Genomic DNA, 115,343 nt, shown 5'->3' on the forward strand with positions numbered 1-115,343 from the left:
ACAATACTGTTGTCATAACTAAACTTTTGTGTTTCCATATCAACTATTCACTTTTTTCTTCAATTTTTTTACTTTCTCCTTTTTCATCATCGTTTTCTTTGTTGCCAGGTTCATTCTTTTCCTTGATTTCATCCGAGTCGAAAAGAATTCTCACAGCAGGGGACTCATCGTCCTCAAACTGCCCTTTTCTGGCGTACACTATAAACACGACCAGGAAAACTGCAGCCAAAGAAACACTGCATAGGATCATTAAATATAGAATATCCATTAGACAACAAAATTAACCTATTTTCGGGGTTCAAATTTAGTGAAAAATAATGATATTCGTCACGAAATACGGCTTTTGTCTAATTTAAAACCAGTCTAAATAAGGGTGTTTAAGCTTGTTTTTTGAAATATTTCCTGCCCAGTATCCAGGTTGAAAGAGTGGTGAAAGAAACAACTGTAATGGAACTTGCCGGCATAATCAATGCGGCGAAAAGTGGATGCATATGTCCTGTAACTGCGTAACTTAAGCCGACAACATTGTAAAGAAAACTAATTATGAATGTCATCTTCACAATCGTCATCGATCCTTTGCAGACATTCAGGTATTTATCAAGAAGTACCACTTTTTCACCATCCATAATGACATCGGAAGAAGGAGTGAAGCTGTTGGTGTCGTCAGCAATTGCTATTCCCACATTACTTTGTTTTAACGCTCCGGCATCATTAAGCCCGTCTCCAAGCATGGCTACTTTAAAGTTTTGATCCTGAAGGTTTTTGATGTAATTCAGCTTATCTTCAGGACTTTGGTTAAACGCCATTCCTTTGTATGCGGGAATCAGTTCTTTAAGTTGGCTTTCTTCGGAAGAATTATCGCCACTAAGTATGAAAACATGGTAGCCCGTAAGTTTTTTAAAGAGATTTTTCAGATTTTCGCGGTATTCATTTTTAAAAATAAATTTCCCGATGAACTCATTATTTTTGCTGATGTAAACTGCCGTTTCCAGATTTTTTGACTCCTGATTATTGTATCTTGCTGAACCGATTTTATAAAGATTGCCTCTTATCATCGCTTCATAGCCTTTCCCTGAAATTTCTCTGAATTGTTCTACCTGATAGTAATCATCATTGATTTCAATAAAATCATACAGCGATTTTGAAAGCGGGTGATTGGAGTTCTTTAACAGTGTTTTGATATTCAGCAGGTCAAATTCTTTAATCTCTAATCCTTCATAGGTAATATTGGATTTTTTTCTGTGTGTGATGGTTCCTGTCTTATCAAAAACAATTGTATCAAGTTTGGCAATTTTCTCAATCGTGATCGTATCTTTTACATAAAATTTATTTCGGCCTAAAATCCTCATAATGTGTCCGAAAGTAAAAGGAGCGGATAGGGCAAGCGCGCAAGGGCAGGCAATAATCAAAATGGCAGAAATTACCTGGAACATCTTGTCGAGATCAATAAAATACCAGTAAATCCCTGAGATTAAAGCAATGCCTAAAATAATGAAAGTGAAATACTTGCTCACATTATTTGTTAAGGTGTCTAGTCCGGTTTCGTGCTTTTTAAAAGCTTCTTTATTCCAGAGTTGGGTAAGGTAACTCTGGTCTACATTTTTAATCACTTCCAGTTCCAGTGAAGACCCGATCTGTTTTCCGCCTGCAAAAATTTTATCACCGGGCTGTTTGCTGATAGTGGCGCTTTCACCTGTAATAAAACTGTTGTCTATATTTCCTTCACCGTTAATGAGGATGGCATCAACAGGAATGATTTCCTGGTTTCTAACTAAAATACGGTCTCCTATTTTAATTTCTGAAAGAAGAATATTATCCTGTTTGCCTTCAAAATCCACTTTAGTAACAGCAATAGGGTAGAATGATTTGTAATCGCGGTCGTACGAAAGTGCATTGTAGGTTCTCTTCTGGAAAATTTTACCCAAAAGCATGAAAAATAAAAGTCCGCACAACGTGTCAAAATATCCGGGACCATAGTTGGTTGCCACTTCATAAAGACTTCGCCCGAAAAGAACAATAATTCCCAGGACGATAGGAACATCAATATTTACAATTTTATTTTTTAGCCCGTACCATGCAGATTTGTAGTAATCTGAAGCAGAATATACCACTACCGGAATTGCCAGAAGACACATCAAAGCCCTGAAGAGTCCTTTATAATGCTCCATCCAGTAATCTTCACCGCCGATATATTCCGGAAATGCGAGAAACATTCCGTTTCCGAAAGCAAAAGCAGCAATAGCAAATTTTACCAAAAGTGATTTATCGAGATGCTCAACGTTTTTATCGGCTGTTTCCAGACTGATTACCGGCTTATAGCCCAGATTGGTAAGAAATTTAGCTAATTCACTCAATTTTAAATTATTATGATTGAATGAGATCTGCAGCGTCTTTCTGGTGAAATTAACCTGAGAATATTTTATATTTGAATTTAATGTATGAAGACTTTCCAGCAACCAGATGCAGGAGGAACAATGGATTACAGGAATTTTAAATGTAACGAGACTGGTGCTTCCTTCTGAAAAATCGGTAACCTTTTCGAAAATTTCCGGAGTATCCAGGTAATCAAACTGCCCGGAATTTTCATCACCGGGACGAATTCCCGCTCTCTTATTAAGCTCGTAAAAATTATTTAAATTATTGGCATTAAGAATTTCATAAACCGATTTACAACCGTTACAGCAGAAAGTCTTTTCGTCAAATAAAATTCTCTCTTTTTCGATGCCTTGGCCACAATGAAAACAGTTCTCGCTCACCTCCATAAATTATTGAACTACAAAATTATAACAATTTTTTTTGTTTATCGAGTTAAAAAGTTCTATTTTTGTGATAAATGTCATATAAAATGTCGCAGGAACAACAGATTGCCATCGAAGAAAGGTTCGCCAGAGTTTTTAATGATAAATCATTTAAGGAGAGACTTTCCAGTGCTGATTTCGAAAAATATATCAACGCCAAAAAGAAACTGAGCTTCCAGAAACATGATACTATTTTCGAAGACGGAGAAGCTCCGAAGGGAGTTTTTGTTCTGGAGAAAGGAGCGGCGAAATTATCAAAATCGGGAGCGTTCGGGAAAGACCAGATCTTAAGATTTATCAAAGAAGGTGATATTATCGGTTATCGATCGCTGCTGTGCGGAGAAAATTTCCAGGCAAAAGCGGAAGCTATGACAGATATTGAAGCAACTTTTCTGCCGGCCGATGTTTTTATGTACCTGCTGGAAATAGATCCTCAACTGTCATTTGTTATGCTCCAGAAGATTTCCTATGAATTGGGAGAATCTTCCAATACGATCACTTTTCTTGCCCAGAAAACTGTAAGAGAAAGACTTGCGGAAATTTTACTGCTGCTTGAGCAAAAACTGGGTGTAGATCCTGAAGGCTTCATCAAAATATCTTTAACAAGAGAAGAAATCGCCAATATTATAGGAACGGCTACCGAGAGTGCCATCCGCCTTATTTCCGAATTCAAAGGAGACAATCTCATTGAAGTGGACGGAAGGAATATCAAGATTCTCAACCACGACAAATTAATGAAACTCGGTCACGTAGTTTTATAAAAATCATACAAACTTCAAGTCGGCTCAGCGCCGACTTTTTAACTTTTAAAATAGATACATTATGTCTGTTCATTCTGAAATAAAGAAAGTTACAACGGAAACCTTGCGCAAGATGAAATTTGACAAGGAAAAGATAACCATGCTCACCGCATACGATTATACTACTGCAAAGATGGTGGATGCCGGAGGAATTGATGCGGTTCTTATCGGTGACTCTGCAGCCAATGTGATGGCGGGTTTTGAAACCACGCTTCCCATTACGCTGGATCAGATGATTTATCATTCGCAAAGTGTAGTACGGGGGACAGACAGGGCTTTAGTAGTTGCCGATCTTCCTTTCGGGACCTATCAGAGCAACCCGGAAAAAGCTTTGGAATCCGCGGTAAGAATGATGAAGGAAGGAGGTGCTCATACCGTAAAAATTGAAGGTGGAAAAGAAATTTCAAAGTCCATCAAAAAAATTATCAATGCCGGAATTCCTGTAATGGGGCATTTAGGGTTAACACCTCAGTCAATCTATAAATTCGGGACCTATAAAGTAAGGGCAAAAGAAGAAGCAGAAGCAGAAAAATTAATTGCTGACGCGCAATTGCTTGAGGAATTGGGATGTTTTGCAGTGGTTTTAGAAAAAATTCCTGCAGACCTGGCTAAAAAAGTAACAGAATCTATTTCAATCCCGACGATCGGTATCGGAGCAGGACCGCACTGCGACGGGCAGGTTTTGGTATATCATGATATGGTAGGAATGAACAAAGGTTTCAGCCCTAAATTTTTAAGAAGATATCTTGATCTTTATACCGAAATTACAGGTGCTGTAGCACAATATGTAAATGATGTAAAAAGTCAGAATTTCCCTAACGACAGTGAAAGCTATTAATTCATGAATAATCAACAAACAACCCAGGGAGTAATTTCTATCGTAGCGCTATTATGTCTTGTAGTAGGCTGGTTTGATCTTTTTTCTCCAGACATCAATATATTGCTTTCCCGAAGAGTATTTTATGTACTTATCGGAATAAGCTTTTTTCTTCAGGCTCCTTTTATGACGACAAAAAATTTTATGTACGCCATGTATGCAGCAGCAGGATTATGTATCATAGGAGCGCTTTTCCCTGTAGACTGGAAAATTGCCGGAATTAAAACGTTAGGCCTTCTCGGAGGGATTATTCTTTCATTTTCAAACAGGCCCAATTATCGTCAGTAAAAATGGAGGAACAGATTGTGTATGAAGACAACCATCTTCTGGTGATCAACAAAAAAGTAGGACAGCTGGTACAGGGTGATAAAACAGGAGATGACTCTTTACTGGAACTGATTAAAAACTTTATAAAAAAAAGGGATAATAAACCGGGAAATGTATTTCTTGGTCTGGTACACCGTATCGACAGACCAACTTCCGGATTGGTAATTTATGCTAAAACTTCCAAAGCACTGTCCCGTTTAACCCAAATGGTTAAAAACCGGGAAATCAAAAAAACATATTGGGCAGTGGTTGCAAAAGAAATGATTCCTGAAACTCAGAGGCTGATACATTTTTTAAAGAAGAACGAAAAAAATAACAAAGCCATTGTTTTTCCAAAAGCTACGGACGGTGCTAAAGAAGCGATTCTTACCTATCATGTTATCAAAAGTCTTGATAATTATCTTCTGCTGGAAATAGATTTGGAGACGGGGCGACATCACCAGATCAGGGCCCAGCTTTCAAAGATTGGCGTCCCCATCAAAGGTGATCTTAAATACGGATCTCCAAGATCGAATCCGGACGGAGGAATAAACCTTCACGCCCGCAAGCTGGAATTTACTCATCCCGTAACCAAAGAAAATATCGAAATTACCGCATCTTTACCTCAGAATGATGCGGTGTGGAGAGCCTGTGAGGAATAATTATTTTTTAATTCCGTAAAAACACTGAGCTTAAACAGTAAATTCCCTATGATGAATTTTGTTTTTTAGAGATAGTTTTACACCATCAAACTAAAGAACAATAATCATGCTTACACTGGGACAACTTAAAGAAGCGACCTGCGCCAAATCGGCATACGCTTTAAAATTTTTACCGTATGTTATTGAAACCTGCGACAGGTTTTCAATTAATAACCCTTCAAGAATACTTAATTTCCTGGCACAGGTAGGCCACGAAAGCGGCGGGTTATTCTACACGGAAGAGTTGGCAAGCGGAAGCGCTTATGAAGGAAGAAAAGATTTGGGAAATACCCAAAAAGGTGATGGGGTGAGATTTAAGGGAAGAGGATTAATTCAGATTACCGGAAGAGCAAACTATAAAGCAGTATCGCTTGCTCTGGGAACTGATTTTATCACAAATCCTACATTTTTAGGCGGAAAGAATGTGGCAAAGTGTAACGATGTTCAGTTAAAAAATGCTGTGGAAAGTGCAGGCTGGTTCTGGAACAGTAAAAATCTGAATGCACTGGCAGATCAGATCGATATCACCAAAAATATAGATACCGGAAATAATCTTATTGTATTTAAAAAAATCACAAAAACAATCAATGGTGGTTATAACGGCTTGCCAGACAGGCTGAACCGGTATAAATCAGGATTGCAGTATTTCCTTTAATTGTAACAGACTATCTTCAGACCGAAGATGGTCTTTATTTAAAGGAGCTGTTGAATCACATTGGAAAGCTACATTTTTTTGAAGCTTTTTCCCGCTTTCGCTACTCGCTTTTTTCGGATTCCGGGGCGCGGCGAAGCCGCGCCCCGGAATCCGAAAAAGAGCTCAGACAGGCCGCTCAATCGCGGCTAGGGTAGCGGTCACTCATTTTAATATTGGAAAATATAAAAATTATTGATTATCAATAAAATGATGCGCAAATTAAAGCTGTGTCATTTGCGAAATCTGTGGGAGATCAAAAAGAACAATCATAACCAATAAAATTTCATCAAGCTTCGCGAAGCAATCCATTTGCCTTTGCTTACTAAAATAAGAAGCCTAAAGGAGAACTCTTTGCGTTAAAACCAAACATCTGCATCATCCGCAAAATCTGCGGGATATAAAATTAAAAATCAATTCATAAAAGAATATTTTAAGCTTCGCGCAGCAAATATATTTGCCTTGCTTACTAAAATAAGGAACCTGAATAAGAATTCTTTGCGCTAAAACCAAAATCTCTTTATCATTAGCAAAATCAAAAACTTCCGGCTTCCTCCTTCACAAAAATTTTGCCCATTTCAAAAAAATGTCTACCTTCGTTCCAAACTTTAGGGGTGTCTGTTTACGAACAGGCTGAGATTTTACCCTTTGAACCTGATTTCTAGATCATACTAGCGTAGGGAAAAGTGAAATGACTTTGCTGTACATTCTATTGTACAATGATGGGCATTCCTAAAGTATATAAAAAATTTAGGAATGGAGCTCACAATCAACCACAATGTAAGAACTTTTGAAATACTTCCAAAAACACTGGAAGCATTACTTGCTATAGAGATTCCCCACAAAAGAAAAGGAATTGCCGTAGCACTCAACAACCGCATTATTCCGCAGTCATCCTGGCCGGAAACATTCCTCAACGACAAAGATTCAATTTTAATCATCACTGCCACACAGGGCGGTTAACTCACAATATCAATTATTATGGCTCATAACATCACCCGTTCGCCGTTTCCGAACTCTAAAAAAATCTATGTTGAAGGAAAAATACATCCGATCAATGTAGCAATGCGCAAAATAGAATTAAGTCCGACAAAACTATCCAACGGAACATTGGAACATAACCCTCCGGTTACAGTGTATGACACGTCAGGACCTTATACCGATGAAAATTCTGAAATCAACATCGAAAAAGGACTGCCAAGAATCCGTGAACAATGGATTTTAGACCGAAATGATGTAGACATCCTTGACGGAATTACCTCAGAGTACGGAAAAGCCCGCCTTGCAGATTCAAAATTAGATGAATTGAGATTTTCTTATAACCACAAACCCAAAATAGCAAAAGAAGGAAAACAGGTTACCCAATTATATTACGCAAAACAGGGAATCATAACACCTGAAATGGAATACGTTGCCATCAGGGAAAACCAGAGAATCGAGCAGCTGGATGCCGTTACAAAAGAAATGGCTTTTCAACATCAGGGAAATAGCTTTGGCGCAAAAACACCGAAGAATAAAATCACACCGGAGTTTGTAAGAGATGAAATTGCAGCAGGAAGAGCCATTATTCCCAACAATATCAATCACCCGGAAAGCGAACCGATGATTATCGGAAGAAATTTTCTGGTTAAAATTAATGCCAACATCGGCAACAGTGCCGTTTCATCAAGTATTGAAGAAGAGGTGGAAAAAGCAGTCTGGGCCTGCCGTTGGGGAGCAGATACGATAATGGATTTGTCTACCGGAAAAAATATTCACGAAACCAGAGAATGGATCATCAGAAACAGTCCGGTTCCGATCGGTACCGTTCCGATTTATCAGGCATTGGAAAAAGTAAAAGGCATAGCAGAAGATCTAACATGGGAAATTTTTAAAGATACGCTGATCGAACAGGCGGAACAGGGCGTTTCCTACTTCACGATTCACGCCGGTGTCTTATTGAGATATATTCATTTAACGGCAAAACGGGTTACGGGAATTGTCTCCAGAGGAGGCTCGATTATGGCAAAATGGTGTCTTTTTCATCACAAAGAAAACTTTTTGTACACCCATTTTGAGGAAATCTGTGAAATCATGAAAAAGTATGATGTTGCATTTTCTTTAGGCGACGGACTTCGTCCGGGTTCTATTGCTGATGCCAATGATGAAGCACAGTTTGCCGAACTCGAAACTTTGGGAGAATTAACAAAAATCGCATGGAAGCACAATGTTCAGGTCATGATCGAAGGTCCCGGCCATGTTCCGATGCACATGATTAAAGAAAATATGGAAAAGCAGCTGGAAGTTTGTGATGAAGCTCCGTTTTATACATTAGGACCTTTAACAACAGATATTGCACCGGGTTACGACCATATCACTTCAGGAATCGGAGCAGCAATGATCGGTTGGTTTGGTTGTGCTATGTTGTGTTATGTAACACCGAAAGAACATCTGGGACTTCCGAATAAAGAAGATGTGAAAGTAGGAGTGATTACTTATAAGCTGGCGGCCCACGCTGCAGACTTGGCGAAAGGACATCCCGGAGCACAGTATCGGGATAATGCATTAAGCAAAGCAAGATTCGAGTTCCGGTGGGAAGATCAGTTTAACCTTTCCCTTGATCCGGATACGGCAAGATCTTATCATGATGAGACGCTTCCGGCAGACGGGGCGAAAGTGGCACATTTCTGTTCAATGTGCGGACCAAAATTCTGTTCCATGAAGATTACCCAGGAAATCCGCGAATCTGCAGAAAAAGGAATGCTGGATAAATCCCAGGAATTCATCGAAAAAGGGAAGGAAATTTATATATGATCATCATTATCACTCCTGAAAAAATTGTTCCTAATGAAACTGAAGTCATCAACGAATTATTTCAGGAAGGTTTAGATCTGCTTCATATCAGAAAACCGTTCATGAATTTAGAAGAAATGAAGGATTTTATTCAAAAGATAAATTCTGAATTTCATCATCGCTTGGTTTTGCACAGTCATTATGATTTGGCTGAAAGGTGTAATATTTCAAGACTTCATTTCAGAGAAATTGACAGACAGAATAAATTGTATAGATCTTTCACAGATAAAATGATTTCTACTTCTGTTCATGATATTGAAACTTTTAACGAACTAAGTGAGAATTGGGAATATGCTTTTATCAGTCCTGTTTTTCCGAGTATTTCGAAAAAAGGATATGGAAAAGATTCAGAAATTTTAAATGATATAAAAAAAAGAGATAACTCAAATGTAAAATTAATTGCTTTAGGAGGAATTCATGAAAATAACATCAATGAAGTTTCAAACGATAATGTTGATGGAGTGGCCTTGCTAGGAGCAGTGTGGGAAAGTGACCAACCTTTAAATGTTTACAGAAAATGCAGGCAGCACGTCCTTTTGTTATGAGTATTGCCGGCTTCGATCCAAGCGGTGGAGCGGGTTTGCTGGCGGATGTTAAAACATTTGAACAGTTAAAAGTTCAGGGATTGGCTGTCTGTACGGCAATGACTTTACAAACAGAGTCAGATTTTTTTGGAATGCAGTGGCAACCTTTAGAAGAAATTTTAAACTCGATTCATTGTTTAATGAAAAACTATGATGTGAAGGCCGTAAAAATAGGGGTGGTAAAAAACGCGGAATTTTTAAATGAAATTATTAAGACAATCAAATTAAATAATCCTGAAGCTAAAATCGTTTGGGATCCGGTTCTGAAAAGCACCTCTGAATTTTCTTTTTTTGATTTAAATACGATTTCTCAACTGGGAAATGTTTTGCATCAACTTGATCTAATCACACCCAACTACAATGAATATAAGGTTTTAAAAGAAAATGACTTTTTTGAAAATTCACGAAATTCATATGCAATATTAATGAAGGGAGGTCATCGCGAAGAAAACGTAGGAACAGACATTTTAATCGAAAAAGATAATGAAATTTCAATTGAACCCCGTGATCGAAATTGTGTCTATTATCCCAAACACGGTTCAGGTTGTGTAATGTCCTCTGCAATTACAGGTCATTTAGCTTTAGACGAAAATTTGGAACAAGCTTGTCGAAAAGGGAAGATATATATTGAAAAATTTTTAACAAGCAATCCAACATTGTTAGGATTTCATTCTTAAATGAAACATTAAACTTAGCCCTTTGCCGAATGAACGAACGTGTCACTTAAAAACACTTAAAAAAACTTAATGCCGTTGCACTTAAAAATAAATGGAAAAATTACAATACATCTCTCAGGGTTTCACAATAGAAGAACAGGAAACCAATATCCGGAAAGCGCTCGATAATGGTGTAAACTGGATTCAGGTACGCTGGAAAAATGCTCCTGAAAGAGATTTTATTAAGCTCTGTGAAATTTCAAAAACATTATGCTCAGATAATCAGGCTGTTTGCATTATTAATGATCACGTTCAGATTGCAAAAGATATTGATGCAGACGGCGTTCATGTAGGGCTCAATGATATGTCAGTTGAAACAGCGAGATATATTTTAGGCGAAGATAAAATTATCGGAGGGACGGCCAATACATTTCAGGACGTTCTTCAACGAATGGTTGAATCCTGTGATTATATTGGTCTTGGTCCTCTAAGATTTACTACAACCAAGGAACAGCTGAGTCCGGTTTTAGGATTCAGGGGATATCAGAACATCATCCAAGAACTAAATGACAAATCACTTCAAATCCCTAGAATTTTTGCCATCGGCGGTGTGGTTTTGAACGATATAGAATTACTACAGCAGATCGGAATTTACGGAGTAGCCGTTTCGGGGCAGATTACAGAGCAGCCTTCTATCATTACCAAATTTAAAACAGCATTACAATGAATAATGAAAAATTAATAATAGCAGACAGAACCTTTGAATCAAGATTGTTTCTGGGAACAGGAAAATTTGGGAATCTTGCACAAATGACCAGTTCTATCATGGCATCAGGAAGCGAAATGGTAACCATGGCACTCAAGCGAATCGATTCACAATCTCCGGAAGACGATCTGCTTAACGCCATACAGCCGACAGGAGTTCATCTTTTGCCGAATACTTCAGGAGCGAGAACAGCTAAAGAAGCAGTTTTGGCTGCACAATTAGCCAGAGAAGCTTTGGAAACCAATTGGGTAAAACTCGAAATTCATCCCGATCCTAAATACCTGCTTCCTGATCCTATCGAGACGTTATATGCCACAGAAGAACTGGCAAAATTAGGATTTATCGTAATGCCATACATTCATGCCGATCCGGTTTTGTGCAAACGCCTGGAAGATGCGGGAACAGCGGTTGTGATGCCGTTGGGGGCACCGATCGGAACCAACAAAGGATTGAGAACACTCGATTTTTTAGAAATTATCATCAGCCAGAGTAATGTTCCCGTTGTAGTAGATGCAGGAATTGGGGCGCCCTCTGATGCGGCAAAAGCTATGGAAATGGGTGCTGATGCGGTTTTGGTGAATACGGCAATTGCAGTAGCCCAAAATCCTGTAAATATGGCATTGGCTTTTAAAGAAGGCGTCATTGCCGGAAGAAGAGCTTTTGAATCCGGATTAGGAGCGATAGCACAGCATGCTGAAGCTTCAAGCCCGCTGACTGCCTTTTTATTTGATTAAAATTAAATATGATGAAAAGTTTTAACGATTTTTTTGAAAAATATCAATGGGATGAGGTGAAAGTAAGACTTGAAAAAGTAACGCTGAATGATGTTGAAAAAAGTCTTCAGAAAAAAAATAAAACGATAGACGATTTTTTACATTTTATTTCGCCTGTTGCTTCTCAGAAACTGGAAGTAATGGCAAAAATGGCACAGCAAGTAACTCAAAAGCGATTTGGGAAAACCATTCAGTTGTATGCGCCGTTATACCTCAGCAATGAATGCCAGAATATCTGTACCTACTGCGGGTTCAGTCTGGATAATTCTATTAAAAGAAAAACACTTTCCGATGCAGAACTGATGATAGAAGCTTCGGTTTTAAAAGCAATGGGCGTTAATCATGTCTTGCTGGTAAGCGGTGAAGCCCATAAAACAGTCGGTATTGAAGATTTTCTGAATGCAGTCTGTCTTTTGAAACCCCATTTTGCCAATATTTCGGTTGAAGTACAGCCTTTATCAGAAGAAGAGTATCGGCAGCTCCATAAAGCAGGAGTGAACGCAGTTTTGGTTTATCAGGAAACCTATCATCAGGAAGTGTATAAGAAATATCATCCTAAAGGAAAAAAATCAAACTTCGGCTTCCGCCTGGAAACACCGGACAGAATAGGAAGTGCCGGAATTCATAAGATCGGGCTGGGAGTTTTACTGGGACTGGAAGACTGGAGAATCGATAGTTTTTTTAATGCATTTCATATTGATTATCTTCAGAAAAATTATTGGAAGAGCAAATATTCGGTTTCATTTCCGAGACTGCGGCCTGCCGAAGGGATCATTGAACCTAATTTTATCATGGAAGATAAAGATTTGCTTCAGCTGATCTGTGCGTACCGAATCTGGAATGAAGATCTGGAAATTTCAATTTCGACAAGAGAAAATGAAAAATTCAGGAATCACATTATTTCATTAGGAGCAACAACAATGAGCGCAGCTTCTAAAACCAATCCGGGTGGCTATTCAGTAGATAAAGAATCGTTGGAACAATTTGAGACCAGCGATGAAAGAAGTATGGATGAAATTAAAAATATTATTAAAAAAGCAGGCTACGATCCCGTAATGAAAGACTGGGACTCGGTTTATAGTGGGATTTAACTTGAATTATTAAGATTTATTTAAAAAGTTTAGAAAAATTAAGCTTTTTGCAAGAAAATAATAGGATAATATATACTTAAAATAAAGTCTGTTTAAACTTTTATTTAACCGCAAAAGTAACAAAGATCAACTAAACTTTTATTTAAAGTTGGTGATTATAAATAAAAAGACCACAATAGTTTTTAAAAATCTCTGATTTTTATTCTTTTGGGCACTTTGATTATTCTGGAAATCGCTTTATCATTATCTTTTGTGCCTTTTGCGGTTAATTCTAAGATTAGTTTAAACAAGTTAGATTTAAATATTCCTTAACTAAGCTTTGCTCCTTAAATAAATTTTAATGGTTTAAAAATAAAAATTATAATGAAAAATGAAGACACCTTTGCCCGCTACAGCCGACAGATCTTTATCGAAGAAATCGGTCTGGAAGGTCAAAGAAAAATACTAAATTCTAAAGTTTTGGTAATTGGTGCAGGAGGCTTAGGCAGTCCGGTCATTCAATATCTTGCTGCTGCGGGAGTCGGCACTCTGGGTGTTGCAGATTTTGATAAGGTAGAGCTTCACAATTTAAACCGACAAATTATTCACAATGAAAATACAGTTGGAATGTCTAAAGTAAAAAGTGCTGAAAATTTTGTCAGAACCTTAAATCACCAGATTCAATATATTGGCATTGAACAAAAAATTGATGAAACAAACGCTGAAGAAATGATTTCCGAATTTGATATCGTCGTTGACGGTTCCGATAATTTTACAACGAGATATCTGGTTAATGATATTTGCGTAAAACTTCATAAACCTCTGGTCTATGGAAGTATTCTCGGGTTTTCCGGACAGGTTGCAATTTTTAACTACAACGGAAGCAAAAATTTAAGAGATATTTTTCCGGAGCCTCCTGTTGATGAAGATTTTCCTGACTGTGACAGCCTTGGTGTTCTAGGCCCATTACCGGGAATTGTCGGAAGCATGATGGCAAATTTAACAATAAAGATCATTACGGATCTGCCACTGCAACTGAATCAGATAACTCTGATTGACACATTAAACTGGCGCTTTCAGACTATTGATTTTTAAGCAAAATTTAATATTCCAGGGATGGTACGGATAAATATTGCTTCTTAAGTTTTGGCTAAAGCCGTCAAGAAGTAATATAGAAAAAGCGGACTAAAGTCCGCTCCAATTGATAAAATGTCGTATTAAAAATTATGCGAAACATTTAATGTTTGCAACTATTGTCCCTGCTGCATCACTCCGCCATTTTCCTCTTTTTTTGTCTGATTCAGGATATTGGCGTCTTCTTTAGCCAGTTTGTTTTTTGTTGGAATTTTATAATTTACAGATAATCCGAAGTTTCTCGTATCGTACTTACTTCTAAGAAAAACGGATTCTCCGGAAGGCGGGTTCGAGCGTACCTGCATTACCTGTCCGTTGAAAATATCATTGGCGAACACCGAAACAGTCAGGCGGTTATCCATGAACTTCTTCGTTAACGTAAGGTCAAAAGAATTGTTGAAAGGTTTTTCTGCCGTAAAATAGAAGTATCCTGCTTTTGGTGTTAAATAACTGTAATTGGCAGTCAGCTTTATTTCTTTCGGTAAAATGATTTGTGTCATCAGATTGAAAATCCAGAAACCTTTATTGTTCAGATTGTCAATGTCATGTTTCTGGTAACCTGCGTAAATGTACATGAAATTAATTTTGTCCGGATTAAAATTAAACTTCATAATCTCACTCAGAGGTTTGCTGAAGATCATAAACGGAACAGGCAGTCCGACATTAAAATTGTGAATTCGCATGTCTGAAATATTGATCTGCTCATTAAACAGGTTTTTCCCGTCTTTTCTGATAATCTGGGCTACCTGATTTTTAGCTGAACTCACACTATATCCGATGAATGCATAATCGAACGCGGAAATCTTCAGTTCATAATTATCAAAAATAGTAGGCTGAAGGTTAGGGTTACCGGTCACCTGCGTGTTCGGTCCCTGGAAGGTTACGTTATTCGGGTTCAGTGCGGAAATGCTTGGCAGGCTTATTTTCTTATTGTAATTTGCTGCTACATAGACCTGGTTCATCAGATTGTACTGAACGCTTGCATTCGGAAATAATTTAAATTTATTAAACGGAATAAGGTCTGCTTCGATCAGATTTTCACCTTTATTAAATCTTGTAATCCCGGAAATATCATAATCTTCTGCCCTGGTTCCCAATATGAAGTCGAATTTTTTAAGCTTTGCCTGGAATTCCAGGTAAGTAGCTGCCGTTTGTCTCGTGTAATCCAGATTGGTGATTCCCTTGCTTTCCGTATTGAAGCTCTGATGTTCATATAAACCGCCTAAGCTTACTTTTCCGCCATCAAGAATATTCAGCGGTTGAGAATAATCCACTTTAAAATTGGCAACTCTCATATCAGAGGTGTTATCCAGAACATTCCCCAAAGAGATCCTTGGTTCCGATAAACCGGTATCGGCATATTTCTTATCTCTGAAAATATTATCCTGGGCAAACTTACTGTCGGATTTTGTATAGCCAAACTGGAAATCCAGCTTTTGAGCCTTGTCTGAGAAACGCTTTTGGTAAGTAATTACTGCTTCCTGTCTTGTGGAAAGCGTATGTGCAGCATCGGATGCATCAAAACTAAAATCTCTGTACGTAAATTGTTGCGGATTCGTGTTCGGAATCGGTTGGGCTTCCTGTCCGTCTCCGTCACTTAATGTGTAATTGTCATTATTGTTATGGTAAATATCATAATTTACAAGCAACCGGTCCTGTCCCAAGTCAAAAGTCAATCCAGATTTTGCAAAATATCCTCTTCCGAATCTGTCGGTATTGCTCGTTAAAAGATTATCCTGCTTGCCGCTCAGCATACTTTCACGATAATTTTGGCCTATATTTAACTGCCATCCGAAGATTTTATTTCTTGCATTTAAATTGAGGGAATTGCTCGTTCTGCTTCTATATTTATCGTAATTTGTAAAAGAGTAGTTGCCGGAATAGGTTGCCGTTAAATATTTATTAGCATTTTTATTGGTAATAATATTCATAATCGCACCTCCGGAAGTAGCGGGAAATTCGGCGCCTGGCTGGGTGATCACTTCAATTCGGTCCACGGAATTAGCAGGCATACCTTCGAGAAAAGAATTCAGTTCGTTGGAGGTTATATTTAAAGGCCTTCCATTAAGGAATACATCCAGCACCTTTCCCTGATACATCATTCCTGCAATATCAGTAGAAACAAGCCCCGGGAGCTTTTTGATACCTTCCAATACATTTCCATTATTGAGTTGCGGCTGCTCGGAGAAATCGAAGATTGTACGGTCGGCTTTTTGCTCAACGGCTTTTTTAGTTTTAGTGATGGTTACCCCTTCAATTTGTTTTTCCTTTACCTGGCTGTTAGACTTTTCCTGAGCGAATATCAGGACACTACTCAGTAATGATAAAGCAGTTATTGTTTTTTTCATAATGTTTTCTACTACCAGGTTAGACGCATGAAATTTATTTTTGTTACAGGGTAAAGGCTTTATTTTATATACTTTAAAACAGATTCGGGTCTATATTTGGGGCTCCTCCTCAGGAAATCCATGAAAAATGCGGTATGGGTGCCTCCCATCAGCAGTACGATGCGATCATTTTTATTGATGTTGATCTTATTGAAGTTTGAGAACATGACGAGGTTTCGGTGATACATTTTAGCAGCCTCGTCGGCCCCTTCGTTCCTGTCTTTTGTGGAGACATAAGTCAGCAAATCTGCATTAACGTTAATCAGCATATCCAGCATTTGAGGATGATTGTTGAGTTTAAACAGTTCGCGGAAGGTCATTTTATCCTCTGGGTATTTTTTCTCAGCGGCATCCACCAGTGCGCCATATCGCTCATAGGTGGCATCGTCTCGTTTGTTCTTAAGGTGATAGTAGAGGCTGTAGTCGTATCCTTCCTTATAATCTATACCGAAAATTTTAGAGGTTCCGGACAGTCTTCCGATTTCGAAAGCCAGCAGCTCGATCTCGCCTGGGTTTTGGTATTGTTTTTCCGGATTCTGAAGATATTTCAGGTATTCTTCGTTAAGAGCAGTGTTGTTTTCGGGAAGATCTTCCACTACGATAATGGACGGCCTGAATGCGGCAATCTCTGCGGCGATTTCATGAATCCTTCTTTTATTTTCTGCGTTGTGCTCATCAAATTTAGTAGTGTTTGCATCAGAAGTACTGCCCATGTGAAAGGTAGCGATATTTAAAACAGGAACGGCATCATCAAATTTATCTTTAAACTGAAACGTTTGGGCCTGCAAAGAAGCTGCTAGGGCAAGAAAGAGCGTGGTAAAATGTATTGTTTTCATGTAATAATGGCTAAATTCTCTAATGTACGGTGAGCTGCTCAAATTTTTATTTTAAAGAATCGAATTCTGTATAATCGAAATCAGGAGATGATGTGAATAGCTGTCTCAGAACAGAAGCGTGCCCATTGCCTACAATTACCAGCAATCTGTCTTCGGGCTGATGCGGAATATTCTGAATATTTCTGAACATTCTCAGGTTTCTGTCGTACCAATACAACGCCAGCATATCGGCACCGTCATGTTCTCTCAGCTTAAAATCGCCGCTCAGGTATGCCCCGTATTCATGCTGATGGTATTCTTTTCCGTTCGTATATTTGAAAAGATCCAGCAGCGATCTGAAGTTTTTGGGTTCCGAGCTTTTAAAGAAAATATTGTACTGTTTTGAAACAGGATCATCGCTTTGAAAGTCGTATTCTGCAGTCAGGTTCTTGAAATATATCGAATCGGTCTTGGCAAATTTTTCCTGCAGATCATCCAGCACCGAATTTGCATCTATGCTGTACAGCTCGTTTATCTTAAGCTCTTTCGCAATACGCATGGCCAGCTGATACCGCTCATCCCTTTTATCGGCATACTTCCCTTCATTGTATTCTTTAAGCTTCTGGTTGGCATTCCATTCAGGAAATGCTTCGATAGCAATTTTGGTCGGCTTGAACTTTTTAATATACTCTACAAGCGCTGTTACTTCTTTTGCTGTTTTTGGCGACAGAACATCCACCTGATCTCCTTTTTCAGTCTTGTGTGCATCGAGATTAGGATAATCAAAATGAAAGGACCCCACGACGAGTACTTTTGTTTTGGCACCGGGAAAATATTCCGCCGGTTTTTTCTGAGCGGTAATAATTGTTGATAAACAAATCAAAAATGTGCATACTAATGTTTTCATGAATAATTGATTGAGGTTAATAAATAAATGATGATATCATTTAAAATGATAATCGGTACTGTTTTTTGCAAAATTATTGTTTGCCATCAGAAAGACTGCTGCCATTTCGACCAACCGTCCTAAAACAGATGCAAAATAAACTCATCGGGAAAAAGGGACGGTTTATCGAAGAAACAGCGTACATTTTCATAGAAAGTCTATTTTTGCGGTATGAAAAACAGCAAACTGCTTTATCTGCATATTTTCTTTTGGTCGATCTATATTATTGGAGCGGTTCTGATTCCCTATTTTGTCTTCCATTCCAACGCTACTATATTTAATATAACCTTCTTTATCACCAGTTTCATCTGTTTTTACGTCAACTATTTTATTGTTGTTCCCAGGTTTTTTGATGCCGACAAAATTTATAAATCTTTTATTGCCTTTTTCCTGAGCATAAGTTCTTTTGTATTGGTGAGATATTTTGCGGAAGAATGGTTTCTGCCAACGTTTTTCGGGATAAGGAATTATGCAGAAGAGACAGGTTTTGTCTTTTATTTCTTCGATAATATTTTTTACAGCAGTACCACGATCTTTATCAGTACTACCTTTTGGTTTTTTAAATATTCCATTATTGCAGAAGAAGAAAAGTCTCAGCTTATTGAAGCCCGGAAAACCGCAGAGTTACAGGCGCTGAAAACCCAGATAAATCCTCATTTTATTTTTAATTCTTTAAATAATATCTACTCGCTCGTATATCAGAAGTCGGATAATGCATTGCCTGCCATTGAAGAACTGAGTCGCCTGCTGCGATACAGTACAAAAGATCTCGGCGAAGACCGGATTGCCTTGGAAAAAGAAATAGGCTATATCGAAAGTCTCATAGCTTTGGAAAAACTCAGGATTAAAAATCCGGAACTGTTGGTCATTGAAAAGAAGATTCTTCATCCGGATCTCAGCATTTCGCCGATGATCTTGGTTCCGTTCGTTGAAAATGCTTTCAAGCATGGCGATTTCCGTGATAAAGGTTTTAATGTAAATATTTCTGATGAAAACAAAATGCTGCAATTTTATCTTTTAAATTATAAAAAAGAGAAAATAAAGGATCAGATATCAGGAATTGGGATTGAAAATGTGAGAAAAAGGCTGGAAATTTTATATCCTAAAAAATACTCATTGGATATCAAAGATTCTGAAACGGAATTTATTGTTGATTTAAAAATTGATTTACGGAATGAAGACCATTAAATGTATCATTGTTGATGATGAGCCGCTGGCTGTCTCTTTGCTGGAAAATTATATCCGGGAAATGCCTTCTCTTGAACTTGTTTTTTCAACGGTGAATCCTATAGACGCTCTGGAGTATATTCAGCGGAACAATGCGGATCTTGTTTTTCTCGATATTCAGATGCCGGAACTTTCGGGAATTAATTTTATGAAAATTGTGGGCGATAAAATGAAATATATTTTAACAACAGCCTATTCAGAATACGCTTTGGAAGGATATGACCATCATATTGTCGATTATCTCCTGAAGCCGATTTCATTCGAACGTTTTTCTAAAAGTGCAGAAAAGGCACAGGAACGGTTCATATTAAATGTACTGGAACAAAATCACTTTTTTGTAAAATCTTCCGGGCAGCAGCACAGAATCTGCTTTGAAGATATTTTATATGTTGAGAGCATCAGAGATTATGTAAATGTCAAAACGGCCAAAGAAGAGTTTATTGTCTTAGATACCCTGAAGTCAATGGAACAGCAGCTTCCTGAAAACTCCTTTGTCAGGATTCACAAATCTTTTATCGTTAATCTCAATCATATCAAAACTATCGGAGCCAAAAAGATCATCGTCCATCCGGAACATGAGATTCCGATAGGGGAGAGTTACAGGATGAATTTTCTAAATCGTATCAAGTAAAAAAGCAACTTCAATTTGAAGTTGCTTTTTCTATTATTAATTAAATCTAACAATTAATTTTCTTGTTGCTTAATCAGGTTTAATGCAGAACCTGCTTTAAACCATTCAATCTGCTGATCGTTGTAGGTATGGTTTGCCATAACGATGTCTTTAGATCCGTCTGCATGAACGAATTCTAACGTAAGTTGTTTTCCCGGAGCAAACTGCTCAAGATCAAGGAAATTCACGGTATCGTCCTCCTGGATTTTATCATAATCGGCTTCATTAGCGAAAGTTAATCCTAACATTCCTTGTTTTTTAAGGTTTGTTTCGTGGATTCTTGCAAATGATTTTACCAATACTGCTTTTACCCCAAGGTGTCTTGGTTCCATTGCAGCATGCTCTCTTGAAGAACCTTCTCCGTAATTCTGGTCACCTACAACAATTGAAGGAATTCCCGCAGCCTTATAAGCTCTCTGTACAGCAGGAACTTCACCGTATTCACCGGTAAGCTGGTTTTTCACTTTGTTGGTTTCCATGTTGTAAGCGTTTACCGCTCCGATCAGCATGTTGTTGGAAATATTATCTAAGTGACCTCTGTATTTCAACCATGGTCCTGCCATGGAAATGTGGTCGGTCGTACATTTTCCGAATGCTTTGATCAAAACTTTGGCACCCGAGATGTTTTTACCGTCCCAAGTCGGGAACTCTTCTAATAGCTGAAGTCTGTCTGAAGTTGGACTTACATTTACCACAACATGAGAACCGTCCTGTGATGGAGCCTGGTAACCGTTGTCTTCAACAGCGAAACCTTTAGATGGCAATTCAGAACCTTCTGGCTCGTCTAATTTGATCTGCTCACCTGCTTCGTTGGTTAAAGTATCTGTAATTGGGTTAAAGTCTAATCTTCCGGAAATCGCTACTGCAGCTACCATTTCAGGAGAAGCTACGAAAGCGTGTGTATTCGGGTTACCGTCTGCTCTTTTCGCAAAGTTTCTGTTGAAAGAGTGAATAATAGAGTTTTTCTCTCCTTTTTCAGCACCTTCTCTATCCCATTGCCCGATACATGGTCCGCATGCATTGGTAAAGATTCTTGCGTTTTCAAATTTTCTGAAAGAATCAAGGAAACCGTCTCTTTCAGCAGTATATTTTACCTGCTCAGAACCTGGGTTGATCCCTAAGATGGCTTTAGGCTTAACACCTTTTGCAACGGCATCTTCCACGATAGAAGCAGCTCTTGATAAATCTTCGTAAGAAGAGTTGGTACAAGATCCGATCAAAGCCCATTCAACCTCAAGCGGCCATCCGTTAGCTTCTGCTTTTGCTCTGAATTCAGAAACAGGTGTTGCCAAATCCGGAGTGAAAGGTCCGTTTAAGTGAGGGGTCAATTCAGAAAGATTGATTTCTATTAATTGGTCAAAATATTGTTCAGGGTTTGCATACACTTCAGGGTCACCTGTTAAGTGCTCAGCAATCTGGTCGGCAGCATCTACTACATCCTGTCTTCCTGTAGAAGCAAGATATCTTCTCATAGAATCGTCGTATCCGAAGGTAGAAGTCGTAGCACCGATTTCAGCACCCATGTTACAGATGGTTCCTTTTCCTGTTGCGGAAAGAGATTCTGCTCCTTCTCCGAAATATTCTACGATGCATCCTGTACCTCCTTTTACGGTAAGGATTCCTGCTACTTTAAGGATAACGTCTTTTGCAGAAGTCCATCCGGACATTTTTCCGGTAAGTTTTACCCCGATCAGTTTTGGCATTTTAAGTTCCCATGCCATACCTGCCATTACATCTACTGCATCAGCACCTCCTACACCAATTGCCACCATTCCTAAACCTCCTGCATTTACCGTGTGAGAATCGGTACCGATCATCATACCGCCAGGGAAAGCATAGTTTTCCAATACTACCTGGTGAATGATTCCGGCTCCCGGTTTCCAGAAACCGATTCCGTATTTATCGCAAACAGAACTCAAAAAATTGAAAACTTCTGAGTTTTTATTGATACCTTCCTGTAAATCTTTATCAGCACCTACCTTGGCCTGGATAAGGTGATCTGCGTGAGCCGTTGAAGGAACAGCTACTTTCGCTTTACCTGCCTGCATAAACTGCAACAGCGCCATCTGTGCGGTTGCATCCTGCATTGCTACTCTGTCCGGTGCAAAATCTACATAAGAATTTCCTCTCTCATACGCCTGTGTAGCATTTCCTTCCCAAAGGTGAGTGTATAATATTTTTTCTGATAATGTAAGAGGTTTTCCCACTATCTGTCTTGCTGTTGCAATCCTTTCAGGGTAACGCTCGTACACTTTTTTGATCATATCGATATCAAATGTCATATCTCAAAAACGTTTTAAAATTATCAAACAATTATAAATGTTCCCAAAATTACGAAATTTTAATATTTTATGGGAGTTATATTATTTAGATTCTTTATAAATATGAGTTTTATAATATCTATTTTCATTGTATTTTTGCAGATACTATGGGTTTAAAAAAGATAATTCAGGTTCTAGGTGTCTTGATTTCGGCAGCTGTTTTTTCTCAGAAATCGACTCCGAAAAAAGTACCTGTAAAAAAGAAGACGGTAGCTGTTGCAAAAAATGAAGTATTACCTGTTGTCAATCAGGATCTTCCTTTGTTGATTCCAAAGAAAAAAGACGGGAACTTCGGATACGTTAATCAGAAAGGTAAATTTATCATCCCGCCGGAATATCATATTGCGGTTTTCTTTTATGAGGACTGCACTCTTCTGAATTCTCCTAATGAAAAGCTTCGGAAATTCGGGACCGCAGACTATGCAACGGTAGAAAAAGATGAAATCTCATACAGGGTCGATAAAAAAGGCAAAAGAGTATATCGTTTCCGACAGGAAGATCTGGGAAAATGTGTTCATAAAGAATATATTCAGCAGCTGTATCAGGCTTATATTTTAAATGGTTTTTACGGAATTATTGAAAAAGCTACTTTTAAAGATCCGTCAGATTACAGGCAGTTCCAGATTTATCCCCAGTATGAATATCTCTTTATTCTCGAAGGTGATGATGTTGCCAATCCGATGATTGTTGCTTCAAAAAACAATAGGTTCGGCGTTATTGATGTACACAACAGAGTGGTTATTCCTTTTGAATACAGCGACATCAAACGTAATTTCAGCTGGAAACTCGGTAAAATGTTTGATGTTTCAAAAGACGGAAAAAATTATTACTATATCGACTCAAATAATAATACCTATTAAATTTACCCTTAAAAAATATGGGGGTTTCGTCTTAAAAAGTATTTTTCTAATGTAAAACTTGTAGTTTTAACTTAAATCTTATAATATTTTTGTAATTTTGCGGCAGAAATAAAGGGGTGCTGTCGTAAGCTGAGATTATACCCAATGAACCTGGAACGGGTAATGCCGTTTAGGGAAACATGTAAATAATTGATAGATGATTATTGATAATTTATTAGCAAGAAATAAAAATCAATCATCTTTTATCATTAATCATTTATAGATAATCCGCCCCTTTTATTCATTAAATGTTAAAATTTATAGAATGAAAGGATTATTTTTTTTAGGCCTAACTGTAGGCGCAGCTGCCTTTATCCAGGCACAAAATACCGATTCCTTAAAAATAAAGGAAATTGAAGCCGTTAATTTTACCAGGAGACTTCCCGTAGCCAAAGAAATCATTAATGTTCAGAAAGATCTCGACAGCAGGAATCTTGGACAGGATCTTCCGATTCTCCTTAAAAATCAGACTTCCGTTATATCTACATCAGATGCCGGGAATGGAGTCGGCTATACCGGTTTCAGAATCAGAGGTGTTTCCGGAAGCGGAATCAATGTTATGATGAATGGTGTGCCGTACAACGACTCCGAGAGTCAGGGGACGTTTTTCGTCAATGTTCCTGATCTTACGAGTTTGGCTTCGCAAATTCTTATTCAGCGAGGAGTTGGTACTTCCAACAATGGCTCTGCTGCCTTCGGGGCAAGCGTTAATGTCATCCTGAAAGATCCTGAAGAAAAATTTTATGTAAAGACGGACGACAGCTACGGATCTTTTAATACTTACAAATACTCTGCAGAAATCGGATCCGGAAAATTCTGGGGAAACCGGCTTTCGGTAATGGGAAGATATACACATATCAATTCAGACGGATATATCGACAGGGCTTTTTCAAAACTGCATTCCTATAGCTTCACGGCTTTATATGAGGAAGGAAATACAAGGATCCGTTTAATGGCTTTCGGGGGAAAAGAGAAAACCTACCAGGCCTGGAACGGAATCGACCGAAAAACGTGGGAAACCGATCCTAAATTCAATTACTCCGGAGCAATTTATGATGCTAATGGAGATAATATTGTAGGGTTTTACGACAACGAGACCGATAATTATCAACAAAACCACTATCATTTGCTTTGGGAACAGAAATTCAATGATAAATGGAACCTCGAAACCACCGTACATTATACCAAAGGAAAAGGATATTACGAAAACTATAAGCAGGATGCGAAGTTTTCAAAATATAATCTGCCCAACTTCTTAAATGGTTCCCAAACTCTGACGCGAACAGACTTTATCAGGAAAAAATGGCTGAATAATGATTTTTATGGCATCGTATCAACGCTTTATGGAAAGCTGGGAACGGTTGATGTAAACTTCGGGGCAGTTGCCAATCAGTACTACGGAAGGCATTTCGGAAATGTAACAGGCGTTTTCATACCTCAGATTGATGAACATGAGTATTACAGAAACCGCTCCGTGAAAAATGAAGTGGCAGGTTTTGCAAAAGCCTTGGTAAGAGTAAACGATTTCGAATTTTTCGGAGACCTGCAATTGAGAAATGTAGATTACGATACAAAAATCATTACTTCAGGAGACGGGGAAGGAGCAGATTTAAACAAAAACTGGCTGTTCTTCAATCCAAAAGCGGGAATCAATTATAGAATTCCGTCAGGAAAAATTTTTGTTTCTTATGCACACGCCCACCGCGAACCCAACAGGGACGATCTTCTCGCAAATAATGACGTAAAAGCCGAAAAGCTTCACGATTTTGAAGCCGGTCTCGAAAAACAGTTTGGGCCTGTATCTTTCACCGCCAATCTCTACTATATGTATTATGTCAATCAGCTTGTTCTAAATGGCGAGCTGAACAATGTAGGTGCATTCATCAGAACCAATTCCGGGAAAAGTTTCCGAAGCGGGATCGAGCTCGGAGCATTGGCTAAAATTTCAAAACAGTGGGAACTTAACGGAAATGTAAGTTTCAGTAACAACAGGAATTTGGACTTTAAAGTAGAAAATGAAAACGGCATTCAGGATCTTGGGAATACACAGATTTCCTTCTCTCCGGACGTGATTGCCAATCTTTCAGTGAAATTCAACCCAAATAAAAATTTCCAGTTTGCCTTACTTAATCAGTATGTCGGAAAACAGTATCTGGATAATTCGGAAGATCGCAGCCTCCAGCTGAACGATTATTTCCTTACCGATTTTAATGCACAGTACCAGTTTAAAATCAAAAACAACGATATCGCGCTCAAGCTTCTTGTTAATAATATATTTAACAGAAAATACGTTAATAACGGAGCGGTATGGGACAGTGAACCCTATTATTTTTCACAGGCAGGAACCAATTTCATGTTCGGCATCAGCTGGAAAATACAATAACCATCAGGCTATATTGAAATAATTATAGTAAAAAGTAAAGTTAGATTAAGGCTGCTTCGGCGGCCTTTTTTTTTGGATTTTATCAGAATTATTTTTTAGAAGCTTTTTCCCGCTTTCCGCACTCGCTATTTCTTTATTTTCGGGTGCGCGGCGGCGAAGCCGCCGCGCACCCGAAAATAAAGAAATGAGCTCAGACAATTGCTTCAATCGCGGCTAGGGAGGAAGTTGGTTATTCACATTTGTTCCAAAAAATCAATGTAGATTCAGATTGCAGAACTGCACGAAATAAGAAATTCATTAATAGGAGCGGGCTTTAGCCCGCTTTAGAAAAAATAAACCATCGATTGGCTTTAGCCAAAGCTTATAACATGGACAGGATTTCTAAAATCAGATCTGCATATTTTAAACTAAATACTGAACAATTCTTATATAACAAAAGTCACGAAAAAGTCATAAATTTGCTGCCAAATGAATATTTCAGCTTACATTTTAGAATATTTGAAACAATTCGGTACCGTTACGGTTCCGGATTTTGGGGTGTTTTCGCTTGAAAACTCCAAAGCCATTATCAATTCCGAAAATGGGAGCATCCTTCCTCCTGCAAGTAAAATTGTATACAGTCCGGATTATGGAGTAAAATCTGATGAGCTGGCTGCTTTTATTGCCGGTCACAAACAGATGACCGTAGAAGCTTCCAAAACAGATCTCCAGATCCAGACCGATTTCTGGAAAAAGAAGCTGCAGGCAGATCAGATGCTCGAGATTCAGGGGCTTGGTACTATTTACATTGAAGAAGGCAAAACGCATTTCAAAGGAAACAGACTCCAGTCCGATCACCCGGATTTTTATGGTTTGGAAGAAATTAAGATTTCAGACATACATAACAATGAACCTCTGAAAACAGGTTCGAAAAACTCCGGAAAAGATTACCGGTTTAACAAATCCATTCTTTGGATTTTCCTGATCATTATTCCTGTTGCTGGAATTTTATATGTAGCTTATACACAACAGGAGCTTCTTTTTGGTGAAAAATCTTTTGGAAACACCAATCCTTCCATACAGACCAGGACCCACAGGATTGAAAAAGATACTGTAAAGCCACAACAAGTTGCTCCGCCAGTAGTCCCATCAGATTCTCTGAAAAAAGACACTGCTGTGGTAAAGCAGAATATTCAGCCGGCAACACAAAAGGCTGTAAACAATCCGGCTCCTACAAACAACACTAAGAAAAAATGGCAAAAATAAAAAAGGCGTCAGAATCCCTGACGGTAATGACGAACATTGTACTCCCCAATGATACCAACCAGTTGAGGAATCTTTTCGGTGGCGAGCTGTTGGCAAGAATGGACCGATGTGCATCCATCTCCGCAACAAGACACTGCGAAAGACGAGTGGTAACAGCTTCCGTAAATCACGTTTCATTTGATCATCCGATTCCGGAAGGCGGAATTGTAGTGATGGAATCCAAAGTTTCCAGGGCTTTTTCTACCTCCATGGAAATTTATGTTGACGTGTGGCTGGACGATCCTATTAACCACAAAAAAATTCAGACCAATAAAGGAATTTATACTTTCGTAGCGGTTGATGAATTCAACAGGCCCATCCCGATTCCTGAAATGGAACCGGAAACTGATCTTGAAAAAGAAAGATACGCAGCCGCACTCAGAAGAAAAGAGCTTTCACTCATCCTTTCCGGAAGAATGAAACCATCTGAGTCAATTGAGCTTAAAAAACTTTTCGGAGAGTCAAACTAATTAAACACAAAAAACACAAATCTTTACACTAATTCCACAAATACTTAAACGGTATTCACGTGAAAAGTGTATTTTTATTGTTTTAGCATATGATGAAAAATGTTATTTCTGAAAATGAAATCTCGAAAATCGTGTATGAATCAGGTTATTTATCCATAAAGTTTTAGGACCGGGATTGCTAGAAAGTGCTTATGAAGAATGTATGTTTTATGAGCTTCAGAAGAAAGGTCTTTTTGTAGAGAAACAAAAACCAATGCCGTTGATTTATGAAAATATTAAATTGGATGTAGGTTATAGGCTGGATCTGTTTATTGAGAAAAAATTTATATTGGAAATAAAATCAGTAGAGTTACTAAACAATATACATTTAGCTCAGATTCTTACATACCTCCGATTAAGTAATTCCAGACTTGGAATGCTAATTAATTTTAATACTCATCAATTTAAAGATGGAGTAAAAAGAGTAATTAATGGCACGTTATAATTGTGTCATTTGTGCAAAAAAATAGTGTCATTAGTGTTAAAAAAAATGAAAATTCTCCTTTTAGATAAAAATCACTCCCTGATTACCGAACAGCTTCTTGCCAAAAACTTTATTCTGGAAGAAGATTTCATTTCTTCCTATGATGAGGTCTGCCGTAAGATAAAAGATTATGACGGTGTCATTATACGAAGCAGAATTCCTTTAGACAAGAATTTTCTGGAGCAAGCTAAAAACCTGAAATTTATTGCAAGAGTAGGAGCAGGAATGGAAAATATTGATATTCCTGTAGCACAAAAATTGGGAATTCAGCTGATCAACTCCCCGGAAGGAAACCGGGATTCCGTTGCAGAACATGTGGTAGGAATGCTGCTGATCCTCATGAACAGGCTTTTTATAGCTTCGCAGGAGGTAAAAAAAGGCATCTGGCTTCGTGAAGAAAACAGAGGTAATGAACTGCTGGGAAAAACCGTAGGCCTCATCGGATACGGAAATATGGGTAAAGCGACCGCCAAAAGACTTTCAGGGTTCGGCTGCAAAGTGATTTTCCATGATATTCTGCCCGGTCTTTCCGATGATTATGCCACTCAGGTTTCCCTGGATGAGCTTAAGGAAAAAGCAGAAGTTCTGAGCTTGCATATTCCGTTGACGGAAGATTCGTATTATCTCGTAGACGGACCTTTTATTTCAGAAATGAAAAATGATTTTTATTTCGTCAATACTGCACGAGGAAAAAACGTGGAAACCAAAAGTCTTGTGGAAGCCATTCAAGCAGGAAAAGTAAAAGGAGCGTGTCTCGACGTTCTGGAATATGAAAAATCTTCTTTCGAAAATCTGGAAACTGAAAATGAAGACCTGCAGTTTTTGCTGGAATCTGAAAAAGTGATCGTAACACCGCATATCGCTGGATGGACTATCCAAAGCAAGGAAAAACTTGCCCAGGTAATCGTAGATAAAATTCTCGCGCAATTTCCAGGTAATTTTCAGTCAATTCATTAATTTCCTGAGTTTGGAAGCAAATTGTTTTATGTTAAATAATTCATAATGTACAGTCAGGAGTTAATAATTATTTTCAGTTTTATTAAATTGCCGCTCATTTTTGAAATTCATGAAGATGCGTAATCTTGTACTTATTATCACTGCCTGTGTAACTCTTTTTGCCTGTAAAAACAAGACTGAAAATCAGGAGAATGCCACCGAAAGCACGACCAATCTCCCGAATTACGGAAACGTAGATTTAAGTAAAGTTTTTACAAAAGAAGACAGCCAGATCCCTGATAAAGTATCGTTTTCAAGATATATCGATCAGTATTACAAAAGAGTATGGGAACGTGGCGACCTCAGTGGCGGAATCCTGGTTGCGAAAGGTGACGATATTCTGTACGAAAACTACAGAGGCTTTGCAAGAGAAGGCGATCAGAATCCTATTGACAGAAATACACCTCTTCATGTTGCCTCGGTATCAAAAACACTTACGGCAATGGCAATGCTTAAGCTGGTGGAAGCTGGCAAAATAAATCTGGACGACCATCTTACGAAATTTTTCCCGGGATTCCCTTATCCGAATGTTACTGTTAAAACGCTGCTCGACCAGAGAAGCGGTCTTCCGAAATATGAATATTTCATTACTAAAATACAGCCTGCGCCTGCTGAGCTTTCCAAAGCGTTCATCACGAACCAGGATATTTTAAATATGATTATTAAGTACAAACCTGACCTGGCGAGAGATACAGATACGGGATTCATGTACTGCAATACCAATTTTGCCATGCTTGCGCTGCTGATCGAAAAGATCACCAACACTCCTTTTCCGCAGGCCATGAAAGAGATGGTGTTTGATCCTCTTAAAATGAAAAATACTTTTATCTTTCAGGAAAAAGATATTCCAACGGCTTCACAATCATTTTATTATGGCGGCAAAAGGCTCTATCCGTTAGACAGGCTGGATCTTATCTATGGTGATAAAAATGTGTATACAACCCCGAGAGATCTCTATAATTTTTCTAAAGCTATGTTTTCAAAAGATTTTTTAAAACCTGAGCTTATGGAACAGGTTTTCACGCCATACAGCAATGAAAAATTCGGAACGAATAATTACGGATTGGGTTTCAGGATGAAAATTTTTGATAATGGTGAAAAACTCACGTATCATAACGGATGGTGGCACGGTACCAACTCTGTATTTGCGCATTTACTGAAATCAAAAGTAACCATTGTGGCCATTGGTAACAGGTATTCCGGTAAAGTTTATACGGCACTTGCCTTGTCGGGATTATTTGAAGATTTTCCGGCACAGAAAGATAAACTTCACAGCGTAATGAGTGATGATAAAGATACATTAAAAGGACATGGTGAAGTTTATGGAGAATAATGTTTATTTTTGCGTAAACATGTTCATGAAAAGACTTCTTGTATTATTTGTCATTGGCTTTCTTTTGCAGTCCTGTGCGAGAGTAGGATCGCCTGTAGGAGGCCCGAAAGATTCGTTGGCGCCAAAATTTTTAGGATCAAATATTGATACTACGAGAATTAATGTTCCCAGGGACATTAAAGAGCTGCGCCTTGATTTCGACGAATATGTGACCCTGAAAGATATTAATAAGAACCTAAGCATTTCTCCGCCCATTAAAATCACCAGAATTATCCCCTCCAGTATCGCCAATAAGTTTGTTCTTATCCAATGGGAAGATACCTTACAGGCTAATACAACATACAATTTCAATTTCGGAAACGCCATTTCGGATAATAACGAAAATAATATTCTGAGATATTTTAACTTTGCTTTTTCTACGGGTGAAAAGCTGGATGATTTCTATATCAGCGGAGAAGTAAGAGATGCATTATCCCTCAAAAAAGCTTCTGAAAATAAATTTGTCGTAGGACTTTATCAGGTAAAAGATACCATAGATTATAAGCAGAAGCCTTATTATATCACCAAAGTTGATGATGACGGTTATTATGAACTGAATTATCTTGCGCCCGGAAAATATAGAATTATCGCTTTTGAAGATGAAAACGGAAACTCTATCTATGATCCCGGAAAGGAAAAAGTAGGCTTTCAGAAAGAACCTGTTGTAGTTGAAAAATCGATCTCAGGATTGAATGTAAAGCTATATCCGTCTAAGAAGCCGGTAAAATATCTTGAAACGAAAGAAGTGCCGGGCGGTGTTTTAATGACTTTCGAAGGCAAGCCAGACAGCGTGAGAGTACAGTCTCAAAACGAAAAGCTCACAGATTACAAGGTGACCCATGCTCCGAAATCGGATTCCGTAAGAATATGGTTTGATGCGGTGAAAAGCAATCTCGGGCAAACCACAGTCGAAAACGTGAAGTTCGGATACAATGCCGGAATTAAAAAAGATACTCTTTATAATGCTTCTTTGTTTTACCGTTACAACACCAAGAACAGCATGGATTTAAACAGTGATAACGGCGGTGGACTGCTTGCTCCGAAAGAAGACTTTAAAATCAGTTCAAACTATTATATCGATAAGCTAAGCACAGACAAATGGATCTTCAGGGCAACGGGAGACAGCCTGAATACACTTCCCTTCACCGCAAGGATTTCAGAAACAAATCCGTACCAGATTATTGTCAATGCAGATTTTGTTTCGGGCAAAAAGTATCAGCTTACGGTACCAAAAGAAACGGTTTCATCTTTTTATGCTAAAAACTATCAGTCAAAACGTTTTGATTTTGAAATCGATAAAGTGGAGAATTACGGAAGCCTGACCTTTAAGCTGGAAAATGCTCCTGCTTCAAGCTATTGGATTCAGTTGATAGACAGCTCGGAAAAAGTTCTTTATCAGAAGTATACCAAAGGCACCGATGTGAAGTTTGATATCCTCAAACCGGCAGAATATATTGTAAGGATATTGGTCGATAACAATGAAAATAAATATTGGGATGAAGCCGATTTTCAGAAGGAAATTTTTGCGGAAGATTCTTATATTTATTATAAAACGGTGATTGTAAGACCTCTGTGGGACAGCAACGAAAAATGGGATCTGAAAGATACGAGAGTTCTGGATACATCCAAGCTCGATACTCCAAAGCCGAATAACAGTACCGCTCCAACGCCTTCTTCTAACTCGGTTACACCAAATACAGGGACCAGACCTGAGCTGAAAAGCGACAGAACTTTGATAAAACCGACAAGATAATCATGAAAACATTTAAAAGAATACTTTTTTGGTTTCTAATTGGTTTTGCCTTGATTCAGTTTATCCCAACAGATAAGGTGAATAAACCGGTTGATCATCAGGTAAATTTTATAGATATCAAAAGAACACCTCCGAAGATATCGCAGCTCATTAAAGGTGCCTGTTACGACTGTCACTCAGATGAAACGGTATATCCTGATTATGCTTATGTGGCTCCGGTTTCGTGGTCCGTAAAAAGTCATATCAATGAAGGCAGGGAGCATTTAAATTTTTCCGTTTGGGGAAACTATAATGACGATTTAAAGAAGAATATGCTGGAGAAGGCCGTTCAGACCATACAAAATAAAACCATGCCTATGCCCGGTTATGTGGTGTATCATAAAGAAGCTAATTTATCTGAAGCAGAACGTGTATTATTAGTTCAGTATTTTGAAACAATGCTGAAGTCAAAAACATATTGATTAAATTTCTAATTTTAGATTGTGAATGAATAAACTGTATAAATGATAGTTTGTATTCAATATGTTTAAGAATTTTCAATTCATCTTTGCTATATACATGTTAAGCTTGGATTTAAAGATTAGAAACAAATTTTATATCATTTTTTATATCATTTCTATTTATTACTTCTTGATCTTTCTTCTTATTCTAATGGTTTCTTTTTAGATATCCATATTCCTCCTATAACATTGCTATCTTCATAAACCCAAACACTTAAAAACTTAGCGGGAGAAACTTTTTCCGTTTTAATGTTGAAAATAAATAAATCAACAGGGTCAAAACTTTTAAGACGCTTATTTTTATAAACTGAGTTTAATTCTAGAATTTCAATATTGCCATAGTTTTCTTTATTTTTTTGACATTCTTTTTCAAAATTCGAAATCATGGAGTTTTCAATCCTTTTATCAACTTTAAAATTTTTAAATGTAGTACTATTGTTTTTGTAACATTTATCTAAAAATGTTTCTATGAAACTCTTTCCAATCGACAGTCTGGTGGGATTAATTTCTGCATAATCTATTTTGGAGTATAATTTCTGGGAATTTGATAAAAGAAAGAAGTTTCCTAAAATAGCTAGTAATATTTTTTTCATTCTAATACAACACGTTAGTTACTATAATTTTGCTATAAGATAATATGTACGAATGTTTATTGTATCATTCGTATAGAATTTTATTGGCCGTATCTTTAATCCGCTTATCTTTATAAACTAATTATACACTGGCACAAAAAACTTACTGTATTTTTGAATTGTGATGTCTTTAGTTAAACCTTCCGAATATAATCAGCGAAAAACTTTTTCTGCGAATCAAAAGCAAGATCTTCAGGATTTAATTCCTGCAAAGGAATCCAGACCGCTTCTGAAATTTCAGAAATATCAAGTTTTACCCGAAACTTTTCCGAAACAGGATATTCATAAAAAATATCAATTGTATTGTAGTCTATTTCTTTATACTGATATACATTCGGAAGGCTTGTAAGATACTTTAAATTTGAAATATCCACCTCAAGCTGCAGTTCTTCGAAAAGCTCTCTTTTGCAGGTTTCTTCTGCACTTTCACGAGGGTCTACAAAACCTCCCGGAAGGTCTAGCTTTCCTTTTTTTGGATCTCTGTTCCTTTTGGTAAGGTAAATTTCATTTTCAAATCGTATAACCACGGCTACTGCTCCGGCCACATTATTATAAAGAATGAAATTACATTCGGGGCAGCTCCATTTCTTTTCGCCGTCCCAGTTCAGAGATTCTTTGCCGCAGCCTGGGCAATATTTCAATATTTTCATTGGACAATATTCATATTTCTCGGATGATAATTTAAAATAACATCCCGAAGTTCTTCTGTTTTTAGATGAGTGTAAATTTCCGTTGTGGTAATACTCGAATGACCCAGCATTTCCTGGATATAACGGAGGTCTGCACCATTCTGCAATAAATGTGTTGCAAAAGAGTGCCTGAAGGTATGTGGTGAAATTTTCTTGCTAACGCCTGCCTTGTCCGTAAGTTCTTTAATAATTAAAAATACGATTACTCTGGACATGGATGTACCTCTGCTATTCAAAAACAAGGTGTCTTCATACCGTTTACTTACCTTAATTTTAGAACGGATATCAGAGATATAGCTCACAAGTAATGCTGCAGTGTAATCAGCAAGTGGAACAAAACGGGTTTTGTTTCCTTTACCCAGTACTTTAATATAATGCTCCCGGAAATTGATGTTGGAGATTTTCAGCTCTATAAGCTCAGAAACCCGGAGTCCGCATCCGTACAGTACCTCAATGATGCACTGATTTCTTTTTCCAAGATCAGAATCCAGTTCAATCGCACCGATAATTTTATTGATGTCCGGCAGGCTTAAAGTGTCCGGCAGATAAAGTCCTAGTTTCGGACCTTCCAATAAAGTAGCCGGATTGTCTTGGCGAAACTCATCCTCAACAAGATATTTGAAGAAAGCCTTTATAGACGATATCCATCTTGCCTGTGAGCGTTCGCTGAATTTTTTTTTGGAAAGGTTAAAGATATATTCCTGCAGGTTTTCGTACTGAATGGTATCAGGTCCCACATTCTTTAAATCTTCTTCCGCGTATTCTTTTAGTTTTTTAATATCCCTAATGTACGCATCAAGAGTATTTTCTGAAAAATTTCTTTCGAAACGAAGAAAAATTTCAAAATCCTTAATTTTTTCATCCCAAGTCATGTTGTGTTATTTTTTTAATTCATAGTCCGAAATCTGGATTATTTCAATGCCATGGTTTTTTAGAAATGATATTCCGTCATCATCCGAATACTCATTAATGTATACAAGCCTGTTGATGCCTGCCTGTAAAATGAGCTTACTGCATTCTTTGCAGGGAGAGAGCGTTAAATATAACGTTGCTCCTTTTGCAGACTGTGTGGAAGCGGCCAGCTTTAAAATGGCATTGGCTTCTGCATGAAGCACATACCAGTGTGTCCTGCCATCTTCGTCCTCACAGCAATTTTCAAAACCTGACGGCGTACCATTGTAACCATCTGAAATAATCATCCTATCTTTTACGATAAGAGCTCCTACCTGCTTTCGTTTACAGTAGGAAAGTTTTGCCCATTCCTGAGCCATTTTCAGATAAGCTTTGTCAAACTTATTCATACAGCAGCATTGTTTTTTTTCGAAATAATTTTTATTAAGGTAAATTTAGAAGCGGGGCTTTCTTTTTTCCAGAAATGCAGAAACTCCTTCTTTTTTATCATCAAGGTCAAAAAGCTCTCCGAAATATTGAATCTCGGTTTCAAAACCTTTATCCGTATCTGATAAATTGACAGCATGAATAGCTTTGGATATTGCCATCGGGGAATTGTTGGCAATAACTTGGGCCAGTTCTTTTGTTTTGGTTAATAACTCTTCAATAGGGTACACTTCATTTACCAGTCCGATTTCCTTTGCTCTCTGAGCCGGAACCATTTTGGCAGAGAAGATCATTTCGTTGGCAATACCTTTTCCTACAAGCTTCGGAAGCCTTTGAGTTCCTCCGTAACCCGGGATTAATCCCAGTGTTACTTCAGGTAATCCCAATTTTGCATTCTCCGATGCATATCTGATGTGGCATGCCATGGCAAGCTCAAGACCACCACCCAATGCGAAGCCGTTTACAGCTGCAATTACGGGCTTGGCCAGGTTTTCTATTTTATTGAATAATGAGTTTTGTCCGTTTCTGGCAAGCTCTTCTGCTTTTTCCTGCCCGAAATCACTGAATTCTTTTATATCTGCTCCGGCAACGAAAGATTTTTCGCCGCTTCCTGTAAGAATAATCACTCTGCAATCTGCATCAGCGCTTAATTCTTCCAGTGCTGAACTTAGTTCACTGATCGTTTTGGCATTTAATGCATTCAGACTTTCAGGACGGTTGATAATAATAGTAGATATTTTATCTTGTTTATCTAATAATATATTTTCGTAACCCATTTTTCAACTTATAAAATATTATTCTGTGCAAATTATAAATTTTTTATAAAAAAAAGGAAAAAAAGTCAATATTTTTTCCTTTCTGTTAAATTATTAATTAGATCTTTATATAGAATGATTCATCATATTGGCATCAATAACAACATTAAGCTGCGTTGCCACCTTCATTCCAAGTTCAATATTTGCTCTGAAAAAGTGGCAAAGCTGACGGTTGATGATTTCATCTCTTTTAGGTCCTGTAATTCCCTTCATGCTTCCCACAATATTGTTAATGAGGTTATGTCTGTCTTCCGGGCTCATAGCTTTAGAATAAAGCAATCCCGGCTGGGTGTAATGATCGGCGTCATTTTCATTTCTGTTATAATTAGACACATGAGCGCTGTCCAGTTCGTATTCGTAATTTTTATAAGATGCATCTGGTCTGATATCATCGAAACTGTTCGGGTGGTAGTTCGGTCTGTCCTGATAATAGCTGGAGTCTGCCATAAAGCCGTCACGCTGATAATTGTTCACTGCAAAGGGGCATCTGTTCACTTCAAGCTGATGTGCATTAACGCCGACTCTGTAGCGGTGCGCATCTGGATAAGACAACAGTCTTCCCTGTAGCATTCTGTCGGGAGAAAAGCTGATGCCATTGATCAGATTGCTTGGCGAAAAAGTAGATTGTTCCACGTGCGCAAAATAATTCACGGGAATTTCATTCAGTTCCATTTCACCAACTTCAATTAGCGGAAAATCTCCCTGGAACCATACTTTGGTGATGTCGAAAGGATTCCATCTGAAGTCTCTTGCCTGCTCTTCCGTCATGACCTGGATATACATTGTCCATTTTGGAAAGTTTCCTTCTTCTATGGCGTTACAAAGATCTTCCTGTGCAAAATCGGGATTTTCACCGGCCATTTTTATAGCTTCCGCATCGGTAAAGTTCTTGATTCCCTGTTTTGTTTTCAGGTGGAATTTTACCCATACTCTTTCATTTTTATCGTTGATCATCGAAAAAGTATGAGACCCGAAGCCATGCATGTGGCGGTAGCCGTAAGGTGTTCCCCGATCTGACATTAAGATTAATACCTGATGAAGAGATTCAGGGTTAAGGCTCCAGAAGTCCCACATCATCGTGGCGCTTTTAAGGTTGGTTTTGGGAACCCTTTTTTGAGTATGAATAAAGTCAGGGAATTTTTTGGCATCCTTAATAAAGAAAACCGGGGTGTTATTCCCGACAAGATCCCAGTTCCCGTCTTCTGTGTAAAATTTCAGAGCAAAACCTCTTGGGTCTCTGGCTGTGTCTGCGCTTCCTTTTTCACCTCCTACGGTAGAAAAACGGGCAAACATTCTGCATGAGTTTCCTACTTTGGAAAATAGTTTAGCTTTTGTATATTGACTGATATCGTGTGTTACCGTAAATGTTCCGTACGCGCCGGTACCTTTGGCATGAACAATTCTTTCGGGGATTCTCTCTCTTACAAAGTGGGCAAGGTTTTCCTGTAAAACGAAATCCTGCAATAGAACCGGGCCTCTTGGGCCTACTGTCTGCGAATCCTGGTGCTCATAATAAGGAGCGCCGTTGCTTAGTGTTAATTTTTTAGAATCCATATACTTATGATTTGCTTGCGGGTCTATCTTGATAGTTGTCCGTAATGACTTATTAAAATATCAAATTTACTTTAATTTTTAATTACAAATAGCAAAAACATTTTATCTTTGTCATAGATAATATTAATCAGATGAACATTCAGCAACTGGAGTATCTTATCGCTGTAGATAAGTATAAACATTTTGGTAAAGCAGCTCAGGCATGCTTTATTACGCAGCCTACGTTAAGTGCAATGATACAAAAATTTGAAGATGAACTGGATGTAAAGGTTTTCGACAGAACTACACATCCGATCCGTACCACAGATGTGGGGCTGCAGATCATTGATCAGGCGAAGGTGATTATAGAATCTGTCAATGAACTGAAAAATAAAGCTAATCTTTTAAACAATATTTTAGGAGGTACCATCAACATCGGAATCATCCCTACAGTTTCTTCTTTTATCCTTCCTACAGAGATTTTTAAATTTCTCGAAGATAATCCTAAAATCCAGATGAATGTAAAAGAAATGACAACGGACAATATCGTTAAGGCTCTAAAAGCAGGCGAACTTGATGCCGGAATTATTTCTACACCCTATGATTCTGCAGATGAATTCTATCAGGATTTCCTGTTCAACGAAGAACTGATGATTTACAGTTCCGATACGGAAGCCAATAAGAAAAATTCTTACGTAGTTCCCGAAGAGCTGAATGTGGAAAAAGTATGGCTGCTTGAGGAAGGAAATTGCCTGAGAAATCAGTTTGAAAACATTTGCCACCTGAAAGAAAATACATTAAAGCCTAAAAATTTAGACTTCCTTGCTTCTAATATTCAGACTTTAGTGCATATGGTTGATAAAGTGGGAGGGATCAGTATTCTGCCGGAGCTTGCATTAAGTCAGCTTTCAGATCAGCAGAAAGAAAATGTTTTCAGATTCAAAAAACCTTTTCCATACAGAGAGATCAGCATTATTTATTATAAGCCTACCTTCAAACAAAAGATTATTGACGAATTATCACATTCAATAAGAACCTCGCTGGAGAAAAAGCTTAATTATCACGAAAATCCAAAAGAATTCGTAAGCATAAAACCTCAATAGGTTTTTATCAGTAAAGGGTTGATAAGCTGCTAATTTCACGAAATTTATAATAACAGGGCAAAAATTTGAGTATTAAAAAAATAGTACTTAAATTTGCCCACGTTTACGAACGAGGAAAAATTTGTCCTGATTGCAACCTCTATAAAAAAATGCTAAAACAGTATTTCTTTTTAGCCGTACCGACAATTATTCTTATTTTTCTTCGTCAATTTTAATCTAAAAACAAATAGAGTAATATGTCTTATTTATTTACGTCTGAATCCGTTTCAGAAGGACATCCGGATAAAATTGCCGATCAGATTTCTGATGCATTAATCGACCATTTTTTAGCATACGATAAAAATTCTAAGGTAGCTTGTGAAACGCTTGTTACTACAGGGCAGGTAGTACTTGCCGGTGAAGTGAAGTCTGATGCCTATCTTGATGTACAGACGATCGCCAGAGAAGTAATCAACGGAATAGGCTATACAAAAGGAGAATATATGTTTAATGGTGATTCCTGCGGTGTAATTTCAGCCATCCATGAGCAGTCACCGGATATCAACCAGGGTGTTGACAGAGCGGTAGAAGATGAGTCTTTCGAAGCTAAGGCCAATGCACAGGGAGCCGGAGATCAGGGAATGATGTTTGGTTATGCAACCAATGAAACAGCCAATTACATGCCTTTGGCACTGGACCTTGCCCACACTATTCTTAAAGAACTTTCAGCAATCAGACGAGAAGACTCGGAAATTAAATATCTTCGCCCGGATGCAAAAAGCCAGGTAACGATTGAATATTCTGACGATCACAGACCTATCAGAATCGACTCTATCGTTGTCTCTACACAGCACGATGATTTCGGAACAGAAGAAGAAATGCTGACTAAAATCAGGGAAGATATCAAAAATATCCTGATTCCTAGAGTCGTAGCGTTACAGTCTGATGAGATTAAGGCTTTATTTAATGATCAGATCAAATATCATATCAACCCTACCGGAAAATTCGTAATCGGTGGTCCTCACGGAGATACAGGTCTTACGGGAAGAAAAATTATTGTTGATACATACGGAGGAAAAGGAGCTCACGGAGGTGGTGCTTTCTCCGGGAAAGATCCTTCGAAAGTAGACCGTAGTGCTGCGTATGCGACAAGACATATCGCTAAAAATCTTGTTGCTGCGGGGGTTGCAGATGAGGTTTTGGTTCAGGTTTCTTATGCAATCGGTGTTGCCGAGCCTTGCGGACTTTACATCAATACCTACGGAACTGCTAAAGTTGATCTTCATGATGGTGAAATCGCAAAAAAAGTTTCTGAAATATTTGATCTTAGACCGTACGCTATTGAGCAAAACCTGAAACTTAGAAACCCTATTTATCAGGAAACTGCTTCTTACGGACATATGGGTAAAGAACATTATGTAGCTGATAAAACCTTCAACAAAGGACAGAAAAATGAACTTACACTTACTGGTTTAGAGTTCTTTACATGGGAGAAATTAGACAAAGTAAATGAAATTAAGTCCGTTTTCGGAATTTAATTTTCACAATAATAAACAAATGAATAGCTGCTTTATCTTTCAGGTAAGGCAGTTTTTTTTAATTTTACATATAAATAGAACAGAACATGAACAAATCACAATTCATTATTACCTTCCTTACCGTTTTTTTTCTCAGTACTTTTGCTAAAGCCCAGCTTACCGTACACAAAATGGTAAGCGTCGGATATACTTATCAAAATCAAAGTTTTGGCGAAGTGGGAGGGAAGTTGCTGTTTCTGAAGAGCGATGATGTTATCTACAGGCTTGGAGGTTCTGCATTAATGGGATCTGCAAATTCTAAGTTTGCCATCATGCCTAAAGTTTCTGCTGATGTGCTGCTGAATTTTCAGAAAGATGTAGATTTTTATCATTCATATTACTTCCTGATCGGCGCAGAAGGAACGAATAAATATATTGCTCCGAAAGTTGGTTTTACGCTTTTCGGGATGCTTGATCTTACGGGAGGATATGCTTTTTCAATAGGAAACAGTGGGATCAACGGTAAAGAACTGAAAGGACTGAATATTAATTTTACACTAAATATCCCTACTGTATTCATTCACGACATGTTTAAATGATTTTTTTTAAATTTTTCTCTTAAAAATTTAATAATAGGTTAACAGTTATTAAAAAATTATTATATTTACATCATTAAAAATTGTATCCGCCTATTGATAAGACTTTACTCTGAAGAATTGTTTTGTATTTACAGCTGAAACCAGATGAAAAATCTGGAAAGTGTTTTTTCAGCAAAATAGTATTGAGAGAAGTTATGAAATCAAAATCGGATAGTTTACTTATTTCCCTTTATCAAAAAGGAGACGAAGCGGCGTTGTCGACCCTTATTCACCGCCATCAGAGAGAACTGTTTACATTCATTTTTTACAAAATTAATGATGAAGATCTGGCAAATGATGTTTTTCAGGATACATTCATGAAAATCATTGTTATGCTGAAGGAAGGACGCTATAACGAAGAAGGAAAATTCATTCTTTGGGCGAAAAGAATTGCCCATAATTTAATTATTGATCATTTCAGGGCTAAAGCGAAGAATATTAAAGTTTCAGAAACAACTTTTGAGACAGAAGAATATTCTATCTTCGACCTGTTGAGAGAACCTTCCGAAAATATTGAAGATCAGCTGGTAACCAACCAGATTCAGGAGGATCTATTAAGAATGCTCCAGTTTCTTCCTGAGAATCAGCAGGAAGTAATAAAATTAAGATTTTTTGACGGGCTTAGCTTTAAGGAAATTGCAGATCATACTGAGATGAGCATCAATACCACATTGGGACGGGTGAGATATGCATTGATAAACCTGAGAAAAATCATGGATGAAAACCATATTATCTTGACACGATAGATAATAATATCGGAAAATTCTCGTTTTAAGGAAAACATTTAACCGCCTATGAGAAAAAATGATTCCTTAAAAGTGAAAACTTTGAAACCAAAAAAGCAGACCATTGAGTTTTTACTCAATTTTTCAAAGAATCTTGATGTTGTAAAAACCAAGAACAAGAATTATCCGATTTCCAAAAATTAAAATTAATTTTGTGCTGTATGAAAATTCAGCACATTTTTTTTGATCTCGACAATACCTTGTGGGATCACCGCAGAAATGCTTACCTTACCATTAAACAGCTTTTTGAAAAAGAGGAAATTGCCCTGAAATACGGAATTGACTTTGAAGCTTTTCACTCTGTTTATCATAGAATCAATGAAAAACTCTGGGAAGATATCCGGGACGGAATTATTGACAAAGAGTATCTGAGGAAACACCGTTTTTATGATACGTTCAGAAATTTTAATGTTGATGATGAACAACTGTCCATGTATTTTGAAGAACATTTCCTCGACAAAATTCTGAACTACAATGAACTGGTCGAAGGTGCAGCATACATCTTAGACTATCTTAAAGCTAAAGAATATACGCTGCATATTATTTCTAACGGTTTTAAAGAGGTAACAGAAAGGAAGTGTATTTTATCGGGAATTGCCCCCTATTTTCAGACTATTACCAGTGCAGATACAGTTGGCGTCAGAAAGCCGCGACCTGAAATTTTTGAATATTCCCTGAAGCTTGCAGGTGCATCAAAAGAGGAAAGTATTCTCATCGGTGACGACTGGGTCGCTGATGTTGTCGGAGCAAAAAGTTTCGGGATGGACGTTATTTTCTTCGATGTTTTAAATGAAAATAAACAGGAAAAGGATCTGAAAGTCATTAAGCATCTTTTGCAGATTAAAGAGTATTTATAAAAGTTTCGGCGGCACCAAAGGTGCCGCCGAAACTATATGATAAGGTTTAAACATTAAAGCCCTAAACTTTTTCTTACTCTTGTAATGGTTTCCGTAGCAATTACTCGTGTCTTGGCTGCTCCTTCCTGCAGTTTGGCTTCCAGTTCCTCAAGATTGTTCATATAGTAAGAGAAAAGCGCTCTTTCTTTTTCAAATCTTGTTAAAATTAAATCCAGAAGCTCTTTTTTAGCATGCCCATAACCGAAGTTTCCGGCCAGATATTTCGCTCTCAGTTCTTCCGTTTGTTCGGGAGTTGCAATCAGCTGGTAGATAGCAAATACTTTATCGGTTTCAGGATCTTTAGGCTCTTCCAAAGATTTGGAATCCGTTTCAATGCTCATCACCTGCTTTTTCAGTTCTTTTTCAGGCAAGAAAATATTGATGATATTTCCTCTTGACTTAGACATTTTGTGTCCGTCGATACCGGGAACATATTTGGTATTCTCCTGAAGCTCAGATTGCGGAAGTACAAAAACTTCACCCATTTGATTATTAAATCTTGATGCGACATCACGGGCAATCTCCAGATGCTGGAGCTGATCTTTTCCTACGGGAACGATTTCTGCGTCATACAACAAAATATCGGCAGCCATCAGGATAGGATAGGTGAATAAACCGGCGTTCACGTCCTGTAACCGGTCTGCCTTATCTTTGAAGGAATGTGCCAACGTTAATCTCTGATACGGAAAAAAACAGGATAAATGCCAAGAAAGTTCACAGGTTTCAGGAATGTCACTTTGTCTGTAAAAAAAAGTTTTTTCGGTATCCAGCCCACAAGCAAGCCAAGCCGCAGCAATCTCGTAGGTGTTTTGTTTAAGCACTTCCGCATCTTTAATCTGCGTTAAAGAATGAAGATTGGCGATGAATAAAAAAGATTCGTTTCCTTCCTGTTTTGATAGCTCAATTGCAGGAATAATAGCACCCAACAGGTTTCCCAGGTGCGGGGTTCCGGTGGCTTGAATGCCGGTAAGAATTCTTGACATTGTTTAAAATTTATTTAAAAATTAATGATTGCAAAGGTAAGATGTTTATAAATATTTTGAAGGTTTAAGATAAAGTTTATTTACTGTAACTCAACCTCAATCCTGAATTCATGGAAAAGATCGACAATCATTTTAAATTTTCTTTTTAATTTCCACCTGCATCTTTTTGAATTTTTCCATATAACTTTCTGAAGTTTACCGCCTCCGAACTCGGGCGAACAAATACAGTCTGCAAGTGCATCAATATTGCGGCCAAAATAGCCTCCCGGACCATGTGCTGCTTCACCAAGTGCGCAATAGAAATCACTATAACAATCTATATCAAAACCATCAATCTCTATAATGGTTGTAGGATTTTCATAATCGATATTCTGGCAGCTCATCGCAAGTTCCAGCCATCCCTGTCTTTCTGCTGGTTTAAGATTTCTCCATAAATTGTATTCTTTTACTTCTGCATAAAAGTAATTTTTCCATGCTTTTATTGCTCCTTTCGATCCTCCGAAGATATAAGCCAACATATATACGGAATTGTCAATAACTTCAAATTGTACGGGATTTAGAAAATAGGCTTTCTTAATATTTCCATATTGGTCTATAAGGATAATTCCATAATCGCTTTCACTATCGAATAGTTCCGGTTTAAAGACAGTGATGTTTTCACATCCGATCATTTTTACCGGATATATTTTGCCTATAGACGGTTTTTTAATTTCAAAATGTTCTATATCCTCAAAGGTTGTAAAAACTTCAATTTCAGGATAAGTTTTACCAAATGCAAGTGTGTACATATAAAAAAATTAAGGAATCAAAATTTTATCTCCCCCGAATTTCGGTTCCACACCAAAAATCAGATCGCAGTAAGCTTTTGCTTTTGCAAGATATTCTCTCATATTGGTTTTAAAACCTGCATATTTATTTACGTCGGCAGCATTGTAACCGAAAGCTTCCATCCCGTTTTGCCTGGCAAGAAACACGGCTCTTTCATTATGAAACTTCTGGGAAATAATAACCAGCTTTTTTTGTCCGAAAATTTCTTTTGCTCTCACCACTGAATCCAGGGTCCGGAACCCGGCAAAGTCGAGAAAAATTCTGTCCTGAGGGATTCCGTGCTCCATTAAGGCGAGCTGCATATCTTCAGGTTCGTTATAATCTTTCCTGCTATTGTCGCCGCTTACAATGATGTATTGTATTTTTCCGGTTTTATAAAGCTCCACAGCGGCATCGATGCGGTTGTAGAAATAAGCATTCGGAAATCCGTTATTTAAACTTTTGCTTGTACCCAGCAGCAATGCCGTTTTTGTTTTGGGAATGTAAGCCGTTTTATAAAAAAGGTAAGGATCACTGTTCTTTTTAATGCTGTAATTCACCCAGACAATAAAAAGAATTCCTGCAACCAGAAGAAGCAGGAAAATCTTAAATAAGTTCTTGATTATTTTTTTCATTATGTGCTAAACTCTTTAAAATTCAAGTCCGTTCGGGAAAGCCTTTTTTCTGAAAATTAATAGTAAAGCTGCGCCCACGGTAATTGCAGAATCTGCTACATTAAAAATATATTTAAAAAATTCGATATGTTTTCCTCCGATTAGCGGCCAGCTTTCAGGAACGTTCCAGTCTACCAGAGGGAAGTGAAGCATATCTACTACACAGCCTCTCATAAATGTAGAATATCCTTCACCGAAAGAGGAGAATTTTGAGATTCCGCCATAGCCGATCCATCGGTCAATACTTGCATCATATACGGTTCCGCTGTCGAAAATAAGTCCGTAAAACATTCCGTCTATCAGGTTACCGATTGCCCCGGCAAAGATCATGGCCATGGGAATCAGGAGGTAGTTGGATTCTCCGCGCTGCAACCATTTCTTAAATAAATAAATCATTCCTCCGATCAGGACAATCCTTACCAAAACAAGGAAATATTTTCCGATAACGCCTCCGAAATGAAGACCGTAAGCCATTCCCGGGTTTTCTACAAAAGTAAGTTTAAAGCCAGGAAGCACAGAAACACTGTCGTCAAGGTTAAAATGTGTTTTCACATAAATTTTTGATGCCTGATCAATCAAAAGAATAAGAAAGGTCACCAATACTATCTTTTTCATTATAATCCTTTAGGTTTGGTTGGTTTTCCTGCTTTCTCGTTTTTCTTGTCAACGATTTTTTTTATCGTCTTCTGATTGTGATGCATGTTCTTGGTATGGAATTTTTCGAACTTAATGTTCATTTCTTTTAGAACGCTTTTCAGCGCGCTGAGTTCCATTGCATTTTTCGGATGTACAATTATGGATTCCACTTTTTTAATTTAAATTATTTTTTGGACAGCTCATCAAGCCTTTTTCTATCTTTAGGCGAAAGGTCGTTGATACCGTTTTTGCCCATTTTGCTTAAAAGGCGGTCTATTTCTTTTTCCCTTTCGCGTTTATCGGAATTAAACCGGTCATCGATCGTCAAATTTTTTTGCTTTTCAGGAAAAAACTGATTCCTGATCCGGTCTCTGTAAACAAACGCCAGGATTACAACGATGATGATGATTAAAATGAATAAATCACTCATGGATATATACTAAAAATTAGGTTTATAAAGTATTTGTCAAAAATACAATATAAACCCAAATGTATAATATTAACCTCTCGGTTATTTCTGCATATTTTTCGCTTCGATGCTCAGCGTTGCATGAGGAACAGCCAGAAGTCTTTCTTTAGGAATTAATTTTCCGGTTACTCTGCAAACGCCGTAAGTTTTGTTTTCAATTCTTATCAGAGCGTTTTTAAGATCACGAACAAATTTTTCCTGTCTTCCGGCCAAAATAGAATTCTGTTCTTTGCTTAGTGTTTCAGCACCTTCTTCAAAGGCTTTAAACGTGGGCGAAGTATCGTCCGTACCATTGTTTTGGTCGTTGATGAAACTTTCTCTGATCAGCTTCAGATCATTTTCCGCTTTTTCTATTTTTTCCTTAATGATTGCTTTAAATTCTTGTAAATCAGCATCACTGTATCTAACTCTTTCGTCTGACATGGTTCTTTTCTCTTTTTTAATAAAATTATGAAATGGAATTTGAAAAACAATAACTATATGTTAAATTTTTTCAACATTTATCTTAAAATTAACTTCATCTATTTCGATTTCGTTAAAATTTGAAAGTGAAGATACAATTTCTATTTTATTTGACAAGACTTCGGATGAAATATATTCTTCGTTTTTTCTGATGTCATCTATGAATGGCGAATGCTCTTCCAAAGAGATCAAAATTCTGTCCGTCAAATCGAAATCTTTATCTTTTCGCAGGTTCTGAACCCTGTTGATGAATTCTCTTGCGATACCTTCAGATTTTAATTCTTCTGTCAACGTCAAATCTAATGCCACAGTTGTTTTCCCATCGGAAGTTACCGTCCATCCCGGGATATCTTTTGTGGAAATTTCTACATCCTCCAATGTAATTTCGTAACCTTGGATGTGTAAATTTCCTTCTTTTTCTAAAGTTGAAATCTGTTCTGCATTAAAATTCGCGATCTCACCTCCAACTGCTTTCATGTCTTTTCCTAATTTAGGGCCTAGAGCTTTAAAATTCGGTTTGATCTGTTTTACAATAAGATGTGCTGCTTCTTCCGCGTTGATCAGTTGGATTTCTTTAACATTTACTTCCTGCTTGATCAGTTCCGAAACCGCTGAAATCTGTTCCTCTGTTTTAGAATCCAAAACAGGGATCAATACTTTTTGCAACGGCTGGCGAACTTTTACATTTTCTTTCTTTCTCAAAGAGAAAACCATACTTGTAATGTTCTGTGCCAGATGCGTTTTTTCAACCAGCTCCTCATCGATAAGGCTTTCATCCGCAACCGGGAAATCTGTTAAATGTACAGATTCAAAGTTTTCTTTTCCTGTAGCTTTATTGAGATCCTGATACAATTGATCCATAAAGAACGGAGCGATGGGCGCAGATAATTTGGCAACTGTTTCAAGACAGGTATATAAAGTCTGGTAAGCTGAGATTTTATCTTCGGAATAATCTCCTTTCCAGAAACGTCTTCTGCATAATCTTACATACCAGTTGGATAAGTTATCATTTACAAAAGTACTGATGGCTCTCGCTACTCTTGTCGGTTCATAATCTTCGTAGAAAGCTTTTACTTCTTTAATCAGTAAATTTAATTCGGATAAAATCCATCGGTCGATTTCAGGTCTGTTTTGAACCGCGGGTTCAGCGAATTTAAATCCGTCAACATTCGCGTATAAAGCAAAGAACGAATACGTATTGTATAATGTTCCGAAGAATTTTCTTCTCACTTCATCAATGCCTTCGATGTCAAATTTCAGGTTTTCCCAAGGATTAGCATTTGAAATCATGTACCAACGGGTTGCATCCGGACCGTAAACCGCAAGTGTTTCAAACGGATCTACGGCGTTACCTAAACGTTTTGACATTTTCTGGCCGTTTTTATCCAAAACAAGCCCGTTACTCATTACATTTTTATAAGCAACCGAATCAAAAACTGCCGTTCCGATCGCGTGAAGCGTGTAGAACCAACCACGTGTCTGGTCAACACCTTCCGCAATGAAATCTGCCGGAAAAGCTTTATTGGTATCAATTAATTCTTTGTTTTCAAAAGGATAATGTAGCTGTGCATAAGGCATCGCTCCCGAATCGAACCAAACGTCAATCAGATCGCTTTCGCGTTTCATTGCCTGCCCTGAATCCGATACTAAAATCACTTTATCAACCACATTTTTGTGGAGGTCAACAAGTTCGTAATTGGATTCGGACATATTTCCGATGATAAAACCTTTGAACGGATTTTCTTTCATCAATCCTGCTTCAATCGATTTTTCTATTTCGTTATATAATTCTTCTACAGAACCGATGATTTTCTCTTCTGCCTGCCCTGAGCCGGTCGAAGGGTCTGTTCTCCAGATTGGTAGTGGAATTCCCCAGTATCTTGAACGGGAAAGATTCCAGTCGTTTACATTTTCCAGCCAGTTGGCGAAACGGCCTTCTCCCGTTGATTTCGGTTTCCAGTTGATTTCTTTGTTTAAATCTACCAGTCTGTCTTTCACAGCGGTCATTTTTACAAACCATGAATCCAGCGGGTAATATAACAATGGTTCATCTGTTCTCCAGCTGTGTGGATACGAGTGAACATATTTTTCTACTTTGAAAGCCTTGTTTTCTTTCCTTAATTTCAAAGCAATTCTTTCATCTACAGAAAGATAGGTCTTCAAATCTGAAATAATAGACTTGAGGTTTTCTTTTTGAATTTTGAATTCCTCTTCTTTTTCTGCTTCGCTCAGGTATTCTCCTTTTACATATTCCTTCGCAAAACCGTAGATCTCATCATTCACCTGAGATAAAAATCTTCCCTGTAAATCTACCAGCGGCACAGGATTTCCGTTTTTATCCAAAACAAGCATTGGCGGAACTTCAGGAGTTGCTTCTTTAGCCACTTTGGCATCATCAGCACCAAACGTTGGCGCGGTGTGAACGATACCGGTTCCGTCTTCCGTCGTTACAAAGTTTCCTGAAATTACCCTGAACGCATTTTCCGGATTTTGGTGAGGTTTAGCGTAATCTAAAAGTTGCTCATATTTAATTCCAACTAAATCAGCCCCTTTAAATTCGGCTAAAATCTGATAAGGAATAACTTTACTTTCTGAAGTGTAATTTGCGAAATCTTCTTCTGTACCTTCACTGTATTTTTTTGCAAACTGTTTTCCAACCAAAGCTTTCGCCAAAACTACATTTACCGGCTCAAAAGTATATTGATTGAAAGTTTTAACCAAAACATAATCGATTTTCGGACCTACTGTCAACGCTGTATTGGAAGGCAGCGTCCAAGGAGTTGTCGTCCAGGCTAAGAAATGCACATCGCCAAATCCCTGTAAAAATGAAGGCAATGTTTCCGGCAATGTTTTAAACTGTGCCACCACTGTTGTATCTGAAACATCACGGTAAGCTCCCGGCTGGTTTACTTCGTGGGAAGAAAGTCCGGTTCCTGCTTTCGGAGAATACGGCTGAATGGTGTAGCCTTTGTACAATAATCCTTTTTCATACAGTTGTTTCAGTAGCCACCAAACGGTTTCCATGTATTTAGACTTGTACGTGATATACGGATCGTCAAGATCAACCCAGTAACCGATTTTTTCGGTAAGGTTGTTCCAGACATCTGTGTAACGCATTACGGCTTCACGACACGCTTTATTATAATCTTCAATTGAAATCTTAGTGCCAATATCTTCTTTAGTGATTCCTAATTCTTTTTCCACGCCAAGCTCTACCGGAAGTCCGTGTGTATCCCATCCCGCTTTACGGAAAACCTGTTTTCCGTTCTGGGTCTGATAACGACAGAAAATATCCTTTAATGCTCTGGCCATTACGTGGTGAATTCCGGGCATACCGTTTGCAGAAGGCGGACCTTCATAAAAAACAAACTCAGGCTGCCCCTCACGAATCTCAACACTCTTATTGAAAGTTTTATTCTGTTTCCAGAATTCCGCTACATTCTCGGCTACGTCAATAAGGTTGAGGTTTTTGTACTCTTTAAATTGGCTCATTGTAATATATCAATATCGTTGATTAATTAAGTTGGCAAATTTACTAAAATTTACCGGTTTATAATATATGTTTTATTTTCATATTTGCAATAAAAATTTCTGTTTCAGAAAGATAAAATAGAAGTATTAATTTTTGTCAACAGTCAGGAGTAAATTGTAAACTTTTGAAGAAGTTTTTAAACACAAATAAAAACGAATGTTTTACAAGCATCGCGGATTCTGATGGGAATCAATGGGGGCGGGCTTTAGCCCGCTTTCAGATTGTAACGCTGCTAATGGGTTTTAACCCAAACTTATTTTAAATACAAGCTATCTGAATTTCTGCATATTTTAAGAAGCTGAGAATTAATCAACAAGTTGATTTGATGAACCTTTTTTTCACGCTTCGCGCAGCAAATTTATTTGCCTTTGTCCTCTAAAAATAAATTTAGAATAAAAACTTTGCGTAAAATTAATGTCAAGAGATTTTCAAGAATGAATATTAACAGAGTTATCGTTGAAATCTGTGGGCAATAAAATCTTCACGAGAAAATTAATATTAATTAAATAAATTTGTCCATTAAAATAAAAAAACCATTGGACTTTTATCCATCCATCGAAAGATCAGACACTCGGGAAATCAAAAAGTTTCAGGAGCAAAAACTTCAGGAGCTTTTGGCTTACCTTGAAAAAAACTCACCTTTTTATCAAAAAGTATTCAGGGAAAACAATATCAATATTTCTGAGATTCAGACTTTGGAAGATCTGCAGAAAATCCCGATCACCACAAAAAATGATATTCAGCAGCATAATGATGATTTTTTCTGCGTAACTCCGGATAAAATTGTAGATTATAGCACAACTTCAGGAACGCTGGGTGACCCTGTAACCTTCGGATTATCAGATAACGACCTTGAAAGATTAGCTTACAATGAAGCGATTTCTTTTGCCTGTGCCGGAATTCAAAAAGGAGATGTTGTACAAATGATTACAACCATTGATAAAAGATTCATGGCCGGGCTTGCTTATTTTTTAGGCTTAAGAAAAATGGGCGTGAGTGTTGTCAGAATGGGACCGGGAATTCCTGAGCTTCAGTGGGATTCTATTTTCAGATACAGGCCGAAGTATTTAATTACTGTTCCTTCATTTTTATTAAAAATGATCGATTATGCCGAAAAACATGGAATTGATTATAGAAACTCCAGTGTTTATGGAGCAGTTTGTATCGGAGAGAGTATCAAAAATCAGGACTTTACGGATAATATTTTATCCCAGAAAATTAAGGAAAAATGGGATATTAAATTATTCTCAACATATGCTTCCACAGAAATGAGCACCGCTTTTACGGAATGTGAAGAACAGATCGGCGGACATCATCATCCGGAGCTAATCATCACCGAAATTCTTGACGACGATGGAAATCCGGTAAAAGAAGGTGAAAGCGGGGAGTTAACGATTACAACTTTAGGTGTTGAAACGATTCCGTTATTAAGATTCAAAACGGGAGATATTGTAAAAGCACATGATGAACCTTGTAAATGCGGAAGAAATACAATGAGACTTGGTCCGGTGATCGGCAGGAAGCAGCAGATGATCAAATATAAAGGAACTACATTGTATCCGCCTGCGATGAATGATATTCTGAATGATTTCGATGGTATTCTGTGTTACCAGATTGTTATTCAGTCGAATGAAATCGGGTTGGATGAAATTATTATTAAAATAAGTACAGACAGTGATTCCGAAAGCTTTGTAAGTGAAGTAAGAGATCATTTCCGGGCAAAGCTGAGAGTAAGCCCCAAAATTGAAGTGATTGATTTTGATATTTTATCTAAAACAGTTTTTAACCCGAACAGCAGAAAACCAATTACGTTTATCGATTTAAGATAAATAAAACGGCCTGAAATCTCAGGCCGTTTTTTATGCTTGTTGCTTTTCTTTTTTAATGAATTCTGCGAGATTCCTGATCGCTGTATCATGTATTCGTACAAAAGTATTTTTTTTATCCCATACATAACCTGCGAGAACTGCACAGATTTTTCTTTTCACATCGGGATTTTCCGGCTGGTGGAAAAACAATTCCTGGAGATTTCCGGTGTACCATTCCTTTACATACGTTGTGAAAACGTCAACACCATAAAGAATATAGTCTGCAAACTCCTTTTGCCAGTCAACTTTTTCACCGTTTAATTGTCTTAATGCCAATTTTGCGGCGGTCATTCCGCCTTCTGTGGCAAAAGCCATTCCTGAAGAGAAAACCGGATCAAGAAATTCCGAAGCATTTCCCGTTAAGGCAAAACCATCACCGTATAATTTTTTTACCGAGCATGAATAGTCTTTAAGATGTTTAGGTTCGAAAAGAAAGTCTACATCTCCGAAACGTTTTACATAATAATCCGAAAGAGAAATCGCTTTTCTCAAAGCTTCTGCGGTATCACCGTTTTCAGAAAGCCGATCGATATATTCAGTAGGCCCCACAATTCCGACGCTTGTATTTCCATTGGAGAAAGGAATTACCCAAAGCCAGACTTCCGTTTCGATAATATCAAAAGAAATTAAAGTGCCTTCTGTTCCTGCTTCTCTGTTGATATCTTTTACATGGGAGAAAATAGCGGAGTGAGGTGAAAGTTTTGAAGGTTTTTCCAGATCCAGAAGTCTTGGAAGGACTCTTCCGTAACCGCTGGAGTCGATGACAAATTTGGCGTGGATTTCTTTGGTTTCGCCGTTTTTATTTTTTACTGTGGTCACAGAATCTGTTCCGTTGAATTCAATCCCGATCACTTCCGTTTCGAATTCCAGATCAATTCCTTTATTAATGACTTCCTGAGCCAGAACATTGTCAAAATCTGCTCTGGGAACCTGCCACGTCCAGTCCCAGCCTTCTCCGAATTTATTGCTGAAATCAAAAATACAGACTTCTTTTCCTCTCAGGAATCGGGCACCCAGTTTTTTTTCAAAACCCATTTTATCAAGGGCGGGAAATAATCCGGCTTCCTCAAAATGATCCATAACCCTTGGAATGAGGCTTTCTCCGACAACCAGTCTTGGGAATTTAGTCTTTTCCACAACTTTTACGTTGACGTTGTTCTTCTTTAAGTATGAAGAAGATACGCAACCGGATGGGCCGGCTCCGATTACAAGAACGTCAACAAATTCTTTGCTCATCTTTGATTTTTTATTTTAATAATAACTTCTATCTTTGCCGCAAATTAATGACAATTAATTAATAATTACAAAATTATCATATTATTACTTTCAATAAATGAAAATAAATAACTTTTTAGAACTGAATGATTTTAAAAGAATCATCAATGAGAATAAGAAAATAGAACTGGACGAAGCGCTTCTTGCCAGAGTAAATGAAAGCTTTCAGTTCTTAAAGGAATTTTCAAAAAATAAAGTAATATATGGAGTGAACACGGGCTTCGGACCCATGGCTCAATTCAAGATCAGTGACGAAGATACCCACCAACTTCAGTATAACCTGATCAGAAGCCATTCTTCAGGAATGGGAAATCCGCTTCCTGCAGACGAAGCAAAAGCCTGCATGCTGGCAAGATTAAATACATTGTCCCTCGGGAAATCAGGCGTTCATGAGTCTGTTGTGAATTTACTTAAAGAATTAATAAACAGGGATATTACGCCGCTCATATTTGAGCATGGAGGAGTGGGCGCAAGCGGAGACTTGGTTCAGTTGGCACATCTTGCCCTGGTGTTGATCGGGGAAGGTGAAGTTTTTTATCAAGGGGAAAGAAAATCTACAAAAGAAGTTTTTGAATCTGAAGGTTTAAAACCAATTCAGGTAGAAATCCGTGAAGGGCTCGCATTAATGAACGGAACTTCCGTGATGTCCGGAATTGGCGTTGTTAATGCGCATAAAGCAAATCAGTTAACTGATATTTCTGTTAAATTATCCTGTGCGATTAATGAAATTGTTCAGGCGTATGATGATCACTTATCGGAAGTATTAAACGGAACAAAACTTCACGCCGGTCAGCAGAAAATTGCAGAAAAAATGCGGGTTCATTTGTCTGACAGTAAATTAATCAGGAAAAGAGCAGATCATTTATACACTCATTTTGAAGAACAGGAAAAAGTTTTCAAAGAAAAAGTTCAGGAATATTACTCTTTACGATGTGTTCCGCAAATTTTAGGACCTGTTTTGGATACTTTGGAGTACACTGAAAAAGTGTTGGAAAACGAAATTAATTCAGCGAATGATAATCCGATCATCAATGTTGAAGATCAGCATGTTTATCACGGCGGAAATTTTCACGGAGATTACATTTCTTTGGAAATGGATAAGCTGAAAATTGTAGTAACAAAACTGACAATGCTTGCAGAAAGACAATTGAATTATTTACTGAATTCCAAAATCAATGAAATCTTGCCTCCGTTTGTTAATCTGGGTAAATTAGGATTCAATTTCGGGATGCAGGGTGTTCAGTTTACGGCTACGTCTACAACGGCAGAAAACCAGATGTTATCAAACCCGATGTATGTTCACAGTATCCCTAATAATAATGATAATCAGGATATTGTAAGCATGGGAACAAATGCTGCAGTGATCTGCAGAAAGGTTATTGAAAATGCTTTCGAGGTATTGACGATTGAGGCTATTACGATTGTTCAGGCTATTGAATATCTTGGTTTTCAGGATAAAATTTCATCAGCAACTAAAGAGCTGTATGACGAAATTAGAAAAATTATTCCCGCATTTTCGGATGATATGGTGATGTATCCTTATCTGAAAGAGGTGAAGAAATATTTGAAGACAGTGTAATTTTTTAATGAGATTAATTGTCTTTAATAAGGAAATAAAAATGATACTTTAAAACTAACACTACAAAGTAACACATGAAATGTGCAATCGTCACAGGAGGCTCAAGAGGAATTGGAAGGGCCATCTGTATAAAACTGGCTGAGGAAAAAAATTACCATATTTTAATTAACTACACTTCGAACGAAGCTGCAGCAAAGGAAACTCTGGCTAAAGTTGAAGAACTTGGATCTACAGGTGAGATCCTGAAATTTGATGTAGGAAATGCAGAAGAAACCCAGAAAATTTTAACGGAATGGCAGGAAAATAATTCTGATGCTACCGTTGAGGTTATCATAAACAATGCCGGAATTACACGAGACGGACTGTTCATGTGGATGCCAAGTGAAGACTGGAACGCGGTGATTAACACCAGTTTAAATGGTTTTTTCAACGTAACGAATTTCTTTATTCAGAAACTGTTGCGTAATAAATACGGAAGAATCATCAATATGGTGTCAGTTTCCGGGGTGAAAGGAACAGCAGGACAGACAAACTACTCTGCTGCAAAAGGAGCTTTGGTAGGAGCTACAAAAGCTCTGGCTCAGGAAGTGGCAAAAAGAAATATTACGGTAAACGCAGTGGCGCCGGGCTTCATTAAAACAGATATGACCCAGGAATTTAACGAAGACGAATTAAAAGCGATGATTCCTGCAAACCGATTCGGTGAAGCAGAAGAAGTAGCAGATTTAGTTGCGTTTTTAGCTTCTAAAAAATCATCGTACATTACAGGTGAAGTAATTAACATCAACGGAGGAATCTACTCATAATAATTTAGCAATGTAATAATTTAACAATGTATCAATAATGGAGATTCTTTATTTCGTTCAGAATGACAGAATGTATCATGGTTGCGAATTAAAATTGTTACACTGTTAAATTGATAAACTGTTACATTTTTTAACATGGAAAATAGGGTTGTCATTACCGGAATGGGAATTTATTCCTGCATCGGAACTTCTTTGGAAGAGGTGAAAGAATCTTTATTTCAGGGAAGATCCGGGATTTTTTTAGTGGATGAAAGAAAGGAGTTTGGTTTCAGATCCGGATTAACAGGCGTTGTTCCGAAACCGGATCTTAAAAATCTTCTCAACCGCAGACAGCGTGTAAGCATGGGCGAAGAAAGCGAATATGCCTACATCGCAACGCTTGATGCTCTGAAGCAGGCAAATATCGACCAGGATTTTTTAGACAATAACGAGGTCGGAATTTTATACGGAAACGACAGCGTTTCCAAGGCGGTGGTAGAATCTATTGATATTGCAAGAGAGAAAAAAGATACGACTTTAATGGGTTCGGGAGCGATTTTTAAATCCATGAATTCCACAGTAACCATGAATCTTTCAACGATTTTTAAATTGAGAGGAATCAACCTAACCATCAGCGCAGCCTGTGCAAGCGGATCTCATTCTCTGGGATTGGCTTATATGATGATTAAAAACGGCTTCCAGGAAATGATTATTTGTGGAGGAGCGCAGGAAACCAACAAGTATTCAATGGCAAGTTTTGACGGACTGGGTGTTTTCTCAGTAAGGGAAAATGAACCGACAAAAGCATCAAGACCTTTTGATAAAGACAGGGACGGTTTGATTCCGAGCGGAGGTGCAGCAACTTTAATTGTTGAAAGTTTAGAGTCTGCCCAGAAAAGAGGAGCCAATATCATCGCGGAAATTGTCGGTTATGGTTTTTCTTCCAATGGAGGGCATATCTCCACACCTAATGTAGACGGACCTGCTTTAGCAATGGACAGAGCCCTGAAGCAGTCCGGATTATCTGCTAAAGATATTGATTACATTAATGCCCACGCGACTTCCACACCAATTGGCGATGCCAATGAAGCCAAAGCGATTTATGAAATTTTTGGAGGCGAAGTACCGGTAAGTTCTACCAAATCAATGACCGGTCACGAATGCTGGATGGCGGGTGCAAGTGAAGTTATTTATTCTATTCTGATGATGCAGAACGATTTCATAGCACCGAATATCAATCTGGAAAATCCTGATGACGAAGCAAAAAGGATAAATTTGATTGCCGAAACAAAAAGTCAAAAAATTGACGTATTTTTGTCGAATTCTTTCGGATTTGGGGGAACCAATTCCGCATTAATTGTTAAAAAATTTAATTAAAAACATGGAAAGGGAAAAAATTGTTGCGACCGCTAACTACTTTTTAGTAAATGAATTTGAAGTAGACGGCGATGAAATCAGCAATGATGCAAACTTTAAAAAAACGTTAGGCTTAGACAGCTTAGATTATATTGATCTTGTAGTAGTGATAGAATCTAATTTCGGCGTGAAATTAGGCGAAGCTGATTTTAAAAACATCGTGACTTTTGGTGACTTCTATTCAACCATCGAAAATAAAATTGCTGAGAAAAACGTATAATTATTGATTTAGCTCCTTTGCTGAGTGAAACGCCTTTGCGAACTTAAAAATAGTTAGCTGTTAAAAATTCCTTGCGAACTTTGCGTTAAGAACAAAAAATATGAACAAATGGAAAGGTAAATCTAAAGGCACGATTCTGGGATACAGGATTTTCGTCTGGTGTATTAGAAATATCGGGATCAGAAGTTCATACGTTGTGCTTTATTTTGTTGCTTTCTACTATTTTTTGTTCGAGAAAAACAGCAACAGGTATTACAGATATTATTTCGGGAAAAGACTCAAGTACGGGTACTGGAAAACAAAAGCTTCTTTATTCAAAAGCTACTTCACTTTCGGAACGGTTCTCATTGATAAAACAGCTATTTCAGCCGGATTACGGGACAAATATACCTATGAATTTGACGGAATTGAAAATCTCAGAAATCTTTTAGCAGAAAAGAAAGGCGGTGTCCTCATCAGCGCCCACATCGGCAATTTTGAGATTGCAGAACATTTCTTTGCAGATATCGATTTTGACTGTCAGATCAACCTAGTGACAACAGATCAGGAAGTTACAGTTATTAAGGAATATCTTGAGAGTGTTTCCGTTAAAAAAAGCAATATCAAATTTATCTACGTCAAAGAAGATATGTCCCATATTTTCGACATCAATGAAGCATTATCCAAAAACGAGCTGATCTGTTTTACGGGCGACCGTTATTTCGAAGGCTCAAAATTCTTAGAAGGAGAATTACTCGGAAAAACGGCGAAATTTCCTGCCGGACCTTTTCTTATTGCTTCCCGATTGGGCGTTCCCGTGGTCTATGTGTATGTGATGAAAGAAAAAAATCTTCATTATCACCTTTATGCAAGAGTTGCCGAAAACGTCAAAAAACGCGATGCACAGGGACTTCTCAATTCCTATACCCAAAACCTCGAATCTATGATCAGGAAATATCCGTTGCAATGGTTCAATTATTTTGATTTTTGGGACGATATTGATTAAATTTCAATATTTTTAGGGCAGCTTTTCCGTCTTCCGCTCCCAATCTTTTTTCGCTTTCGCAAAAAAAGGATTTCCGCTCAAGCCGGGCTGCAAATAACTCAGCAAAAACGTGGGCAAAGCTTCCAAAAAACTGATAAAAAATTAATCTCCTTGAAAAAAACATACGACATACTCGTAATCGGCAGCGGATTGGGCGGTCTTGTTTCGGCACTTATTCTGGCAAAAGAAGGCCTGAAAGTCTGTGTCCTGGAGAAAAACAATCAGTATGGAGGGAATTTACAGACCTTTTCCCGGGATAAAGTTGTTTTCGATACCGGTGTTCACTATTTAGGAGGTCTGTCGGAAGGGCAGAATCTGTATCATTTTTTTTCATATCTGGGAATAATGGATGGTCTTCAGCTCAGAAAGATGGAGCAGGACGGTTACGATAAAATTACTTTCGGAGAGGATGAAATTGAATATCCTCATGCGCAGGGCTATGAAAATTTTGTCGAGCAGCTGTCAAAATATTTTCCGGAAGAAAGGGATAATTTAGAAGATTACTGTGAAGAAATCCAGCGGGTGTGCAGTCAGTTTCCACGATATAATTTAGTGGGAAAAGACAATTATAATGAAGAAATCCTTCACCTAAATACCAAAAGATTCATTGAATCTTTAACTGTTAATAAAAAACTGCAGTCGGTTTTATTAGGTTCAAATTTTTTATACGCCGGAGACTCCGAAAATATTCCGTTTTATATTCATGCGCTTACGGTCAATTCTTATATCCAGAGCGCTTACAAATGTGTGAAAGGGGGAAGCCAGATTTCAAAGCTGCTGATCCGCAAACTTCGCGAGTATGGTGCCGAGATCCATAAGCATACTGAAGTTTCTGAATTTATTTTTAATGAAAATAATGCGATAACCGGAGTGAGAACTTCAGCAGGAAAAGAATATTTTGCAGAGAAATTCATTTCCAATATAGAAATCCGCTCTGCCGTTCAATTGATTGGTGAAGAGCGGCTGAAAAAATCATTTTTAAATAGAATCATGAGCTGGCAGCCGGTTTCTTCCTGCTTCAGCGTATATCTGGTTCTTAAACCTCAGGCAATCCCGGATTTTAATTATAATATTTACCATTATTCCAACGAAGAAATGGTGTGGAATGCGTATCGTTACCAAAAAGAATCCTGGCCTGAAACATATATGCTTTCTTCAACAGAATCAAAACATGATCCCGGTTTTGCAGAAAGTCTTACCGCAATTTCCTATATGGATTTTGATGAGGTGGAAGAATGGCAAAATACATTCAATACCGTTGCAGAAGAATCTGAAAGAGGAAGAGCATATGAAAGATTCAAGGTGGAAAAAGCTGAAAAAATGATTGACGCTTTAGAAAAAAAAATTCCGGATTTAAGAAAAAATATTAAAAGATACTATACTTCATCACCATTGTCTTACCGTGATTATATCGGAAGCTATAACGGAAATATGTACGGCTACAGCAAAAGCTCTGGAAATCCTCTGAAAACAATGGTTTCCCCAAGAACAAAAATCGATAATCTTTTTTTGACCGGCCAGTCGGTGAATATGCACGGCATTTTAGGCTGTACGATCGGAGCATTTAATACCTGTGCGGAAATTCTCGGCAAAGAATTGATTGATAACAGATTAACGCATTTTATTAACGAGAATAAAAGTGGAGAATAAAAAGAACAGTAATTTACGGATCGTCATTCCGGGTAAAGCAAAACGTAATGAAGAATCTATACTGAAAATGGTTTTCTTTTTTCGTCGTAATGCCGGAGGCTTCACGTTATTTCTAAGTCTCAGCCTTATTTTTATCCTGACATCTTGCGGAATCCGGAAATCTGTACACCATATTCCTGATGTAAGGCAATATTCCCTTGAAATCCCTAAGGTTAACAAAATAAACGATTCAACTTTTAGTTTTAACCAAAATTATTTAACGAAAAACAAGCAGCAGATCTGGGAACTGTACATTAAAGGAAATCCCTTGCAGCTGGGCTATAACAATGGAGCTTTAACACAGAATCTGATGCAGAGGCAAGAGAAGGTCTTCTTTTCAAAAGTGGAAGGCTTTGTTCCCTCAAAATTTAAACAACATATCCTGCGCGGGTTCCTGAAATGGTACAACCGGAAAATGTATCTCAATGTTCGGGAAGATTTTCAGGCAGAATTGTATGGTCTGTCTCAATATTCTTCCGATGAATACAATTTTATAGCTCCAAAATATTTGAGAAATCTTTACCTGCACGGTGCTCACGACATCGGTCATGCGATGCAGGACCTCATGATGGTGGGGTGTACTTCTCTGGCAGTCTGGAACGAAAATACGGAAGACGGGGATTTGCTGATCGGCAGGAACTTCGATTTTTATGTGGGTGATGATTTCGCAAAAAATAAGGTCGTAGAATTTGTAGAACCTGAAGACGGAATTCCTTATCTGTCTGTGAGCTGGCCGGGAATGATCGGTGTGGTTTCCGGGATGAATAAAGAGGGCGTAACAGTGACGATTAATGCCGGAAAATCTAAAATTCCGCTAACTGCAAAAACCCCAATTTCTCTGGTTACAAGGGAAATTTTACAGTACGCAAAAAATATTGATGAAGCGGTAGCTATTGCAAAGAAGCGGAAAGTGTTTGTCTCGGAAGCCATTCTCGTGGGAAGTGCAAATGATAAAAACGCCGTCATCATTGAAGTATCGCCGGATAACTTCGGTGTGTATAAGGTTAATAATACAAGCCGTGTTTTCTGTACCAATCATTTCCAGTCGGAAGCCTATAAAAATGATAAAAGAAATCAGAAACACATTGCAGAAAGTCATTCCGAATACAGGTACGAAAAGCTTCAGGAACTTTTAGAAGAAAATAAAAAACTGAATCCTGAAAAAATGGCGGGCATTTTAAGGGATAAATCCGGGCTGAAAGGCAGGAAAATAGGTTACGGAAACGAGAAAGCGATCAACCAGCTTATTGCGCATCACGCCGTGATCTTTTCACCTCAGAAAAAATTAGCATGGGTCTCGGCAAATCCTTACCAGCTCGGTGAATTTGTGTGTTATGATCTTAATGAAATTTTTTCTGAGAAAAAACTGAAGAAAGGTGATTTTGCAAGATCCGAAATGAATATTGCGAAAGATCCTTTTCTCGATTCTAAGGAATTTGAAAATTATGAACAGTACAAACTCATGAACGAGGAAGTAAAAAAAGGAATTGAAGGCAAAACGTTGTTAACGGAAGGTTTTCTGGCAAATTATCAATCCTTAAACCCAGATTTCTGGTTCGTATATTATCAATCCGGAAAGTATTATTTTAATAAAAAAGAATACGCTAAAGCAAAAAAAGAATTTGAAACAGCTTTGACAAAAGAAATCACCACTGTTACGGAGATGAAGAATGTGCAGCACTGCCTCCGTAAAGTAAGTATTAAAGTAAATAAATAAATTTGTATTCTTTAATTATATTGCGTTATTATAGTTCTTATTTTAATTTAAGGTATTTAATAAATTTTTAATTGGATGATTATTTTATTATATTTTAACAGATTTTATTGGTTTTAATAACTGTTATGTTGTTATTTGTTTAATTAAAATTTAATTTTATTAGCAATAATTTTATTTGTATGATTTAAATGATTAACTTCGTTTTTGTTAAATTGTTAATGAATGCGAAAAATCTACTTACTGACTTTATTTTGCTTATTAGTGCTGTTTTCCTGTAAAAACGACGAGAAAATTGAAAGTATAGAAACGGAGAGTTCTTTTGTTAATTTTAATATTGATGCAGTTCCGTATTCAAAATTGTCGACTTACATGTTCTTTACGGGAGAATTGAAAAACCTGCAGCCTAACACCAAGGTTATTCCTTACGAGCCAGCCAGTTCACTTTTTACGGATTATGCGTTGAAAAAGAGATTCATCTGGATGCCGGGAGGGGTAAAGGCAAGCTATGATACTGATGATAAAGTATTAAATTTTCCCGTCGGAACCGTGTTAATCAAAAATTTCTATTACAATACCATACAACCCGGGAATACGACAAAAATTCTTGAAACCCGCTTAATGATCAAAAAATCAACAGGTTGGATTTTTGCAGAATACCTCTGGAATGATGCCCAGACTGAAGCCGAATTGGTTACCGGAGCCAACTTTGCAAGCGGCAGTTCTAAGAACATTACTTTCAAAAAAGATAACGGAGATGTTATCACTACAGATTACAGAATCCCTTCGGAAACAGAGTGTCTGGCCTGCCATAAATTAGACAACAAACCTATTCCTATCGGTCTGAAACCCCAGAATATAAATGGTACATACAATTATCCCAACGGAATTAAAAATCAGTTACAGAAGTTCGTAGATGAAGGATATCTTCAGAGTTATCCATCCAATATCGTTTCTACTGTAAATTACAAAGATACCAGCAAACCTTTGGATATTCGTCTGCGGTCTTATCTTGACATCAACTGTGCCCACTGCCATCAGGAAAATGCACGTTGTGATTACAGGGCAATACGTCTGAGCTTCAGCCAGACTTCCAATCTGACGAAGATGGGAGTATGCGTAATGGCCGATGAACCTCTTAATTCTTCATTGGAAAGAATTATCATGCCTGGCAATCCTGCCAAATCGGTAATGCATTTCAGACTGAATTCTGTCAATGAAAATAACAGGATGCCGCTGCTAGGAAGAACTATCGTTCATGATGAAGGTGTAGAACTGCTGCAACAATGGATTTCTTCTTTAAATCAGACTTGTCCATAAAAATAATACTAAAAACTTTTATCCATGAAAAAAATATTCCCCTTTTTTGTTTTATTATTGAACAGTACATGGATCTCTGCGCAGCTTACATGCGCTACAGCAGCTCCAATCGGCCTGGGAACGGTTATCGCTCCCAGTGTAACAGGAGACCCGCCTTTAACGGTCTGTTCTTTAACGGGCGGGCCAGGGACGAAAGGATTGTGGTATAAATATACAGCCACCGCAAATAAAACGATTAAAATTACCACTTCGTCTGCCGGTCAAAACGCAGATACCCGTATGATCGTATTTTCAGGAAATTGTACTGCGCTCAATTGTATTACGGCTAACGACGATTACGCCGGACAATTTTCTCAGGTGACTTTTAATGCGGTTGCAGGCACAACTTATTATATTGTATTTGATAACAAATTTTCTTCCATAGGCTTTAATATCAATGTGTCAGAAGTGGTGGTTCAGCCAGATCGTCTGACCTTTACTTCTCTGCCGGTTTCTGCAGCAGGAACTTTTAACAACTGCATTGTAGATATGAACGGAGATTATCTCGATGATATCGTTTCGGTGGTAAGTGCAACTCAGATTGTTATTTCTTATCAGCAGCCGGGAGGAGCATTCAATAATGTGACATATACCGTTCCCACCACAGTTATAACACCTTCATGGAGTATAGCCGCCGGAGATTATGATAATAACGGGTTTAATGATCTCATTTATGGTTCTGGAAGCGGAATTGCTTTCTTAAAGGCAAATGCCACCGGAACAGCTTATACATCCGACAGGAAACCGCAGTCTTTTTTAGTTCAGAGAACCAATTTTATCGATATTAACAACGATGGTAAATTAGATGCATTTGTCTGCGATGATAACGCCCCGAACAGATACTACATCAATGACGGTACAGATATGAATCACAACCAGGGCGGACTGGGAGATTTCCCGTCCGGCGGAAATTATGGGTCCATATGGATCGATTATGATAATGACGGAGATATGGATCTCTTTATTGCAAAATGCAGCGGCGGCGGTTCTGGTCCCGGAGGAAATATCGATGAACTTCACAGAAACAACGGTAATGCTACATTTACCAATGTTGCAGCGGCAGCCAATATGGCAAACCCGGTTCAGACATGGTCGTCTGCTTGGGGAGATTTTAATAATGACGGATGGATGGACGTAGTGGTAGGTATTAATTCTACAGCAAACGGACTGAGTAAAGTAATGAAAAATAACGGCGACGGAACCTTTACCGATAAATCTTCGGGATCAGGCTATGATACAACAAATGCTCTGAGCAGAGAATACGTCGCTTATGATTTTGATAATGACGGATTTTTGGATGTATTGGGCGCAGGAAATACCATTATGTTCGGGAACGGAGATTTTACTTTTACTCCAAATCCCAACCCTTATAACCTCAGCAGCTTTGATCGTCCTATCGGAGACTTAAATAACGACGGGTTTCTTGATATTCAGAACGGAAGTAGTGTACTGATGAATGCAGGGAATACAAACAAATGGCTAAAAGTAACCCTGAAAGGAACCCAAAGCAATAGAAACGGAATCGGAGCCAGGGTAGAAATTTACGGATCCTGGGGAAAACAGATCAGAGATGTACAGAGTGGAACCGGTTTCGGAAATATGAGTACGCTGAATGTTCATTTCGGGATCGGTCAGGCTACAGCCATTACAAAAGTGATCGTACGTTGGCCTTCCGGTATAGTGGATACGATTTACAATGTAAATCCTAATTCGACATTAAACGTAATTGAAGGTGCGTTCTTAGGTACAAAAGATAGTCAGGCTGCGGCAGAAATGTTTACAGTATATCCAAATCCGGCCCATGATATAATACAGTTTAAAGGCCAGTCAGATTTTACGCCGGAGCAGGCAAGGATTTATGAAATGAGCGGAAGAATTATTCTGCAGGTTAAGGTTGAAAGAAACCAGGTTTCCGTAAAAGATGTAAAACCGGGAACTTATATATTGCAGGTAACAGATAAAGCGGGAAAGAATTATTCACAGAAAATAACAATTAAATAAAAACTCAAATGATACTGCAGGGCCGAAAGGCCTTGCGGTTTTTTATTTAAACTATGTATTTTCCGGATCTACTTTATTCAGGAACATGAAAACAGCGGTTCCGGAAATAATCGACATCGAAACCGATAATATCGCGCTGCCGATAAGATACTGAAGAAGATTATTTTTTACCAGATCAAAATTAAGTTCCTGACTGAAGATATTGCTGTCACCCCCAACAAATGGTGACCCCAGAAACAGTGAAGCCGCAATAATAAAAGGAATAAATGGCGGCAGGCTCACATTCGAAGCTACAAAAGCCAACACCTTATTGAGTTTAAAAAGTACTGCTAACGAAATGGTAAGCAAAGTATGAAAGCCCCAAAAAGGAGAAAAGCCGATTAATACACCAAGAGCAATGGAAAATGCTTTCGTGCGGTTGCTGCCGTCACTTTCCAGAACATCTTCCTTTAGAAACCTTTTAAAACTTTTTTTTTTGAAGTTATTGATGAAATTTCTTGGGATGATATAAACCAGCGTAATGGCTACCAGAATCGTATTGAGAATACTGATTCGGGTGAAATCTTTAAAAGGCCTGAAATGGGACACTCTTTCTGCAGGATCGTACAATACTTTTACAGGGACATTTTTTACCGGAATGTGTCTCCATGCAGTCCGTACAATGATTTCAATCTCAAACTCAAATTTCGGGGTAAAATATTTCCTTGGAATTGTATGCAGCGGATACAGCCGATAGCCTGATTGGGTATCCTGTAATTTTATGCCGGTCTCAAACCAAAACCAGAAATTGGAAAAACGGTTCCCGAAGCTGCTTTTTTTGGGAATTCCATCCTGAGCCATATTTCTGTTTCCGATGAGAAGGACCTCCTGATTTTCTTCAACCAAAGCCTTTACAAAAACCGGGATATCATCCGGATAATGCTGCCCGTCGGAATCAATTGTAATGGCATAGTTATACCCAAGCTTTTCCGCTTCTCTGAAACCTGTTTTTAAAGCATTTCCTTTTCCTCTATTTTCAGGTAAATGGATAGCTTTTATTCCTGGATAATCTTTTAAAATAAGCGGCGTTGTGTCTGTAGACCCGTCATTTACTACGATAACATGATCCGTGTATTCCAAAACGCCGTCAATGACCCGTCTCAGGGTCTTTTCATTGTTATAGGTAGGAACTAAAATGCAGATATTCTTTTCGGAAATTGCATTCTGTACTTCGGCAAAAGTCATGATTTTACTTTAAAGTAGCTTTTTCAGCTTCGGTCATGGTTTTAGATTGTGTTGCAAACCTTTTGATGTAATTTTTAAGAGATGCATCCTGTTTGCTGTAATTATTCAGGATGAAAGCTTTATCATCTTTTAGGCCGCCTCTGTATCCTACGATCTTCGGAATATTTTCCTGAACACTCATTCTGATGACACGAAGCTCGATATTATTAGGATTGTTTTTAATGAGACCTTCCAGGTCCGAAGCTCCCGTTTTTACCATTGCTTTTCTGTTGTGCTTGGCAATTTTAGCTTCCATGATTTTGGCGGCTGCTTTATAGCCCTGTACGGCAACATCAGAGCCGGAAGCTTTTTCAGCCATGTTGATAAATGCTTCAGTGTTGGCATTAGATAAATTGGCTTTCGCATAGCTGTAACGTAAAGATTCAACACCCGACTGGAAAAAGAGAACAAGAGCGGTAATGAACGAAAAAATTAATTTCATTGTGTGAGTTTTTTATAGTTAACTGACATTTTTAATGCAATAGTCTCGCCAAATGAAGTGGTATTTTTTACTTTAATTTCCTCTTCTGCTTCTGTAATATCAAGCTGTAATTTCAGTTCCGGAGTCTCAAAAGGATTGATGATCGCCATGAATTTCACATTTGAAGCTGATTTCAGAAACAGTTTTTTACCGGTAAATTCTTCAGAAAGTTCTTTTACAATCTGCATCATGCAGACTCCCGGTGTTACAGGATTTCCCGGAAAGTGCCCTTTAAAGATATCATGTTCTTTATTAAGTACAATATGGGCGGTAAAATTTCCGGTTTCTGTTTTTTCGTAGGATTCTAATTGGTAAAAATCGGTAAGAATTGTCTGCATTATTTATTCTGTTTCAGTTATTTGGAATAGTTTTATATTGATTTTAAAATCCTTATGCCGGAGATTCAAACTGTCTGCGAAGATATGTTTTTTTGCGTCAAAAGTAAAATCGATCTTTTCCCTGTTGTTTTTCGTGTACACAATTTGTTTCAATAATTGGTTTTCTTTATTAAAGAATAAATAATATGCTTTATTATCTGCTTTTGAAAGATAAATATAATCGGTTTTATTTTCAAAACTTTGTGAAACCGGATAGTTCTGCTTTAAAAGCTCCCGGAAATCGTTCTTAAGAAAATTAATGACGATTTTTTTATCCATATCGGGAAGCACATAATTCAGCTTAAAATCTTCTTCCGATATTTCAAGATCGATTAATTTATTCCCAAAATCCGAGGTTAGCACAACACGATGAGTATTTTCGCTAATTTTTTTTATGATTAAAATTCCGCTTACATGATTCTTATAAATGTCCATCTGGCATTTATACACATAATCTTCTTTAGAGGAAAAGTATAGATTTTCAACGGTCTTTTGAACAGCCGTAACAGGTTCCGCATCATTTAGTTTAAAGGTTTTGCACGCTGTAAACGATATGAAAATCAGGCTATAAGCTAAATTCCGAAGCAGCAACCGGCGCATTTACTTTTGTATTTTTGAAAATAATGTTGGTTGTATCTCCTGAAGCTTCCGTCATGTTTACTTGGGAAACTGTCGATTGATCTTTTGGGAAATGAAGTTCAATCTGCTTAATATATTTCAGCAGCTGAGCTGATTTCGGAGTAAATTTGGCAATGTTGAAATTGGCGTTTTTCAGATAGGTCACCGAAAATTCAGGATCATTGAACATTTGTCCGTTTGAACTTCCCACAATCAGTTTATTGATTTTTTCGAAAGTTTTGCTCTTGGCATCTACGGAAGACTTTTTCCCCTGGTCATTAATGAAAATCTTGTTATCCCTGAAAATAATGCTGTACTGATAAGGTTTTGTATATTTCCAGCTCAGCATATTCGGCGTTTTTAAAGACATTCTTCCATAGGTGACGATATTTTTATCCAAAAAATCCATTTTCTTGGTCTGGGCAAAATCGGATTGCAGCGTTTTTATCGTCTTGGTCTCCGAGGAAATTTTGGCTACGAATGCTTTAGCTTCAGCTCCGGACATTGCTGTATTCTGCGAAAAAAAAACACCTGAAACCAATAGAAATGCTCCTAAAGCAATATTTTTAATCATTTTTTAACGTTTTAATCTAACCACAAAAGGCACAAAAGATCATTATTTCCATTTAACATTACAATTAAAGTCTACAAAAGATGAAATCAAATATTTTCAAAACTTATATGTTCTTTTTTATTTAAGCTTACTGTGATGTTAAAAAGCTTTTGTCTCTTTTGCGGTTAAAATATTATCAATTGTAAAAGTTGAATATTTCTTATCTTTCAAAAATACCAATAAATCTGCCAAAACATTGTACGTTTTTTCTGTGGTATCGTGAAGAAGAATTATGCTGCCTTTTTTTAACCTTTTAGTAATCTTACGATAAATTTTCTTTTCATCCTGTATAACGGTATCTAAGGACCGCACATTCCAGCCAATACTTTTTTTTCCTGCCTTTTTGATTGCTCTGGCAATATTCGGATTGGTAACGCCAAACGGAGGACGGTATAAGTTTGTTTTTAAATTGCCGGTTTTCAGCATCACGTCATCACATTTTACGATCTCTTCAATCATTTTTGAAGTTGATAGAAAACCCGTATTGTCAGCATGTGAAAAAGTGTGATTTCCAACGGTATGACCTTCTGCAATAATTCTTTGGAAGGTTTCGGGATGTTTTTCAATCTGTTTTCCAATGCAGAAGAAGGTTGCTTTTATGTTGCTTTCCTTTAGCAGATCAAGAAATTTGGGTGTAAATTCTGTCGGCCCGTCATCAAATGTCAAGGCGACTTCTTTGGCTCTTGTCCTTTTACGGATTATGCTGTTGACAAAATAGTTCAGACCGATATCAAAAGATCCCCAGACAACAATTGCAGAAAACAGTAAAAAACAGAAAACATAAACCCAAAGGCTTCCCTGAAACGAATAAATAAAAACGTTACAGAAAATATAAAACAGGATAAAGGGATAATGTTTCATCTTTTATTGTTTGAGCTTTTAATGTCAGTTTCTCATATTTCCAAATATCACAGGTTTCAAAAACCTGTGAGGTTTACTTTTAAACGTTCTCCAACAAAACCAAACTGTGATCATTTCCGCCTAAATGGTTATAAAGCAGAATATTTTTAATTTCATTTTTTCTCAAATCATTGATGTGCATAATTTCCGGAATCTCCTGGTTCTTAAGAATATGACAAGCCATAAATATTGAAAAGCCGCTGGCGGTATTAAATTCGCCGCTTAAATGCTTATAATACAACAGCGAAGAATCTGTAAACAGTTCCATTGCTTTTGTGTAATATACATCAGATTCTGCATCTCCGCTGAAACCTAAAACTACAGCATCAATCTTATTATTTGTTAGATTATTTTTAAATAAAAATTCTTCAATAAATTGCTGAGTTTCTTCTAAATCTAATGTGTTAATAATTTGAATATCCTTCAGTCGGGCGTAGGTATTTTTTGATTTTTCTTTTCCTAAAACAAAGAAACTTGCTCCTTCTCCCCAAGCAACGCCTTGCGTTTCTGAGTTCAGATAATCTACAGGTAAATCTTCTTCTTTTTTAATGGTTTTGTTTAAATTGTACAATTCCATTGTTCTTTCAGTCTGTTCATCTGTCGAACCGACCAGCACATTTTCTGCTTCGCCGTCAGCAATCTGTAGTTTTGCATCCAGCATTGAGAACTCCAGAGATGAGGAAGTATTTACGTAGGTAAAATTATAAGCGTGACATTGCAGGCCTAAAGCAATCTGTCCTGCTACCGTATTATGGGTCGATTGGATAAAATAAGTAGGAGTCAAAAACTCTTCGTTATTATCCAGCACATTTTTTAAAAATTTTTCAGAGTCCTGCGAACATCCTATGCCGGTTCCTACAATGATCGCATCCGGGTTTTCAATACCGGCCTCTTTTAATGCATAATGCGAAGCGACGGAACTCATTTTTACCGTTTTAGACATTCTCCTGATCATAGCGGGAGGAATGAATTCTTTGTAAACCGGTTCAATAGCTTTTAAAACCTGAGCCGAAGTTTCCGGCTTTAAATTTTCTAAAAAATTTTCATTTAACGTGTCCTGTACCGAAATGCAGGCCGCACTGTTGATGTAAACTGAACTCATGATTTTGAGAAAATTAAGGTTGAACAGTTTCCGCCAAAGCCAAACGAGTTGGAAAGAACGTGGCTGATATTTTTCTCTCTGAGTTCCGTTACAGGAGTCAGGTCAAATTCTGCCATTTTTGTTTTAAAATTCAGATTCGGGAAGATGATATTGTTCTGAATCGCCAACAATGAATAGACCGCTTCAATTCCTGCGGCTGCAGCGAGAGTATGACCTGTAAATGCTTTGGTAGAGCTGAAATCCGGAACGTTGTTTTCTCCGAAAATCCGGATCATCGCAATGCCTTCAGAAAGATCGTTGTTGGGAGTAGCCGTTCCGTGAACGTTGATATAATCGATTTGCTCTTTATCCAAACCTGAAATTTTCAGAGCTTTTTCCATTGCTAAATAAGCTCCCTGACCGTTTTCAGAAGAAGCAGTCTGATGGTGCGCATCATTGGCATTTCCGTATCCTGAAAGATAACCAAGCACTTTTTTATTTTCCTTTTTCACCACGTCTTCGGATTCCAAAATTATAAAAGCAGCAGCTTCACCCAGATTCAGGCCTTTTCTGTTATGGTCGAAAGGTGTGTTATAAGAATCGGTAAGAATCATCAGCGTGTTGAAGCCATTCAAAGTAAATTTTGAAAGCGCATCTGTGCCGCCAACAATTACGCGATCCAAAATACCGTTTTTAATGAGCTTTGCTCCCATCATGATAGCGTTAGCCGCAGAAGAACAGGCTGTACTGATGGTTGAAACCATGCCTTTTAATCCCAGATAATCTGCAATTAATAGGGATGAATTCCCGGCATCATGAGAGTCAATATATTTTTGCTTGTCAGGGAAATCTTCGTAGGAATAGAAATACTTTTCGGTCATATCCATTCCGCCGACACTGGTGGAAGAAATCAGTCCTGTTTTATATTCGTTGATGTCTGCAATTCCAGCGTTTTCCACCGCTTCTTTTGCTGCAATCATTCCTAATAAAGCGGTTCTTGTAGCATTTTTCGCATCCTTAAGATGGAGTTTTTCTGCAAGCTCAGTATTGGAAAGCTTTATTTCGCCTGTTTTAATGTTTCCGGCATGACGTGTTTCAAAAAGCTCAATATCTGAAATTCCGTGCTTTCCGGATTTTAAGGACTGCAGATTTTCTTCCACATTGTTTCCGATGGAAGAAATAATGCCCATTCCTGTTATGGCAATTTTTTGACTCATTTTTTAATAATGTACCAATGTATCAATTTAACAGCATAACAATATTGGTACATTGCTAAATCGATACATTGCTAGATTGAATTATTTTGTTCTGTTTTCTTCGATATATTTTGCCATGGTATCGATGGAAGCAAAAATTTCCTTTCCTTTTTTCGGATCGGATAATTTAATACCATATTCCTTATCTAAAAGAACGATCAGCTCTAAAGCATCGATAGAATCCAATCCCAGACCTCCTCCGAATAACGGATCCGTATCCTGGATTTCCTCTACTGCAACGTCTTCTAAATTAAGAACTTCAATGATTTTGTGTTTTAATTCTTCTCTTAAGTTTTCCATATTTTTAAAATTTACCAATGTATCAATGTATCAGTTTACCAATTGATTATACTGATGTCATTGTTACATTGTTATACTGTTATATTGTTACATTAGTTCGTGAGCAAATATACAAAAGCATTATAACTTTCCCGATATAGCTCTACCCAGCCGCACAATACTTTGTCGGCTTTTCCTGACTGCAAAATCTGTTCCGAGTAATCGTTTAAAAATTGTTCGTCAAACTCATCCAGGACAAAGAAAGCGTTCTCAGTCTGCATTTTATGTTTGATACTTATTTCCCCAACACAAATATTAGGCAGCGTGTACACAAAAACAGCAGGACTTGGATAATAATTTTCCCGGGAGTTGATGCTTTCCTGATACCTAGAATCAGTATCAAGACTTGATGATTTGTTGGCGAAAACCAAGGCTATTCTGCTGTGGTCGTTATCTTTTAAAATCATTTCAGAAGCAAGAAAAGCGAGTTTGCTCAGGTTATCCATCTTATGAAATTTCGGATAATTGAGTTCTAAACTTTTATACGCGTCCTTTGCAAAATCTGAAAAATTTTCAGCTGAGGTTTCAAAAATGGTCTCGTTGTTGAAAGTAATCTTTGAGTTGTTTATGGTGCAAATATCTGTTTTCTTCATTGATACGTTTGAATTAAGGCTTTTTTGTTGGATTTTGATGGGTGTTGAAAACAGCAAAAACAATAATTTTATTTTCTATAATTTGATAAATGATGACGTAAGGAAACTTTTGAATATAAGCCTCACGTAAGTTTCCTTTTTTTAAAGGAAAGTGCAATGGATTATTTTGAATTCTGAAAAAATAAGATTCAACTTTTTTTGTAAATTTTACTCCAAGCCCAATCTGCTTACTTTCGTACCACAATGCAGCTTCTAGAAGATCAGCTTCGGCATTTGGAGATAAAGAAATTTGATAAATCATAAATTTTTCATCAGTCTTTCTTTTACTTCTTCCCACGAAGAAGTTTTAAGTTCACCACTTAAATATTTTCCACGTTCTTCTTCAATTCGGTCATAAATATGATCCGGAACTTGTGGATATTCTGAAGATTCTAGTTCTGAATCTTCTTCTGCATCAATAATGCTGTTGATGATTCTTAAAATTCTTTCATCCGCAATGTCGATGAATTCGTGAATTCTTTTTCTGATTTCTAGAGTGGAGTCCATTTTTCAAACCTTTAAGTCTATCAAAATTACGAAATTATTCTTTACACTTTTCCAAAACAATCGCCGCATTACAACCGCCAAAACCTGAAGCCGTTTTCAGAATATATCTGATTTCTGCAGGTTGATTTTCTTTAATAATATTCAAAGATTGGGAAGTTCCGATGTCTTCAAAATTTTTTGATGGGATTAATGTATTTTTCAAAGTGCTTTCCATAGAAATAATCGTTTCCAGTAACCCGGATGCTCCCAAACAATGCCCGTAATACGCCTTTAAACTATGCAAAGGAATATTCTGCAGCTCCGCACGGTTGAAAGCGATAGCTTCCATCTCATCATTATAAATCGTGGCGGTTCCGTGAGCGGAAATAAAATCAATTTGCTCTGCTGAAACCTGTGCTTCCGTCATCGCGTTTTTAATGCTTGCATATAAGCCGTCACCCGTTCTTGATGGTCCGGAAATATGGTTAGCATCGTTGATTGCCGAGTCTCCTGAAATTTTAAAACTAAATTTTTCGTTTTTACCGGTCTCGGATGTGATATACACTGCCGCGGCCGCTTCACCAAGATTGATTCCGTCACGGTTTTTATCATAGGGTTTACAGATTTCTGTTCCGATTGCCTGAAAAGAATTGAAGCCAGAGATGACAAATTCTGAAATTTCGTCTCCTGCAATAACAAAAGCATCGTTATATTTTCCGGACAAGATCATGTTTTTGGCAACAGCAAGCGCCATCACTCCGGAAACACAAGCATTGGAGACTACAATTGGCTTGGTTTTAAATCCGAAAAAATCCGAAATTTTCTGAGCTAAGTCCGAAAGGAAAACGCTTTCCGGCAAAGTGTTTTTATTTTTTAATAAACTGATATTTCCTTTGGTGGTTGATAAGATAAAAGCTGTTTCTTCTGAAATTGCATGTCTTTCAACTAAAGGTTTTAAGTTTAGCAGAAACATTTTTTCCAGTCTTGTAAAGTTGTTGTTCTGTACGGATTCGAAATGTTTGGTAAATTCCTCTTCCAGTTTTTCAGAATCAATTTTGGATGCGTAAAAAGGTTCGTGATTCTCTATGATTTTATGCAGAGCAACGCCGGATTCTCCTTTCAGAAGAGCATTCCAGTTGGAAGAGACATCAAAACCTAATGGCGTAATGCAGTTGTAATCGGTGATATAAATTTTCTTCATGGCAATCCCATTTTATCCTTCCATGCCTGAAAAAACTCAGGATTGTAGAGGCATAAGTTATTATCGGAATCCAGGAAGACCTGAATGGTTTCTCCGGAACAAACCAACTGATGATCTTCGTTGAAAAGTTCGTATTTATATATTAGTTTCGCTGATACCGAATTTACGAAGGTTGTTACAATCGTAAATGTCTCACCATATTTTAACGGGAGAAAATGTTCGCAGGTACTTTTAACGATTGGTGTTACATAACCAGCCTTCTGAATATCGAGATAGGTTAAACCATGCTGTCTTCCGAAAGCTTCTCTTCCGTCTTCAAAGTAAACGATGTAGTGGCCGTGCCAAACAATCCCCAGCGGGTCTGTTTCATTGAATCGCACCCGAACTTGCTCTGTACAGGTTAATATATTGTCTTTAGACTGCATTTTGTTTTCTTTCGTAAAATAATGAAATAGTAACCATTGCTACATAAAATAAAAATAAGAAAATGATCTCTTTTGCAATACCACCGATTCCGCTGTTTCTTAAAATAATGTCATAATAGGCATTAAGACCCCAGTTCATGGGAGAAAATTTGGCGATGGTCTGCATAAATTCAGGCATTAAGAAAACAGGAACCCAAATTCCGCCAATGGCTGCCAAAACTACTACGGAAGTTGCCCCAAACGGAGCCGACTGTTCCTGGGTATCTGCAACAGTTCCCAGTAAAACCCCAAAACCAATCGCCGCTAATCCGGCGAAGATGGTAACGATAATTAACGGAAACATCTTTCCGCTTACATCAAATTGCGGAAGATCCATATACGGGAAAAGATAAATTCCTACCGCAACCATCAGCAAAAACTGAATGACACAGATAATAAGATACGTGAATGTTTTTCCTAAAATATGAATGAAATAGGGAGTAGGACTTATTCTCGCCCGTACACTGGTTCCCTGGCTTTTTTCTTTAACCAAATTGATAGACAACGGAACAACGATAAAGAAAATCGCAAACAGCGCCCACGCCGGAACATTATGCTGAACAGAATTCGGCAGCACATCCGTATTGCCTTTTTTCGGAGTGATCTCCTCAAAGGCAATCAGGCTGTTATTTTTTAGATCTTCGGTAGTTCCCAGCTGATCCTGGAATGCTTTGTATATTTTTTTATTTTCGATCTCAAAAACCATTTTATTCACCGCATTCATTACATTGTTTTTGAAGCTGATATTGGTTGCGGGATCGAAATAAAGACGGATATCTTTGGCTTTTGAAATTTCTTTCTTTGAAGTGGTAGAATCTGTTTCCAACCCGAATGAACTTACGATGGCCTGAACTTTAGATTCTATATTGGAGTTAATGTCTTTCGTTAAATTTTTAGGGATAACAATGGCCATCTGGTATTCTCCTCCAAACACGGCTTCCTCGGCAGATTTTTCACTAAAATCGGTCAGCAGCTCAAATGTTTTGCTGTTTTCAAGCTGTTTTTTTATATTTTCTGAAATTTCAGATTTATCATTATCAATAAAAAGGATCGGGATTTTGGACCCTTCCATATTTTTAAAGGTAGAATCCTGAATTAAGGTAATGGTAATAATCAGAAGTAAAGGCATCACGAAAATGATGACGATTCCTCCAATATCTCTTTTCAGCAGAAGGATTTCTTTAATAAAGCTTCGCCACAGTTTATACAACAACATCTCGTAATTCTTTTCCGGTTAATGAAATAAAAACATCTTCTAAGTTTTCGGCATTGGAAACCCTGTTCACCAGTTCTTCCGGTGTTCCTACCGCGTGGATTCTACCATGATCAATTATGGCAATTTTGGTACAGAATTCTTCAGCTTCCGAAAGGTGATGTGAAGTGTAAATAATACAGGTTCCTTTTTTATTCAGATCTAAAAGATGATCAATAATTGCTTTTTTAGACTGTACATCTACACCTACCGTAGGTTCATCTAAAAATAATACTTTGGGGTTGTGAAGGGTTCCTGCAATGAGGTTGCAGCGGCGTTTCATTCCTCCGGAAAACTGTTCCACTTTTTTATCGGCAAATTTTGACAGTCCCATAATTTCCAGCGATTCATCAATTGCTGTTTTTAGCTTTTTATGGCCTAAACCATATAAACTCCCGAAGAACATTAAGTTTTCTCGTGCCGTCAGAGTAGGATACAAAGCATATTCCTGGGGAACAATCCCGATGATTTGTCTTAGTTTAAAGCCGTTTTTCTGAGGTGAAAGTCCGTCAATGGTAAATTGTCCCGATGTGGGTTTAATCAATCCCGAAAGTATGGAAATAAGCGTGGTTTTACCGGCTCCGTTGGGCCCGAGAATTCCGTAGATCTCGTTTTTGGCAATATTCAGCGAAATATCATTTACAGAAAAGTCTTCTGCAGTTTTGTATTTTTTGTACAGGTTTTTTATTTCTATGAAATCTTCCACGTTATATTGCTTTTCTTAATTTTTTATAAAAAGCCTCTTCCAGATCTGCAATGTGAAGCATTGATTTTGAAAGGTTGTTATAGATATCGCTTTTTGAATTCCTGTTTTTGTAAACCCGAGCAATATCCACTGCAAAATCTCTCCAGAGATCACCAATCATGGTGATTTCTTTCGATAGTTCTTTTAATTTTTCATTTTTAAGAATAACAGCCGCTTCCTGTAAGAACGCACCGTAAATAAACCTGAAGCCTCCACCTCCGGTTCCGATTTCTTCCTGCATGCGGATCAGCTGACCCAAATAATGGTTGGTTGTTTTTGTTCCTTTTTTTTCAGCCCATTTCGGGATGCTTCTGGCAACCCATCTCATGGCTTTTACCCCGACAATAGGAACAGGAGCGAGCATATTTTTGCAGGTATCTTTAATTCCTTTTTTAATAGCCTCTTCCAGATGAATGTTTTCCGGAATATAAGTAGGGTAGTACATGTGTCCTTTCGGAGGAAGTGCTCCTTTGGCGTATCTTACCTTTTCCAGTTCAGCTTCGCTGAGGGTCGTTACATAATCCATTACGGGATCACTGATCAGGAATTTTCCGTTTTCTTTTCCGTAAACTACTAGATTGTGCGCGTTGAAATGGAATTTATATTCTTCCGGAAAATACGTAAGGTTGAAAACACCTACCTGAAGTCCTGTCGGAATATTGTTTTCCAGGTTTTTCTCAAGAGCTTTCTGCGCTTCCTGAGGGCTGGAGAATTTGAGTCTTTTAATTTTAATCCCCAGTCTTTTTGCGGCTTTGCTGAAAATAGCTCCGGGCATGGGGCGATAGCTGAAACCGGGCGCGAAATTTACCTTTAAAAAAGGTAGGTAAACAAAGAACAGGCCGGATCCGATCCCGAAGATCATAGGCTCACTGAGTTTCAGCCCTCTGTTTAATAACAAATTGGAAGCCACCCCATTTTCGCAATGCGCAGTCTGATGGTGTTCAAAATTAATTTTCATTCTTAGCTTGGTTTATTACTCTTCAGGGATGTTTACTTCCCATTGAAGTTTTTCAGTTCCTCTACAGTGATGCCGAATGTGTCTGCATATTTTTTAAGGGTAGAGTCGCTTAGTGTTTTAAATATTTTTGGTTTTCCGTGTCTTTTAACCCGCCATTGCCACATTCCGACGTAGGCTGCAAGAACCTGCAGGTCCATCTTATTCAGTTCCATGAAGTAGATAATCGGACTTACAATATTTTGGGCGACATTTTTTCTGGCTTCTTCAATACGCTCATTAATGAGTTCCATCGATTCTTCGAGCGCCGCTTTTTTGGCTTCCCATCCAATACTGTTAGCGGTAGTATAATTGTCATTTTCATCCGTTACATACAGAACTTCGGTCATGTTTGCGGATTTAAGATTGCTCTCGTCTTGCGGAAGGTCGTGTTTTTTCATCGTGTCAGTTTTTTATTTCCTGAATAAATAAATTGATTTCAGCTCTGATCAGAATTGTATCATCATGAAAGGTTTCGCAGAAAATATTACAGATGTTGCCAAACTGAGAAAGCAATGAGGCTCTGGAAATAATGGTATCGCCCACTTTCGGGAGGGCGAAGATCTCAATTTTTTTAATTGAGGTAATAAAGCCGATTACTTTTGTCTCTGCACCAGGATTTTCAAAGAAGCTTTGCCCAAGAATTGAAGAACAGGTCTGTGCCAGGTTCTCGATGAGGCCGGCTTCTGTAAATTCATTATTGTATACAAAAATATTGTTTTGCTGAATTTCAAAGGAAGTTACCACTTTTTCTTTAGTCAGCTCCATGATATAATCTGCCATCAGCATCGGTTCACGATGCGGGAGAAAATTGTGGATGTTGATGATGTTTTCTTCCTTTATTTCCATTAAATGATATTTTAAAACCTAAAGCTCGCCAAGATTTGAAATCCTAACGTTTTTTAATTCGCAAAACAAAGTTTCGCCGATTTCATGACTCCGTCGGATTTTCAATTTCACTCAGCCAAGATCGCAAAATTTTTAATTCAATATTACATTACAACCGTTTTCATTTGTGATTTTGCAATAACCTCATCGTTGATTTTTGTGATGACATCTACCAATGTGACACCCATCATTTCATTAAGAATCGAAACTTCTGAGGTTAGCTGATCTCCCAATTTCGGAAGTGTTATTACTTCAAATGATTTAATTGCACCAATATATCCGGTAGGAGCTTCCTTTCCTGAAAGATAGAATTTGTAACCGGTATGAAGGGCTACACTCTGTGCCTGGTGTTCCAGCAATCCTGATGCCTGGAAAGTTCCGTCCTGAATAAATATGTTTTCTTGCACGGGTTTAAAACCTGAAACCAGGTGGCTTTCGGAATATTCTGCAATGCTGTCTACCATTACAAAAGGAAACCGTTGAGGAATCAGGCTTTCAACAAAATTCTGATCGGATGTAGGCAATCGGTTTTCCATTTAGCAAACAGTTAAGAGGGCACACGAGTAGGCAAATCTTCCACTTTCCGGCACGCAAAGAAGTACTTTTTCTCCTTTTTTTAATTTTCCTGAATTCATTAATTCTTCAAGAGCGATGAAAATAGAGCCTGCACCAATGTTTCCAACTTCCGAAAGGTTGTAGAACCATTTTTCCCATGGGAAATCCAATCCTACATTGGCAAATTCTTCTTTCAATCCTTCTTTAAAGTATCCTGACGAAATATGCGCCAGTACGTGGTCTATTGTATTTGGGTCAAGATTATGCTTGTCGAAAGATGATCTTAAACTTTCGGCACCTTTTACCAGAATATACTGATCTAAAATTTTCGTATCCTGCTTCAGGGCAAAAATCGATTGTTTCAGCCATTCGTCGGAAGGATAATCTGCCCATGATTTTAAGCTTCCGTCTTCCTGCTTTTCGCATCCTGCATACATACACGCTTCAATTTCGTGCGCATAAGAGTAGAAATCTATGAATTCTACTTTCAGAGAAACGCTGTCGGTTCGCGGTTTATTCTGCAGAAGCAGTGCTCCTGCGCCGTCGGAAAGCATCCATCTTAAAAATTCTCTTTTGAAGGCAATAATAGGTCTCTCTTCAAGCAGTTTTAAATTTTCTGCTTCATGATTGAATTTGTCGGCAGTCATCCATGCTGAAAATCTTTCCGAACCTACGCAAACGGCATTTTCTTTCACCCCGGCTTTTACGGAAAGGAATCCGTAATTAAAAGCATTCATCCCGGAGTTACAAAGTCCGGTTGAGGTATTGATCTCAATTGATTTATTAAGATTAAGCTCGCCGTGAACCATGGATGCATGAGAAGGCTGGATCTGGTCTGCAGATGTGGTTCCGCATGAAAGCAGTTCTATGTCTTCTTTACCAAAATTTTCATCGAAAAGGCCTTCTACAGCTTTTGCCGTGATCTGGGCGTTGGTATGAGTTGGTTTTCCTTCCTGGTCTAAAGCATAATACCTTGTGGTAATTTTGTTGTTTCTCAGAATTAAAGCCTTTGCTTTTGACGGTTTTTCATTGATATAGCCAAGATACGTTTCCATTTCATCATTAGAAACCGGTTCATTCGGCAGGTATGTTGAAGCTTTTGTGATAAATACGTCGTTCATTCTATTTTATATTAATTCCTTGTAAATATTCTCTTTGTTTTTTTCTTTTAAACCAAAAGATAGGTGTTGTAAGCAAATGTAGTACCAGAACTATAGGCGATACAATCCATATTGCAGCCATCAAATATACCTTAAAGAATTTGATCAGCAATGGTCGCTTTTCTTTTTTCCTGATGATGAGGTTAGACCATACTTTGAAAATTTTATTGCCTACTTTTTCTACTCTTACCAGGAAAGCACGGATTTCTACGGCGCCGTTTTTCACAAGCTCCGGCTGAAGTGTTTCCAGCGTATTGGCGGAAAAATGTTTTTCAATAATTCTGCCGTATTTTCCGGCACCATTAATTTCTTCATCTGAAATTCCTGCAGCAGGAAGCATCCCTGATTTTTCTTTTTTTCCGGTGGTCATCCAGCGAAGGATCGTAAGTACGCTGGTGTAATTGTCATGCCTGTCTACCAAAGCAATATTCCCTACAAGCTTAGCCTGCATTTGTTTTAGATAAACTTTAAGCTTTTCCTGAGAAAACATCCACATATTTCTTGTTCCCGAAACAGTAACAACGGGAGTATCTTTAAGAATATTTTCGGCAAAACCGCTCTTCAGAAAAGAAATAATGGGAATGGACGGGGTTAAATACCAAACCTGATATCCGAAAATAACCAGATCAAACTTTTTATTCAGAACTTCTTCCGGCGGTGGAAGAATTTCGCTGGGAATCTGCAGGTAAGATTCAGGAAAAGTGTTGAAAAATACGTCACCTGACCAGGGAAAAGGAAAGTCTTTTTTCAGCCTGATATTGTAGTAAGTAACATCATATTCCTGATTTTTCTCTTCAAACGGCTGTACCATATTTTTTACAATATCTTCCAGCTGTCCGGACTGAGTATAATATATAACAAGTATATTCTTTTTCATTAATTCTTTTTATCCATTTGCAAAAATATGCTTTTCATATTTATTATTAAGAAGTAAATATTTTTAATGATCCATAACTGAATTTTAATGTATAATCATCATTGTTCAGTATATTATTTTTTACATTACAAAAGATAATTGCTTGGGGAAGTTTTTCCAAAGAACTGATGTTGAAGTTCTCATCTGAGATCAGCAAAACATCAATGTTTTTGGTAATTTGAGCAAAGTCTTCAATATAAGTGATCTTTCTTCTCTTTACCAGATAGTTCTGTTTGGCAATCTGTCTTTTTTGATCATCTTTAATATAGCTGAATATTCTTCTTCCTGCCTGCTGAAGAGTGATCAGTACATCTTTCTGTCCGAAATCGTCTGCAATATGAAGAATATTAGCATCCTTCGGAATATGCTTGCCGAGCTCGAAATAAACTGATTTGCTCTGTTCAAAATCCTTTTTAACTTCGTTTACCACCTCGTTGTCTTTGTATAAGAAGCTTAAAAACAGTTTTTTCTTAAAATAATTCTCATCTTCCAGCTGTTCCCTTAGAGCCGCAAATTCTTTTCTGAAAAAGGCGTTGATCTTTTTCGTCCGCTCAGAATACTCTTTGCCGAAACTTTCATCTTCTTTTTTTATTCTTTCACCCACTTTTACGGTAATAGCGCCGTCGTAGATGATAAAATCTCCCTTCGGCAATACTTCGGAATTTCCGTGAATATAAACCGGTACAATATCCAATCCGAATTGCTCAGCAAGATAAAATGCCCCTTTATGAAATCTTTTAATATCGTTTGTGTAAGATCGCTCTGCTTCCGGGAACACAGCCAGAGAATATCCTTGGTCTACTTTATCTTTTAACTTATCAATACCGTTTTCTATACCTTGGGAAACAGGATAGCATCCTAATGCCCTCACCATTTTCCCAAAAACAGGAGATTCATACACCCAGTCGTTAACCAAAAAAACAAATTTGTGAGTCGTCATGGCAACTGCAAGTATATCAAGGAACGAGGTGTGGTTTGCAATAATGATGGCAGGCCTGCTGAAATCTTCATCCGTAGCTTTAATGATCTTTTTCCTTACCCATGGATTGGTAAATAAGACAGAAGTTAAAAATTTTGCTGAAATTAATTTAAAAAAGTTTAAGGTCCTGCCTTTGGAATTCTTTGTAAACGGACTGATAAACAATGAGAAAAATAATCCTCCCAAGCCGTAATAAAGGAAAGACAATACCGAATGAATGAAAAGCCTTAGTGTAATAGGGGAAAGGCCTTTTTTTGCCCTATTGGTAATAAGTAATCTGAACCAGAAAGGATATAAGGTTGAAGTAATAACAATTACAGAAAACATTCCTATTAAAGCAACAAGCGCCAGTGAGTGAAGAGCCGGATGCCTGGCGAAGATGAGTGAACCGATTGATAAAATAGTAGTAAAAACAGCCAGAATAATAGAAGTTCTGTAAGTAGACAGTTCATTTTTACCGGTCGTATGCTCTTTTTGCATAGCTTGGGTCAGGAAGATGCTGAAATCATCTCCTACTCCGAAAACCAATGTACACACCACCGTACTGAAAATATTAAGTTCTAACCCGAGAAAATATAGCATCCCTGCCGTGACTACTCCGGTAAGGACAATCGGGAACATGGTGAGAAGCGTGAGTTCAAAATTTCTGAAAAACACAATGATCGTTAAAACAATGGCTAAAAGGGAATAATTGATCAGGGTGTTAAAATCGCGTTTCAGCAGTCCCAGAAAGTTTTCATTCATCTGCTGCCGGTCGATGGCAAGAACGTCATGTTTTTTTTCAACATCTTTAATAAAAGCGTTTCTTTTGCTTTCATCTACTTTTACGACATTCGATACGGTATAAAATCCGTTTTCCTCACTCAGGAATTCAGAGACTTGCATTGCTTTTATCTGTTCATACTCTTTAAGGCTGAGCGGAATATAGTTTTTATTTAAATTGCCATTAAACTGATTGAATGCAGCTTCATTAAAACCATACTGATTCCCGTTTTGAATGAGCTCGGAAACCGTACGTGTTTTTTTATCCGGAGTCCAGAATTTTTTCCAGTCTTCAATTTTTTTATGCTGATCTTTTTCGGAAAGCACAACTTTCCCCAGGGAATTAAAGCTTAATATTTTTCCTTCCTGCTTTTCTTTTTCGAGAAATCCGCTTAACTGCGAATTTTTTGTAAGTGCTTCTTCTGCTGAGTTTCCGTAGGAAATGGTATAAATTGATTTTGAGGTAATATCGGAAAGCTTCTGAAGTTTTGCTTCACTGATTTTTAAATCTTTGGGAATGTAATTTAAATCACCGATATCTTCATTAAATCCTACATGACGGAACCCAAAAAGGCAGGCAAGGATGATCACCGAACAGCCGATAATCAGAGGTTTATTTTTCTCATAAGGATAAGATCCTATTCTATCAATGAAATTGGCGTTGGTTTCTTTTTGCTTTTTTGGATGATACAGCTGAGGTACAATAATGAGTGCGGTGACAGACGACAGAATGACCGTAATAGCCGCAAAAAGTCCCAGATCTTTCAATGCTTCGGAACGTACAAAGACGAGACAAAGAAACGAAACCGATGTCGTGGCGCTGCTTAATATAATAGGCTGGGTGATTTCCTTGTATAACTCTTCAATATCATTATTATGCTTATAATGGGTAAGAATGTGAAGGGCGTAGTCTATCGTGATCCCAATGAGAATTGCACCTACACTTAATGAGATGGCAGAAACTTTGTCCTTTATAAAATACAGGATCAGTAATGCCAGCAAAACGGAAAACACAGTCGGCAGAAAGACGATGAGCGGTGTAAAGAAATTCCGAAAATAATAGATCAACAGCACTAATAATACAGTCATGGAAATAAGCACCGTATTCTGGATGTCTTTTTTTATCTGCTGCGCGTTGGCAACCGCAATCACCGGAGACCCGAAATAGCTGATTTCCGTTTTTCCTTTGAACTGCTTATTCAGGTTATCTTTTATTTCATTTAAATTATTGATGAACGATTCATTGTTTTTGGTATCGTTGCTTTTATTTTTAGGATCAATAAAAAGCAAAAGGTTTTTTCCGTCTTTGGTAACGATGTAGCTGTTTTCAAGTTTAAAATCCTTGCTGATATTTAGGGCGTTGAGTTTTTTGATCCCCAAAAATGTAATGCCCAGCGGATCTTTCTTGATGAATTCCTTCGTGACCAGGCTTGTAGGAGAAACGAGAGAAATATAGTTGCTTTCTACCTTTTTGGCAATGCTGTCTTTATCCAGCTTTCTTTCAATCTCCTTATAGTCGCTTTCATCCAGAAATAGCGGCAGGTTCTGATTGACAAAATCGAATGTTTCTGAGATCTCATTGTCATTTACTTTTCCCTGGACAGAGCCAATGTACTTCTGTAAAGGTTCAATTTTTTGTAGAAAAGTATCTGCGGTTTCGGAAAGCTGAAAATCATCTTCCTTTGAATGGTTTTCGATAATAACGATGATTTTATCTGAAAAGTTAAGCTGTTTCAGAACTTTTGCCGTAAGATCAGATTTTTCATTTTTGGGAATGATCTGGCTGATGTCTTCTTCAAAATTAATTTTTGAAGCAAAGAAAGCGCATACAACAGCAACCCCTGCTGCAAAAAATACAGAAAGAAGCTTGTTTTTGGAAATGAGATAATATAAAAAGATGAAAAAACGATGCATCGGATAATAAAATCAAGTGTGCAAATTTAATTTTTTCAGAATTAGTTCAAAATGTTTTCATAATAAGTTGTCAGAAAATCAATAAAATATTTAATCATAACGAAAAAAAATATACATTTGCAGAAGTTCCTATTAATAATATAAAAAAAACTAAGCATTGCTTAGAATTTATTATGTTTACAACAAATGATGAAAAAATAAACGGGTTTTTATTCGTGATAATCCTCCCGTTCCTGCTGTACTTCATGTCCTACTATGGATTTGAATCTTCTTATGCACGGCTTAAAACAATGGAAAAAGCTCCGGCGTTTATGTTCTCTTCAGTATATGCTTACAGAGTAATTCCCAATTATCTTAGTGTGCATGTTACAGAATTTTTTACTTTTATTATAGATACTTATGCTCCATTTTCGAAAAATTTTCTACTGAAACAGGGGACGTTGTTTTACCACAGTACTTTCCTTATAAACAGCTTTTTTTTCCTTTTGTCTTCAGTCATTTTACATTCGATATTCAAGATAAGCGCATCTGGAATTATTTTACATGTTACTATCAGAAGGATGCTTCATCTGCTGGCCGTTTTCTTCATTGTCATTACACAGTATGTTCCTACCAATTGTGATTCTGTTGCTGTTTTCTTTTATCTGTCGGGGTGTCTTCTTACTTTTAGGTATCTGCAAAAAAGAAAAGTTACGGATTTTGTTCTTTTACTCATTGTTATAGCGGTTTCAACATTTGTTAGGGAAACAGCATGCCTTACGATTTCTTTTTTTGCGACGATTTTCGTTGATGTTGAAAAGCTTAAGAGGAAAGACTTTTCCTTTGTGAAAGAAGTGTTCATTCTGGTTGTTGCCTTTGTGATACCTTATATTACTCTTCGGATGATTATTAACCAGAAAGTATCATTGGTAGAGGATGTGTATTTGTTCCAAAACATGACCAGTGTATTTAATTTAAGCGGTTTCGTTTTCGCATGCGTTAGCTTGTATTTTTGTTATTTATCATGTAACAACCTAGGAAAATACTTTATAAAGAAATACTTATTTTTTTCTCTTCCGTATCTTATCATGATTACTATAGTGGGGCTTTTTTGGGAAGCCAGACTGTTTATACCACTTATTCTTACAGGATTTGTATTTGTTTCGTTTCAATCTAAAAATCAATTGTCTATATCATGAGCCTGCTGCATCCATATTTTATCATTGCGATGATCTATATGCTTATTTTTAGTTATCAGGAAGTTTTTCATAATAAAGTGGAAAAAAAATGGCTTTGGATTTTTGGGGGATATCTTGTTATTCTTGCAGGACTTAGGGATAATGTTGGCCCTGATTACGGTAGCTATAGAGGAATTTATATTTATTCTGACATGAAAGATTATATTTCAATTCTGATGAATGCTGTCGGAAGAGAAGGTTCACAACCCGTAGAAGTGGAATGGCTTTATGTACTGATTAATAAAATATTGCTGAATATTTTTGGTGCTCCATTTTACGTGCTTACTTTGGTTATTGCGATTCTGGCAGTTTATTTTAAGATAGAATATACCGATGACAATACTTTCTATCCCTTTACCTTTATGCTGTTAATGTTTATTCCCGGTTTTTTTATTGGGGAAAGCGGACAGATCAGGCAAAACTTAGGTTCATTCATTGTTTATTTTGGAATGCGATACATAAAAGAGCGGAAATTCTGGTCATATTTATTATGCATCTATTTGGGTGGAGGTATTCATAATGTGTGTTTTATATTTCTTCCGATGTACTGGCTGGTAAAGATTCCTTTAAATAAATATGTGATGCTTTTTCTTATCATCGCCTCTGTATTTCTATCACCTTTTGAAATTTACAGATCTTTTGGAGGTTTTCTGAATAGTGTTGCTACAGACAATACGCTTTCTGTCGGTTTTAATGGTTATCTGGATGAATCTGTGGAAAGGATAAATGGTGCAGTTGGTATTCCCGAGGTTATGATGGCAATTCTTACATTCTTTCTTTTTGTCTTTGATGATAAGATGAAAGCGAAGTTTCCTTATTACGAATATCACAGTATTTATGTAGTTATGGGAATATGTTTTTATTTTATTTTCAGGAATAACCCTATATTTTCCTCAAGGCTTGCAGGTGCATTTATAGGTTTTTCTTATATTATAATTCCGAATGCAATGTATGTCGTTTCTGCAAGAACCAAAGGCTTGATTTATTCATTTATAATTGCACTGGTGGTTTTTAACTTTATTGTTTTTTCAGCCTTTAATAATATAAAAGCAGGACGATTTACAGTTGATCTTTACCAGAATTATCTTCTTCCATGAATTATCAAAGTTAAAATATAAACCACATAACTATAAAAATGATTAGAAATGACAATTTTTTTACTTACTAGTATTAAGTAATGTTCTTAAATATTAAAAAAACCACTTATTATGAAAAAAAAATTAGCGTCCAGGATTTTGGCTGCAATATGCTGCTTAACATCCATTTTTTATTACTCGCGTAATTACTCTCCGCCATTATTTTATGATAGCTTTAATACTCCAGCTTTTCATTCTACTGCAGTTACATTTATGTATGATTTAGATCCTCTTATTATTATCAATCAAAATGTAAACGAGAAAGGGTTGGTTGTAATGTCCGGAAAGCTTACCAAGCCTTTTACAAGTGATCATGTTAAATTATCAATCAAATATCAGGATTCACAAGGTAATTGGATTACAGGATGGTGTAAAACACTATATTCCTATAACCAGTATAATGAGAACCTTACGGCACGTTTTGAGCTCCCTGCCTCTTCTCAGAGCTTTTATAATGTAAAAGTCGAATTAAGCTCAGATACGAGCCTTAGTAATTTTAGCAGTATTGCATGGGAAAAAAGTATAAGTCATTACAAATTTGGTGATTATACGTTGACTGGCTGCGATCTTGATGAAAATGAATACACGATGCTTCTGACTCCCAAAAAAGAAGGAACATTGATAATGGATAATACAGGTAAGGTTCTCGGTGTGAAAGACAGAGTTACATCAGCTCATTTCTGGAATAAATTAAGTAATGTTTTGATGAACAATAAGAAAGATGATGTAGTCTTTTCCACCAATTATCCTTCGGAGTTGATAAATGAAATAAATGGAGACAAAGCAGTAAAGCTTTTGAATACAGGTGCAGCTGCTGATATATTGGGGTCTACTCCTGAATTTATTTATAATGAAACCACGACACATCCGATTCCTTATCTGTATAGTTATGATGATCCTGTTTATATGTTTGCAGGCAAATTCTCAGCTAACGGGCTTTTTATTAAGTTCAGCCAATGGCCTGAAGAGATTAATGGCCCGGGATATTTTAATTGGAAAAATCCTGCTTTTATAGAGAGCAGATATTTCAATATGTATAATAGAACCTGGAAATATCTGGCTGAGTTTATTCCTGATCAGCAGCCTGTTGTTATTGTGTCGAGTATTTCAACCGGGTTGAGAATTTACAAAAGTGATGGGACCTACATAAATCTAACACCGGATAGTACAAGTAATTATGGGGCTCCTTATTTCGGATATACCAATGGTTTAGGTGTTCGCAGGGGACCGGGTTCAGAAACCCTAATTGTTTCCAATACTTCCGAAATGACCTTATATGGAGTAGGAGCACTACGTAATGATATTTCTACATCGTATATAAGCAAAAGATCTATGCAGGATATAGAGAAAGAAATCTCGAAATTCATCAAATATTCAGGTATTTTTGGCTTCACTTCAGCTTATGATGACACTTCCGAATGTGCTCAAGCTTGTTTTAAGGTGAATGACGGAGCCGTTTCAGACTATTCTGTTGCGGACTGGACTAAAGCTCCTAACAGCTATATTTTTGTTCCTAATCAGGAGAATAATGGATTGTATATTCCCGTTAAAAAGGCGTATGCCATGTGGAGTAATAATAATATTATCGGAGGAAGTCCTATTCCAGCAGGAACAGCCACGGCTGAAGTGTATTGGGAAGATAATCATGGGCTAATCAGATCAGGAGAAAACTATAGCCTTGAAATTCTAGGTTCTGGCGAAAATGGCAAGATAAAAGTTCCTATTAACAAGACTAAAGAAGGAAATGCTGTAATTGCTTACAAGATCAACGGTGAAATTTTCTGGTCATGGCATGTATGGGTCACTGATGATCCTACTAACGGATCTTCTTATAAAAGTTTTGAAGGTCTTAAAAGACAGAAAAGTGATGGTACAGTAGATTTAATTCCTGATGCTGATTGGGGATGGATGGATAGAAATCTTGGTGCTGTAGGAAGCTCTCTAACCGGAGATGATTGGATTAGGAATGGTGGACTCCTTTACCAATGGGGAAGAAAAGATCCAATTCCTCCGTTGATAACTAAAGGTAATGATGCTTACGAAGTTTCCGGAACTGTAGGAAGAATAAGACACAGGCAAGCTAAAAACTGGCAAAATAATGCGAAAAAGATAGATGATCTTATAAAATATATACCTCTTTCAAATGCTCAGGTTACTAATAATATTCGCCTGTCCGTTAAAAATCCATTAAGTATTATCTATATAAATAAGAATGACAATTCTGGGCTAGCATTTTATAATAATAATCCAGATCTTCCTGTAAACTGGTTTGGGACATCCGGACTTTCAGCTCCCAGAATGACAGAGCTAAATCTGTGGTCCGATAACTCAAAAGGGATAGTCAAAACCAACTACAATACCGACAATGGAGCTAACTCTTATAAAGATAAATCTGTGTTTGATCCTTGTCCTAATGGGTGGAGAATACCATCTGTGTTAGTAGCAAATCTTGGTAATGGTAATTATGTCGATGATATAAGAGTGGACTTTAGCCCTTTTGGAATTAGAAGTAATATGGGTATTGATGCTTTTGAAGCTAACAAGTATCACATTATTAAACCTAATGACAATAACACTCCTGGCTATTTGAAAGGAATAAAAATTTATCCTAATATAGGAATGGACTTTAGTAGCGTAGGCGGAAATAATATGGGAGTTTTCCCTGGTACAGGTGTTCTTGTAAAAGGTTTTCTTAATTACCATGAAGGACAATATACGGATCAGCATGAAACGTATTTGTGGACTGCTACTATGGCAAGATTTAGTGCTGCCGTTCCTGCTGTGCTTGCAAGAGGCTTGCGTCTGATTCCGGACAAAGATCAGTTGGATATTCCGGATGCTTCTCTTTCATCAATAAAAGGAAGATTTCAATATTATCCTTTGGGAAAAATAGAAACATCAGCTGCCAATGGATGCAGATGTATCAAAGATCCTTTATTTAAAGTTAATAAATATGATTTTCCAACAGAATTTTTTAAAGATACTCCTGAGTACTTAGAAGGACTGAATAATCCAAATACGTATACTATTGTTAAAAGTAATGAAGAGTCCACTATTCAGATTCCTGTGAGTAAAGCTTTTTCTGTACAAAGCCAATTGCTAAATAATACAGATGTTTTAAATCCTTTGAATTTTAATAATTTGAGAACAAACGTACTATGGTCTACAAATCCTTCTTTGATCAGTAATATCTCAATTAATAATTCAAGTCCGGGCTCATTGTCAGCAATATCAAATACTAATATTAAAATTAAGATTGCACCCAATCAAAGTGGTAATGCGGTTATTACATTGCACAACGGAAGTATCAATAATCCGGTATATTGGAGTTGGCATATTTGGGTGACAAATACTCCTATTAGTTCCGTCTCCTATACAACAGATCTTTCTACAACAGCAGCACCAAACTACATTAATTATGTAAATGGAAGTGCAGTATTGTCAACGGAAATTATGGACAGGAATTTAGGTGCAATAGAGACATTTCCTACAATAATAGGAGATAACCTTAACCCGGAAGCACAGCCCGGAGCGGCAGAACAAATTATTCTTTCCGGAGGTCTGCATTATCAGTGGGGAAGAAAAGATCCTTTTCCTACCTATCGGCCAGCTTACCAGGCAAATTCTCAATTTCCTACGTATTATAATAATGCTGTTAAATATTATAAAGGAAGTGTGAATGCTGATGGTACAATAACATATAATGAACTGAATGAAACAACATTTTATTCTGACTATACAAAAGCTTATAATTCTTATAGTAATGCTGCTAATTTACTTTCTACAGATAAACCGGGTGATAAAATAGCTAAAATTCTTGCTTATGCCGTTAAAAACCCGCTGGAATTTATGATCCCCAGTACACTTTCTTCTTATGATCCTGCTCCAAGCGGTACGGGAAGATATACCAACGGCTCAGACTGGTTATCGCCAGATCCTAATCTGGCTGCGGACCGTTGGGGCCGAGGTGGAAAAAAATCTCCGTTTGATCCCTGTCCTGATGGGTGGAGAATTCCGGATTACACAAATTCTGAACCAAGTGGAGGGTATGGGGTTTCACCGTGGTATAAAAAAGGTTTAGGAATAGGGGGTTGATACTAATCAGATAATAAATAACTATTTAGGAACCAGAATCAGAGTGGCAAACAGTGTGAATGCAGGATTTAATTTTTATAATAATATTTATCAAATAGGAAATTATCCTGTTTTCACCGGAACTAGAGCAATCAGAAATGTAGAAACCAATGATACTCCAAATTATAATTCTATTAATAGTACTTATAGTCTTTTCTGGAGTGCAGCACTGAATTCTAATTATAGAGGGAGACCGATTGGATATTTATTTCAGATAAATAATAATATTCCTGAAAAGAATTATTTCACTCCTTACAATGACAAAAATGATCCATATTTCGGAGCAAGTTGCAGATGTGTAAAAATAAAATATGACAATAATGGAAATGAGCAAGGTCCTATTCCGAGACTTTCTGTTAATAATATAGTTTCGGGTAAACAGGCAGGTATCTTAACAAAAGCAGCTGTCAAAGAAAAAGTTTCAGATACTAAAACTCAAATATTTCCAAACCCTGTTAAAAATTTCTTATATATTAAATCAGATAATCAGAAAGATTATTATTATCAGATTTATAATATGTCCGGCCAGCTTATTAAGTCGGGAAAATTTGAAGATGAAAAAACAGATTTATCTTCTTTAACAACGGGAGTATATTTAATTAGAATTAATAACTCGGAAAACGTAATAAAAATTATTAAAGAATAGTTAATTTATTTCATGATTTAACCGGAAGGAATCTTGCGGTTTTTAATTTTGAACCAGATCAGATTATTTCGTTACAAATGATAAATTAATTACTTAAAACATACTATGATACCGAATAAATTCCTGGCATTCTTCAATATAAAGATATGTATCTATTTTTTAATTGCAGTTACTGCGATTTATACCCTTATGTTTACCTGTTATTACAATTTTAAAGACGATGGATATATCCTTGCCGACTGGCTCATTAATTATCAGGATGGAGGTTTTAAAAGAAGAGGTTTATCAGGAAGTTTCTTTTTCTTGTTGCAGGATATAACGGGTTTACGGCTTAATTATCTTGTGTATTTTTTTCAGTTTACTATTATTTCTGGCTTTTTTTTGCTCTACTCAAAACTCATCCGTTATAAAGTTACAGACCTGTTGTACTTATCTCTCTTGTTATCATCCATAGGTTTTGTAGGACTTCTCAATACAGTTACTTACGTAGGAAAAAAAGAGTTTATTCTCTTTCTGATATTTACTTGGTTTGTTTATGTTCTAGACCATGACAAACTCTCAAAATATAAAGAATATGCTGTATGTGCTGCGCTTGTTATAACCAGTCTTTTGCATGAAGCAGTTGTATTTTATGTACCTTATTTTGCAATCGCTCTATATCTGAAAACCGGAAAATTTGAATTTAAAAGATATATCAAATATTTTCTTTCGGTGGGCATTCCGTGTTTAATCTTATTTTTCTTTGGAAAAAATATTAATGAAGGAAAATCATTGGAGATTCTCGCAGCAAGAGGCGTTCATCCAGTTTACGGAATCTTTTATTGGAATATCAATGAGAGGGATTATATTAAAGAGCATATCGGTGAATATGTTTTGTATTTCATAAGCTTAAGCTTTAGTATTTTTCACATTAATTATTATTTAAAATTTCTAAGAAACAGAAAGTTAATATCTATTTTATTAATCTGTGCTTTTTTATTTTCATTTCCACTTTTTTATCTGGCTATTGACTGGGGAAGATGGATGTACATTCATATGATAATGATCATTGTTCTTTTTGCTTTGTTACTAAAGACAGGAAGCTCTGCATACGTATTTGAGCCATTTATTATTAACAGAAAATTCTACACTGTTTTATTCATTATTATTTTCTCTCTGATCTATAGGGTTGAGATGTCCGGAAAAGGCTTTACCTTTGAAGGAATACTGTACAGAGTGTTTGTAGCACCGCTGGAATTATTAAATAAAATGTGATTCCAAAAACCTATCTAATAAAAAAACTTTACTTTTGCAAAAATTTTAGAATGTCGAAAAATTTAGTAATCGTCGAATCACCGGCAAAAGCAAAAACGATTCAGAAGTATTTGGGGAAGGATTTTGAAGTGAAATCCAGCTTCGGACATATCCGTGATCTTCCTAAAAAAGGAATGGGAATCGATTTGTCAACCTTCAGTCCTGATTACGAAGTTTCTGCAGACAAAAAGAAATTGGTGACAGAGCTGAAAGCAGCCGTGAAAAAAGCCGAAATGGTTTGGCTCGCATCCGATGAGGACCGCGAAGGAGAAGCTATCGCATGGCACCTTGCAGACGAACTGAAACTAAAGCCTGAAAACAGAAAAAGAATCGTTTTTCATGAAATTACTAAGAATGCCATTCTGAAAGCTATAGAAAACCCAAGAGATATAGATCAGAACCTGGTGAATGCCCAGCAGGCAAGAAGAGTGCTGGACAGGATCGTGGGATTTGAGATGTCTCCGGTACTCTGGAAAAAAGTAAAACCGGGGTTGTCTGCAGGAAGAGTGCAGTCTGTAGCGGTAAGACTTGTGGTGGAAAGAGAAAAAGAAATCCGTGAGTTTGTTCCAAAAGCGAGCTTCAAGCTCGACGGAGTTTTCCAGAATAAAGCAAACCAGGAAATTGCTGCAAAGCTTAAAAAAGATTTCGATAAAGAGCAGGATGCTGAAAAGTTCATAGAGCTTGCAAGAACCACAGAGTTCAAAGTGTTGAATGTGGAAACAAAGCCGGGAACAAGATCTGCTTCGGCACCTTTTACAACCTCAACCCTGCAGCAGGAAGCATCTTCAAGATTAGGATACAATGTAACGACAACCATGCGTCTTGCGCAGAGATTATACGAAGAAGGTTTTATTACATATATGAGAACCGATTCCGTAAACCTTTCCCAGGAAGCGATTGAAGGAGCAAAGAAACAGATCACCTCAGAATACGGAGCCGAATATTCTTCACCACGAAATTATACCACAAAATCATCATCCGCTCAGGAGGCTCACGAGGCAATCCGTCCTACGGATTTTGGGGTGAAAACAGTAAGCGATGTACAGCTGAACAGGTTATATCAATTAATTTACAGAAGAACACTGGCTTCTCAGATGGCCAATGCTAAAATCGAAAAAACAGTCATTGAGATTGGAAATGCAAAATTACCGCAGAATTTTGAAGCGCAGGGAGAGGTAATTATCTTCGATGGTTTCTTAAAAGCGTATGGCATTGTAAAAACCGAAGACGATGACGAAGAAAACAACGAAAAGCTGCTGCCGAAAGTACAGATAGGTGAAGTTTTGGACTATAAAAAAATTACTGCTACAGAGAAATTCACGAGACCAAGTGCAAGATATACCGAAGCAGGCTTGGTAAGAAAGCTTGAAGAACTTGGTATCGGGCGTCCGTCTACGTATGCGCCGACCATTCAGACTATCCAGAATCGTGAGTATGTAGATAAGCGCGAGATCGAGCCGCAAACCCGTGAAGTCGTAAAAATCTCTCTGGTAAAAGATAATATAAAGAAAGAAGTCCTTGAAGAAAAATTCGGAGGGGATAAAAATAAATTTGTCCCTACCGACATCGGTGAAGTGGTAAATGACTTCCTGACAGACAATTTTAAAGAAATTCTTGACTATGGTTTTACCGCTAGAGTGGAAGAAAGCTTTGATGAAATTGCGAGCGGAGACCAGAAATGGAAGATTATGATGACGGATTTCTATTCGAAATTCCATCCGAGAATTGAAGATGTAGAAGAAAATGCAGACCGCGCTACCGGCGACAGGCTTCTTGGAATCGATCCGAAAACAGGGAAAAATGTTCACGCCAGGATCGGAAGATTCGGAGCAATGATCCAGATCGGGGAGACGGAGGATGAAGAAAAGCCGGTTTTCGCATCGTTAATGACAGGGCAGAATATCGCGACCATTACTCTTGAAGAAGCACTGGAATTATTTAAGCTTCCGTTTGACCTCAGCGAAGTAGACGGACAGCCGGTTTCCGTAGGAGTAGGAAGATTCGGGCCATATGTGAAATGGGGCGAAACGTACATCAGCATTCCTAAAGGGGAAGATCCGCTTTCGGTAGACCAGAAGCGTGCAGAAGAAATCATCAACGAAAAGAAAATTGCAGACACACCAATTGCCACCTATAAAGGAGAACCGGTAACGAAAGGTTCCGGAAGATTCGGGCCGTTTATCAAGTACAAAGATATTTTCGTGAACGTTCCGAAGCGGTATGACTTTGAGAATCTTTCCCAAAGTGATATCAACGAATTAATTGATGCTAAACTGGAAAAAGAAGCCAACCGATACATCCAGCAATGGGAAAAAGAAAAAATTTCTATTGAAAACGGAAGATGGGGACCATTTGTAAAATTCGGAAAAGCAATGTTTAAAATTCCTAAAAAAGCGGATGATACCAAATATGAAGCAGAAGAATTGAAAGAGATTTCGCTTGATGAGGTTAAAAAATGGATCACCGATCAGGATCCTAAAGCTTTTGCTGAGAAGAAAAAGCCTGCAGCGAAAAAGACAGCTGCCAAGAAGACCACAACAGCGAAAAAGCCTGCGGCAAAAAAACCGGCAGCGAAGAAATAAAGTAGTTTTATAAGATATGAAGCACAGATTTTTGGTCTGTGCTTTTTTTATTTAATGAAGAGAGGGGATTAAGATACCTATTAATATTGTTTAAAATTGTAATACTCAATGCCTGCGGGCTTCACAAACCATTCTTTTATAGTCAGCAGCCAGCCTTTCACCTTCAAAATCCAGGCAAAAAGCCTGATTCTTCACCCTTTTTGCCTCAACGTTGAGCCTTTTAGGTTCATCGACGAGCCTTTTTGCATGAAAATTCACCCTTTTTGCATGAAAAACGACCCTTTTTGGCTGGACGTTGAGCCTAAAAGGGTCGTTTGTGAATCATAGAGCACCAATTATTCTTTTTTAGGCAGCTTTTTATAGCTTCTTCTTATAAATCGCTGACTGAGATCTTCATAGACCGGTTTTGCCGTGGGAACTCCCTTGTCATAAGCTTCTTTTGCAGTGCCGTAATAAAACATGGCGGCAGTCAGGGCCTCACTTCCTGCAAGGATCACTGTATCTTTGATATCTGATGCCAGCTGTGTCGCCAGATTCCCAAGCGGATCAAGTGCTGTCACCAAAGCTTCATCTTTCAAAAATTCTGTTTTGTTCATGTAATTGGGGATGAATTCGGGATTGGTTTCCATATAGCTTTTTACCTTTTGTACGGTAGCCACCGTTTTGTCGCCCATTTTAAAGATAGATTCTTTTTCTGCTGAGGTTAAGGCCTGTAAGTAAGGCGCAAGAAGTGCTTTGCATTCCTGTAGTTTTTGATGCACCTCTGCAATAACAGACTGAGGAATTTCTACACTGATCTGGTTTTGTGTACTCATCGTTTGTGATTTTTAATTGTTAAACAGCTAAAAGTAAGAAAATTTCAGAAGAAGAAATCATGATAATCATTGAATATTATTATGTTAACAGAACCCATGTTAAACTTTGGTAAAGTGATACCCCCTAACAAACATACCCTCATGCGCAGGATAGTCATTGAAAATCTTTCTATTAATTTAGCTTAAAATCAAATCAATGAAAAATTCCGGAAACTTTACCCGAAAAGAATTTCTTCAGACCTCAGCGTTGGGAATGGCTGCCGTATTGTTGGGATCATCATTCACCAGCTTACTATCTTCGGAAGAAAAGCCTTATTTCAGGTTGAAGCCCATTGGAAGATCACTCGCTTTGGAAGGCTACTACATTTGGTGCAGTTCTCCAATTTGGGGTGAAGACGGAAAAGTTCATCTCTTCTATTCCCGATGGAAGAAAGAAAAAGGAATGGGAGGATGGCTCAACGGATCTGAAATTTGTCGCGCCGAAGCCAATTCTCCATTTGATATATTCGAACATAAACAGGTGATTTTGGCTCCACGAGGGGAGGACTTTTGGGATGCTACCACTTGTCATAATCCTTTAATTAAGAAAATTGGCAATCAATATTTGTTGTTTTTCATGGGGAATTCCAACGGAAAAACCAATACCAAAAGAATCGGGCTGGCAACTTCAGACAGTATTGACGGACCATGGACAAGACCTGACCAGCCGCTGCTGCTCCCCGGAAATAAAGGTTCCTGGGACGACCACTGTACCACGAATCCCGCTTTTGTAAAAGGAAATGACGGAAAATACTGGCTGTTTTATAAATCCTGGAACACGCATGAGTACGAAACCCAGAAATGTTCGGTCAGAGGAAACAGGAAATACGGTCTGGCAAAAGCCGATTCTCCAGTCGGTCCCTACAGGAAAATTTCTGAAAATCCTGTCATTGACTTTTCATCGTTGCCCAATAATGCTCAGCTTGAAGATGCTTTTGTCTGGAAACAGAAAGATAAATTTCACATGATCGCCCGGGATATGGGATTTTTTAATCACGAATTTGGATTGCATCTTATGACGAAAGACGGAATGAGCTGGACAAAACCGGAAGTTGCCTACCTGAATATGCAGCATTATACCACAGAGCCTAATCCTCCGGCGCACCTGAAAAGATTCGGAAGATTGGAAAGGCCCATGCTTTTACTGGATAAAGATGGAGAAACGCCGCGATTTTTGTTTGGAGCTACCCAGGGAGGAGATTTTCAGACTTCTACCACTTTTGTTTTTGAAATTTTAAATAAAATATAATTTTACACGGAATTACCTTTACAAAAGCTTCTTTAATTAATTTAAAATTTAACCGCAAAAGAAACAAAAGTATCTCGTAGATGCTCATTAACAATAAAGTTTTCAAAAGGATAAAATCGAAGATTTTAAGGATTAGAATTTCTTTTAATCTTGTTCAATGATAAGATTAAACTATATTATTTTCTATCTATTGTGCTTTGACTACCCCGCTTTGGTTTATGGTTAAATAAAAGTTAGGCCGGTTTAAAGTTTTAAACTTTAAGTTGAAGTCATCGCTGTTATTTTATGCTTGGGAAATAATTTAATTTTAATATTTTTGATCTCAATATATATATTGAAAGGGAATCATGAATTTTGAAGATTTTATTATTTCGCCGAGAAATTTCAAAACAGAAAGCTGGCAGATCGGAAGCCGGATTACAAAAGATATAAAGGAAGACAGCATTGTTCTTCTTTTCGTTTCGGATTACAGAGGTGCCAACGGAGATGCGGAAGTACAGGATTTTACGGGAATCAGGAGAGAATTTTATAAACTTTCACAGCTTGATTTTGAAATTCCTGTGGTAGATCTGGGCGATCTTGTTTCGGGAAAGTCGGTTCAGGATTCCCATTATATATTGCAGGAAGTGCTTTCGGCATGTCATTATAAACGGGCTATTCCGGTGATTATCGGAGGCTCGAATGATTTTTCGTTTTCCCTGTTTTCTGCATTGAATTTTCATACGAAAAATATCAATTATACCCAGATCAGCAATATTATTTCGCTTCAGCAGGGAGAACTTATTAACGAATATACGTTCCTCAGCAAGATTTTCGGAGCAAAGAATTTTTCAATTAAAAATTATCATCACCTCGGCTATCAGAAACACCTTAATGAAATTGACTCCGTAAGACTTATAAAAGAAGTTGAATTTGATATTATCCGTCTTGCAGAAATGATGAATTCTACGGAAAAGACAGAACCTTTTTTCAGAAAGGCAGACCTGGTGACAGTAAATTGTGATGCTATCGAAAGCTTCGCAGAACCTTTTTCCATGAATCCGCAGGTGAACGGACTGAACAGAAGGGAAATTTGCGCTTACATGAAAGAAATCGGGCTCAGCGAAAACCTGAAATCGGTGGGGATTTTTAATTATAATATTTACTCCGAAAATCAGCTCAACCACCAGCTTCTGGCACAAATGATCTGGTATCTTATCGAAGGGATCAATATTCAGAGATCACATCCTAAGGAACGACACTATGAAGTATTTTATGTTCTGGTTGATGACAGGCAGTATGCTTTTAAACGGGACACTTTCAGTAATCTCTGGTACTTCGGGGATGATGAAAATATCGAAAACTGCGTTCCCTGTTCCCGGAAAGATTTTGATGAAGCTAAAAAAGGCTGGCTGAATGCACGGCTGACGAAAATTTAATATATGAAACATGTTCCCTCAAAAGTTTCTGTTATTGTTCCGGTTTACAATGTTGAAAAATATCTCGCCAAATGTCTAGAGTCTTTAATTTGTCAGACTCATCAGAATATAGAAATTCTGGTTGTGAATGACGGAAGTACAGATCGTTCTGAAGAGATCATTCGTGAGTATACGCACCAGCATCCGGACAAAATAAAATCCTATCTTAAAGAAAACGGAGGTCTCAGTGATGCGCGGAATTTTGGAATCGACAGGGCGACAGGAGACTATATCGGCTTTGTGGACAGCGATGATTATGTAAATCCTTCAATGTTCGAAGAAATGGCCGCGCTGGCCGAAAAGCATGACGCAGAAATGGTCATCTGTAATATACAGAAAGTCAATCAGCGCGGAAGAATCATACAAAAGCTTACCCAGGTTCCCAATATGCCGGAAAAAATAGATCTTGAAAATAATTTTTCCGTTTTCTCTGATATCAGCTATTTTGCCTGCAACAAGCTGTTCAAAAAAAATCTTTTTGAGGAAAAGAGATTTAAAAAGAATATTCATTTTGAAGATATCCAGCTTATTCCACGGCTTTTACTGGATTGTACAACAATAGCGCAAACCCAGAATTATCATTATCAGTATCTTGAAAGAAATGACTCCATCAGTAAAACCCATACGGAAAAAGGTCTTGATATATTAAGAGCAGTGGAGGATGTAGAAGAGTATTTCAGAACAACAAAATATTCGGTTAAAAGCCGGGAACTTAAAAATTTTCAGATTTTTGAAGGGGTGTATTCCTTTGTAGCGTATCTCGCATTTGTTAAAAATGATGACGTTTTCTACAAAATGTGTGAAAAGCTTGAATATTTTATGAAAAAAAGGGATATAAAACTTAAAAATTTATTACAATTTAGTCGTTTTGGTAAGAATTATATATTATCTTTGTCACTGAAAAAAAGCATTTTTTATCTTTTATTTTTTGCCGGGCAGAAAAGACTGATAAGAAAATTTATATAAAACACAAATGTAAGTGCTGTTTCGGGGATAAGCTTACACAATTATTTCCAGGATATTCCAGAGAAGATCGGCAGCGCTTTTAAATGAAAAAAGATGAAAAATTTTGAATTATTTTTAGCTCAATCGGGTCTTCCCATATTTTATGTCAAGATAGGACTTGGTTTTTTATTTTCTTTTTTAATCACTTTTTTTTCGATTCCTACCATCATCAAGATTTCCAGAAAGAAGAATCTGATGGATGAGCCGGTGGCAAGAAGTTCGCATCTGCGGAAAATTGCAAATCTCGGAGGGATTGCCATATTTTATTCCATAGGGATCTGCGCACCCATTTTTGCGTACGAACTTTTCGATCTTTATAAATTTCTGTTTGCATCATTGGTAATTCTTCTCTATGTGGGCGTTATGGATGATATTGTTGTAATGAGGGCTTATAAAAAACTTATTGCACAGATCGTGGTATCATGCTTTGTTGTGATCGGTTCCGATATCAGGATCAGAAGTCTTTTCGGGATTTTCGGGATTTTCGAAATTAATTATTTCTTAAGTGTAATCTTCAGTATTATTACATTCATCATTCTGATCAATGCTTTTAATCTTATTGACGGGATCGACGGTCTTGCCGGCGGATATTCTTTGATCTGCAGTGCTCTTTTCGGAATAAGTTATTACAGATTAGGCGCATACAACTATCCGCTGGTTGTATTATCGGTAATTATCATGGGATCTGTACTCGCTTTTTTATATTATAATTTGTCCCACTACAGGGCCAACAAAATCTTCATGGGCGATACAGGATCCATGCTTTTAGGATTTCTGCTGGCTTTCACATCCATTTCTTTTATTGATATTTTTATTGATAAAAATCTTCCCGATGTTCCCCGCTATCATCTGCAGTCTGCTCCGGTAGTTGCGGTAGCCATTCTTATTCTGCCGATTGTAGATACGCTGAATGTTATCATCATCAGGTTACTCAATAAAAAGTCTCCTTTCGATGCGGACAAAAATCATATTCATCACAGGCTTTTAAGACTAAATCTTACGCACAGAAGGTCGTCCGGATATATCATTCTGTATTATCTCTTTGTAGTTGGTTTAGCCTATTTTTTAAGACATACCAATGTAAATCTATTACTTTTTATCATAATATCTTTAGGGTTTTTAGGCGCATATATCCCTCATTTTATTTATGCGCTGAGACATATCAAAGACACTAAAAATTAATCTGTTTCACAATAATTTCAAAAATACGATGAAGAATTATAAGTATTTATATTTATTAATGCTGCCTTTTTTACTGGTATCCTGTATTACAACGAAGGACGTCCGGTACATGCAGCCGAATGAAAGCCTGGTAATCAATGAAGAGGGGCTTATTCCCTATAATATTCCTGTATATAGAATTACCAGAAATGATATATTAAACCTGAATATTGTTACCACTCCGAAAGGAGACGCTGCCCAGTTTTATTCGTCATTGAATACTTTGGGAACTAATGTGCCCGCTACACCAGGAAATGGTAATGTTTCAGCTTTAAATCATGTAAGTATAAGAGGAAGCGGAGGAAATTCTGTATTTTATTTCAACGGATTAAAAGTAGATTCCAATGGTGATATTAACGTTTTTGGCATTGGTTACATAAAAGCAGAGGGCAGAACCATTGAAGAAGTGGCGCAGGAAATACAAACCAAGGTTAACGAAAACTTTCAGGAAGGGAAATCCGAAGTCAGACTCAATACTGACGGGATAACCTATTATATCCTGGGAGATACTGAAACGACAGGTCTCACGGGTGAAAAAGTTGCGCATAAGAATACACTCAATATTACAGAGGCGCTGGCCATGAATGGCGGGCTCAACAAAACCATAGATAAAAAGAATATCGTTATCCACCGAAAGCTGCCGGAAGGAATCAAGGTGGCCAAAATTGATCTTACACGGGAAGATGTTATGAATTCACCTTATTACTATGTACAGAATGGAGACGAAATATACCTTAATACAAGGGCAAAAAGTCTGAATGGTTTGGGAAAAGATCCTATTCAGACATTAACTACGGCAGTGTCGGTGATTACCACTGCACTGTCTATTTATCTCCTTCTTAAAAATCTTTAAAACTATGATCCCGGAAAAACAGACAAGTATAGAAAAAGCTGACCCTCAGGCAGAAAAACACGGTTCGTTCGCGCTGTTTGATATCGCCCATTTTCTTAACAGAATTCTTAAAAACTGGTATTGGTTTGTCGTAATGTTTATCATAGGCTATACCTTTTCATGGATATATACCAAGTATTATGCGCAGAATATTTATGCATCAAGCTTATCTTTAAGTGTTTCCAATAATACGGCAAGCTATTTTACTCCGAACCAGTCTATTAATTTTATTTGGGGGCAGGGCGGAAATCAGGATGGAATATACCTGAAAAAAATGCTGTTGTCCAGAACGCATAATGAGTTTCTGGTGAAAGAACTGGGCCTTTATGTAAATTATTCTACCAAAGGCGTTATTAAGTCGACTTACCTGGATAAAGATGATGTGCCGGTTCTGCTTGAGGTTGATAAAACACATCTTCAACAGATGGAATATCCTATTACACTCATTCCTAAAGGCAGAGACAGATTTGAAGTTGTTTTGCCCGATGACGGACATTCTTCCACTTTGTACAGCTACGCATCAGAAGGATTTACTGCCATTACTCCCTATGATAAGCCCGACAACCGGATTATCCAAATAGGAGAGTGGTACACTTCTCCAAATCTTAAATTCAGATTGGTGAAAAATCCGGTTACGCCACAAATCAATCTTCAGAATATTATTGTGAAATTAAGCACGGTCAATAATTCCGTAAATGATATTGTTTCTACCATTTCAATAGATTTTGATAAAGAAATCAACACCATTATGATTATTACCAAAAAAGGGTATAATCTGAACAGCACCGTTAATTTTCTCAATAAATCCGTAAGCCAGCTGCAGAAAAAGAGGCAGGCCGACAAACTGATTGTTGATAAAAATACAAATGCATATTTACAGGATAATCTTGATAAAATAAGGAGAAAGCTGGATTCCAGTGCCTATGTCCTGAACTATATGAAGACTACGGAAAAGCTCTACGATATCAAAGACAGAGACGAAAAATCCCTCAATAAAATCAAGGAGCTTGAGTCTAAAAAAGCAGATATTGAAAGCAAGATCAATTCCTTAAACAAGATCAGGCAAACGCTTGCATCACAGAATTTTGATAAAATGATCAGTACTACAGCGGCCGGTTTTCAGGATGGGGTTTTTTCAGCAACAGTTTCGGAACTTAAAGATTTATATCTTAAAAGACGTGAAATGTCCCGCATTTACAGGCCGAATTCTGAGCCGATGGTTGAAATCGATAAACTGATTAATGATGCGCGGGCAAATTCCAACATTATTTTAAGAAATTATTATTCAGATTATCTGGAAGAGATCGGTAAAATAAGCCGGAAGGTAACTGAAACGAATTCCGAGCTTGATGCCTATCCGGAAAAAGAAAGAAAATATCTGGATGCTGAAAGAGGCTACAATATGATAGAAGCTACTTACAATAGTCTTCTCAGCCGGCAAAACGAGACCCAGTTAAAAATAGCAGGAAACCAATCGGATATCAGCGTAATAGATCCTGCAAAGAATATAGGCCAGTCGGCAATAGGCCCGAATGTAAAAGCTGTAAAAGCAGGAATTATAGGAGGACTTCTGATACTTCCGGTGATGTTTATTCTCATCGGAGAATTGCTTGATAATAAAATCAGAAATATTAAAGAATTGCTGAATGCCACAAAAATTCCCCTTCTTGGCGTGATTGGTAACAATACCAACGAGACAATGCTTACTGTTCTTGATCAGCCGAAATCCTCAGTTTCAGAGGCATTCCGAGGGATCAGGGCCAATATAAGATTTTTATCTGGTGCTGATGGAGGTAGTAAAGTAATTCTGGTTACATCATCCATAGGCGGTGAAGGAAAAACATATGTCTCCATCAACCTCGCTTCAGTATTAGGATTAAGTGATAAAAAAACAATCCTTCTGGGAATGGATCTCAGAAAACCCAAAATTTTCGGAGATTTCAAAATTAATAATAAGTATGGGATTTCAAATTATCTTACCGGTGAGGTAGAAATGAGCCAGATCATCAACAAAACGAGAATCTCTAATCTTGATGTAGCGACTTCGGGGCCCATTCCTCCAAACCCTTCAGAACTTTTGATGAGCGAAAGAAATATCAAATTTATTGAAGATCTTAAACATCTCTATGATTTTATTATCATCGATTCGCCGCCGGTAGGTCTCGTTGCAGATTCTTTCGAGCTCATGAAATATTCCGATACCAATATTTATGTAGTACGCCATGAATACACCGAAAAATATATGCTCAAAATGATTACTGAGAAGTATCATCATGCAGAAACAGGCAGTCTTGGAATGGTATATAATGATTATAATACAAAACAGGGGTATGGTTACGGCTATGGGTATGGTTACGGCTATGGTTACGGCTATTTTGATGAAGACAAAAACTACAAAGAACCATTGTTAATAAGAATTAGAAATAAAGTACGGGAAATATTCAATAAAAAATAATACTTTTAAGCCCTCATTAAATGGGGCTTTATTCGGTAACGATAATTTTGAATCTGTTGAAAAAAGAATAATTTATCGACTTTATCGTTTACTTTATAACAAATTATGTTTTTTTGTTTATTTTTAACTAAACATTAAGATTATCATTAATATAAAAATGTTTTATATTTGCAAAAATTAAATTTTAAAATAACCATAAATCCATATTCTTTTATGAATAGAAAATTATTGTTTAGCTTCCTTGCCGCTCTAGGAACTGTGGTAAGTGTGAAAGCACAAAGAAACGAACTGGGAGTTCGTCTAGGTATGAGTAACCTAGTTGGGGATATAGGGAGAACGAATTATATTTTACAAAAGCCATTGGATTTAAGTAAAGCGTCGAATTGGGGAGTTCCGTTTTACGGGGGGATTTTATACAGATTTAATTTTAATCCTCATCAGACGGTAAGATTGGATCTTGGATATAACCAGATTCAGTTTAATGATAAGGTAGCAAAAGAAGAATACAGACAAAACAGAAACTCCTTCGGGAAAAACAATGTATATGAAGCAAGTCTTGTTTTCGAATACAATTTCTTCCCGGTAAATAACGAGCAGAAAGGTATGGTAAGCCCGTACATTTTCGGTGGGGTGGGCGCTTTGATGTTTGATGCTCCGAAAGCTACGCTCATTAATGACTTCAGAAGAGATGCCGACGGTGTCGCACAGGCTCCTATTAATGAGCTTGATTTTACGACAAGAGCAGAATATTCTACCGGAACAAAAACTACCATGCACCTTCCGTTTGGAGTAGGGCTGAAGTATAAATTTAATTATAACTGGGCTATTTTTGCGGAAGCTACATTCAGGTACACCCTTACGGATCAGCTTGATTACAGCAAAATCCTTAGCAAAGATGTGATTTCTACCTATAATGGAGATATCCTAAGCCCCGTTACAGGAGGTTCCCTTCTTCAGACAGATGCCTATTATGTAGTGTCTAAAGAAAGAGAAGCCGCCTTTACAGGAGGAAGAAATATTGGAGATACAAAGTCTAAAGACTGGATGAATACGGTAAGTTTAGGTCTTACTTATTCCTTCGGAAGACCTCCGTGTTATTGTGATTAATATGTCGTTGATAAAAGATAAAATAGATCCTGATAATTTACCAAAGCATGTTGCTGTCATCATGGATGGTAATGGGAGATGGGCGAAATCCCGTGGCGAAGAAAGAACTTTCGGTCACAGGAATGCCATTAATGCAGTAAGGAATGCCATTAATGCATGTAATGAAATACATATACCGTATTTAACGCTTTATACCTTTTCTTCGGAAAACTGGAACCGTCCTGCAGAAGAAGTAAATACACTGATGAATTTACTGGTAGAGACATTATTGCTCGAAGCAGAAGAAATTTTCAGTAAAGGCCTAAGGATGCATGTTATCGGTAATCTGGATAAGTTGCCCCCGCTCGTGAAAGATCAGCTAAATCGCGTGGTGGAACTCACAAAAGAAAATACAAAAGGTAATTTGGTACTGGCTATAAGCTATGGCTCACAAAGTGAAATACTGAATGCCGTAAAAAACATAAGTGAAGAGGTAAAAGAGGGAAAAATAAATGCAGAGGATATTGATGAAAAATTATTTGAAAGCCATCTCTATACCAAAGATTTTCCACCTGTTGACCTCTTGATAAGAACCAGTGGCGAAATCAGAATCAGTAATTTCCTCCTTTGGCAAATCGCCTATGCAGAACTGCAGTTTTTAGATGTTCTGTGGCCGGACTTTACGAAAGATATTTTCTTTCAGTGTATTGTTGATTATCAAAACAAGGAAAGAAGATTCGGAAAGACCGGGGAACAAATAAAAATCCAGTAAAATTTAAGAAAAGAAAGACTACGATAAAATGAAGTTTAGACTATTACCCATCATTATGTTTGTTGCTTCTGCACATTTCTATGGACAGGTAACTCCACAGGACAGCACACAGGTGAAGACATCTGTACAAGCAGGAAACCAGGCAGGAACATACACCTTGAAAGACATCGTTGTAGATGGGGTTAAAAAATATACACCAGCGCAGATCCTGAGATTTACAGGATTATCAAAAGGTGAGACGGTAGACATTCCGGGACAGAAAATCAGTAACGCAGTAAAAAAACTTTGGGATACACAATCTTTCTCCGAAGTTGAAGTATACGTTCAAAGCATTGAAGGCGAAACCATTATTCTGAAATTCTACCTTCAGGATCTTAAAGATCTCGGTGAAGTAAAGTTTACCGGAAAAGGGATCGGCAAATCCAAAAATGAAAAGATGGCTAAAGACAACAATCTGAAGCCGGGAACCAAAATTACACAGAATCTGGTTTCAAGTCTTAAGACCAATATTCCTAAAGATTATATCAAAAAAGGATATGCTGATGCTAAAATTACCATTCAGGATAAAGTAAATGCGGGAGATCCTAATTTGGTAGACTGGACGATCAATGTTGATAAAGGCAAAAGAATCAAGATCGATCATATTGAGTTTGAAGGAAACACTGCGGTGTCCGACAGAAAGCTTAGAAAAAAAGCATTCAAAGAGACCAAACAGAAAAGATTCGGAATCGGAGGTATTCTGAAATCTTCAAAATTCATTGAAGAAAAATATCAGGAAGACAAGCAGAATCTGATTAGCTACTACAATTCATTGGGTTATAGAGATGCAAAAATTCTTTCTGATTCTGTATGGAGAAACAAAAGAAACAATTACGAGATCAATGTAAAGCTTAATGAAGGGAAGCAGTACTATATCGGTGATGTTACATTTACCGGAAATACCGTTTACTCTACAGATTACTTACAAAGACTCTTGGGATATAAAAAAGGAGACATTTACGATGCCGTAGGATTCAACAAAAAAGTTGGTGAAGACGGAGGTAAAGAAGATGATTCAGATATCAAATCAGTTTATATGAACAACGGTTACCTTTTCTCAAACGTAACACCTGTTGAAAAATCAGTAAACGGAGATAAGATTAACCTTGAAATTCGTATCAACGAAGGGGAGAAAGCTACATGGAACAAGGTAACATGGGAAGGAAATACAACTACACATGATCATGTAATACTAAGAGCTTTAAGAACAAAACCAGGAAATCTTTTCGCTAAAAGTGATATCAAAAGAACCTATTTTGATCTTGCCGGAATGCAGTTTTTTGATCCGCAGCAGGTAGGGCAGGATATTCAGCCTAATCAGCAGGATAATACCGTGGATATCAAATGGAAACTGGTAGAAAAAGGTTCTTCACAGGTTCAGTTACAGGCCGGTTACGGTGGTAATAGCTTTATCGGAACCTTAGGATTGACGTTCAACAACTTTTCCTTGAAAAACTTCCTTAAGTTTAAAGATTTTAAACCTGTGCCACAGGGTGACGGACAAACGCTGTCGCTTCAGGCTCAGGCAGGACAATATTTCCAGAATTACAGTATAGGATTTACAGAACCGTGGTTGTTTGGAACAAGGCCTACCGCTCTATCTGTGAGTCTCAATAACTCAAGAGTTAGATATTCGGATGCTTATGGGTCAGCTCAGAAATTAAATATTTTCTCCGCTTCAGTAGGATTAAACAGATTATTGAAATGGCCGGACGATTATTTCTCATTATATACTGGGATCCAGTTTCAGAAATATGACTTTAAGAACTATCCTTTCGACTTCGGAGGAACTACAGAATATTACGGTACAGCAAATAACTTCAGTATCAATCTCGGACTGAGCAGAAACTCCGCCGGTATTGACCCGATTTTCCCGACAGTAGGATCAAATCTAGACCTTTCGGTAAAGTTTACACCGCCATACTCACTTTTCAATAACAAAGATTATTCCACTCTGTCCCCTACTGAGAAATATAAGTGGATGGAATTCTTTAAAGTAAAGTTCAAGGCAGATGTATACAACGAAATAGCCGGAAAGCTAGTCTTGAGATCTTCTGCTGAAATGGGATTCATGGATGGGTACAACAAAGAATTGGGAGCACCGCCATTTGAGAGGTTCTATGTAGGGGGTACTGGTCTATTCGGAGGTCGTTTTGACGGTAGAGAATTAATCCCGTTAAGAGGATACGAAAACGCATCTACATACGGAGGAACAGATGATGATATTACCCCTACAGGTGGAGGTACTATTTATAACAGATTTACGTTAGAACTAAGATACCCGATTTCATTGAACCAGACTGCAAAAATTTATGCACTCACATTCGCGGAAGGAGGTAATGTTTGGAATTCATGGGGAAGCTACAACCCGTTCCAGCTGAAGAGATCAGTAGGTGTTGGGGTAAGAGTGTATATGGGAGCATTCGGCTTGATTGGGTTCGACTTCGCTTACGGATTCGATAAAACAGTTTCAGGAACAGACCCTTCCGGATGGAAAACACACTTCCTGATGAACCAATCTTTATAAGTTATGATATGAAAAATTTTAGAATTGTTTTCTCATGCTTCTTATTTTTGCTTTTCGGTTTAAGCAATGCACAGAAAGTGGGCGTAGTTGATACAGATTATATTCTGAACAAAATGCCCCAGTATAAAGAAGCCGAAGCAAGACTTAATGCTCAGATAGATACATGGCAGTCAGAACTTCAGAATCTGCAGTCAGAATACGAACGTAAAAGATCTGCCTTTGAAAGCGAAAAAGTACTTCTCATCGGGGATCAGCTGAAGCTTAGAGAAAAAGAAGTAATGGATTTGGAAAAAAATATCAAAACCACTACCAGTTTACGCTTTGGTGCTACGGGAGAGATTAAAAAACTGAGAACAAATCTTGTTCAGCCGTTTCAGGATCAGATTTGGGGAGCAATAAAAACAATGGCGGAGAAAAACGGGATAGGCATCGTTATTGATAAAACAAGCAACAATGTGCTCTTCCTTCAGAAAAGATTCGATTACTCAGATAAAGTATTAGATATTTTATTAAAAGATACCGATAAAAAAGAAAAAACTAAAACCCGAAAATAAAAGTTTAACTTTTATTACATTTACAAATCTAAAAACAAATTAAATTATTTATTTACCAATTATGAAAAAATTAAGTGTATTATTTGCAGCGGTAATGATGGTTGTATCGGTAGGTATGGCAAAAGCTCAAAAAATTGCAACTTTAGACGTTATAGGTATTCTTAATGCAATGCCTGAAAAGAAAAAAGCAGATACTGATCTTAAAGCCTTCTTAGATACGAAACAAGCTGAAATTAAGAAAAAAGCAGATGCAGCGCAAGCTAAATATCAACAGTATCAAACGGAGGCTCCTAAAAAGACAGCTGATGAAAATGCTGCAAGAGAAGCAGAAATGAAAAAATTAAGTGATGAAATTCAGCAAATGAATGACAAAGCTCAGAAAGATTTCGTTGCAAAACAGGATGCTGCTTATGAACCAATCGAGAAAAAACTGAATGATGCCGTTTCCAAAGTTGCTAAAGCAAACGGATACGATTATATCATGGATGCAAACTCTTCTGCCTTCGTATTCAAAGGAGGTCCGGACGCTACTGCTGCCGTGAAGAAAGAACTAGGCGTTCAATAATTAGTCTAATATTTTAAACTTATACAAAACCATCTCAGCTATGAGATGGTTTTGTATATTAGTAAGGTTGGATAACTCTTTTATTACATAAGTATCTGTATTGTGAATTATTTAACAAACCTTAACATCGTATTATGGTTTTTGCTCTGATAAATTATATATATTTGTTTCAGTGTTAAACATAAAAAATTAATAAATGAAAAATCTAAAAAAAATTTCAAGAGAAGAATTAAAAACAATCAAAGGAGGTCAATTAGTTCCTTCAGGTGTGTATGCTTGTTGTGTAGGAAATCAATGTAGTAGTACTGTTACTCTTTATTTGGGAGGTGATATATTTTGTGGACAGGAAGGAGCTGTTGTAACTAGAGTAGGAAATGCTACTATTGGCTTAAGTGAAGATATTGGATAAAGTTTATTTCAGATATTTAAAAACATTTATAAAAAACCATCTCTCATCGAGGTGGTTTTTTTATTTTTGCAGCATGGAAAAAGAAGTATCGACCACGGTAAAGGTGCGGTTTAGTGATTGTGATCCGATTGGTCATTTAAATAATGTGAAATATCTCGACTATATGTTCAATGCAAGGGAAGACCATGTAGAAACATTTTACGGTTTTACCTATGAAGAATATACAAAACTTACAGGCTGTACCTGGATTGCCATTCAGAATGAGATTGCCTATCTGAAAGAAGTGAGATATAATACCTCGGTTGTAATCAGCAGCAAAACCATAGACGTTCAGGATAGAACGGCAAAGGTTGAAATTCTTATGAAAAGTTTGGACGAGAAAACTATTCATGCAGTATTGTGGGTCACCATAATTTACTTTAATGTAAAAGCTAGAAAATCTGAAGTACATCCTGAAGATATTAAAGAAACGTTCAATAAATTTTATGTAGATTTAGAACAGAAAGATTTTCAGTCAAGAGTTAAATTTTTAAGATCACAAAACGCGAAAAATTCATAATGAAAAAAATATTAGTAGTAGGAGGAAACGGACAGTTGGGGAATTGCATCAGAAAAATTGCTCCTGACTTTGAATTGGATTATGAGTTTATATTTACAGACTCTCAAACACTAAATATAACGGATGAAGATCAGGTGAATTCATTTTTTTATGATAACAAACCCGATTTTTGTATTAATGCATCGGCTTTTACAGCAGTAGACCTTGCAGAAAAGGAAGAAGAAAAAGCATTTGCAGTAAATGCATATGGAGTTTCACACCTTGCACAAGCCTGTAAAGAATATCATACTATTTTTATTCATGTCTCCACCGACTATGTTTTTGATGGTGAAACCAATTTGTGTTACTCCGAAGATGATTTCACTAGTCCGATAGGCGTGTACGGCGCATCCAAATTAAAAGGGGAAGAACTGGCTTTAGAAGCAAACCCAAAAACAATAATTCTCAGAACATCATGGCTCTATTCAGAATTCAATAAAAATTTTGTAAAAACCATGCTTCACCTATTTTCACAAAAAGATGAACTTGGAATCGTGGCCGATCAGTTCGGGCAGCCGACTAATGCCAATGACCTCGCAGAAGCCATTATGAATATCATTGAAGCACCTCAAAAAAACTATGGTATTTTCCATTTCTCAAACTATCCGGAAACAACATGGTTCGAATTTGCCGCTAAAATTGCTGAACTCTCAAAATCAGAGGTTAAACTCAATCCCTTAACAACCGAGCAATATCCAACTCCGGCAAAAAGACCCAAAAGAAGTACCATGTATTTGGATAAGATAGAGCAGATCTATAAAATTGAGCCCAAATATTGGGAGAATAGTCTTGAAGAGTGTCTGAATATTCTTACACAATAATATATATCGAATGAAAAAAATAATATTTGCAGTCTCTGTATTTGTTGCTCAAATTTTCTGTGCCCAAAATGTATTCTTAACGAAAGTTGAAAAGACACATGAAAACACAGACAAGTTTTTATATAAAATTGATGGGGAAAAAGCAGAGGCAGAATATCTCGGAGAAATCGAAGTTCAGGGCTTTTCAAAAAATGATGCCGAAATTTTCTCATTGATCTATAAAAAAGCAAAAGAAATCGGAGCCAATACCTTTGCTTTAAAACCAATTGAAACCATTGACGGCTCAATGCAGAATTTCAATCCTGCAAATTACAGACTGGCTTTGTACCATCTTCCGAAAGAAAAATTACTGAATCAGACAGGAAGCCTCTACTTATTTGCATCTTCAGACAAAAATCAAAAGATTGCTTTAAATAAAACAGATTACATACTATCCCCAAGATCATACCTAATTATACAGACAGTACCGGGAGAGATTTATACTATTTCAACCAAAAAACTTTTGGGTTCTACCATAAAGGTTCAGCTGAAAGAAGACAGCTCCAATCAGTACTTCCAGATTTCGGCCGCTAAAATAAAATCAGACGAAACAGGTGTTGGAGGACTCAACTTAAAAAGTGGCGACATTATCGGACTCGAAAAATCCTATGCCGAATTTCTTAGTATTATTTATAACAGACAAAAAGCAGAGTGAAAACTTTGCTTTTTTTTATTCAATACGCTCGCTTAATAACGATTCATATCAGAGTCTGTTATAATCCATCGACAGTCCATTTACAACTTAATTTTCTGATTAAGCAGCTACAACTCCCTCTACTCCAGTCCTCAAACTCTCAAACTCTCTCACTCGTCTGCTGTTTATCAGGAGCTTATTCCGGCTCTCGCTACTCGCTTTTTCTGTTTTATGGGTTGCGGCAGCTTTGCTGCCGCAACCCATAAAACAGAAAAGAGCTCAGACAGGCCGCTTGATCCGGGCTAGGGCAGGGCGTCCCAAAGAGAAAGATGCTCGGGATACCAGTAGCAGCCATCCTAAATAAAACCATCTTTACTATACCATTCCTATCTAATCCATCCATGCCTCTATCATCTATCTATCTATCTATCTATCTATCTTATCATCCATACTATTGCCTTCTTTCCAACCTTCAAGGTTTCCAAAACTCCACCATCAGACATTATTTTATATATTTCTTACAGCCCTGTCTATTGCCATTTCGGCCAAATGATAACTGTGGATAAGTACAGGTAGTAATTTAATCATAAACAAATCAGGAAGTTAAATAAAATACTATCCACAATAGGCAAATTTATCACCTGTAAACTTGTTTTGCATTACAAATACGCCCTATCTTTGCCCCACTGAAAACGGAAGGAAGTAGGTAGCGCAGGAGAGGCCTTAGGGGGCCGGGAATTAAGAGCTCTTTTATAGAGATATAGGTCAGAAAACAATTACAAATTTTATCAGATAAAACTTGTGAGGAATAAAAAGATTTGTATCTTTGCAGTCCGGTAAACGGAAAGCGCAGGAGAGAGTTGACAGAGTAGGATGAAGGGTTAAGGTTACTAAAAAAACTTTAAAATTTTCTTCAGAAACATTTGGTCAGATAAAAATAATTTTTTACTTTTGCACTCGCAAATACGGAGTAACACTGACAGAAGATTGCTACGTTAAAAAGCGGAAGATATAAAGATCATTGACATACAATATAACAACCAAGTAAGGAAAAACTAAAGCGTTAAAAAACTTTGAGTGCGTCAGACAAACATACAATGGAGAGTTTGATCCTGGCTCAGGATGAACGCTAGCGGGAGGCCTAACACATGCAAGCTGAGCGGTAGAGATCTTTCGGGATCTTGAGAGCGGCGTACGGGTGCGGAACACGTGTGCAACCTGCCTTTATCAGGGGGATAGCCTTTCGAAAGGAAGATTAATACCCCATAATATATTGATTGGCATCAATTGATATTGAAAACTCCGGTGGATAAAGATGGGCACGCGCAAGATTAGATAGTTGGTGAGGTAACGGCTCACCAAGTCGATGATCTTTAGGGGGCCTGAGAGGGTGATCCCCCACACTGGTACTGAGACACGGACCAGACTCCTACGGGAGGCAGCAGTGAGGAATATTGGACAATGGGTTAGCGCCTGATCCAGCCATCCCGCGTGAAGGACGACGGCCCTATGGGTTGTAAACTTCTTTTGTACAGGGATAAACCTTTCCACGTGTGGAAAGCTGAAGGTACTGTACGAATAAGCACCGGCTAACTCCGTGCCAGCAGCCGCGGTAATACGGAGGGTGCAAGCGTTATCCGGATTTATTGGGTTTAAAGGGTCCGTAGGCGGATCTGTAAGTCAGTGGTGAAATCTCACAGCTTAACTGTGAAACTGCCATTGATACTGCAGGTCTTGAGTAAGGTAGAAGTGGCTGGAATAAGTAGTGTAGCGGTGAAATGCATAGATATTACTTAGAACACCAATTGCGAAGGCAGGTCACTATGTCTTAACTGACGCTGATGGACGAAAGCGTGGGGAGCGAACAGGATTAGATACCCTGGTAGTCCACGCTGTAAACGATGCTAACTCGTTTTTGGGTTTTCGGATTCAGAGACTAAGCGAAAGTGATAAGTTAGCCACCTGGGGAGTACGAACGCAAGTTTGAAACTCAAAGGAATTGACGGGGGCCCGCACAAGCGGTGGATTATGTGGTTTAATTCGATGATACGCGAGGAACCTTACCAAGGCTTAAATGGGAATTGATCGGTTTAGAAATAGACCTTCCTTCGGGCAATTTTCAAGGTGCTGCATGGTTGTCGTCAGCTCGTGCCGTGAGGTGTTAGGTTAAGTCCTGCAACGAGCGCAACCCCTGTCACTAGTTGCCATCATTAAGTTGGGGACTCTAGTGAGACTGCCTACGCAAGTAGAGAGGAAGGTGGGGATGACGTCAAATCATCACGGCCCTTACGCCTTGGGCCACACACGTAATACAATGGCCGGTACAGAGG

The 115,343-nt window shown here is 37.5% G+C and carries 107 protein-coding genes, 1 rRNA gene and 1 riboswitch (2 of these 109 cut by a window edge); of the genes, 61 read left to right on the forward strand and 47 right to left on the reverse strand.

The window, feature by feature from the left end; genetic code table 11:
* The 3 genes from ccoN to ACYT6F_RS06750 form a co-directional block, all read right to left on the reverse strand.
* Positions 1-38, reverse strand: partial view of a cytochrome-c oxidase, cbb3-type subunit I gene (ccoN, locus tag ACYT6F_RS06740; protein WP_472600465.1) — the beginning only. The gene continues 2,221 nt to the left of window position 1, outside the view; 38 of the gene's 2,259 nt are visible here — the first part of the coding sequence; the start codon lies at positions 36-38; its stop codon lies beyond the left edge, outside the window.
* A 5-nt stretch (positions 39-43) separates the two neighbouring features.
* Positions 44-268: a cbb3-type cytochrome oxidase assembly protein CcoS gene (ccoS, locus tag ACYT6F_RS06745; protein ID WP_169231860.1), complete on the reverse strand. Its 225-nt coding sequence runs from the start codon at positions 266-268 to the stop codon at positions 44-46.
* A gap of 109 nt (positions 269-377) precedes the next feature.
* Positions 378-2,756 carry a heavy metal translocating P-type ATPase gene (locus ACYT6F_RS06750; protein ID WP_472600466.1) on the reverse strand — a complete coding sequence of 793 codons (2,379 nt, stop codon included), beginning with the start codon at positions 2,754-2,756 and terminating at the stop codon, positions 378-380.
* A gap of 89 nt (positions 2,757-2,845) precedes the next feature.
* Here ACYT6F_RS06750 and ACYT6F_RS06755 point away from each other — a divergent pair, with 89 nt between their 5' ends.
* The 13 genes from ACYT6F_RS06755 (at position 2,846) to ACYT6F_RS06815 (ending at position 13,949) form a co-directional block, all read left to right on the forward strand.
* Positions 2,846-3,559 (forward strand): Crp/Fnr family transcriptional regulator, encoded by a 714-nt coding sequence (locus tag ACYT6F_RS06755; RefSeq protein ID WP_169231862.1) that lies wholly within the window; start codon positions 2,846-2,848, stop codon positions 3,557-3,559.
* Positions 3,560-3,620: 61 nt separating this feature from the next.
* Positions 3,621-4,436, forward strand: a complete 816-nt coding sequence (panB, locus tag ACYT6F_RS06760) for a 3-methyl-2-oxobutanoate hydroxymethyltransferase (RefSeq protein WP_472600467.1) — start codon at positions 3,621-3,623, stop codon at positions 4,434-4,436.
* Positions 4,437-4,439: 3 nt separating this feature from the next.
* Positions 4,440-4,763 (forward strand): hypothetical protein, encoded by a 324-nt coding sequence (locus ACYT6F_RS06765; RefSeq protein ID WP_472600468.1) that lies wholly within the window; start codon positions 4,440-4,442, stop codon positions 4,761-4,763.
* 2 nt (positions 4,764-4,765) lie between these two features.
* On the forward strand, positions 4,766-5,443 hold the full coding sequence (locus ACYT6F_RS06770; RefSeq protein WP_472600469.1) for an RluA family pseudouridine synthase: 678 nt from the start codon (positions 4,766-4,768) through the stop codon (positions 5,441-5,443).
* 106 nt (positions 5,444-5,549) lie between these two features.
* Positions 5,550-6,137, forward strand: coding sequence for a glycoside hydrolase family 19 protein (locus ACYT6F_RS06775; RefSeq protein WP_472600470.1), 588 nt, complete (start codon positions 5,550-5,552; stop codon positions 6,135-6,137).
* Positions 6,138-6,773: 636 nt separating this feature from the next.
* Positions 6,774-6,873, forward strand: a riboswitch (TPP riboswitch).
* A gap of 56 nt (positions 6,874-6,929) precedes the next feature.
* Complete coding sequence (gene thiS, locus ACYT6F_RS06780) at positions 6,930-7,136, forward strand: sulfur carrier protein ThiS (protein WP_472600471.1); 207 nt, start codon at positions 6,930-6,932, stop codon at positions 7,134-7,136.
* An 18-nt stretch (positions 7,137-7,154) separates the two neighbouring features.
* Positions 7,155-8,966, forward strand: a complete 1,812-nt coding sequence (thiC, locus tag ACYT6F_RS06785; protein ID WP_472600472.1) for a phosphomethylpyrimidine synthase ThiC — start codon at positions 7,155-7,157, stop codon at positions 8,964-8,966.
* Positions 8,963-9,550: a thiamine phosphate synthase gene (locus ACYT6F_RS06790; RefSeq protein WP_472600473.1), complete on the forward strand. Its 588-nt coding sequence runs from the start codon at positions 8,963-8,965 to the stop codon at positions 9,548-9,550. Before thiC ends, ACYT6F_RS06790 begins: the two co-directional genes overlap by 4 nt.
* Positions 9,523-10,266: a hydroxymethylpyrimidine/phosphomethylpyrimidine kinase gene (locus ACYT6F_RS06795; RefSeq protein ID WP_472600474.1), complete on the forward strand. Its 744-nt coding sequence runs from the start codon at positions 9,523-9,525 to the stop codon at positions 10,264-10,266. The genes ACYT6F_RS06790 and ACYT6F_RS06795 overlap by 28 nt, the downstream gene beginning before the upstream one ends.
* Before the next feature lie 91 nt (positions 10,267-10,357).
* Entirely contained in the window at positions 10,358-10,972 is a 615-nt protein-coding gene (gene thiE, locus ACYT6F_RS06800) for a thiamine phosphate synthase (RefSeq protein ID WP_472600475.1), read from the forward strand.
* Positions 10,969-11,745, forward strand: a complete 777-nt coding sequence (locus ACYT6F_RS06805) for a thiazole synthase (RefSeq protein ID WP_472600476.1) — start codon at positions 10,969-10,971, stop codon at positions 11,743-11,745. The genes thiE and ACYT6F_RS06805 overlap by 4 nt, the downstream gene beginning before the upstream one ends.
* 11 nt (positions 11,746-11,756) lie before the next feature.
* Entirely contained in the window at positions 11,757-12,875 is a 1,119-nt protein-coding gene (thiH, locus tag ACYT6F_RS06810) for a 2-iminoacetate synthase ThiH (protein ID WP_472601103.1), read from the forward strand.
* 363 nt (positions 12,876-13,238) lie between these two features.
* Positions 13,239-13,949 carry a HesA/MoeB/ThiF family protein gene (locus tag ACYT6F_RS06815; RefSeq protein WP_472600477.1) on the forward strand — a complete coding sequence of 237 codons (711 nt, stop codon included), beginning with the start codon at positions 13,239-13,241 and terminating at the stop codon, positions 13,947-13,949.
* 155 nt (positions 13,950-14,104) lie between these two features.
* Here the strand turns inward: ACYT6F_RS06815 and ACYT6F_RS06820 are convergent, their stop codons facing one another.
* Genes ACYT6F_RS06820 through ACYT6F_RS06830 form a run of 3 tightly spaced genes read right to left on the reverse strand, consistent with a single transcriptional unit; the run spans position 14,105 to position 18,097 of the window.
* Positions 14,105-16,336 carry an outer membrane beta-barrel protein gene (locus tag ACYT6F_RS06820; RefSeq protein WP_472600478.1) on the reverse strand — a complete coding sequence of 744 codons (2,232 nt, stop codon included), beginning with the start codon at positions 16,334-16,336 and terminating at the stop codon, positions 14,105-14,107.
* 59 nt (positions 16,337-16,395) lie between these two features.
* Positions 16,396-17,211: a DUF5694 domain-containing protein gene (locus ACYT6F_RS06825; RefSeq protein WP_472600479.1), complete on the reverse strand. Its 816-nt coding sequence runs from the start codon at positions 17,209-17,211 to the stop codon at positions 16,396-16,398.
* A 46-nt stretch (positions 17,212-17,257) separates the two neighbouring features.
* Complete coding sequence (locus ACYT6F_RS06830) at positions 17,258-18,097, reverse strand: DUF5694 domain-containing protein (protein ID WP_472600480.1); 840 nt, start codon at positions 18,095-18,097, stop codon at positions 17,258-17,260.
* A 210-nt stretch (positions 18,098-18,307) separates the two neighbouring features.
* Between ACYT6F_RS06830 and ACYT6F_RS06835 the strand changes: the two genes are divergently transcribed.
* Both ACYT6F_RS06835 and ACYT6F_RS06840 read left to right on the forward strand, forming a co-directional pair.
* A complete protein-coding gene (locus ACYT6F_RS06835; RefSeq protein WP_472600481.1) occupies positions 18,308-19,324 on the forward strand; it encodes a sensor histidine kinase in 1,017 nt (338 codons plus the stop codon).
* Entirely contained in the window at positions 19,311-19,994 is a 684-nt protein-coding gene (locus tag ACYT6F_RS06840; protein WP_472600482.1) for a LytR/AlgR family response regulator transcription factor, read from the forward strand. The genes ACYT6F_RS06835 and ACYT6F_RS06840 overlap by 14 nt, the downstream gene beginning before the upstream one ends.
* 53 nt (positions 19,995-20,047) lie before the next feature.
* Here the strand turns inward: ACYT6F_RS06840 and ACYT6F_RS06845 are convergent, their stop codons facing one another.
* Complete coding sequence (locus ACYT6F_RS06845; RefSeq protein WP_472600483.1) at positions 20,048-22,315, reverse strand: aconitate hydratase; 2,268 nt, start codon at positions 22,313-22,315, stop codon at positions 20,048-20,050.
* Positions 22,316-22,461: 146 nt separating this feature from the next.
* Between ACYT6F_RS06845 and ACYT6F_RS06850 the strand changes: the two genes are divergently transcribed.
* From ACYT6F_RS06850 to ACYT6F_RS06890, 9 genes are all read left to right on the forward strand, one after another.
* Positions 22,462-23,214, forward strand: coding sequence for a WG repeat-containing protein (locus ACYT6F_RS06850; protein ID WP_472600484.1), 753 nt, complete (start codon positions 22,462-22,464; stop codon positions 23,212-23,214).
* A gap of 304 nt (positions 23,215-23,518) precedes the next feature.
* Complete coding sequence (locus tag ACYT6F_RS06855) at positions 23,519-25,636, forward strand: TonB-dependent receptor (RefSeq protein WP_472600485.1); 2,118 nt, start codon at positions 23,519-23,521, stop codon at positions 25,634-25,636.
* A 468-nt stretch (positions 25,637-26,104) separates the two neighbouring features.
* A complete protein-coding gene (locus ACYT6F_RS06860; RefSeq protein ID WP_472600486.1) occupies positions 26,105-26,881 on the forward strand; it encodes a hypothetical protein in 777 nt (258 codons plus the stop codon).
* Entirely contained in the window at positions 26,869-27,390 is a 522-nt protein-coding gene (locus ACYT6F_RS06865) for an acyl-CoA thioesterase (protein ID WP_283420494.1), read from the forward strand. The genes ACYT6F_RS06860 and ACYT6F_RS06865 overlap by 13 nt, the downstream gene beginning before the upstream one ends.
* Before the next feature lie 202 nt (positions 27,391-27,592).
* The gene (locus tag ACYT6F_RS06870; RefSeq protein ID WP_472601104.1) at positions 27,593-27,874 is read left to right on the forward strand and encodes a GxxExxY protein; all 282 of its coding nucleotides are present in this window, start codon (positions 27,593-27,595) and stop codon (positions 27,872-27,874) included.
* A 45-nt stretch (positions 27,875-27,919) separates the two neighbouring features.
* Positions 27,920-28,870, forward strand: coding sequence for a 2-hydroxyacid dehydrogenase (locus ACYT6F_RS06875; RefSeq protein WP_472600487.1), 951 nt, complete (start codon positions 27,920-27,922; stop codon positions 28,868-28,870).
* 109 nt (positions 28,871-28,979) lie between these two features.
* Entirely contained in the window at positions 28,980-30,242 is a 1,263-nt protein-coding gene (locus tag ACYT6F_RS06880; protein WP_472601105.1) for a serine hydrolase domain-containing protein, read from the forward strand.
* A 25-nt stretch (positions 30,243-30,267) separates the two neighbouring features.
* Positions 30,268-32,034, forward strand: coding sequence for an Ig-like domain-containing domain (locus ACYT6F_RS06885; protein ID WP_472600488.1), 1,767 nt, complete (start codon positions 30,268-30,270; stop codon positions 32,032-32,034).
* Positions 32,035-32,036: 2 nt separating this feature from the next.
* Entirely contained in the window at positions 32,037-32,495 is a 459-nt protein-coding gene (locus tag ACYT6F_RS06890; protein WP_472600489.1) for a heme-binding domain-containing protein, read from the forward strand.
* Positions 32,496-32,677: 182 nt separating this feature from the next.
* Here ACYT6F_RS06890 and ACYT6F_RS06895 read toward each other — a convergent pair whose 3' ends face one another.
* From ACYT6F_RS06895 to ACYT6F_RS06920, 6 genes are all read right to left on the reverse strand, one after another.
* Entirely contained in the window at positions 32,678-33,127 is a 450-nt protein-coding gene (locus tag ACYT6F_RS06895; protein WP_472600490.1) for a hypothetical protein, read from the reverse strand.
* A gap of 173 nt (positions 33,128-33,300) precedes the next feature.
* Complete coding sequence (locus tag ACYT6F_RS06900; protein WP_472600491.1) at positions 33,301-33,816, reverse strand: NUDIX hydrolase; 516 nt, start codon at positions 33,814-33,816, stop codon at positions 33,301-33,303.
* Positions 33,813-34,727 carry a site-specific tyrosine recombinase XerD gene (gene xerD / locus ACYT6F_RS06905; RefSeq protein WP_472600492.1) on the reverse strand — a complete coding sequence of 305 codons (915 nt, stop codon included), beginning with the start codon at positions 34,725-34,727 and terminating at the stop codon, positions 33,813-33,815. The genes ACYT6F_RS06900 and xerD overlap by 4 nt, the downstream gene beginning before the upstream one ends.
* Before the next feature lie 6 nt (positions 34,728-34,733).
* On the reverse strand, positions 34,734-35,156 hold the full coding sequence (locus ACYT6F_RS06910; RefSeq protein WP_472600493.1) for a deoxycytidylate deaminase: 423 nt from the start codon (positions 35,154-35,156) through the stop codon (positions 34,734-34,736).
* A 45-nt stretch (positions 35,157-35,201) separates the two neighbouring features.
* Positions 35,202-35,969 carry an enoyl-CoA hydratase/isomerase family protein gene (locus ACYT6F_RS06915; RefSeq protein ID WP_472600494.1) on the reverse strand — a complete coding sequence of 256 codons (768 nt, stop codon included), beginning with the start codon at positions 35,967-35,969 and terminating at the stop codon, positions 35,202-35,204.
* 105 nt (positions 35,970-36,074) lie between these two features.
* On the reverse strand, positions 36,075-37,562 hold the full coding sequence (locus ACYT6F_RS06920; protein ID WP_472600495.1) for a catalase: 1,488 nt from the start codon (positions 37,560-37,562) through the stop codon (positions 36,075-36,077).
* Between the two features lie 131 nt (positions 37,563-37,693).
* Between ACYT6F_RS06920 and ACYT6F_RS06925 the strand changes: the two genes are divergently transcribed.
* The 5 genes from ACYT6F_RS06925 to ACYT6F_RS06945 all read left to right on the forward strand — a co-directional run bounded on the left by ACYT6F_RS06925 (position 37,694) and on the right by ACYT6F_RS06945 (position 42,420).
* On the forward strand, positions 37,694-38,644 hold the full coding sequence (locus tag ACYT6F_RS06925) for a LysR substrate-binding domain-containing protein (protein ID WP_472600496.1): 951 nt from the start codon (positions 37,694-37,696) through the stop codon (positions 38,642-38,644).
* 236 nt (positions 38,645-38,880) lie between these two features.
* Positions 38,881-40,161: a methionine adenosyltransferase gene (gene metK / locus ACYT6F_RS06930; protein ID WP_472600497.1), complete on the forward strand. Its 1,281-nt coding sequence runs from the start codon at positions 38,881-38,883 to the stop codon at positions 40,159-40,161.
* Positions 40,162-40,247: 86 nt separating this feature from the next.
* Positions 40,248-40,739, forward strand: a complete 492-nt coding sequence (locus ACYT6F_RS06935) for a hypothetical protein (protein ID WP_472600498.1) — start codon at positions 40,248-40,250, stop codon at positions 40,737-40,739.
* 194 nt (positions 40,740-40,933) lie between these two features.
* The gene (locus tag ACYT6F_RS06940) at positions 40,934-41,524 is read left to right on the forward strand and encodes an RNA polymerase sigma factor (RefSeq protein ID WP_472600499.1); all 591 of its coding nucleotides are present in this window, start codon (positions 40,934-40,936) and stop codon (positions 41,522-41,524) included.
* Between the two features lie 200 nt (positions 41,525-41,724).
* The gene (locus ACYT6F_RS06945) at positions 41,725-42,420 is read left to right on the forward strand and encodes a YjjG family noncanonical pyrimidine nucleotidase (protein WP_472600500.1); all 696 of its coding nucleotides are present in this window, start codon (positions 41,725-41,727) and stop codon (positions 42,418-42,420) included.
* Positions 42,421-42,473: 53 nt separating this feature from the next.
* On the opposite strand, the gene trpS is transcribed toward ACYT6F_RS06945, so the two are convergent.
* From trpS to ileS, 8 genes are all read right to left on the reverse strand, one after another.
* Positions 42,474-43,442, reverse strand: coding sequence for a tryptophan--tRNA ligase (trpS, locus tag ACYT6F_RS06950; RefSeq protein ID WP_472600501.1), 969 nt, complete (start codon positions 43,440-43,442; stop codon positions 42,474-42,476).
* 80 nt (positions 43,443-43,522) lie between these two features.
* Positions 43,523-44,230, reverse strand: a complete 708-nt coding sequence (locus ACYT6F_RS06955) for a barstar family protein (protein ID WP_472600502.1) — start codon at positions 44,228-44,230, stop codon at positions 43,523-43,525.
* A 9-nt stretch (positions 44,231-44,239) separates the two neighbouring features.
* On the reverse strand, positions 44,240-44,884 hold the full coding sequence (locus ACYT6F_RS06960) for a SanA/YdcF family protein (protein WP_472600503.1): 645 nt from the start codon (positions 44,882-44,884) through the stop codon (positions 44,240-44,242).
* Positions 44,885-44,899: 15 nt separating this feature from the next.
* Entirely contained in the window at positions 44,900-45,538 is a 639-nt protein-coding gene (locus tag ACYT6F_RS06965) for a lipoprotein signal peptidase (RefSeq protein ID WP_248388822.1), read from the reverse strand.
* Entirely contained in the window at positions 45,538-45,729 is a 192-nt protein-coding gene (locus tag ACYT6F_RS06970) for a DUF2683 family protein (RefSeq protein WP_472600504.1), read from the reverse strand. Before ACYT6F_RS06970 ends, ACYT6F_RS06965 begins: the two co-directional genes overlap by 1 nt.
* 14 nt (positions 45,730-45,743) lie before the next feature.
* A complete protein-coding gene (locus ACYT6F_RS06975) occupies positions 45,744-45,989 on the reverse strand; it encodes a DUF6576 domain-containing protein (protein ID WP_472600505.1) in 246 nt (81 codons plus the stop codon).
* A gap of 81 nt (positions 45,990-46,070) precedes the next feature.
* Positions 46,071-46,451, reverse strand: a complete 381-nt coding sequence (locus ACYT6F_RS06980) for a TraR/DksA family transcriptional regulator (protein ID WP_027378898.1) — start codon at positions 46,449-46,451, stop codon at positions 46,071-46,073.
* A 60-nt stretch (positions 46,452-46,511) separates the two neighbouring features.
* A complete protein-coding gene (ileS, locus tag ACYT6F_RS06985) occupies positions 46,512-49,982 on the reverse strand; it encodes an isoleucine--tRNA ligase (RefSeq protein ID WP_472600506.1) in 3,471 nt (1,156 codons plus the stop codon).
* 576 nt (positions 49,983-50,558) lie between these two features.
* Here ileS and flxY point away from each other — a divergent pair.
* A complete protein-coding gene (gene flxY / locus ACYT6F_RS06990) occupies positions 50,559-51,851 on the forward strand; it encodes a flexirubin biosynthesis putative acyl-CoA ligase FlxY (RefSeq protein ID WP_472600507.1) in 1,293 nt (430 codons plus the stop codon).
* A 30-nt stretch (positions 51,852-51,881) separates the two neighbouring features.
* Here flxY and ACYT6F_RS06995 read toward each other — a convergent pair whose 3' ends face one another.
* A complete protein-coding gene (locus ACYT6F_RS06995) occupies positions 51,882-53,126 on the reverse strand; it encodes an NAD(P)/FAD-dependent oxidoreductase (protein WP_472600508.1) in 1,245 nt (414 codons plus the stop codon).
* A gap of 97 nt (positions 53,127-53,223) precedes the next feature.
* Between ACYT6F_RS06995 and flxA the strand changes: the two genes are divergently transcribed.
* The 9 genes from flxA to ACYT6F_RS07040 all read left to right on the forward strand — a co-directional run bounded on the left by flxA (position 53,224) and on the right by ACYT6F_RS07040 (position 64,952).
* Positions 53,224-54,744 (forward strand): flexirubin biosynthesis tyrosine ammonia-lyase FlxA, encoded by a 1,521-nt coding sequence (flxA, locus tag ACYT6F_RS07000; RefSeq protein WP_472600509.1) that lies wholly within the window; start codon positions 53,224-53,226, stop codon positions 54,742-54,744.
* A gap of 74 nt (positions 54,745-54,818) precedes the next feature.
* Entirely contained in the window at positions 54,819-55,550 is a 732-nt protein-coding gene (gene flxB, locus ACYT6F_RS07005) for a flexirubin biosynthesis SDR family reductase FlxB (protein ID WP_472600510.1), read from the forward strand.
* Positions 55,551-55,685: 135 nt separating this feature from the next.
* A complete protein-coding gene (locus ACYT6F_RS07010; protein WP_472600511.1) occupies positions 55,686-56,906 on the forward strand; it encodes a beta-ketoacyl-[acyl-carrier-protein] synthase family protein in 1,221 nt (406 codons plus the stop codon).
* Between the two features lie 4 nt (positions 56,907-56,910).
* Complete coding sequence (locus ACYT6F_RS07015; RefSeq protein ID WP_472600512.1) at positions 56,911-57,165, forward strand: acyl carrier protein; 255 nt, start codon at positions 56,911-56,913, stop codon at positions 57,163-57,165.
* Between the two features lie 100 nt (positions 57,166-57,265).
* Complete coding sequence (locus ACYT6F_RS07020) at positions 57,266-58,150, forward strand: LpxL/LpxP family acyltransferase (protein ID WP_472600513.1); 885 nt, start codon at positions 57,266-57,268, stop codon at positions 58,148-58,150.
* Positions 58,151-58,300: 150 nt separating this feature from the next.
* The gene (locus ACYT6F_RS07025) at positions 58,301-59,839 is read left to right on the forward strand and encodes a phytoene desaturase family protein (protein WP_472600514.1); all 1,539 of its coding nucleotides are present in this window, start codon (positions 58,301-58,303) and stop codon (positions 59,837-59,839) included.
* Between the two features lie 67 nt (positions 59,840-59,906).
* Complete coding sequence (locus ACYT6F_RS07030) at positions 59,907-61,595, forward strand: C45 family autoproteolytic acyltransferase/hydolase (RefSeq protein ID WP_472601106.1); 1,689 nt, start codon at positions 59,907-59,909, stop codon at positions 61,593-61,595.
* Positions 61,596-61,817: 222 nt separating this feature from the next.
* Positions 61,818-62,912: a hypothetical protein gene (locus ACYT6F_RS07035; protein ID WP_472600515.1), complete on the forward strand. Its 1,095-nt coding sequence runs from the start codon at positions 61,818-61,820 to the stop codon at positions 62,910-62,912.
* A gap of 24 nt (positions 62,913-62,936) precedes the next feature.
* Entirely contained in the window at positions 62,937-64,952 is a 2,016-nt protein-coding gene (locus ACYT6F_RS07040) for an FG-GAP-like repeat-containing protein (RefSeq protein ID WP_472600516.1), read from the forward strand.
* 51 nt (positions 64,953-65,003) lie between these two features.
* Here ACYT6F_RS07040 and ACYT6F_RS07045 read toward each other — a convergent pair whose 3' ends face one another.
* The 23 genes from ACYT6F_RS07045 to ACYT6F_RS07155 form a co-directional block, all read right to left on the reverse strand.
* Complete coding sequence (locus tag ACYT6F_RS07045; protein WP_472600517.1) at positions 65,004-66,176, reverse strand: DUF2062 domain-containing protein; 1,173 nt, start codon at positions 66,174-66,176, stop codon at positions 65,004-65,006.
* 4 nt (positions 66,177-66,180) lie between these two features.
* On the reverse strand, positions 66,181-66,657 hold the full coding sequence (locus ACYT6F_RS07050) for a hypothetical protein (protein ID WP_472600518.1): 477 nt from the start codon (positions 66,655-66,657) through the stop codon (positions 66,181-66,183).
* The gene (locus ACYT6F_RS07055) at positions 66,654-67,034 is read right to left on the reverse strand and encodes an ApeI family dehydratase (RefSeq protein WP_472600519.1); all 381 of its coding nucleotides are present in this window, start codon (positions 67,032-67,034) and stop codon (positions 66,654-66,656) included. Before ACYT6F_RS07055 ends, ACYT6F_RS07050 begins: the two co-directional genes overlap by 4 nt.
* A 3-nt stretch (positions 67,035-67,037) precedes the next feature.
* A complete protein-coding gene (gene lolB2, locus ACYT6F_RS07060; protein ID WP_472600520.1) occupies positions 67,038-67,673 on the reverse strand; it encodes a flexirubin biosynthesis protein LolB2 in 636 nt (211 codons plus the stop codon).
* Positions 67,639-68,265 (reverse strand): flexirubin biosynthesis/transport protein LolA2, encoded by a 627-nt coding sequence (lolA2, locus tag ACYT6F_RS07065; RefSeq protein ID WP_472600521.1) that lies wholly within the window; start codon positions 68,263-68,265, stop codon positions 67,639-67,641. The genes lolB2 and lolA2 overlap by 35 nt, the downstream gene beginning before the upstream one ends.
* 138 nt (positions 68,266-68,403) lie before the next feature.
* Complete coding sequence (locus ACYT6F_RS07070; protein ID WP_472600522.1) at positions 68,404-69,165, reverse strand: polysaccharide deacetylase family protein; 762 nt, start codon at positions 69,163-69,165, stop codon at positions 68,404-68,406.
* Positions 69,166-69,244: 79 nt separating this feature from the next.
* Complete coding sequence (locus ACYT6F_RS07075) at positions 69,245-70,306, reverse strand: beta-ketoacyl synthase N-terminal-like domain-containing protein (RefSeq protein WP_472600523.1); 1,062 nt, start codon at positions 70,304-70,306, stop codon at positions 69,245-69,247.
* Positions 70,303-71,502, reverse strand: a complete 1,200-nt coding sequence (locus ACYT6F_RS07080; RefSeq protein WP_472600524.1) for a beta-ketoacyl-[acyl-carrier-protein] synthase family protein — start codon at positions 71,500-71,502, stop codon at positions 70,303-70,305. The genes ACYT6F_RS07075 and ACYT6F_RS07080 overlap by 4 nt, the downstream gene beginning before the upstream one ends.
* Before the next feature lie 81 nt (positions 71,503-71,583).
* Entirely contained in the window at positions 71,584-71,841 is a 258-nt protein-coding gene (locus tag ACYT6F_RS07085) for a phosphopantetheine-binding protein (protein WP_472600525.1), read from the reverse strand.
* A 92-nt stretch (positions 71,842-71,933) separates the two neighbouring features.
* The gene (locus ACYT6F_RS07090; RefSeq protein WP_472600527.1) at positions 71,934-72,473 is read right to left on the reverse strand and encodes a 3-oxoacyl-ACP synthase; all 540 of its coding nucleotides are present in this window, start codon (positions 72,471-72,473) and stop codon (positions 71,934-71,936) included.
* A gap of 13 nt (positions 72,474-72,486) precedes the next feature.
* Positions 72,487-72,810 carry a type II toxin-antitoxin system RelE/ParE family toxin gene (locus ACYT6F_RS07095; RefSeq protein ID WP_472600528.1) on the reverse strand — a complete coding sequence of 108 codons (324 nt, stop codon included), beginning with the start codon at positions 72,808-72,810 and terminating at the stop codon, positions 72,487-72,489.
* Positions 72,771-73,019 carry an addiction module protein gene (locus ACYT6F_RS07100; RefSeq protein ID WP_472600529.1) on the reverse strand — a complete coding sequence of 83 codons (249 nt, stop codon included), beginning with the start codon at positions 73,017-73,019 and terminating at the stop codon, positions 72,771-72,773. The genes ACYT6F_RS07095 and ACYT6F_RS07100 overlap by 40 nt, the downstream gene beginning before the upstream one ends.
* A 34-nt stretch (positions 73,020-73,053) precedes the next feature.
* The gene (locus ACYT6F_RS07105; RefSeq protein ID WP_472600530.1) at positions 73,054-74,199 is read right to left on the reverse strand and encodes a beta-ketoacyl synthase N-terminal-like domain-containing protein; all 1,146 of its coding nucleotides are present in this window, start codon (positions 74,197-74,199) and stop codon (positions 73,054-73,056) included.
* Entirely contained in the window at positions 74,196-74,624 is a 429-nt protein-coding gene (locus ACYT6F_RS07110; protein WP_472600531.1) for an acyl-CoA thioesterase, read from the reverse strand. The genes ACYT6F_RS07105 and ACYT6F_RS07110 overlap by 4 nt, the downstream gene beginning before the upstream one ends.
* Positions 74,614-75,879, reverse strand: a complete 1,266-nt coding sequence (locus ACYT6F_RS07115; RefSeq protein ID WP_472600532.1) for an ABC transporter permease — start codon at positions 75,877-75,879, stop codon at positions 74,614-74,616. Before ACYT6F_RS07115 ends, ACYT6F_RS07110 begins: the two co-directional genes overlap by 11 nt.
* Positions 75,866-76,621, reverse strand: coding sequence for an ABC transporter ATP-binding protein (locus tag ACYT6F_RS07120; RefSeq protein WP_472600533.1), 756 nt, complete (start codon positions 76,619-76,621; stop codon positions 75,866-75,868). The genes ACYT6F_RS07115 and ACYT6F_RS07120 overlap by 14 nt, the downstream gene beginning before the upstream one ends.
* A 1-nt stretch (position 76,622) precedes the next feature.
* A complete protein-coding gene (gene darH / locus ACYT6F_RS07125) occupies positions 76,623-77,618 on the reverse strand; it encodes a BtrH-related acyltransferase DarH (protein WP_472600534.1) in 996 nt (331 codons plus the stop codon).
* Between the two features lie 32 nt (positions 77,619-77,650).
* Complete coding sequence (gene DarG / locus ACYT6F_RS07130; protein WP_472600535.1) at positions 77,651-78,055, reverse strand: flexirubin biosynthesis protein DarG; 405 nt, start codon at positions 78,053-78,055, stop codon at positions 77,651-77,653.
* Positions 78,056-78,059: 4 nt separating this feature from the next.
* A complete protein-coding gene (locus tag ACYT6F_RS07135) occupies positions 78,060-78,503 on the reverse strand; it encodes a hotdog family protein (protein WP_472600536.1) in 444 nt (147 codons plus the stop codon).
* Between the two features lie 143 nt (positions 78,504-78,646).
* Positions 78,647-79,078, reverse strand: coding sequence for a hotdog family protein (locus ACYT6F_RS07140; RefSeq protein WP_472600537.1), 432 nt, complete (start codon positions 79,076-79,078; stop codon positions 78,647-78,649).
* Positions 79,079-80,218 carry a dialkylresorcinol biosynthesis protein DarB gene (gene darB / locus ACYT6F_RS07145; RefSeq protein ID WP_472600538.1) on the reverse strand — a complete coding sequence of 380 codons (1,140 nt, stop codon included), beginning with the start codon at positions 80,216-80,218 and terminating at the stop codon, positions 79,079-79,081.
* Between the two features lies 1 nt (position 80,219).
* Positions 80,220-81,134 (reverse strand): dialkylrecorsinol condensing enzyme DarA, encoded by a 915-nt coding sequence (locus ACYT6F_RS07150; RefSeq protein WP_472600539.1) that lies wholly within the window; start codon positions 81,132-81,134, stop codon positions 80,220-80,222.
* Positions 81,135-81,180: 46 nt separating this feature from the next.
* Entirely contained in the window at positions 81,181-84,828 is a 3,648-nt protein-coding gene (locus ACYT6F_RS07155) for an MMPL family transporter (RefSeq protein WP_472600540.1), read from the reverse strand.
* 173 nt (positions 84,829-85,001) lie between these two features.
* On the opposite strand from ACYT6F_RS07155, the gene ACYT6F_RS07160 reads away from it, so the two are divergent.
* From ACYT6F_RS07160 to topA, 6 genes are all read left to right on the forward strand, one after another.
* Complete coding sequence (locus ACYT6F_RS07160) at positions 85,002-86,006, forward strand: hypothetical protein (RefSeq protein ID WP_472600541.1); 1,005 nt, start codon at positions 85,002-85,004, stop codon at positions 86,004-86,006.
* Positions 86,003-87,142 carry an EpsG family protein gene (locus ACYT6F_RS07165; RefSeq protein ID WP_472600542.1) on the forward strand — a complete coding sequence of 380 codons (1,140 nt, stop codon included), beginning with the start codon at positions 86,003-86,005 and terminating at the stop codon, positions 87,140-87,142. The genes ACYT6F_RS07160 and ACYT6F_RS07165 overlap by 4 nt, the downstream gene beginning before the upstream one ends.
* A 111-nt stretch (positions 87,143-87,253) precedes the next feature.
* On the forward strand, positions 87,254-91,276 hold the full coding sequence (locus tag ACYT6F_RS07170) for a hypothetical protein (protein WP_472600543.1): 4,023 nt from the start codon (positions 87,254-87,256) through the stop codon (positions 91,274-91,276).
* A 55-nt stretch (positions 91,277-91,331) separates the two neighbouring features.
* The gene (locus tag ACYT6F_RS07175) at positions 91,332-91,961 is read left to right on the forward strand and encodes a T9SS type A sorting domain-containing protein (RefSeq protein ID WP_472600544.1); all 630 of its coding nucleotides are present in this window, start codon (positions 91,332-91,334) and stop codon (positions 91,959-91,961) included.
* 105 nt (positions 91,962-92,066) lie between these two features.
* The gene (locus tag ACYT6F_RS07180; protein WP_472600545.1) at positions 92,067-93,215 is read left to right on the forward strand and encodes a hypothetical protein; all 1,149 of its coding nucleotides are present in this window, start codon (positions 92,067-92,069) and stop codon (positions 93,213-93,215) included.
* 50 nt (positions 93,216-93,265) lie between these two features.
* Entirely contained in the window at positions 93,266-95,836 is a 2,571-nt protein-coding gene (topA, locus tag ACYT6F_RS07185) for a type I DNA topoisomerase (RefSeq protein WP_472600546.1), read from the forward strand.
* Between the two features lie 105 nt (positions 95,837-95,941).
* Here topA and ACYT6F_RS07190 read toward each other — a convergent pair whose 3' ends face one another.
* A complete protein-coding gene (locus ACYT6F_RS07190; RefSeq protein WP_472600547.1) occupies positions 95,942-96,094 on the reverse strand; it encodes a hypothetical protein in 153 nt (50 codons plus the stop codon).
* A 77-nt stretch (positions 96,095-96,171) separates the two neighbouring features.
* Positions 96,172-96,651 (reverse strand): hypothetical protein, encoded by a 480-nt coding sequence (locus ACYT6F_RS07195; RefSeq protein ID WP_472600548.1) that lies wholly within the window; start codon positions 96,649-96,651, stop codon positions 96,172-96,174.
* A 196-nt stretch (positions 96,652-96,847) separates the two neighbouring features.
* Here ACYT6F_RS07195 and ACYT6F_RS07200 point away from each other — a divergent pair, with 196 nt between their 5' ends.
* From ACYT6F_RS07200 to ACYT6F_RS07275, 16 genes are all read left to right on the forward strand, one after another.
* Positions 96,848-97,939, forward strand: a complete 1,092-nt coding sequence (locus ACYT6F_RS07200; protein WP_472600549.1) for a glycoside hydrolase family protein — start codon at positions 96,848-96,850, stop codon at positions 97,937-97,939.
* Between the two features lie 347 nt (positions 97,940-98,286).
* Positions 98,287-99,357, forward strand: coding sequence for a formimidoylglutamase (locus ACYT6F_RS07205; RefSeq protein ID WP_472600550.1), 1,071 nt, complete (start codon positions 98,287-98,289; stop codon positions 99,355-99,357).
* A 3-nt stretch (positions 99,358-99,360) separates the two neighbouring features.
* Positions 99,361-100,362 carry a glycosyltransferase family 2 protein gene (locus tag ACYT6F_RS07210; RefSeq protein WP_472600551.1) on the forward strand — a complete coding sequence of 334 codons (1,002 nt, stop codon included), beginning with the start codon at positions 99,361-99,363 and terminating at the stop codon, positions 100,360-100,362.
* A 93-nt stretch (positions 100,363-100,455) separates the two neighbouring features.
* Complete coding sequence (locus ACYT6F_RS07215) at positions 100,456-101,583, forward strand: glycosyltransferase family 4 protein (protein ID WP_472600552.1); 1,128 nt, start codon at positions 100,456-100,458, stop codon at positions 101,581-101,583.
* A 28-nt stretch (positions 101,584-101,611) separates the two neighbouring features.
* Complete coding sequence (locus ACYT6F_RS07220) at positions 101,612-102,475, forward strand: polysaccharide biosynthesis/export family protein (protein WP_472600553.1); 864 nt, start codon at positions 101,612-101,614, stop codon at positions 102,473-102,475.
* 4 nt (positions 102,476-102,479) lie between these two features.
* On the forward strand, positions 102,480-104,969 hold the full coding sequence (locus ACYT6F_RS07225) for an exopolysaccharide transport family protein (protein WP_472600554.1): 2,490 nt from the start codon (positions 102,480-102,482) through the stop codon (positions 104,967-104,969).
* A gap of 213 nt (positions 104,970-105,182) precedes the next feature.
* Positions 105,183-106,076 carry a DUF6089 family protein gene (locus ACYT6F_RS07230; RefSeq protein WP_472600555.1) on the forward strand — a complete coding sequence of 298 codons (894 nt, stop codon included), beginning with the start codon at positions 105,183-105,185 and terminating at the stop codon, positions 106,074-106,076.
* Between the two features lies 1 nt (position 106,077).
* Positions 106,078-106,827 (forward strand): isoprenyl transferase, encoded by a 750-nt coding sequence (locus tag ACYT6F_RS07235; protein WP_472600556.1) that lies wholly within the window; start codon positions 106,078-106,080, stop codon positions 106,825-106,827.
* A 28-nt stretch (positions 106,828-106,855) separates the two neighbouring features.
* Positions 106,856-109,393: an outer membrane protein assembly factor BamA gene (bamA, locus tag ACYT6F_RS07240; RefSeq protein ID WP_472600557.1), complete on the forward strand. Its 2,538-nt coding sequence runs from the start codon at positions 106,856-106,858 to the stop codon at positions 109,391-109,393.
* A gap of 8 nt (positions 109,394-109,401) precedes the next feature.
* Complete coding sequence (locus ACYT6F_RS07245) at positions 109,402-109,947, forward strand: OmpH/Skp family outer membrane protein (RefSeq protein WP_472600558.1); 546 nt, start codon at positions 109,402-109,404, stop codon at positions 109,945-109,947.
* Positions 109,948-110,008: 61 nt separating this feature from the next.
* Positions 110,009-110,512 carry an OmpH/Skp family outer membrane protein gene (locus ACYT6F_RS07250; RefSeq protein WP_472600559.1) on the forward strand — a complete coding sequence of 168 codons (504 nt, stop codon included), beginning with the start codon at positions 110,009-110,011 and terminating at the stop codon, positions 110,510-110,512.
* Positions 110,513-110,708: 196 nt separating this feature from the next.
* Positions 110,709-110,921 carry a bacteriocin-like protein gene (locus ACYT6F_RS07255; protein WP_472600560.1) on the forward strand — a complete coding sequence of 71 codons (213 nt, stop codon included), beginning with the start codon at positions 110,709-110,711 and terminating at the stop codon, positions 110,919-110,921.
* A 73-nt stretch (positions 110,922-110,994) separates the two neighbouring features.
* Positions 110,995-111,480 carry an acyl-CoA thioesterase gene (locus ACYT6F_RS07260; protein ID WP_169231953.1) on the forward strand — a complete coding sequence of 162 codons (486 nt, stop codon included), beginning with the start codon at positions 110,995-110,997 and terminating at the stop codon, positions 111,478-111,480.
* The gene (rfbD, locus tag ACYT6F_RS07265; RefSeq protein ID WP_472600561.1) at positions 111,480-112,340 is read left to right on the forward strand and encodes a dTDP-4-dehydrorhamnose reductase; all 861 of its coding nucleotides are present in this window, start codon (positions 111,480-111,482) and stop codon (positions 112,338-112,340) included. The genes ACYT6F_RS07260 and rfbD overlap by 1 nt, the downstream gene beginning before the upstream one ends.
* 10 nt (positions 112,341-112,350) lie before the next feature.
* Positions 112,351-113,034, forward strand: coding sequence for a hypothetical protein (locus tag ACYT6F_RS07270; RefSeq protein ID WP_472600563.1), 684 nt, complete (start codon positions 112,351-112,353; stop codon positions 113,032-113,034).
* Positions 113,035-114,107: 1,073 nt separating this feature from the next.
* A 16S ribosomal RNA gene (locus tag ACYT6F_RS07275) occupies positions 114,108-115,343 on the forward strand (it continues 281 nt past the right edge of the window).

This window comes from Chryseobacterium sp. NG-CE01 (genome assembly GCF_055695505.1).

Bases quoted from the DNA above. Each gene is read 5' to 3' on its own strand.
- ACYT6F_RS06860 (WP_472600486.1), top strand. From the start codon at position 26,105: ATGAATATTTCAGCTTACATTTTAGAATATTTGAAACAATTCGGTACC.
- ACYT6F_RS06835 (WP_472600481.1), top strand. From the start codon at position 18,308: ATGAAAAACAGCAAACTGCTTTATCTGCATATTTTCTTTTGGTCGATC.
- ACYT6F_RS06915 (WP_472600494.1), bottom strand. From the start codon at position 35,969: ATGGGTTACGAAAATATATTATTAGATAAACAAGATAAAATATCTACT.
- ACYT6F_RS06980 (WP_027378898.1), bottom strand. From the start codon at position 46,451: ATGTCAGACGAAAGAGTTAGATACAGTGATGCTGATTTACAAGAATTT.
- ACYT6F_RS06840 (WP_472600482.1), top strand. From the start codon at position 19,311: ATGAAGACCATTAAATGTATCATTGTTGATGATGAGCCGCTGGCTGTC.
- ACYT6F_RS06995 (WP_472600508.1), bottom strand. From the start codon at position 53,126: ATGAGCAAAGAATTTGTTGACGTTCTTGTAATCGGAGCCGGCCCATCC.
- ACYT6F_RS06935 (WP_472600498.1), top strand. From the start codon at position 40,248: ATGAACAAATCACAATTCATTATTACCTTCCTTACCGTTTTTTTTCTC.
- ACYT6F_RS07070 (WP_472600522.1), bottom strand. From the start codon at position 69,165: ATGAAACATTATCCCTTTATCCTGTTTTATATTTTCTGTAACGTTTTT.
- ACYT6F_RS06965 (WP_248388822.1), bottom strand. From the start codon at position 45,538: ATGAAAAAGATAGTATTGGTGACCTTTCTTATTCTTTTGATTGATCAG.
- ACYT6F_RS06890 (WP_472600489.1), top strand. From the start codon at position 32,037: ATGAAAACATTTAAAAGAATACTTTTTTGGTTTCTAATTGGTTTTGCC.
- ACYT6F_RS06870 (WP_472601104.1), top strand. From the start codon at position 27,593: ATGTTTTATGAGCTTCAGAAGAAAGGTCTTTTTGTAGAGAAACAAAAA.
- ileS (WP_472600506.1), bottom strand. From the start codon at position 49,982: ATGAGCCAATTTAAAGAGTACAAAAACCTCAACCTTATTGACGTAGCC.
- ACYT6F_RS07170 (WP_472600543.1), top strand. From the start codon at position 87,254: ATGAAAAAAAAATTAGCGTCCAGGATTTTGGCTGCAATATGCTGCTTA.
- metK (WP_472600497.1), top strand. From the start codon at position 38,881: ATGTCTTATTTATTTACGTCTGAATCCGTTTCAGAAGGACATCCGGAT.
- ACYT6F_RS07150 (WP_472600539.1), bottom strand. From the start codon at position 81,134: ATGAAAAAGAATATACTTGTTATATATTATACTCAGTCCGGACAGCTG.
- ACYT6F_RS07015 (WP_472600512.1), top strand. From the start codon at position 56,911: ATGGAAAGGGAAAAAATTGTTGCGACCGCTAACTACTTTTTAGTAAAT.
- ACYT6F_RS06790 (WP_472600473.1), top strand. From the start codon at position 8,963: ATGATCATCATTATCACTCCTGAAAAAATTGTTCCTAATGAAACTGAA.
- ACYT6F_RS07230 (WP_472600555.1), top strand. From the start codon at position 105,183: ATGAATAGAAAATTATTGTTTAGCTTCCTTGCCGCTCTAGGAACTGTG.
- ACYT6F_RS06755 (WP_169231862.1), top strand. From the start codon at position 2,846: ATGTCGCAGGAACAACAGATTGCCATCGAAGAAAGGTTCGCCAGAGTT.
- ACYT6F_RS06770 (WP_472600469.1), top strand. From the start codon at position 4,766: ATGGAGGAACAGATTGTGTATGAAGACAACCATCTTCTGGTGATCAAC.
- ACYT6F_RS06920 (WP_472600495.1), bottom strand. From the start codon at position 37,562: ATGGATTCTAAAAAATTAACACTAAGCAACGGCGCTCCTTATTATGAG.
- ACYT6F_RS06765 (WP_472600468.1), top strand. From the start codon at position 4,440: ATGAATAATCAACAAACAACCCAGGGAGTAATTTCTATCGTAGCGCTA.
- thiE (WP_472600475.1), top strand. From the start codon at position 10,358: ATGGAAAAATTACAATACATCTCTCAGGGTTTCACAATAGAAGAACAG.
- ACYT6F_RS06885 (WP_472600488.1), top strand. From the start codon at position 30,268: ATGAAAAGACTTCTTGTATTATTTGTCATTGGCTTTCTTTTGCAGTCC.
- darB (WP_472600538.1), bottom strand. From the start codon at position 80,218: ATGAACGACGTATTTATCACAAAAGCTTCAACATACCTGCCGAATGAA.
- ACYT6F_RS07270 (WP_472600563.1), top strand. From the start codon at position 112,351: ATGAAAAAAATAATATTTGCAGTCTCTGTATTTGTTGCTCAAATTTTC.
- rfbD (WP_472600561.1), top strand. From the start codon at position 111,480: ATGAAAAAAATATTAGTAGTAGGAGGAAACGGACAGTTGGGGAATTGC.
- ACYT6F_RS07220 (WP_472600553.1), top strand. From the start codon at position 101,612: ATGAAGAATTATAAGTATTTATATTTATTAATGCTGCCTTTTTTACTG.
- ACYT6F_RS07255 (WP_472600560.1), top strand. From the start codon at position 110,709: ATGAAAAATCTAAAAAAAATTTCAAGAGAAGAATTAAAAACAATCAAA.
- flxA (WP_472600509.1), top strand. From the start codon at position 53,224: ATGAAAATAAATAACTTTTTAGAACTGAATGATTTTAAAAGAATCATC.
- ACYT6F_RS06955 (WP_472600502.1), bottom strand. From the start codon at position 44,230: ATGTACACACTTGCATTTGGTAAAACTTATCCTGAAATTGAAGTTTTT.
- ACYT6F_RS06895 (WP_472600490.1), bottom strand. From the start codon at position 33,127: ATGAAAAAAATATTACTAGCTATTTTAGGAAACTTCTTTCTTTTATCA.
- ACYT6F_RS07195 (WP_472600548.1), bottom strand. From the start codon at position 96,651: ATGAGTACACAAAACCAGATCAGTGTAGAAATTCCTCAGTCTGTTATT.
- ACYT6F_RS06825 (WP_472600479.1), bottom strand. From the start codon at position 17,211: ATGAAAACAATACATTTTACCACGCTCTTTCTTGCCCTAGCAGCTTCT.
- trpS (WP_472600501.1), bottom strand. From the start codon at position 43,442: ATGTCAAGAATTCTTACCGGCATTCAAGCCACCGGAACCCCGCACCTG.
- ACYT6F_RS07180 (WP_472600545.1), top strand. From the start codon at position 92,067: ATGATACCGAATAAATTCCTGGCATTCTTCAATATAAAGATATGTATC.
- ACYT6F_RS07215 (WP_472600552.1), top strand. From the start codon at position 100,456: ATGAAAAATTTTGAATTATTTTTAGCTCAATCGGGTCTTCCCATATTT.
- ACYT6F_RS07050 (WP_472600518.1), bottom strand. From the start codon at position 66,657: ATGAAATTAATTTTTTCGTTCATTACCGCTCTTGTTCTCTTTTTCCAG.
- ACYT6F_RS07020 (WP_472600513.1), top strand. From the start codon at position 57,266: ATGAACAAATGGAAAGGTAAATCTAAAGGCACGATTCTGGGATACAGG.
- ACYT6F_RS07010 (WP_472600511.1), top strand. From the start codon at position 55,686: ATGGAAAATAGGGTTGTCATTACCGGAATGGGAATTTATTCCTGCATC.
- lolB2 (WP_472600520.1), bottom strand. From the start codon at position 67,673: ATGCGCCGGTTGCTGCTTCGGAATTTAGCTTATAGCCTGATTTTCATA.
- ACYT6F_RS06925 (WP_472600496.1), top strand. From the start codon at position 37,694: ATGAACATTCAGCAACTGGAGTATCTTATCGCTGTAGATAAGTATAAA.
- ACYT6F_RS06865 (WP_283420494.1), top strand. From the start codon at position 26,869: ATGGCAAAAATAAAAAAGGCGTCAGAATCCCTGACGGTAATGACGAAC.
- ccoS (WP_169231860.1), bottom strand. From the start codon at position 268: ATGGATATTCTATATTTAATGATCCTATGCAGTGTTTCTTTGGCTGCA.
- ACYT6F_RS07245 (WP_472600558.1), top strand. From the start codon at position 109,402: ATGAAAAATTTTAGAATTGTTTTCTCATGCTTCTTATTTTTGCTTTTC.
- ACYT6F_RS07075 (WP_472600523.1), bottom strand. From the start codon at position 70,306: ATGAGTTCAGTTTACATCAACAGTGCGGCCTGCATTTCGGTACAGGAC.
- ACYT6F_RS06830 (WP_472600480.1), bottom strand. From the start codon at position 18,097: ATGAAAACATTAGTATGCACATTTTTGATTTGTTTATCAACAATTATT.
- DarG (WP_472600535.1), bottom strand. From the start codon at position 78,055: ATGAAAAAACACGACCTTCCGCAAGACGAGAGCAATCTTAAATCCGCA.
- ACYT6F_RS07055 (WP_472600519.1), bottom strand. From the start codon at position 67,034: ATGCAGACAATTCTTACCGATTTTTACCAATTAGAATCCTACGAAAAA.
- thiS (WP_472600471.1), top strand. From the start codon at position 6,930: ATGGAGCTCACAATCAACCACAATGTAAGAACTTTTGAAATACTTCCA.
- ACYT6F_RS07135 (WP_472600536.1), bottom strand. From the start codon at position 78,503: ATGGAAATAAAGGAAGAAAACATCATCAACATCCACAATTTTCTCCCG.
- ACYT6F_RS07085 (WP_472600525.1), bottom strand. From the start codon at position 71,841: ATGGAAAACTTAAGAGAAGAATTAAAACACAAAATCATTGAAGTTCTT.
- ACYT6F_RS07200 (WP_472600549.1), top strand. From the start codon at position 96,848: ATGAAAAATTCCGGAAACTTTACCCGAAAAGAATTTCTTCAGACCTCA.
- ACYT6F_RS07225 (WP_472600554.1), top strand. From the start codon at position 102,480: ATGATCCCGGAAAAACAGACAAGTATAGAAAAAGCTGACCCTCAGGCA.
- ACYT6F_RS07140 (WP_472600537.1), bottom strand. From the start codon at position 79,078: ATGGAAAACCGATTGCCTACATCCGATCAGAATTTTGTTGAAAGCCTG.
- ACYT6F_RS07115 (WP_472600532.1), bottom strand. From the start codon at position 75,879: ATGTTGTTGTATAAACTGTGGCGAAGCTTTATTAAAGAAATCCTTCTG.
- lolA2 (WP_472600521.1), bottom strand. From the start codon at position 68,265: ATGATTAAAAATATTGCTTTAGGAGCATTTCTATTGGTTTCAGGTGTT.
- ACYT6F_RS06850 (WP_472600484.1), top strand. From the start codon at position 22,462: ATGGGTTTAAAAAAGATAATTCAGGTTCTAGGTGTCTTGATTTCGGCA.
- ACYT6F_RS06855 (WP_472600485.1), top strand. From the start codon at position 23,519: ATGAAAGGATTATTTTTTTTAGGCCTAACTGTAGGCGCAGCTGCCTTT.
- ACYT6F_RS07235 (WP_472600556.1), top strand. From the start codon at position 106,078: ATGTCGTTGATAAAAGATAAAATAGATCCTGATAATTTACCAAAGCAT.
- ACYT6F_RS06875 (WP_472600487.1), top strand. From the start codon at position 27,920: ATGAAAATTCTCCTTTTAGATAAAAATCACTCCCTGATTACCGAACAG.
- ACYT6F_RS07100 (WP_472600529.1), bottom strand. From the start codon at position 73,019: ATGGACTCCACTCTAGAAATCAGAAAAAGAATTCACGAATTCATCGAC.
- ACYT6F_RS07030 (WP_472601106.1), top strand. From the start codon at position 59,907: ATGGTTTTCTTTTTTCGTCGTAATGCCGGAGGCTTCACGTTATTTCTA.
- ACYT6F_RS06900 (WP_472600491.1), bottom strand. From the start codon at position 33,816: ATGAAAATATTGAAATATTGCCCAGGCTGCGGCAAAGAATCTCTGAAC.
- ACYT6F_RS07165 (WP_472600542.1), top strand. From the start codon at position 86,003: ATGAGCCTGCTGCATCCATATTTTATCATTGCGATGATCTATATGCTT.
- ACYT6F_RS06805 (WP_472600476.1), top strand. From the start codon at position 10,969: ATGAATAATGAAAAATTAATAATAGCAGACAGAACCTTTGAATCAAGA.
- topA (WP_472600546.1), top strand. From the start codon at position 93,266: ATGTCGAAAAATTTAGTAATCGTCGAATCACCGGCAAAAGCAAAAACG.
- ACYT6F_RS06960 (WP_472600503.1), bottom strand. From the start codon at position 44,884: ATGAAAAAAATAATCAAGAACTTATTTAAGATTTTCCTGCTTCTTCTG.
- panB (WP_472600467.1), top strand. From the start codon at position 3,621: ATGTCTGTTCATTCTGAAATAAAGAAAGTTACAACGGAAACCTTGCGC.
- ACYT6F_RS06940 (WP_472600499.1), top strand. From the start codon at position 40,934: ATGAAATCAAAATCGGATAGTTTACTTATTTCCCTTTATCAAAAAGGA.
- ACYT6F_RS06775 (WP_472600470.1), top strand. From the start codon at position 5,550: ATGCTTACACTGGGACAACTTAAAGAAGCGACCTGCGCCAAATCGGCA.
- ACYT6F_RS07110 (WP_472600531.1), bottom strand. From the start codon at position 74,624: ATGCAGTCTAAAGACAATATATTAACCTGTACAGAGCAAGTTCGGGTG.
- ACYT6F_RS06945 (WP_472600500.1), top strand. From the start codon at position 41,725: ATGAAAATTCAGCACATTTTTTTTGATCTCGACAATACCTTGTGGGAT.
- ACYT6F_RS07090 (WP_472600527.1), bottom strand. From the start codon at position 72,473: ATGAAGAAAACAGATATTTGCACCATAAACAACTCAAAGATTACTTTC.
- ACYT6F_RS06820 (WP_472600478.1), bottom strand. From the start codon at position 16,336: ATGAAAAAAACAATAACTGCTTTATCATTACTGAGTAGTGTCCTGATA.
- ACYT6F_RS07205 (WP_472600550.1), top strand. From the start codon at position 98,287: ATGAATTTTGAAGATTTTATTATTTCGCCGAGAAATTTCAAAACAGAA.
- xerD (WP_472600492.1), bottom strand. From the start codon at position 34,727: ATGACTTGGGATGAAAAAATTAAGGATTTTGAAATTTTTCTTCGTTTC.
- ACYT6F_RS07250 (WP_472600559.1), top strand. From the start codon at position 110,009: ATGAAAAAATTAAGTGTATTATTTGCAGCGGTAATGATGGTTGTATCG.
- thiH (WP_472601103.1), top strand. From the start codon at position 11,757: ATGAAAAGTTTTAACGATTTTTTTGAAAAATATCAATGGGATGAGGTG.
- ACYT6F_RS06845 (WP_472600483.1), bottom strand. From the start codon at position 22,315: ATGACATTTGATATCGATATGATCAAAAAAGTGTACGAGCGTTACCCT.
- ACYT6F_RS07155 (WP_472600540.1), bottom strand. From the start codon at position 84,828: ATGCATCGTTTTTTCATCTTTTTATATTATCTCATTTCCAAAAACAAG.
- ACYT6F_RS06815 (WP_472600477.1), top strand. From the start codon at position 13,239: ATGAAAAATGAAGACACCTTTGCCCGCTACAGCCGACAGATCTTTATC.
- ACYT6F_RS06975 (WP_472600505.1), bottom strand. From the start codon at position 45,989: ATGAGTGATTTATTCATTTTAATCATCATCATCGTTGTAATCCTGGCG.
- ACYT6F_RS06795 (WP_472600474.1), top strand. From the start codon at position 9,523: ATGCAGGCAGCACGTCCTTTTGTTATGAGTATTGCCGGCTTCGATCCA.
- thiC (WP_472600472.1), top strand. From the start codon at position 7,155: ATGGCTCATAACATCACCCGTTCGCCGTTTCCGAACTCTAAAAAAATC.
- ACYT6F_RS07210 (WP_472600551.1), top strand. From the start codon at position 99,361: ATGAAACATGTTCCCTCAAAAGTTTCTGTTATTGTTCCGGTTTACAAT.
- ACYT6F_RS07045 (WP_472600517.1), bottom strand. From the start codon at position 66,176: ATGACTTTTGCCGAAGTACAGAATGCAATTTCCGAAAAGAATATCTGC.
- ACYT6F_RS07160 (WP_472600541.1), top strand. From the start codon at position 85,002: ATGTTTACAACAAATGATGAAAAAATAAACGGGTTTTTATTCGTGATA.
- bamA (WP_472600557.1), top strand. From the start codon at position 106,856: ATGAAGTTTAGACTATTACCCATCATTATGTTTGTTGCTTCTGCACAT.
- ACYT6F_RS07260 (WP_169231953.1), top strand. From the start codon at position 110,995: ATGGAAAAAGAAGTATCGACCACGGTAAAGGTGCGGTTTAGTGATTGT.
- darH (WP_472600534.1), bottom strand. From the start codon at position 77,618: ATGAAAATTAATTTTGAACACCATCAGACTGCGCATTGCGAAAATGGG.
- ACYT6F_RS07035 (WP_472600515.1), top strand. From the start codon at position 61,818: ATGCGAAAAATCTACTTACTGACTTTATTTTGCTTATTAGTGCTGTTT.
- ACYT6F_RS06880 (WP_472601105.1), top strand. From the start codon at position 28,980: ATGAAGATGCGTAATCTTGTACTTATTATCACTGCCTGTGTAACTCTT.
- ACYT6F_RS07080 (WP_472600524.1), bottom strand. From the start codon at position 71,502: ATGAGTCAAAAAATTGCCATAACAGGAATGGGCATTATTTCTTCCATC.
- flxB (WP_472600510.1), top strand. From the start codon at position 54,819: ATGAAATGTGCAATCGTCACAGGAGGCTCAAGAGGAATTGGAAGGGCC.
- ACYT6F_RS07040 (WP_472600516.1), top strand. From the start codon at position 62,937: ATGAAAAAAATATTCCCCTTTTTTGTTTTATTATTGAACAGTACATGG.
- ACYT6F_RS06910 (WP_472600493.1), bottom strand. From the start codon at position 35,156: ATGAATAAGTTTGACAAAGCTTATCTGAAAATGGCTCAGGAATGGGCA.
- ACYT6F_RS07105 (WP_472600530.1), bottom strand. From the start codon at position 74,199: ATGAAGAAAATTTATATCACCGATTACAACTGCATTACGCCATTAGGT.